The sequence below is a fragment of the Enterovibrio paralichthyis genome, from assembly GCF_019209835.1.
Taxonomy (GTDB): Bacteria; Pseudomonadota; Gammaproteobacteria; order Enterobacterales; family Vibrionaceae; genus Enterovibrio; species Enterovibrio paralichthyis.
Genome location: NZ_JAHUTS010000001.1, coordinates 287100 through 402442, shown reverse-complemented (window position 1 = coordinate 402442; position 115343 = coordinate 287100). Strand labels below are relative to the sequence as shown.

Genomic DNA, 115343 nt, shown 5'->3' with positions numbered 1-115343 from the left:
ACCAGAGACTTGGTGCCAGAAGATTTCAAACGGTTTTTGATAAAGTTGATGCGGCGCTGCACTTCAAACGCAGGATCGATAGTCGGAAGTACTCGCATTTCTTCGCGGATAGCTTGTTCCATTTCAAGACATTCCCATGGTCTGATGACATGTTTTGTTTATTCTGCAATATCCTGACGGCAAAATCATGATCTATCTCTACTTGAGAGAACAACCTGAACAAGAATCCTGCAAAAATAGAAAGTGCCGTCGCCTGAGATTTCTGGAGTGGTGCAATCTTGCCCATTTGATTGTGAAAAGAGACAAAATACATTGATGTACCGGTAACTTATCAGGTATCTATAGAACACTCAATCAATGAAAGTAATGAAATGATGGCTGGAGCCGATCCCGATAAAATTGCTATTTTTGGTAGCGCCTTTAATCCGCCTAGTTTGGGGCATTTAAGTGTCATTAAAAGGCTCAGTCACTTTGATCGCACCTTGCTGGTCCCCAGTTTTGCCCATGCCTGGGGTAAACAAATGGCAGATTTTGATTTGCGATGTGAGTGGGTCAGCGACTTCATTGATGACGCCCGCTGTGAAAACCTTGAGCTTTACCGGGAAGAAGAAACGCTAAGCGACGATAAAGGCGTAACTACCTGGGCATTGTTAAACCATATTCAGAACCAATATCCCAATTCTGAACTCACCTTCGTTATCGGGCCGGATAATTTTTTAAAATTCGGTAAGTTTCACCGCGCAGAAGATATTTTACAGCGTTGGAATGTTCTTGCTTGTCCCGAAACCGTGCCTGTTCGCAGTACTGAAATCCGGGAGCGACTGGCAAAAAGCCAAGATATCTCGGGGCTCACAACCCCAACGTTGGCAAATAAACTAAAAAAGGCTGATTTCAGCTAACTATTTTTATCTGTTAACCGCGGGACGGTTGGCAGGATTTTTTACTTTGGGCATTACCTGACAACTGGATTGCAGTGGGTACCGCTCAGGGCATTTTAGGTATTCGATCTTGGTTGTAAGCAGTTTACGCAACGGGATTGTCTGTCTGTTTGTGACATCGTCACTTTCTTATGCAGCGACCGTACAGCAAGGCGCTTCCAGCGCTAGTTATTTAAAATCAGACAGTTACTCAAGCAGTACCGTAACTCAGGGGAATGATACTCAGTTAAGCTTAAATTGGCACGGGGCCGAGACTAAATTGCCGTCCATTTGGGACACCTGGCAATACGATTGGGATATGCCGCAGATACTTTCCGCGCAAACAGAAAATACTTATTACGGTTTCGGCGTTTGGCAGCCTGATTCACTGGAAGACAAAGAGGGGAAATTTGACGTTGAGGATTGGATCCTCGGTCACGGTGTGAATTTCAGCTTCAGCGCAGAATCGAAATCTACCAATACCCGATACCGGTTTGATATGCGTTGGCATGAAAAAACCGATACCGAGATTTTATTTCAGTTGCAGGTACCGCTTAGATAGTTCCTGCGACTTTCTCTAAAAGATGTGCAACTTCCTCGGCTGGGCGTTGCGCATTTTTCGCGATCTTATCAATCTTCTGGCCAGATTTACGGTTTCTTACCCAAGCGCGGACGCGCAATTGCTCAGCCAGGAAATCAGCATCCATTCCTAAAGCTTTTTCAATCGCCACTTTATTGGCCACGTTCCCGCCTTTTTCCAGGATTTCGAGATCCTTCATCGTATTGATGAGCTCTGCGCTGTATTGATCATCAGGCGAAGAAAACGCGATAAAATCACGCACGCAGCGTAGCAGGCGGCCATAGGCTCCATCCCAGTTCGTTGTGTTTTTATCTGCCAACTGGCGCAATTGCTTGGCAGCGGCTTCAACCAGCGAGGTATCGCGAATAAAACCTGCACGCGCAGGCAAGGAAATGGTTGAACGAATTGAGAGATCAAACGTCGAAATAACAGAACCTTGCAAAACGGTTACTGCATTCAAACAGCCGGAAGGCAGCCAAAATACCTGATTCTGACACACAGGGATCTCGAATTTTCCTAGTCGAACCAAAACGGCACCTGTGTGAACCAGGATAGCAGTGGAATGTGGGTGACTTTTACGAGGACCGACGATAAGGTGTTCGGCAGTCATTGGGTGAAATTCGATGGCTTGCTGCATGTTAAGGCTCTCTAATTACAAGGCGGACATAGTCATTGGTTTTGTGGCCTAAATCAAGCAAATGACACTTCTTTGTCTATTGATTAACCGATGTGTTGCAATATGATGCGAATGCAAAGAGGTTAGACCTCCAACCTCATGGTTAATCGAACCAAAATCATGTTCGAATTGTTTTATCTGCGTAAAATGGCGCTGTTTTCATTGGAGTAAGAAGATTCTCGTGCAACAAAACACCGAACAACAGAATAACGATCCTTTTTTAGATATCCGTCCTTACCATGACGATGAAGTTCCTGCGGCAATCGGTCGACTGATCAACGACGAAGAATTCATCACCGCGATTCTAAAATACAGATTCCCTCATTTCTCAGGGCTTGCAGGCTGGCTGCTAAAGCCAGTACTGAGACAATACCTGCGCTCAAAGTGGAGCAAGGTAAAAACGGTTCGAGATGTGCAGCTTCATGTTGCAAGTTACATGGAGTCAATGATCAAAAATACCTCAGATGGCTTGACCACAAGCGGTCTGGATAAACTGGATCCTAATCAAAGCTACCTGTTTGTCTCAAACCACAGAGACATCGCCATGGATCCTGCGATGGTCAACTGGTGTCTGCACCTGAATGGTTTCGATACCGTGCGCATTGCAATTGGCGACAACCTGCTCAAAAAGCCGTGTGCGACGGAGTTGATGAAGCTGAACAAAAGCTTCATCGTTAAACGCTCCGCAAAAGGCCCGCGCGAAATGATGAAAGCACTGAGTCAACTCTCTGCCTATATCAAAGCATCGCTTGAAGAAAAGCAGTCTATCTGGATTGCGCAAAAAGAAGGGCGCGCGAAAGACGGTAACGATAAAACCGATCCTGCGATCCTGAAAATGTTCTTCATGGAAGGCCGTCACAGAAAAGAAGCGTTTTCTGATTACGTGGCACAACTTCGCATTGTGCCAGTGACCATTTCTTATGAAAACGACCCTTGTGATGCAGCGAAAGCCAATGAGCTTTATCGCAAGCAGCAAGAAGGTGGCTATGAGAAAGGTGAGTTCGAGGATATCGAAAGTATCGTTCAGGGGATTGTTGGACAGAAGCGTCGCATCCATGTTGCTTTTGGTGATGTGATTGGTGAAGGTTTCGAAACGCCAGACCTGCTTGCTCAGGAAATTGACCGTCAGATCTATCAGAATTATCACTTGTTCCCAAGCAACTATATTGCGGCGGACAAAACGCACGAGTCTATTACTGACAACGACCGCGCGCTATTCGACAGAAAACTCTCTGCATTGCCAGAAGGCGTTGCGCAGATTGTAAAAGCAATGTACGCGATGCCAACGGCAAAAAAAGTAGACGCCTAGTTCCTCAATATATTGATAATAAGTAAAAAAGCCTTGTTACGCTGTAACGAGGCTTTTTTTTGTTTCTGCATATTCGCGCCAGAGGCTAAATACTAGATACGAATATTCTCTGCTAGGAAATCGACAAACTGGCGTACTTTTGGTGCCAGATATTCTCGGCGCGGGTAGACGGCATAGACCGGCAGTCGCATAGTCGGTTTCCAATCACGCATCAATACCTTCAGCTTCCCGGATTCAATCTCATCTGAAAGCAGGTAAGTGGCAATGTAAGAAATACCCACACCGGATTTTGTTGCCTCCAACACAGCAGGTGCATTATTGATGCGGTAAGAACCGCGTACAGTGACCGACTGTTCGCTGCCATCGCGCTGAAAAGACCATTGGTCATAAGTGCGCTGAACACTCTGATAGGTGACACAATTGTGCTCCCTAAGATCGGCAGGGTGTTTGGGTTCACCGTGTTCGTTGATGTATTCCGGTGAAGCCACCAGCTTGAACTGACAATCCCCCAACTTTCTTGCCACCATTCCTTCCGGGGGCGATTCGTGAATTGCCAGCCAGCAATCAAAGCCGTCTTCAAGCAGATTAGGGCGATGGTCAAACAAATGTACTTCCAGTTCCAAAGCAGGGAACTTAGCCTGAAATGCAGAAAGTAGTTTGGTGATTTGTGCATTGCCAAAGGATTGGGCGATTCCCACTTTTAGTCTGCCGGACACTTCATTTCTAAATCCCGCCACCATGGCTTCTGCATCCATCATGGTCTGAACGATTTGCCTGCCATATTCGGCATATTGTACGCCCGCATCCGTTAGGGCAACGGAACGGGTATTACGCTGTACAAGCTGCACACCCAAACGCTCTTCGAGATAACGAATCTGTTTGCTGACCTGAGATTTGGAAATACCGAGAAACTCAGCGGCACGGGTGAAATGCTGTTCATGGGCAACGGTGGCAAGCACAACCATTTGCTGAAGGTTATCTAACATGTGGAATTTTCGCCGTTTATAGGGAAGGCGATAGCGTATCACAGTCATTGCATAATCAAAGAGTGACGTTGTCACTAACTATCAAAATATCTTCTCTTTGTGTCTTCGACACGTTTTCAGTCGGGCAGCGACTTTTTTGCCAGATGCTGATTGCCGTTCATAGGGTGTAAATCCGATACGATCCGAGAAACTGCCCCGTTACCAAATATCATCCGATAAATGTTTGATTGGAGAGGGGATAGATCATAAATGTGGTTCACTTTCACCATGTATTGGTTTCGCTATGGATTTCCTTTAAGGGATATAGTCATTTAAATACAATGATATATGTGATTTGTTTTCTTGTGGAAACAATAGATTTGAAAGTTAGTGTGCACTTACATACAAATGTGGTTGAATTACAGATCAAGAGGATCATTTGGACTGCGGCGACTCGGAATATCAGGCGTCACCCTGTAAATCGATAGGATTAATAACAGTGATTAATATGAATTGTTTCTATTGATGGGAGCGATGACCGTAGAATTAGCGAGACCAATGGAGGTGCTAGTTAAATGGTTGAAGTTCTTTTTCGTTTCTTTGTTTTGGGCTGTATGAGCTTCGGTGGGCCGGTTGCCCACATCGGCTATTTCCAGCGAGAGTTTGTCGATAAGCGTAAATGGCTTGATGAAGAGAAATTCTCCTCAGCGTTGAGTTTGTGCCAATTCCTGCCAGGGCCAGCAAGTAGCCAATTAGGCATGTTTATCGGCTATCACCGCGCAGGGTATTTAGGGGCGATTGCAGCATTTGTCGGGTTTACCTTTCCTTCGTTCGCTTTATTGACTGCTGCCGCTATCTACAGTGCCCATTTGGGCGATGCAAATTGGCTGACTTTGCTTATTGCCGCGGCGAAACTGCTGGCAGTGGTAGTGGTTGCTGATGCTATCTATACCATGGCGCGGAAGTTTATCAGTGACGTTGTCACGGCGGCGGTTTGTATTCTCTCCGCGGTTTGGATCCTCTGGCAAACGGGGCTTGTAGCCCAGTTAATGCCGATTCTGGTGGCAGGGCTTTTGGGATGGTTGTTTATCCGCAAGCCAAAATCAGATGCGGTTGTGCAGAAACCAACGAGCCTGACCCAAACGCTGGTGCTGTTTGGGCTATTTGCTGCGCTTTTGGTACTGCCAGCGATGTTTAGTGCGCCGATTGCGAATCTGTTTAACCACTTTTATCAAGCTGGCAGCTTCGTATTCGGTGGCGGCCACGTTGTTCTGCCATTGCTTCAGCCGCTGATTGGCGATGATGTTTCGGGTAACGTGCTGGTAGAAGGCTACGCCGCAGCGCAGCTTGTACCGGGCCCAATGTTTACGATAGCGAGTTTCGTCGGCGCGTCTATGGATGGGGTACATCCGGTAGTAGGGAGTCTGGTAGCGACTATTGCTATCTTCCTGCCTGGTGCTTTGCTTCTGTTTGCTGCGCTGCCAGTTTGGCAGGCGGTAATGAATCACCACAAATTTTCGGGCTCAGTCGTGCTGATCAACGCCGCTGTTGTCGGCTTGTTGGTAGCGGCGTTTTACCAACCGGTTTGGATTTCCGCAGTACACAGCGTGTCAGATATTCTGGCTGTGGTGGTTGGTTTTGCCATCTTGCGTAAATACAACCTTTCCGTATTCTGGTTGTTGGCGGGCATGCTGATGTACGTTATCGGCAAAACCATTGTCTAGGCGTATCACATGTATCAATCTGGCCTGCGATTGCAGGCCATTTTCATTACCTTTGACGCACTATAACTTAAAGTGGTGGGCAGTCTTTATTGATTTGGCACGTGTTGACGGGGCGGGTATGTAGGGCAAGGCAGGGTGCCGTGTTGGGGTTAATAACATCTAAACGAAAAAGCGCACCTGACCCGATGCGCTTTATAGAGAACCTCAATAGAGTTTATGTAGCTAGAAAGCCCAACGTTCTGTTTTCCCAGCGGCAGAGGCATGTTGTGCCAGTTCCAGCGTATAGATACCTTTTACGGCGTCGTAGGCATCAATAGGCGGTGGCGTGCCGTGTTGAATAGCGCTTGCCAACTGAGCAAACAACTCTGCGTACGTGCCATGCTCTAACTCAATTGACTTGTCTGTGACGTTGTCACCGATTTCCAGCTTGCCTTGGTGTGGTTGACGGCCAAATTCTGAATTGGTCACTGTGACACCGTCACGTAATTGTTGTTCTTGAACATCTAGAGCACTGCAAGAGAAGGTCGCTTTGTCACCTTGAACCACAAAACGTGTTCCTGTCCCTGATCGGAACGGGCTGGATGTCAGCAGTACTTCCTTATCGGGGTAGTGAAGTGTCACGTGGAAGTAATCTGTCGCGCTGGATTGCGGGCGCAAAGACGCACATCGCGCTGTGACATGCTCAGGATCGCCAAACAGGGTTAAGGCTTGATCGACCAGATGAGAGCCCAGATCGTACAAAATACCCGTGCCTTCTCCTGGCAGTTCACGCCAGCGATTGCGCACTTCAGGGCGGAAGCGGTCGAAATGGGACTCAAATACCCGCACCTGACCCAGCTCACCGGATTCAATCAGTGATTTCACCGTCAGGAAGTCACCATCCCAACGACGGTTCTGGTAAGGACAGAGAATTTTTCCACGGGACTTGGAAAGTTGCATCAAATCGAGCCCTTGACCGCTGTTCACGACGAAAGGCTTTTCCAGCAACACATGACAATCAGCTTCCAGCGATTGCTTTGCCAAATCGTAATGAGTGTGGTTTGGGGTAGTGATAACGACGAGATCGAGGTCTGCATCGCGCAGCATTTCTTCGATGTTGGAGTAGTAAGATGCGCCGGGCAGTTTTTCTGCCACTAAATCATGGTTGGAGGAAACCACGGCGACAACGTCAAAGTCGGGCAGTATAGAAAGAAAAGGGAGATGAAAGGTCTGCGCCGCAAACCCAAAGCCAACAATGCCAGTACGAATCATTTTCCGATCCTTGTTATGTGTCGTATTCGATAAATCTGTTGGTGATCATAGCATTTTAGCTGTCGGAAGGCTGGGGCGAATTGGCGCAAACTCTGGAAAGGATCTCATGAAAAATGCCCCCGGGAGAGGGCATTTCAATGTGCTAGCCGACGACGACTGGGTGGTTGTGAATAGGATGCGGGATGATTTGCACCGGCCAGCCATAAACCTCGTTAATCGTGGATGCTTTCAGGACGTCTTCAGGCGAGCCCTGCGCCGCTATTTTTCCGTCATTAAGCATAATGATTTTGTCTGCGTATTGAGCAGCAAGATTTAAATCGTGGATCACGGCGATCACCGCAGATCCCTCGGTGGCGAGCTGTTTCGCTAGCGCCAATGTCCTGTGCTGGTGGGCAATATCCAGCGCTGACGTTGGCTCGTCGAGCATCAAGATGGGTGGCACTGCCGATTTCGCCAGTTGGGTTAACACCCTAGCAAGATGTACGCGCTGCTTCTCTCCACCGGAAAGACTCGGATACAAACGCTCAGCCAGATGTAACACATCAGTTTGCGCCATTTTTTCCGACGCAATGGCACTGATCTCCCGCTGTGAGGCTGTCAGCGTCAATCCACCGAGTTCAACCACTTCGCGAACGGTAAAAGCAAATGTCAGGGTGCTGGATTGTGGCAACACCCCCATAGATGCGGCAAGTTCTTGCACTTTCCACTGGTTGGCGGGCTTACCGAAATAGAACAGTTCGGCCTCTGTTGGCCATTCAAGGCTGAGAAGCTTTAACAGACTGCTTTTACCCGTACCGTTGGGGCCAAGGATGATGGTCAGCTCTCCAGATGCGAAACGGGCAGAAAAGTTATCCAACAGCACTTTATTGCCCAGCTTCAGGGAGGCATTGCGAATTTCTAAACTCATTACGCCAGTCGTCCTTTCTGTTTGATCAGCAACACCAGAAAGAAAGGCGCGCCCAACGCGGCTGTGATAATCCCAACCGGAATCTCGAGCGGCGCGACGGCAGTACGCGCAATCATGTCTGACACTAGAAGGATAAGCGCGCCAAGCAACATTGATACAGGCATCAGATTTCGGTGGTCGGGGCCAATCAACATACGTCCGATATGGGGAACAACCAAGCCGATAAAGCCAATCATGCCGGAAAGGGCGACAGTCACGCCGACGCCTGCCGCGGTCAACAGGATCAGAACCCGTTTGAGCTGTTGAACATTAATTCCCATGTGACGCGCTTCGGCTTCACCCAGTAAAAGCGCATTGAGTGGTTTGGCATAACGCTGGAACAGAAAAGCCAACACAGCCAGGGAAACGTAGGCAACAGCAATGGCGTCCCAAGAGGCGCCGGCCAGTGACCCCATGCTCCAGAGTGACAAGTCGCGAAGTGCCTGATCGTCAGCAAAGTAGTTGAGCAAACCCATGCCTGCGCCTGCGATCGCGCCAAGCGCAACACCGGCCAACAGCATGATGGTGACTGAGGTTCCGTTGCTGCTTGTTCCCAGATAATAGATGGCGTATGTCGCCAACGCGCCGCCAATAAAGGCGAATACGGGCACGGTACCAAATACCAGCAATGCCGTGTTTGAGATAACCCCACCAAACAGCACGATTGCAATGGCAGCGCCCAGGGATGCGCCAGCGGAAACGCCAATGATTCCCGGATCGGCAAGGGGGTTTCTGAACAAACCCTGCATCACAGTGCCACACATCGCCAAAATAGCGCCGACAGCTATTGCCAGCAGTGTTCTCGGCAGGCGCACCTGCTGCACGATCACTGCGACGTAGTCAGGCAGATCGCTATGCAGGTTGAACATCGCTTTGATACTGTCAGTAAAGCTGATCTCCATCGCGCCCAGTGACACTGAGCTGACTGCAGCAAGATAGAGTCCGAGTGAAGCAAGCAGAAGCAGAGCCTTAGCCGGAATACGGCGGATCATTACATCGTTCATGTCGCGTCTATCACTCTGTCCCGGTCAGCTTGGCATTGAGTTCGGTAGCAAGGTAGAGGCTTGCCAGCCCAAAGCCGCCCAAAATTGCGTAACCGGAAATCCTGATCACATTGTTGTTTTTAAATGCTGGGGTAGCGGCCAGAAGGGGCTGTTGTTCAAGCATGCCACTCATACCACCTATCTGATCCAGTGTGCGGTTAGAGATCAGAATGTAATCCGGTTGCATCTCAACGATGGCTTCAACAGAAAGAGGCTTGTAGCTGGTGGCATGTTCTGCGGCCGGATTCACCCCACCTGCGAGGGTAATCACCGTGTTGACTGTGGTGTTGTCGCCAGCAACGGTCAAAGGTCTGCCATCAGAAAGCATCATGAACATCACTTTCGGTTTGTCGTTTGGTTGTGCGCTTTGAAGCAATGCAATCTTTTCAGTGACGTCTTTTTTCAGCGCTTCACCTTCGTGCTGTTTCCCTGTGATGGCGGCAACCGCATCCACGCGGGTCTTGAAGTCTTCCAGTGAGTTTCCAGCAGGCAGCGCCGTGACCTCGACGCCAGCGGCTGAGAGAAGCTTCAAGGTAGAATCCGGGCCCATTTCCGGTGAGCCGAGAAGGTGGGTTGGGTTTAAGGCCAGTAAGCCTTCAGCGGCCAGTTGGCGGTGATAACCCAGTACCGGTATATCCAGACCATTCAGATAGTGACGGCTTGTCAGGTCAACCGCCACCAACTGATCTTGCGCATCCATCGCCATCAATAGCTCTGTCACGGTTGAACCAGCACTGATAATGCGTGCGTCTGCTGCTGTAGAGAATGGGCTGAATGCCGAAAGGGAAAGCGCCGCAGCAATAGTTAATAAGCTTCTTGGTTTCATTCTTTTTCCATCACAATGTTGGTGGCAGTGATTTGGTTGTTTTGTAAAAACGCCAGTACCTTGAGCATGTTTTCCACACTGGCTTGTTTGTCTGCTGCAATCACAACAGGCATTTTGGGATTCGCCTCTACCGCGTCGAGAAACTGCTTTGTGAAATCAGACCACTCCTCAATCGTTTCGCCCTGCAATGCCCAATAAGGGGAAGACGTCAGCACATTGATCGCTAACACGTCCCGATCTGGTGTTTCGAGCACCGCTTCGTCCTCAGTTTGTGGAATGGCAACATCCAACGTCTTGATTTGCACGTTTGCGGTTAAGAGCAAAAACACCATCACAATGAAAATGATGTCCAGCAGTGGTGTAAGGTCAGGCGTAAAGCTGTTGGTGTCTGATTCTGGTTGAGAACGGATCATGCGTTGCCTTCCGTCGCGGTGGGGATTTCGCCTGCATTGGCCGCACAGGCCGTTTGGCACGTTTTGGCGCAGCACTCAATACTCTCGTCAAAGGAAACACCTGCCAGGTGCAAGTTAAAGTGATTCAGCACATATTCAATTTTCGCTAGGGTACGGTCAGCCCACAAACTGAACAGCTGTGACGAAGCAATGGCTGGCAAGGCAATCAACAAACCGGCTGCTGTGGTAGACATCGCCAGTCCCAAACCGTCAGCCAGTTCTGATGGCGATATGCCCCCCTGAGTTGCAGACAGTCCCTTAAACATTTCGATCAGGCCAATCACAGTGCCAAGAAGACCAATCAGTGGGCTCAGCACACCAATCACATTCAAAAGCTTCAGCCCAGCCGTAAACTGGCGGCGTTTCTTTTGCAGCCAGATACTGACGGCTTCTTCTCGCAAGGATTTCGTGAAGTGACGGTGATTGATCAGCATGACGATCCCACGGGACAGCGTGCTGGTATCTTTGTTGTGCTTTTCTACATAGTGGGCGAGCTGTGTTTCATCAGAAAGCGACAGTGAATAGATCTCCCGTTGCAGTTGTGCGCTGTGGGTTTTGGTGTTCAGCAAGGCAAACAGGCAGCGCTCCACAATAAGCATCAGCATGAGCGCTGATAACAGCGTAAGCGGCCAGGTCATGATCCCGAGTTGGGCGTGGATTGATGTGAAAAATTGAAGATCAAACATGATTAATCCAGATTAAAACGAACAGGAATTCTTACCCGGTGTGCCAGTGCGACACCGTTGATGGTGTGTTGATTAAATTGCCATTTCCTTACGGCCTTCAGGGCGGCGTCGTCTAACAACTCATGCCCTGAACTTTGGAGAATGTTTTGCTGGGTTTGATTCCCATCTTCATCCAGCCAGACTTCCAGAAGTACCGTGCCTTCCATACCGCGGCGTCTTGCCTTTCTCGGATAATTGGGTGGAGAAGGGCGCACTTTGAATGCAGGTTTATCCACCAAAACCGGTGAAGACGCTGACGTAGAAACCGGTTGGCTGTCTTCAGCAGGTTTGGCATCTTTTTCAGGGCGCTGATTAGGTTTCTTTTCGGTTTCCTTCTCCGGTTCTGGTTTGGCGACCTTCTCCACGACTGGCTTTGGCTTCTCTAGCGGTGGTTTTGCTTTCTCCTGGCGTTTTTTCTTTTCGGGCCGTTTCTTTTCCGGCTTATCGACGCGTGGTTTTGGGGGCACAACGGGCGCCACATCGGCTGTTTCCTTCTTCACCTCAACAGGTGAGGGTTCCGGTGCCAGTGTTTCTTCTGGTTCCACTGACGGCTCAGGGGCTTTCTCCGGCTCGGCAGCCCGCGCAACAAACTGTATGGCTACCGTTTGGCCGCTGTTGGCGTCGTTGATGGCAAATTGTGGTGCTGGTGTCTGGGCGGAAATTGCCAGGCTATGTAGTGCGACAGATACCACGCCACAGGCGATATACCGTTGGGTGTTCACACTTTCTCCTGCTGGGTAAAACTGGGTAACAGGGTGCATTATGCACGAAATACAAATGAGATCAATTATCAGTTGCATTATCGTTTGTTTTGAATATGATTGAAAAATCTCGAAAACAGGGCGTCGTTTGCTCTGTTGTTTTTGATTAGAAGGTCGTTCAGTCGATGAACATTGATTTAGGCAATGCGGATTTGGTGGGAAATTGCTCGCCTGATCCATTGCGCTTTGCTTTTACCCGTAAACGGAGTGCCCATGCTGGTGGGATGATGCAGCCAGTAGCGGCTGAGATGATCCAACCCTCGCTAAAGCAGGCGCACGCCACCTTGCCAGATTTGGTGATGGGGAGCAGTCCAACACGTTGTTTGTATATTCATATCCCGTTTTGCCGGGTGCGCTGCACCTACTGCAACTTCTTCCAATATGCATCCAGCAAAACCCTGATTGAAGGGTATGTCGCAGCGCTCAAACAGGAAATGCGCTGGAAAGCAGCCATGCCGTGGACACAAGCGGCACCATTTCAGGCTGTTTATATCGGCGGTGGTACGCCAACGGATCTGAGCGCGACCCAAATCGGGGAGATCGTTTCAGACATCCGCCGTCTCTTTCCGCTGACACCGGATTGTGAAATCACGCTGGAAGGCAGGGTTAACCGCTTTGGCACGGACAAATTTGAAGCGGCACTGGAGGCTGGTGTTAACCGTTTTTCCTTTGGGGTGCAGAGTTTCAATAGCCTGGTGAGAAAACAGGCCAAGCGTTTTGATGATCGTGAAACGGTATTGGCAAAGATTCAGCAATATGCTGGGTACAACGCCGCGCCGATTGTGATCGATCTGCTTTATGGATTGCCGCACCAGACACTGGATGTATGGCAGCAGGATCTTGCAGATTATCTGGAAAGTGGCGCCCATGGTGTCGACCTTTACCAGCTGATTGAAATGCAGGGTCTGCCAATGGCACGCATGGTTGAGCAGGGCAAATTACCGCACCCGGCAGATACCCAGATGAAGGCCACCATGTTTGAACAGGGTGTCGCGTTTATGGCGAAACATCACCAGAAACGCTTAAGTGTTAATCACTGGGCATCGAACAACCGCGAACGCAGTATTTACAACTCGTTGGCGAAAACGACCGCGGAGATTTTACCGTTGGGAGCCGGTGCTGGTGGCAATGTGATGGGGCGGCAGATGATGCAGACGCGGGATATGGATACCTATATCGATGCGATTAACAATAAGCGTTACCCTGTCACTATGTTGACCATGGCGCCAGCCAACCGCGCAGTCTCAGCGGAAATCAAATCAGCGTTTGATGCAGGCGTGTTGGCTGAATACCGTCTGGATAAGGTAGCTGGACGAGGCACCTTCTCAGCACTAACGCCGCTGTTTGAAGCATGGCAGATAAACGGCTTGGTCTATTTTGAAAAGAGTGGACTGGAAAACAGTCACCAGAACCGTCGCTATCTCACCCTGACACTGGCAGGGCAATTCTGGGCGGTAACGCTGGCACAAAACCTGATTGAAGTTCTGCAAAAACAACCTATTGAAGTACATGCAGCGTAGGAGTAATACAACGATGCAACAAGCGATCACCGTGAGCACAGAAACCCGCCAACGTGTAGCGGCGTATCTTGAACAAGATGTGCATACTCCGGTATCCAACATGACTGAAGCCATGGCGCTGTCAGAAGGCGAAATTACGCTGGCATTGCCGCAGCACATGGTAGCGCGAGCAGAAGGTGCATTGGCACAGCAAATCCTGGAAGCTTTACCTATGTGGGGTAAAGTGACCACCATCGTTCACTCCGGTGGTTCAGTGTTTGAATTCAAAGCCCCATTTCCCAAAGGCAAAGTGGCGCATGGCTATTACAACCTGATGGGGCGTGAAGGTCAGTTACACGGTCACTTACGTTTGGATCTGGTAACGGATATTGCCTTTGTCAGCAAGCCGTTCCGTGGCACTGAAAGCTACTACATTGGCTTTTTTGATGCATCGGGCCATTGTGCGTTTAAAGTTTACCTGGGGCGTGACAAAAAGCGTCAGCTGTTCCCGGAACAAATTGAGCTGTTTAATGCCATGAAGCAGGAGTTGGCAAAATGATCGATAAGGCAGAACGTCTACAAAACCGTCTGGGCCCTGAAATCCAGGAATTTCGTGATTCACGCAAAACACTGCAACTTGGCACGGTAGACAAAGAAGGCAAGCCTCACACCAGCTACGCGCCGTTCGCGTTTTCCGAGCGCGGTTACTACATTCTGGTGTCCGATCTCGCCACCCATGGCCAGAACCTCAAACACCGCAAAGCCGTGTCGATCATGATGATCGAAGACGAAGGTGAAGCGCGTTCGATCTTCGCCCGCCGCCGTCTGTCATTTGATACCAATGCAGAGCCGGTAGAGCGTGATTCTGAGCACTGGAACACCGCGGTTGAAGTGATGCGCGAGCGCCTTGGCGAGATGATCGATAACCTCAGCCAACTGGGCGACTTCAACCTCTATCGCCTGAACCCTGTGATTGGCCGCTATGTAAAAGGCTTCGGTCAGGCGTTTGATGTCTCTGGTGAAGACATGCTGTCAGTAATTCACCTGGATGAAGGCCATGTCAAACAAATGAAAGACAACGTGTAACACGCATATCTTTTGAAAGGTTCCAGCATTCCGCTGGAACCATGCTCCTATACAAACAATAAAAATTATCACGCTGAAGCGGTGAGCGGATTTCTATTGCCTGAAAAAGGCCAAAAGACAGAGAAAACCTTATGACTATCAAGAAAAACAGGCTGGCGCTGCTGGTGGGACTCATCTGCGCCGGAAGTGCATCAGCACAGGATGTGTATACCTTCGACGAAGTGGTAGTTTCCGCTACCCGCAGCGAGCAAAACATCAGCGACGTTGCCGCTTCCGTCGATGTGGTCGGCAGCGAAGATCTGGAACAAAACCTGTCGCAAAACATGAAGCAGGCGGTGGAAGCTGAACCGGGTGTGCAAATGTCCGGTAATGGCCGCTTCGGTCTGAGCGGCTTTAACATCCGCGGGCGCGATGAAAACTATGTCAAAACCATTGTGGATGGCGTGGAACTGCCGGGCACCTACAACCCGGGTGCCGATGTGATGCGCAAATACAACAATACGCTGGAAACCGACACGTTAGAGCGCGTAGAAATCAACAAGGGGCCGATTTCCAGCCTGTATGGCAGTGATGCACTGGCCGGCGCGGTGATAATCCGAACCAAGAACCCTGCGGATTTGCTGAATGAAGACGGTGATGACAGCTACGCCAGCGTAAAAGGTGGCTATTACAGTGCAGATGAAAGCTTCAAAGGGACAGCAACCCTGGCAAACCGCACCGGCGATTTGGAGACCCTGCTGATTTTCACTCACCGCCAGGGGCATGAAACCAAGACCTGGGGTGGGCCGGATATCAATGGGCCAGATCGTGGTGCCGCAGACCCGGTGGATTTCGATTCAGATAACTTTTTGGCTAAAGCCTTTTACCAACTGAATGAAGCGCACCGTGTGGGCGTGTCCGTTGAAGTGTTTAACCGTCAGCAGGACGTTAACCGTCTTTCTGATGAAGGTGATGTGATTGCGTTTGGCCCGTACCGTTATGAGTATTCCAACACCCGTGCTCATGACGATGATTCGCGCCAGCGTTATAGCATTGAACACCAATGGCAGGCAGATAACAGCGCGTTTGATTCACTGGAATGGCGTGCCGCTTACCTGCACTCAGAATCAACCCACGACAACACAGATACCCTGACCAAAACCACGCCAATGGGAACAACGCTTGAAAACCGCAACCGCCAGCGTATGGGTGAAGATGAAGCGTGGCAGGCGGATATCCAGTTTAATAAAGCGATCGAGTTGGAAAACAGCTATCACGAAGTGGTTTACGGCGCGAATTACGTCGGCAACAGCTTTAGCCTCAACTACAGCAATATTAACCGTGACACGGGCGCAGTGACAGATGCGACACCGGAAGTGCCGAATGCGGAATCCCGTAAATGGGGTATCTTCGTGCAAGATCAGATGTTCCTGATGGATGAAGCACTGGTATTGAACGCAGGCCTGCGCTACGACAGCTTCAGCGCAAACCCAAAAGGTGACAGTAACTATGCTGATGCGAAAAACGATGCCTTCACCGGTCGTTTTGGCGCGGTCTATCACTGGACTGAGTCGTTCAGCACGTTTGGTCAGGTAAGCCAGGGCTTTAAAGCCCCAACACTGCAGGATCTTTACTACTTCTACGACACTGGCGCGACGTTTATCCCGAACCAGGATCTGCAAGCGGAAGAAAGCCTTTCCTATGAAACTGGTCTGCGCTTCAAACAACCTTACGGCCGAATTGATGTGTCTGTGTTCTACAACGACTACAAGAACTTCATTGAAGATCGTCTGATTGATGCCAATGGCCCGGATGGCAAAGAAGTGTGGACAACAGAAAACATCGGTCGTGCTGAAATCTACGGTGCGGAATTGAAAACCCAGTTAGCGTTGGATGTATTGGTGGGTGCGCCAAAAGGCATGTATTCCGACATCAGCCTTGCCTATGCCAAAGGCGAAAACAAAGCCAATGGTGAAGCGATTGATACCGTCGCACCGCTCACGGCATACATTGCACTGGGCTATGACGACCCTGAAGGCGTGATGGGCGGAAAGGCTTCCGTGCGTGCGGTGGCGGGTAAGTCCGGCTCAGACTGGAGCAATGCGAATGAGGTGGATAACGTCACCGCGCCAGGTTACACCGTCACAGATATCACCGCTTATTACCGCCCAATGGATGATTTCACCGTGCGTGCCGGTTTGTTTAACCTGTTTGATAAGAAATATTGGGACTACGCCGACCTGGCCGGTTTTGATAAAGATGAAGCAGGCATCAATCGTTTAACCCAACCGGGACGTAATTGGGGTATAGAAGCCGAATACGTGTTTTAAACCCTTCAGCCGTTAAAAAACGGACGAAAAACACCCTGCGGCAAGCGGGGTGTTTTCGGTTATGGCATGCGTTACACTCAATTTAGCGCCCAGCAAACCCTTAAAAAACTTTCGGAGACACAGTGAGTAACGGAGTTTTATCAACGATTTCGACCAAGTGGCTAATCCAACAGGCAAAACAACATAAAAAACGCCTGATTGCCGCGAACCTGATTGCCATTTGCGCCACGCTCATCAGCGTGCCTATTCCGCTGCTAATGCCGTTAATGGTCGATGAAGTCCTGCTAAACAAGCCGGACAAAGGGATCGCCTTTTTCAACCAAATTTTGCCTGAATCCCTGCATCAACCCGCCAGCTATATCGTGATGGTTCTGATAATGGTGATCCTGATGCGCATGATGAGCCAAGCGCTCAACATCTGGCAGAGCCGACAGTTCACGCTGGTGTCAAAATCCATCACCTGCGATATCCGCCAGCAGCTTCTCGACAAGCTTGGCCGTATCAGCATGAAAGAGTACGAAGAGCGTGGCAGTGGCGGTGTAAGCTCCCATCTGGTGACGGATGTTGAAACCATTGATTCTTTTCTGGGGAGCAGTCTGAGCCGCTTTGTGGTTGGCGTGCTAACGGTATTTGGTACGGCCATTATCCTGCTCTGGCTGGATTGGGGGCTGGGGCTGTTTATCTTGCTGGTTAACCCGCTGGTGATTTACCTTTCTCGCAAAATGGGGCAACGGGTTAAACACCTGAAAAAGGCAGAGAACCAATCTTTCGAGCGCTTCCAGCAGCGGTTAGTAGAAACCCTGGATGGCATCTACCAGCTTCGTGCCGCGAACCGAGAGCGCGCGTATCTGGATGTGCTGAAACATGATGCCGAGGCAATCCGCCATGATGCCGACAAATATGCCTGGCAATCTGAAGCTGCGGGGCGCGTCTCTTTCCTGATGTTCCTGATTGGTTTTGAACTGTTCCGCGCAGCAGCAATGCTGATGGTGCTATTCAGTGACCTGACTATCGGTCAGATCTTTGCCGTGTTTGGTTATCTTTGGTTTATGCTCAGCCCGATTCAGGAGTTGCTCGGCATTCAATACGCATGGTTCAGTGCCTCAGCGGCGATGAAACGCCTGAACGGCGTGCTGGCGCTTGAGGAAGAGAAACGCGCTGATAAAGGCGAAGATCCGCTGGAAAACCTGGATACATTCTGTGTGGAGTGTGAAAACCTCGTGTTCAGCTACGACAGCGAGAAAACCGTCCTCAATGGCTTGTCGCTAACCATTCCTGCAGGTAAGCGCGTTGCATTGGTTGGTGCATCCGGTGGTGGTAAATCAACCCTTATCCAGTTGCTTCTTGGTCTGTACCGCAAAACAGAAGGTAGCATTCTGATTAACGGTAAACCGGTCGAAGATATTGGCTATGAAACGCTTCGCCAACATACCGCTGTGGTGTTGCAACAGCCGATGATTTTCAACGACACGTTGCGTGCAAACCTTACTTTAGGTCGCACAGATTTCAGCGACGAGCAGCTTTGGCAATCTCTGGAAATCGCCCAGCTGAGCGATGTGGTTGGTAAATTGGATAACGGTCTGGAATCACAGTTGGGCAGGCAGGGGCTCAAGCTCTCCGGCGGTCAGCGCCAACGTTTGGCGATTGCAAGAATGATCCTGACCAACCCTAAGCTGGTTATTCTGGATGAAGCAACATCGGCACTGGATACGGCCACCGAAGCAGCGCTGCATGTGGCACTCAACAACTTCCTGCAAGACAGAACCACGTTGATTGTTGCGCACCGCCTGTCTGCCGTAAAACAGGCAGATCTCATCTATGTATTAGAAGATGGAAAGGTCGCACAAAGCGGCAGACACAACGAACTGGTGCAAGAAGAGGGCGTTTATCAGACCCTTTACGGCAACCTTCAGGCCGGTTAAGGCACTACCGGGAAACGACAGCCTCGCGAAAGCGGGGCTTTTTTTGTGTTTCAGTTCCGGTTGGGAAATTTCAAAGTGGCAATTCAGAGGGGAGTGTTCCACCCTTAGGGTACTGTTAAATCCTGATACGGAAGCGGAGAATGAAAGTCATTTTGAAGTCTGATATTACCTGTCCTGCCTGCGGGCACTCAAAAACAGAAATGATGCCAATTGATGTACCGCGTAAACACTACACCTGCGAAAAGTGCGGGGAAATGCTGGTGGTGCCAGAAGAAGCCTGCTGCGTCTATTGCACGTACGGTTCGGTGGAATGCCCCCAATCACAGGTTGTTCGTCCTTGCATGGAAAAACGGCACTAAGCGAATTTAGCGATTCCGCCCTCGTTTGTTGACCCCTTGCAGTATGAATATGCAACACCATGATATTCAATGAAAATCCATCACTGTCTGTTCAATTCTCACGCCGTTCCCTGCCTTAATCTCTATACCTTCTGCCGCAATTTTCACCAGAAAAACACTATTTCCACTCTAAAGCGGTCGATATTGCCAATGTCTTAGCTTTGCAACACGAATTCATCGATATATGAAATTACACTCAGCGCGAGGGAGAAAGCGTAGCAAGGAGATAAGAATATGAGCATACACAACTGGTACTGTGAGAATTGTAAGACCGAAACAGGGCATGAAGTCAGGGAACAGGCGCACCATGACCCTGCGTTTCAGCCTTTGACATCGCCACCGTCAGGCGCAAATATCGATGATCTGAATGAGTGTACCTGTACCGTTTGTGGACATGTTGACTGGGTAGACCCAGTAGACATCTTCAAACTCGGTGTTCATGACTTTGGTGATTGATATCCGTGAGTATGGATAACAGGGCAGCTTGAGCTGCTCATTTTATGTCCGTTAATGCACTATAACTTATGGTTTGGCATTCAGATTAGCTGGATTAGGCCGGTTGTATAAACAATTACGGTGACTATCTGCGGAGATAAGATGGTATTACCAACAGAGAAAAGCATGTTTTCACAAGGCAATAGGACAAAGTGAGAATCTCATCCTATATTAGAAAACAGCGTTCAAAATAAACCATAACTTAACCCAACCCTGACAAAGGCCACTGATTAGCTTCGTAGGATTGGAAAATTATGAAATTGCGCATTTGCTCTGGGAGATACAGGGCATTAAGAAGGAGTGAGCTAACTATGCGTAAGTCTATCCCCGTTGTGACTTTGATTGCAGCATCGCTGGTGCTGGGTGGTTGTGCCTCAAACACAGGAACAGGTGCGGCTATTGGTGCGGCTACCGGTGCTGTGCTGGGTAAATCAACCGGTAACCACAAAGACAAGCGGATCTTCATCGGTGCTGCAATTGGCGCGCTGGCTGGCGCAGCTGTGGGTCAGTATATGGATCAGCAAGAAGCCGCATTCCGTGAAGAACTGGCAGGCTCCGGTATTCAGGTAGTTCGTGAAGGTGACAATATCCGTCTGGTAATGCCGTCTAACATCACCTTTGCCACCAACCAAAGCAACATCTCACCAAGCTTTGACAGCACTCTAGATGCTGTCGCGCGCGTGATGAACAAGTACGACAAAACGTTTCTGAGCATTGATGGACATACCGACAGCACAGGCGACGCAGCATACAATATGTCTTTGTCAGAAAAACGTGCTGAAAGTGTGCGTAACTTCCTGCTGCGTCAAGGCGTGAACGGCCAGCGTATGTATGTCACAGGTTTTGGCGAGACTCAACCCATTGCCTCTAACGATTCGTCAGCTGGCCGTGCGGCAAACCGCCGTGTGGAAATCCAGATTGTACCTAACCAGGCATAATCCAAATCTGTAAAGAGAAGGGGCCGCAAGGCTCCTTTTTTGTGGGCAATCCGCAATGCGTTACAGCAGAAGTTGATCATTTCAGAAAAACGGCACAAAGCACTAGTGGGAAGGGCGCCCACGTAATAACATTAGCGGATTATCTATAAAAACAACTTTACGAAGGAAGAGTAAATATGCCTTTAGTTGCTTGTCCGGTCTGCGAAAAACAAGTTTCGAAACGCGCTTTATCATGCCCAGGCTGTGGCGAACCGGATCCTGCACGTTATCACTCACGCAATACCTGGCTGACACGTCTGTTTTGGTTGTTGGTTTGGGTAGGCATTGGTGCTGTGGTTTGGATTAAAGTCGTGCCGATGGTGATGGAACTGTTCAAGCAGTAATTAACATGACAATGTGGTGGTGAAGGCCACCGCCACATTGCAAATCGCGTTTCATTTCTCGATGCTCTCAAGGTATTGATTACTGCACGGTGACCAGTCTGACAAACTGAGATGGGTGAGTAACACTCCCGGCGTGCTTTCTCCCACTGCAATTTTCAGAAAAAGTCCTGCTGTTTCTTCATCCCCACCAAAATTGCGTTGAATCGACGCGATAACACAACCTCTATCCACACCGTCTTCGATTTGCTGTCTGACCCAGTCATATTCAGCCGAACATTCGTTGATGATGAATTTGCGTCCTAGGGTAAACGTAGCCATGATGCCTCCGGACATATCCGCTAAACATTTGTGACAGATACGTTTCAAACTCTATTAAGCGACAATCACCCTGTTGATAATTGGAGTTAAGTCTCATATATAGCCAGTAGGGCGAGTACCAGTTCGCGTAAAAAATCATCTATCATGCGTGGAGTCACACTAAATCGTTTTGCAATGCGAGCATTAACACCGATAATTTGCTCAATCACTACAGCCTAGGCTGTGTATATTCACATCGACATAGTGGCGTACAATCAAATGATTACGTGCTTTTGTCGAAATGGCATGTAAAAAACGCTTATGAATTGGATACTCTCGAACTGGCTTCGTAAAAAGAAGTTTGAAAAATTCTTCAACCGTGTTGAAGAGGACTTCTTCGAAAATGATAAGTATCGAGCTTATCTGGAGCCAAAAATCCTTGAGTCACTCAAGGAAACCGGCGAGGTTAAGCCAAAGCGCGCGTCGCGCATCGTTTTGGCTTGTATTCGTCAGTCTATGATGGATAAGTACCTGACAGAAAACCGCTATATCCGTTTTCTCGAAGACAACTCAAAAGAGTTCTTCATGGAACCGGTTGTTGTTGGCAGTGATGTGGTGACAGGGTACGAGGAATTGATCTCCAACTTCATCCACAACAAACAGAACGAGTGCTCGGACTACATTCTTTCCCATATTCCCAAGTACTACCGTAAGTTTGCTAAAGAGCTGGAAGTGGACATGGTCTACCCAAACAGCAAACGTGGTGAGAAAGAGATGCTTGATGACATCATCATGATTCTCAACCACAAATAAAACAGAAACGGGGCTGATTATTCAGCCCCGTTTTTATCCTGCCCGGCAGTCAATTCCCATTGTAGCTAATCCTGGTTAATGTCAGGATTAAACCATCTCCATTTCCATCTCCATTTCGGTGTTTTTCTGCTGACTACTTGTGAAAATCCCATGCTCAGTGAGAGTGGCTTTGATTTCATCAACTTTGTAATACTTTGCGGCACGGATACGTATTAATGGAAGACCTGCAGATTCAGCTGCATGGTTTTTAACTTTATCAGATTTCATTGCAGCCGTTTGTTGGTGTGAAGCATCATCAAGTTCTATAGCACCGATGATCTCCAACGTTCCAGCGGCACAAATGACATAGTCGAAATGTTTCATTGCGATTTGATTGAACGCAATTCGCCAAGCTTTGCGGGTTTGTTTGGATTCGGGTTTAACAACGTCGGCAACACGAACTTTAGGGCATACAATAAATTCATCACCTAAGGCCTGAGAAAGTACTTTATAAAACGAAAGTTCGGCTTTGGTGCAGAGATAACGGGTCTTTTTGTACCGAAGTTCTCGTTGAGCTTTTTCCTGGATGGAAAGCTTCATGAACTTAATGACAAAGACAAACACGACGCCGATAAAGAGAAAGATTTGATAGGTTTCCATTGGAAAGGCCTTAAAAGAATGAGTATCTGATATTTGTGTACAAAGCGGCGTTCGCAGGCAAAGCCATTCGACAGGAAATTCGATACAGTTCATGGCTAAAGTCTGAAAAGGCGTCTGACTCGGATACTATCTTAGTAATGTTACTCAGTGCGCATTATCTATAGGTTATGGTAAATGCGAGGGAGTTAGAAACGCCATTTTTCTAGATACGTTACATTGTAACGCATAAGTTGATATTAAGTAGTTTGAGACTTATGGACAGGAAAACGAGCCAAAATTACATTTTCAGACGTTTTGAATGCGGTTTATCACTGGATGAAGCCGCGAAACTTTGTTTTAAATCTGTGAGTGATATCGAAAAGTGGGACGAGGGCGAACCCATACCGCCAGAGTGCCGACGACTCATGCGCATGTATTCAGGTCGGGAGATATGCGGAATCAATGACGAGTGGGATGGTTGGCGGATATCTCGGGGCGGCATAATCACACCCGCTAACGAATTCTTAGACCCCGACAGGATCATTACAGGCAACTATCTACTGCAACTAGGCACAAGAGAGGACAGGGCAGCAGCCCACAGGGTTTTGAAATATTCCAGACTCATCAGACGAAACAAAGACCGCCTTTAGGCGGTTTTTTAATGCCTTCACTTAAATAACCAGGGGAAACCCAATTTGTCTATTCACCCGGCATTTAACATTTTCCAGAGCGGTTTGGGCGCAGGGTGCATAGTTGGGCTGATTTGACCCCCGTAATACAGATACGGGGGTTTTGAAAGCAAAAAGCCTTATGCGCCACCACTCGCGCTCAGTCTCGCGCTCTTGGATGTCGCAGAAGGCTTTAAAAGCAGTCTAGCAGGAAGGGGGGAGGTGGGAATATTCAAGGGAGCAGGAGACTACGCGCCGGATAAACAATAGAGGATTACAAAAAAAATTGAGCGCGGCCTTATGCCACGCTCTCGCTTCGCAATCGCTTATCGCTAGAACACTGTCTTAGATTATCCGAGGAGTGGCGTTATGCGCTGCTGTCTGAATTAGCAAAGTATTGTTCTTCCTGATAAGGGTCTGGCGGAGGACAGCCGACCAATAGCTTTTGGTCGTCGTGGATTAGTGCCGCCAGACAGTTTTCAATCACGAGCTGCTTAACGCCGAGTATGGAAAGCCCCCTGTCTGATACGTAAACATCTCTATCTTCCAATCGGACAAGGTATGTGCTGTTTGATGTGACCTTTCCGTTATCGACTTTATGGTGTGTCGCGGTGAGATAAACGGCTTCGGCATCTGGGAACGGGAACCAGTCAGGCCATTTTAGGTTAGTGAGACCAGACCCAACATTACCAGTCGAACGAGGTATATCATGGCGAGCCACACCACTACCCTGATTGCCAGTTTTCGAATCAGGTTTAGCAAAAGTTTGGTTGGTCGGGACAGAAACGTTATCGCTGGTTTTATCCTTTGCTCCAGAGGCCGAAGTACCAGTGACAGTTTGTAGTAGAACGCTATTATCTTTAGCATCGATAAACCCTGAAATGAGAAAGTAACCGGACAGGCCAAGCGCGGCTAAAAACAGGTATGTTTTCGGCATGGCCATCAGTGAGGTGCCAGATTTAATGGAAGATGTCGCCCCCGTCGCCGTGGAGGAATAAAGCAAGTGGACAGCGACAGGCACTTTGATTATATCGGTAATGTCATTACTGGTTGGCTTGACCGTAGTTGAGCGCGGGTCGTGCTCAAATATGCGGGTACGACGCTTACCCCAGAAACCGATTTTCTCTTTGGACTTATGCGCAAAGGCCACCTCGGAAACGGATTTGATTTCGCTACCGAGCTTGCTGATATTCGGCGTGAGAAGAACGATATCCCAGTTGTATTTACGATGACGCTGGAAAGCTTCTTCAAAGCAGTTGGGCATGATGATTGAACCGTCATCGGCCACGATTTTCTCTCCGATGTCGTCAATGTAGTCATCGGAAGGTTTGAAGTTTTGGCGAGCACGCTGGTAAGTATCCGTGAAGGAATCCGGCAAGATATCTTTAAAAGGATCTAACCCCTGCCAGACGTTTTTCTCCATGTTAAAGCCAACGGTTTTATTGAAGATATCCTGAACTTCATCAATCAGTATCATCGAACCCAACGGGATCCAGTTGTACCAGTTTTGCCAAAGCTTGCGGCCGTTGGAGGTCTGCGAAGATATGCGGATTAACTTGGCAGAATCAGGAAAACGCTCGCCCAGATGACGCTCAATTTCGCCAATGGTTCGCATGCCCTCGATATTGGTGACAACAATGCGACCCTCACGCAATGCGGGAAGCAGTTCAAACCAAACAGCGTATGACGTTTTGAATGAGCCGGCGGGGCCATGTCGGATTACTGTAGTCATTTACCACCCCAAGACTTTAAGAACGAAGCGAGTCACGGCCGCTTCGATGATGATGTTGATTGCCTTGAATAATCCGACTGCCCCAAACAAACCCTGATACTCAGACGGCAGCGAGGAAATAGCGCGGCGAAGCAGTGAATCAATGGAAAGGTCGACCAAGATATGTTGTGCCACACCATAGGCAAAATCGACGGTGTGTATCATCATCTTCACTTTGATTAGGACGGACGCTTCTATCATGTAGGCGACCGAACGCTCTATAAAATCAGGGATTCCAGTAATGAATGCGCTGATTTCCTCGAGAACGTTAACTATCCAGTCGTAGGCATCAGTAAAGTAAGTGACGACGCTCTGGTCATCTGCGAAGGAATAAGGCGCGACAGCAAACAGCGCAAGGAACAAGACAGGCGAATAGTATTTCATTATGGACGCGCCCCCAGAACGATATATACAGCAAGGATATAGGCACCAAACACAACAAAGTCGCGTATCAACTCGACGAATTTGGTCAGTGCGGTTGATTCAACATGCACGGCCGGAACGCGGTAATGGTTGAGCGTGAATTCAACAGTTGGCGTATTGCCGGACTCAGACAACGGCGAGTAGGAAAGAATGGACTTGAAGCGCTCATAAGAGGCGGTCAGTTCAATTTCGGCCGTTGTGATGGCGGTTTTCAGGTTGTCGAGGCTGTCGGTATTGAATAAGCCTTCCAACGGGTCGACACCTTCTTCGGGCGCACCGAACGCGCCAGCTTTGACGGGCAAACAGTCACGGCTGTCAGGGTCACGGTCACATTCAGACTTGGAAGTTTCAGACTTTAAGTCTTCAATGGCCGCAATGATACCGCCAGTATCAATATCCCCAATTGAGTTATCGATGGTGGTCAGGGTCTGATTAATGACATGGGTATTGTCTGCAATGATGTCGGTGTTGTCGGCCGTGGTGGCTGTGTTCTGGACAACATAATCGGTTTGCTCACTGATAACGTGAGTGTTATCGGCAACGATATCGGTATTCACTTTGTTTTCAGCAGCGATTTGATTACCAAAATCGGTATTCGCCAGAAGTTGCTCTAAACGGGCTGAAAGTGGGTCAGCCACATCGCAACCAGGCGGAGGCAATGACGCGCACCAATCATCGTCAGGGTCAGGCTTTGGACAAAGTTCAGGGTGTGTTTCGCATGTCGGGTCTGGGGTTGGTGTGGGAATATCGGTACCACCGCCATCACCACCAGAGCCACCGTCACCGCCGGAACCATCGCCGGGTGTTGTGCCACCGCCAGAACCGCCAGAAGTACCACCATCAGTACCGCCACCGCCGCCCCCTGTTTCGTTAGGGACAAAATTTACCTGAACGAGATAATCGGTTGAGGAATTACAAAAAGACCCTTCGTCAGAACAGGTTCCATCTAAATTATTATCGAGCGCATTACTGACACAAAAATCCATTTCCTGTTTAAGCAAATCCGGATAAGTATCAGAGCAAAATGTTTCAGGGTCTGGCTCAGGAGGTTCGGTAGGCTGACAAACGTCTGGGTATTGCAAGTCGGGACAGTCAGGATTCGGGGCGGTGCTATATATGTTATACCGAACTGTACATGTGGAAATAGTAGTTACCTCCTGAACGAGCTCATATGAAGCATGTATGCCAGGAAACATTTCTTTTATTTGTCTAATGCGCTCCTTAACGGTGGATTCTTTGTCAGGAACCCGAGAGCATTTCATATTGTAAACATTACGATGCGTTTCTATATATTCCCACTCGGTGGCGGCGACATTAAAAGAAAATAAAGAAAGTGCCAGCAATGAAATCGGAAACAAAGGATTAAACATATTCAATCACCGCGTCATAAATGAAAAAGGCGGCATTTTAGCCACCCGTTATTAACACCAAAGCGGCGCAAACTACGCTGAATTGATACCACTTGTGAACCCGCCTACCACACAGTAGGCGAGCGCACAGGCAAACAATAAAGCTGCCAGCATGGTAATTAACGGCTCATCAGTGAGCGGATGAAGCTCAGGCCGAAGGTGATAGCCAGAATACCGATGATACCGCCAACAACCAGTGTCACGTTGGATTGACCAGCTGTAATCGCCGCTTCAATTTCTTCGTTCGCAAATGCAGAGGTTGAAGCCAGACCAGCGACCAGTGAAGCAGGAGCGGCAAATTTCTTAAGGTTCATGTGTTTCATAGTTATTTCCTCTTGAGTTTTAAGTTCTACCCATCATCTTGGCGACGCGGCCTAAAGCATGAAAGGTAAAGAATGTCACCATTAAGGCGGTGAATACCATGTCGAACACTTCCACATCAAAACTGTTGGCGTAAATAACATCATGCGGCTCGAGAAAAACGACCCCTTTACATTGGTCAGGTGGCGTGTCTGTTATTACACCGTCAGTTATGCATTTCATTTTTCTTTACTCCTAGTAGAAATAAAGAAGAATGATTACAGAGACCCCACCAAGGAATAACCATTGAGCGATTTGGGCGACAGCGGAAATATTGGTGAGGTCGAGAGTCATTATTTGTTTTCCGTCATAGCCAGCGAACGAATCAGTTTAATATCTGCCACAATGTTACGCAGCGGGTCATCAGGGTGGGGCTCAGTGATAATTTCCAGCAAGGCCGGATATTCAATCGCCGCCAGTTTTTCCACCAGTTCAGGGGTTTTCTTGAGCGGCAAACGCTCACGGTCACCGGACTCATAACCCACGCCAACGCCTTTACCACGTTCGTTATCCCAACCACGGATAGGAGCGAGGTGATGCAGGTTCGCCATGTCGTAAGGCTTGCCCGTTTTACCAATACCTTGCGAGTGTGAGAAACCCGCGACTAGAATTCGTGCCATTGTTATTCTCCGTTAAGATTTAACAGGTGAGTGTAAGTTGCAGGAATGGCCAAGCGGCTCGGCATTTCCTGATTAAGCAGTTCGACGTATTCGTCGGACATCAGCAGACCAAACACAGAATCGGTATCGAAATTGTGTTTCTGAATCAGTTCATAGATGATTTTTCCGCACTGGCGACGCGCCCAACGGGTACGGCCAGCCAAGGACAATCCGGTATCTTTGGTGATACGCTTGATGGACATGCCTTCTGTCGGTTCGATAGAAGCCGCGAACGCGCAAATCCCTGAAAAGTGAGCCGCCGGATTTTTCAAAACATCGATGGTCACTTTTTTAAGTTCGACTTCATTGCGAAACCAAACAACGTCTTTTAGGCCTTGCTCCAGCGCCTTGTTATAAACGCGCCAATAAACATTGGACTTGCGAGAGCCGACAATCACACCCTCATTGACTACCTGAAGCCCATTCGCTGTATCTTGCTGAACAACCTTATGCTCGAATATCGGATTCAAACCACGATTGGAGCGACGGAAAGCGCCTTCCATGTAACAGGTTTTGGCGTACTTACAGCCAAAGTTGCCGTCGTAATCGTCCACCGCCAAATCACAGCGGGACAGGGTAGTGACACCCAGTACATCATGCAGCCAGAAATAAAGGCGCCGAGGGGTTAACGTGCGTTGATTAGCACGATGACGCGCCACAATATCAAACAGGTAGCGGCAACCGTCACCGGAGAACTGGCAATAAAAAGTATCCTGGTTACCACCAATGGCGAACAGGCCAAGGTTAATCCCGCAGGGCGAGAACATTTCCGCCGAATCCAAGTAACCGTGAAGGCCGCGACCACGCATCGGGCGAAGCTGGACACCCAAGACTTTCTGAAGAAACTGGGTTAAACGGGTCTCCAGTACTGCGCGGGCTTTAGATTGGTAAGCATCAATACGCTTTTGTCGGGCAGCGTCAGATTTGCACAGGTGCCAGTCACGCTTAGGCATTCTTGCCCAAGAGAAATTATCTTCTACGCGAAAACCTTCACCTTTAACCCCGACACGGGTTGCCATATCCAGATAGTTCAAGGCACCAATCGGACAGGAAAAAGCCAAGTGGTCGATGATGACCGGACGCTCACAGGATGCCATTGAACACCCCCATAGCGACCAGTTCAGGGTAGTTTTCATTGGTGATTTCAACGACTTCAAAGCCTTGAAATTCCAAGTCACAGTACACAGAAAACTGATAGTTAGATGAAAAGTATTCTGTCCAATAGCCGCCTTGCTCCAAATCCGGAAAATACGCATTGATGCCGTGGGACGGCTCAAAGTCGTAGTAGATGGGCAGCGAGGTTAGTTGCATTGGATGTTTTCCGTGCTGTTTACGTATTATCGTAAAGGCTATTATCGAATTATCGTAAATACAAGATACGAATTTCCGGTAATCAGGGGCTACAATGTCAACAAAGGGAGAATATTTATGTTTATAAATGAGCTATTTGATGCGTACAAAACCGCGAAAAACTACGTACAAGACAAGCAAATTGCGCATGATTTAGGTCTGTCGTCTGCAAGAATCAGCGAAATGCGCAAAGGAAAGCGCTATGTGTCTGATTCTGAAGCGGTTATTTTGGCTGAGGTCGCAGGATATGACATCAAAGAAGTGTTAATCCGCATTGCCGCCGACCAAGCCAAAGATGCTAAGGCGCAAAACGCTTGGGGTGAACTATTGGAAAAGCTGAAAGGCCAGCAAATTCATAATGTTAGCTTAAGCATTCTGGGTCTGTTGGCCTTAGATACCCCCACGATTCAGTGCGTATTATCTATCTTATGTTAAATATGATATGCAGCTACGCGAAATGTGGTTCCCTGATGCCTGCAATGACCCTCTTTCTTCAACAATTTCAGTCTATTAAACGTAATTATCTATTTACCATAAAATAGATAATTACCAATTCTCTAAGAACCCTGCATTGGATCATTCTGTTCCAATTGGGTTCTTCAACCTTTGGTGAATTATCGGTTTGTGTTGTTTCTCTTGGCGTGCTGGCGATGTCCGCTATTCAAGCATTGCAATTGATCAATCACTGCCACTGCTTGAGGGCAACTTTGGCTATGTGTATGGCGTGAAGTGGCGAAATGAGCCGATGATAAAGTGGTTGGAAAAAACCATTGATGAACTCATGCAGTCGTTGGGTATTCACCGGGATTAAGCGGTAACCCGATTTTTCAGTGCGTACTATCGCATCATGCGTTTCAGGCGGCTGTCGTAGTAAAAGTCCCGTTGGTCTATCACTTTGACCGATTGGCTTTCAGGATGAACGGGATTAATCAGGAAGTTGTATTCGCTGGCAATAATGGCAGATGGTAATTGCAGGACGGGCGTCTTGGCTTCTTGTAACCAGCGGGTGCCGAAATTGCGGGAAACATCAGCATCCGGCACAGCATCCCAGCCTTCTGGGAGTTCACTTTCACTGACACGCAAAATGGCGATGTCATCTGGAACATAGATGGTCATCATCACCAAAGGTGGCATTTGAACCGGGCTTTCATGGACAAACCTCTCCAGCGCAGCCAATGAACGGGAGCCAGCTGTGTATATGACAGGTTGTCCTTTCTGGTGCCAGCGGCCAGAGCCAAACATGCCTCCCATACCGCTCAAATCTGCAAACTTCTTTACGGAAAGTCTGAAAAGCTCCATCAGGCCGTCATACCATGCATTAATCTATTAAGTACGTTTTCAACATACTGGATGCCGGTATTGGTATCCAGATAGTCGATGGCCGCTTTTCCACCAAAAGCTACCTGTGGGGTTTTAAGCCAATCCAGTGCTGTCGTGCGGCTGCCGTAGTAGTCGATAGCCAGGTCTACGACCCGTTGGATTGCCAAGGTTTTTTCAGATTGGGAAGGCGTGAGTAAGTCGGAATCGCTTTTGCGTTGCAAGCTGCGTGGGCTCAGGCCAATTAATGCCACCCATTCGCCACTGCTCATGGCCATTTCTTTCATTACTTTGCGGGCATGTTTTACCTTGAGACCACCACGGATAATTTCCAGTTCGGTATCCTGGTTTATCACTTGGCCTTTTTTGACGATGCCCAAAGACATCAACTGTTCAGCATACATACTCACCTCCGGACTTGTGGTTAAAGTATGTGCGCCAATTGTCGCATTGTAAAGCGTCACTTGGCGTATAGCTTGCGGAAAAGGATAAAAAAAAGCGGTTCACAATGAGTAAACCGCGAAGTTGGCAAGAAATAATGTTTCAGTGATCGATATATCTTGAGCAAGTGGAGTTGCTCGATATGAGTTGCGTTTAATCACACCTACCATACTGGAGAGTCGGTGTCGGGAGACAAAGGGTGATCATAAACGCAAAGACAGTTTGCGCACTCCCATTCATTACGTAAATAGTTATATTTGTATTATTCATTACGGAATATGTAATTAGAGGTGCGTGATGACTTCGTTCCGAAAATCCCTGTCAATGGTGAAACCTATTTCTCATTTTTTGGCGGTTGTTGCACATCATTCAGTGACCCGCGCGGCAGAAGAGTTAGATATCGCGCCAGCCAGGATCAGCGAGTCTCTCAAGCACTTAGAAGAAATCTGGAATGTCCGTTTGTTTCGCCGTGAAGGACGTCAAATGAAACTGACCAATGCGGGACAACGCGCCTTTGAACGCTACCATCATCTGATTGACAACCTGTTTGATGCCGTCAATGAAGATATCGATCCACATAGGGTTGCGTCTGTGTTGTCAGTCACCTGCCCTATAGATATCGGCTCTGACATGATGCCTGCCGTTATCAGGAAGTTTCATCACGTTTATCCGGATGTGGAAGTGAAACTGTTCGCCTCTGACCAAATGATCGATATGGCAGACAGCAACATCGACCTGGCCATTCGTGTTGGCCGGTTGCAGCGTTCGCACGCCCACAATGAAGAAGAGATTGTAAAGATAACGCCTTTCCTGGCGGCGACGCCAGAAATCAAACGCGGAATCGAAGAAGAGATCTTTCCTGATGGGGTGCCGTTTATTCGTCTGTCACGGTTACCGGAAATGAAAGTGCTGACATTGCCGGGATTGGCAAAAACCATAAAGCTGAAGACGATTGCATCCTCGGATAACGCCGTAGCCGCTCAGCAGATGACCTATGATGGGCTTGGAGCGGGTTTATTTAGCGGCCTGCCGACAAGACCTTTCCTGGAACCGGGCAAACTGGAGAAAGTCGACGAACTGGGATTTGAAGATTTTTATGCCTATGCAAGTTGGCCGGGGCGCCGCTTGAGCATTACCGGCCGTAAATTTCTGGATCTGTTCAAATTACACTTAATTCGCCTACTTTCAGAGAGGTAAGCGGGTTTGCCGTTTCACCTGTCCAAACGCAAAGCTGGATTCAATGGCGGCGATATTTGGCAGCCGTGTCAGCTCACGCCGGATAAAACGCTCGTAGGATTTCAGTGACTCGCTGACCACACGCAACAAATAGTCGTGCGAGCCCGTCATCAAGAAGCATTCGAGCACTTCATCCATCTGGTCGATCAGTGCCTCAAACTTCACCATGTTTTCTTCGGTGGGCCTTTCCAGCTTCACCAGTACAAACACATTGATAGGCAGGCCACACTTTTCCTGGTCGACATGGGCGTGATAGCCAGTAATGATCCCCTGCTTTTCGAGCGCCCTGACCCGCCGCAAACAAGGTGATGGCGACAAGGCGATGCGATCCGAAAGCTCTTGGTTGGTTAACCGGCCAGTGCGCTGCAACTCATCCAGTATTTTCTTATCAATGTTATCGAGATTGTGGGCCATCCTTTCCTCTTTAACTCCGGCTGTTGGGTTTTCCGTTCACATCTGGCGTGTACTTCAATGAAATTAGCAGAAGCTGCCAATTTTTAACAAATGAAAGGCAGAATTAGCAATCGGCCATCACCTTCATTTTGCTAGTTTGAAGATAAACCTGAACGTGAACATGGAGAGCACGATGAACAAGGCCGTCCAATTAAGCCCGCTGCGTAACACAACAAACCATGAAGATGCCACGTCACTTGCTGTTGAACAGGCACAGCATTTCGGTATCGATGTCCATTCGGAATACGGTGAAGCGCTGGTTTCACTGGCAACGACTCTGTATCAGGCCAACCATCACACCCATGATCTGTGGGCGATAACCATGGAGGGGCTGTCATCGCTGGATAAAAATGACCGTATTGCCTGGTTCAATGCCAAACGCTTTCTCTCGTTCCAACTGGCAAAAATTCTCGATAACCTGCAAAACCCAATGCGTGCGACGTATCAGTCGATTGCAACAAGAAATGGGCATTTTGCTTCAAAGGGTGCCTACCCGATTTTCGACAATGTCGCCGCCCTCTTTTCTGCAAGCCCTGTTATCACCCGCACGGCGACCTACCTCTTTGCCTGTACAGAATGGGTTGAGGATGCCTTTAATGGGCGGGAGCCCCTTCACGAGATCTACTCGCGCCTGTTGAACCCCACCTCTATTGCTTTGGCGAATCACATTGTTGATATAGAGGCGGGTGAATACGCAGACCAATACCTGGCGTGGAACTTTAACTCCGGCATGGCAGCCATTGATGGCCTGCTAAGTCATCTGCTTGGACGGGATGACATTGTGTTGGCATCGCGCAATATCTACGGTGGCTCATACCAACTGCTGCAGGACTGGTACCGTAAATCTTCCAACCTGAATGTGGCTGTCGAATGGGTTGATGGTTACGATGCTGGGACTTTTGCATCTGCGATGGATGACATCGCTGTTAAGCATGCTGATCGCATTACTGATGGCAGGAAGATCTATGTGTATATGGAAAGTCCATGTAACCCACATGGCTATGTCCTCGATGTGGCCGAAATCAGTCGCGCCGCTCACGAGCGGAGATGGCAGGTTGTGGTGGATACCACAGTCGGCACCCCGTTTCTGCATCCGGTGCTGAAAGTCAAAGATGAGTCGGCAAGACCGGATTTCGTCATCCACTCCTACACGAAAGAGTTAGCAGGCAGCGGCAGCACCACAGCAGGCGTTGTGATTGGCAAGAACGAGGATATGTTTATCCCAAAAGGTGACAGCGTCACTACTAATTCGCCAAACGGTAAACCGCGCACCGTCAATTGGGATGAAACCCTGTTCTGGAATGTTTACTACATAAAAGGTGCATTCCTTGATGCTGACAAAGCCTTCGAAGTGCTGAACGGCATGAAAACATTCGAACTGCGGGTGTTACAGAAAGCGGCGAATACTCTCACACTGGCGACGATATTTAACTTGCATCCGGACATCAACGTATCTTGTCCGGCGCTGCCATCCAGCCCGAACTATGAACTGATGCAAAAAAGAATGCACCTTGGACTTCCTGCTTCGTTGTTTACGATTGATATGGAAGGCACTCAGGATAGGCCACCGATTTCCCCTGCCCTGTTCAAACAGTTTTTCGATATGTTGGAGCCTGCTATTGGTATGCAGGTAAGCCTTGGTCAAACCAATACCGTGGCACTCTGCCCAGCAATGACAACCCATTCTGAACTCTCACCGGATGCACAGGCACAGGCTGGCATTAAGCCCACAACTTTGCGGATTGCTGTTGGACTGGAAGACCCCCGTGCGTTCATTGCCCATATCCAACGCGCGGCGGAAATGACGATTGATGCAGGCCATCCTGGATTTTCCAGTTCGTTCCCTGCGCCGGAGGAGATAGATCACATCTATCGCAAGGTATATATGGATGTGCATCAACGCTTTGTTGACGATTTACCCGCTTACGCTGATCAGTTGAAGTAATTATTGGCCCAGTGCGTCGTCTGGTGATTCATCCAACGACGACGCACTGGCTGTCAGCAGAGAACCATCTTTTTGCTGATAACAGAGAGTAACTTGATAGTGGGGAAATGCGCTTCCCTGCAACGCACCGACAGGCTTTACAAGCCGGATTTGATTTTCCAACTGTATATTGGGTTCACAGCTCTCAAAACCAAATCTATGTAGTTCACGTTCGATAAACTGGCTGGGCAAATTGTTCCTGCGCCAAATCTCTATTTTCATCGCAAAGTTACGCTTATCGAAGCTGGAAGACTGGCTGGCAAGCAGTTTGGCAAGGGATTCTTCGAGCATGTCTATCTGCTTTGGCGCTAACACCTGTCCGTCTGAAGCAGCCAATGCGCTCTGAGCTTTCACCATTTCAAGGGAGATGTTTGGCAGCACTTGCAGATACCGTTGCAGCACAAGCCGGTTTGCGTTTGAATTTTCATTCAATAAAGCGATACAGGCAATCCCTATCAGGGATACCCCTAACATCAACCAAACTGGGCGCGAACTGTAGCTTTTCGAATTGGACATGAGAATTACAATGTCTGAATTAACCAATTGTGCTGTATAAATACGCAATTCAGGATGATTATGCTTTAAGCACAAATCACCTTTACAGTCATTTCTCGCATGAATACATCCCTGCTCTACTAAGAATTAGTTTACTCCTGCCTAATAAAGTCACCGGTAATTAACTGCCCCATATATGAGAATGCATGTCTTATTTTGCGGCTAATACTTTTCTGGTTTAAGTACTAATTAATCGCTAAATTCACCTCGTCTAATAATTGATACATTTGAATCCAGGAAATTGTATTGGAATTTATCTTTTAATTTCATTGATTAACAGTGGATTACTGTCAGCCTGTCTAGCAGCGCATCAAAAGAAGCCGGAAGCCTTACACGACAAGGGGTGCGCACTTTTCTTTCATTTCGTCATAAATAGTATGAATTAATTTCCATTCAACGCTTGCATATATATTTGGGCATCTAAAAAATTCGCGTTATTAATTATGTGTGCATATCAAATCGAGAAAAGTGTGAGCACCTTATCTCCTTAAAAAAAAGCCAAAATCAGCATGTCGAAAAATATTGCAAATATGTTTATACGTGAAATAATCCGCACCTCAAACCTGTTAACAGGTTTGTAACACAATAATTAGCGGTAAGTATGAAAGCGAAGTAAAAAACGAAAAGGACTCGGTAATGAAACGTATAATGACGACTGCTGGACTTTCGTTGTTTGCAGGCTCGGCCTCTGCGTCAGGGGTAGACGATGCAATCAACGAGTTTGTCGCACCCATCGTAAACCCTTTTGTGGGAATGATATTTTCCCCCCTCCCTTTTATCGATGTAAACGTGCCATGGATAGTGGTGTGGCTCGTGGTAGCGGCGATAGTCTTTACACTCTATCTAGGTTTTATCAACTTCCGTGGTTTTGCCCATGCCATTCGTTTGGTAAAAGGCGACTACACAGATCCAAACGAGCCGGGTGAGGTTTCCCACTTCCAGGCGCTGGCAACGGCACTTTCCGGTACGGTAGGTCTTGGTAACATTGCGGGCGTAGCCGTTGCGGTTTCCATTGGTGGCCCTGGCGCAACCTTCTGGATGATCCTGGCAGGCCTGTTGGGTATGTCGACCAAGTTTGTCGAATGTGCCTTGGGTGTTAAGTACCGTAATACTAACCCAGATGGGTCGGTTTCAGGTGGCCCGATGTACTACCTGAGCAAAGGTTTGGCAAACCGCGGTAACCCTGCGTTTGGCCGTACTTTGGCGGTACTGTTTTCTGTGTGTGCTGTAGGCGGCGCACTGGGTGGCGGTAACATGTTCCAGGCGAATCAGGCATTCAAACAAGTTGTCGGCGTTACCGGTGGTGACCTGTCATTCTTTGCTGATAAAGGCTGGCTGTTCGGTCTGATCATGGCTGTTATCGTGGGTGTGGTTATCATCGGCGGTATCAAATCTATCGCAAAAGTGACCGAGAAAGTGGTGCCATTCATGGCAATCATTTATGTCGGCGCTGCGCTTGTCATCATCCTGGTTAACTACACGCACATCGGCCCAGCATTTGCTGCCATTATTGATGGCGCGTTTACCGGTTCCGGTGTTGCAGGTGGTGTGGTTGGTGCGATGATCCAAGGTTTCAAACGTGCAGCGTTTTCGAACGAAGCTGGTGTTGGTTCGGCGGCGATTGCCCACTCAGCGGTAAAAACCAAAGAGCACATGTCTGAAGGTTTCGTATCCCTGCTGGAACCATTCATTGATACCGTTGTGATTTGTACCATGACAGCGCTGGTAATTATCATTACCGGTCAATTGCATGAAGGACAGGAACTGACGGGCGTAGCTCTCACCTCCGCAGCGTTTGAAAGCGCAATTTCCTGGTTCCCATACATCCTTGCGATTGCAGTTGTACTGTTTGCTTTCTCAACCATGATTTCTTGGTCTTACTACGGCCTGAAAGCCTGGACTTACCTGTTCGGTGAAAGCGTCCGTGCAGAAATGACATTCAAAATCATGTTCCTGATCTTCGTTGTCATCGGTGCTTCGATGAACCTGGGTCCTGTTATCGACTTCTCGGATGCAATGATCTTCGCCATGGCGCTGGTGAACATTATCGGTCTGTACCGTCTGGTACCAGAGATCAAAGCGGATATGAACGATTACTGGTCACGTCTGCAAAGCGGTGCGATTGTTCGCCACAAAGCTTAAACAACAAAACTGACGCAATAAAAAAGAGATGCCGCTTGGGCATCTCTTTTTCTTTGTCAGTCTGCAATTTATACGCTTTAAGTGGCGTTGCGATGGTGTTTAACCACCGGCCAGTTTTACAGTGTGGCCTTTCTTTTCCAGGTGCGCTTTAATCTTGTCACGCATATCTCCCTGAATTTCAATGACGCCGTCTTTCACTGCACCGCCGCAACCGCAGACTTTTTTCAGCTCTGCCGCAACCAGCTTCAGTTGTGCATCATCCAGATCCAAGCCAGTAACAAGACAAACACCTTTGCCTTTGCGGCCTTTAGTCTGGCGCTGAATGCGTACGATACCGTCGCCCTTCTCGCGCTGTGGTGCTGCTTTTTCTTCCTTGATTCGCCCTGTTTCGGTGGAATACACCAAACGCGTGTTGTCGTCTTTCATATCTATCTCTTTGACACAGCTAAGTCCGCTAATCCTACCAGAACTTTTCCGGGTAGAACACGAACGCTCTAGAGCTTTAACGACCGATTGAATGATGGTCGATGTATTGCTTGATGCGAGGTAAAGAACCTTTCAGCAGTTGTCCGCGAACCAGGATGTACCAAAGGCCTGGCTGCTTTTCATCACTCATGATTTGATAGCCTTTGTAGACTTCAGAGGTGCGGCTTTGCGGGGTTCTGAATGTTTGACGTTCGAACTCGGAGGGATGTCTGAAAATATTTGTATCGCACCACCAGTCAATACACTGCTTCACCGCCAGCATAGTGCCAGATACAGTTTTGCCGCTGACAGTGGCTGTATAAACATCGTTTTTAGCCTCTATGGAATGGCCGCGATGTGAATACCTTTTTCTCATTGATTACCCGTTTCTTGTTCTCATTGTTATTCTGGATAATTTTAATGAAAGATGAAGGCAATTTCGAACAAAACAGTGAAGCTGACCGAAAAAATATTATGGTTAATCAATGAGTAATTTATTAGTAACGCAAGGCCTACTATTTGGTAACGACTTTCTTATCAACGAACTTTTTCAGTGCAGGCAGTGACCCCTTAAGCAGATTGCCTTTGACTATCATGTACCAGGCCTTATCGTCGTCTTCTGAGTCGTTCATGATTTGGATGCCTTTGTACTCTTCTATCTTCTTCTGCTTGGCATCTTCGAACGCCTGCTTTTCGAACTCATCAGGCATACGCAGTATGTTGGTGTCACACCACCAATCTATGGATTGTTTTACTCCCAATAGCGAACCGATGACACGCTTGCCGCCTAATCTTGCGCTGTATTCTTCCGTTTGCTCATCGCACAGCTCGACGTTGTAGCCGCGATGATAAAGTCGTTTTCTCACCGATGTTTGCCTCAATTTGTAATGTTTATTATGAAACAGATGTAACAACAATCGCTTTCACTATGTAAATTAGACCAAATTCACAGGCCTTGCCAAATTCTCCCAATCTAGTGACCAGAAAAATCAACATAGCAATGTGGTTATTTGTGATCTTCGGTCTTTATTATTTCTCAGTATGTGACAATAATAGGACTACGAATAAATAAGTTATAGTGCATTAAATGAAGAAACTTCAGCCCTTGATGGAACCAGACATCATTAAAGCCAGCTTAGCCCTGTTCAAAAACGGCGATGTTGATATTGAACATTGGGGAACATCGACGGATAACCAGTATTCCCGTAACTCTCTGCTGAGTTTTCGAAATGACTGGCTGATATTTGTCAGCTACTGCAATGAAGTCAACGTCTCTCCCCTCCCTGCTGCCGTAACTGCTGTACGGCGTTTTATTGAAAAACAGTCAGAGTCACGAAAAGCTGCCAGCATAAAACGTTACATTGTCACTATCTCTCTTGTTCATCGCTTGCACAGTCTGCCTGACCCTACCCGCCACCGTGAAGTACGTTATACGCTCAACCGTCTGTATCAGGAAAAAGCTGACGATGCCGGACAAGCCACAGCCTTTCACCTTACTCACCTGCAGACTTTGCATGGCATGTTCTCGCATAGTGATAAGTTGAAAGATATCCGCGACTTGCTGATCTGGACACTCAGCTTTGAAGGCATGCTGAAGCGTAGTGAGCTTGCTGCAATCGACTTCAGTGATGTAACGCGAACCGATGAGGGTTATCAGGTTTGGGTTGCTGAACACGCAATCGCACTCAGCCCAGAGGCTGGCGCGCTGTTGGAAAACTGGTTTCAAATGACCGGAATAACAGACGGCCCCCTGCTTCGCCGAATCAACAAACACCATCAACTTGGCGACGCACCCATGGATCACTCTTCTATTTACCGTGTGTTTCGACGGGCGGCTACTGAGTTGGGTCAAGAAGGTACGCTGACATTTTCCGGCCAATCACCCCGGGTGGGCGCGAGCCAGGATTTATCAGAAAACGGAAAGAGTATTAAGGAAATACAGCAACAGGGAAGATGGAAAAGCCCCGCAATGCCGGCTCAGTACGTGGGTAACAAGCAGGCGAGAAACGAGGCGATGGACAAATTTAAGCGAAAACTCGATAAAGAATAACAGGTACTTGTCTGTGAATTAGCGACGAAGTCCGCGCTCAATACACCCTGCCAGATATGCCGAGAATTCGTGGCCATTATGTTCAACCAATTTTGGGAACATAGAAATAGGCGTCATTCCTGGGAACGTGTTGATTTCGTTTAGCAAGACCTCGCCTTCTGGTGTCAGGAAGAAATCAATACGCGACAAGTCTTTGAGCTTCAAATGCACAAATGCACGCTCGGCATAATCACGCATCTGGGCAATCTGCTCATCCGTCAGGTTTGTTGGCTCAACAGTAGTGTTGCTGTGACTGCCGGCGCTGTATTTCTCGTCGTATGTGTAGAACGTATCTTCAGGGCAGGAAATCTCACCCGGATTGGTCACGACAACTTCGTCGTTATATTGGTATGCGGCAATTTCCAGTTCGCGTGGGCGAACAGCTTTTTCGACCAACACCTGGTTGGAATAGCCAAATGCATTTTCAACCGCTTCTTTTACTGCATCTTTGTTAGTCACTTTGTAGCAGCCAACGGATGAGCCCTGGCAAGCCGCTTTGATGAACACTGCGCCCCAACGTTCAAAGGCATCTTCTGCTTTGGCGACGCTTTCGGCATTGTTGTCTGTCAGGAATACATACGGCGTGTTGGGAATACCAATCGCATCAAACCAAAGCTTTGATGTGATTTTGTTGAAACAAACCACGCTGGATGATGAATCGCAGCCCATATAAGGTAAGCCGGCCAGCTCAAGTAGCGACTGAATGTCACCGGTTTCTCCCGGGAAGCCGTGAATACAAGGCACAACAAAGTCGATATCGACTACATCGTTACCCACCTTCAGTGTTTTATCCAGATTGAGTCTGCAATCCTGTCCCTGACTGTCCTTCCAGCCTTCAGAGCGGGTGATTTCAACGCGGATGAGAGAAACAGAAGGGATCTTCTTCAGCTCCGATTCCAGATAGTTCGCGGAGACAAGAGACACTTCGTGTTCGGCACTGCCGCCGCCACACAGTAACAATACTTGAGTTGGTTTCATGACCATTCCTACTTCGCCCTGAACAATGCATCAGGGATAACAAAATCTAATCGCACAATCCGGTGCATAACGGGAAGGTGAGTCGCCTATAGTAGACAATCACTTTGCCCCTTTCACCCGCTCAAACGCAAATATCCAGTAAATTTTGTGTGATTGCGCAAATTCCGAGCGTCTCTGCCGTTTTAACCGTCACTCTCTGGCGGATAAGCAAAGAAAAAGAGAGCCTTAGCTCTCTTCTCGTGTATTCAGCCTACTTAGTTCAGCCGCGTCATTTCTGGTGTAGAAGATGCCTTGATAGAGGCAAATGAGCGGATAAACGGACCGTACTGTTTGATGTTTTTAGGCAAAGCTTTCAATGCATTCTCTGCGTCAGCCTTTGAATTGAACTCACCGTATAACAAGGTAAACCACGGCAGTCCGTCCACCATTTTCTTGTTTGACCAAACTGGCTTGTCGGAAGGCAGTTTGTTCATGTACTCAGCAAAACCTTTGTTGTGGCTGAGTGCGATAACTTGAATGGTATATTTACGGTTTTCGTGTTGAGGTTTGCTCGTCGCAACGGCTGGATTCTTGGCCGGTTTATTTGCGGCTGTTGCCACCGGTTTTTCCATTGCTGGTCTTTCAGCCATCACTGGCTTAGGCGCGGGCTTTGCCATCGCCGGTTTCGGTTTGTTCATGTCCGGCGCTGGGGTGGCTGGCATCGTTTGCGTAACTGGCATCACCTCCTCTTCCACAGACTGGGTCAAAATCTGGGTGGTGGTAGCACCTCCAGTACAACCGGCGAGCACAAGCGTAAATGCAACAGAAAGGATTTTCTTCATGAATATTCTACTTTTAGGAGCGATTTCCTTTATTCTGAACTGAGCCATGCATTCATTCAACTCAAACAGCGACCGCTCTGGTGAGTATCTGCCACACGTCACACACATTTCCTTACAAACACCCCGCTCTCAACATGATATTTGGCTCCGGGCAAACTTAATCACAGCAGGATTTCGCTACGGATCACAGCCGCGTCAAACGGTTGGAACACAGGGAAGGCAAAAGCATTACTATGTAGGCAGCCAAAAGTTCTCACCCGCGGAGATGGAAATGACCAGCCTGGATATGCTGTTTAAACCCAAATCAATCGCCGTTATCGGTGCTTCAGATACTGCCGGGCGTTCCGGCAATGTCATTATTCGCAACCTTCAGGCCAGTGGTTTTCACGGCCCAATAATGCCGGTAACGCCCAAGTATCAGGCCGTCGCTGGCATACTGGCATATCCCACCATTGAAGCCTTGCCGTTGGTGCCTGATTTAGCGGTTCTTTGCACCCATGCCAGCCGCAACAGTGAACTTATCCGCCAGCTTGGTGAGAAAGGCGTGAAACTTGCCATCATCCTTTCTGCGGGGATGAAAAAGATTGATGCGCCGGATGGACGTTCAGAATTCGAAGTCATGCGGGAAATCGCCTCCCGGTATGAAATGCGGGTAATCGGCCCTAACAGTCTAGGGCTTATTCTGCCCTGGCTGAACCTGAACGCTTCGTTTTCGCCTATCGCCGCCAACCGGGGAAATATTGCATTTGTTTCCCAGTCTGCTGCAGTATGCACCACGATTCTGGACTGGGCACAAAACCGCCGAATTGGCTTTTCTACTTTTATTTCTCTGGGTGAAGCCAGCGACATCGATTTCCCAGAACTGCTCGACTATCTCGCCCGCGAAAGCAAAACCGACGCCATTCTTCTCTACATTGACAATATTCAGGATGCCCGCGCTTTTATTTCTGCAGCTCGTGCCGCTTCGCGAAACCGCCGAGTCTTGGTGCTAAAAAGTGGCAGGACACCAGAGGGAGCATCGGTACTTCCCCACCTGAATGAAGAAGTACAAGGGCTCGACAGCGCTTACGACGCAGCAATCCGACGCTCTGGTATGCTTCGGGTACGAACAACCCACGAGTTATTCGCGGCCGTAGAAACCCTTTCCCACTCAGTACCGCTTCGGGGTGAACGTCTGGCTATCATTTCAAACGGTGGCGGCCCAGCAGTAATGGCCGTAGATATGCTGTTGGAAATGGGCGGCAAGCTTGCGGTACTGAGCGAAGAAACCATTGAGAAACTGAACAGAGTATTACCGGTCAGTTGGTCACATGGCAACCCTGTCGATATTGTGGGTGACGCTGACATTGATCGTTACAAAAAGGCGACAGAGATTTTGCTTGAAAGCGATGAGGCAGATGCCCTGCTTATCCTCCATTCTCCTTCTGTGACTGCGCCGGGATTGAAAACCGCGAAAGCGATGACGGATATGTTGAAAAACAATCCCCGCGCAAAACGCTTTAATATCCTGACGAACTGGCAAGGCGAAAGTGATGACGCCACAGTCGCGCGTCTGGCCTTTGCCCATGCTGGTTTTCCGGCCTACCGCACGCCGGAAAGTGCCGTCACCGCCTACATGCACCTTGTAGAGTACAGACGAAACCAGAAACAACTGATGGAAACGCCAACCTCGATTGGCCAGATTGATTACGACGTAGAAGGCGGCAAAGCGCTTATCCAGCAAGCGCTTGACCAGGATATTCTGGCACTGACGACCCATGAAGCCCGCCCGTTTCTATCAAAATACGGCATCAATGTGATGGCCACCTGGCTGGCAGCTGACGCGGCAGAAGCCGCGCAGATCACAGAGCAGGTGGGCTACCCCGTAGCGGTAAAGTTGCGTTCGCCGGATATTGCCCATAAATCGGATGTTAACGGCGTTATGCTTGATTTAAACAACGCGGTGGAAGTGGCCAATGCAGCGCAATTGATGCTGAACCGGGTGTCGGTGACTTACCCAACAGCCAGGATTGAAGGATTACAGATCCAGGCCATGGCAAACCGTGCTGGTTCGCAGGAACTGCGGGTATGTGTAAGGCACGATCCGGTCTTTGGTCCAGTAATCCTGATTGGTGAAGGCGGATCAGAATGGGATGTTAACCGCGATGCAGCTGTTGCCATTCCTCCCCTGAACATGGCGCTGGCGCGCTACATGGTGATTAGCGCCATTAAATCCGGCAAATTGCGCCAGCGAGGCCACCCATACAACTTCGATATTAACGCGCTTTGCCATTTCTTGGTGACACTGTCACAGATTGTTATTGATTTTCCTGAAATCACTGACTTGGATATCCATCCACTGCTGGTCAGCGGCGACAGCTTTACTGTGCTCGATGCGTCAATCAAGCTGTCACCCTTCGAAGGTGATGCCAATACTCGACTGGCAATCCGCCCTTATCCAAAAGAGTTGGAAGAAAAAGCAACGCTTAAAGACGGGCGTTCAGTCTTGCTGCGCCCTATCCTTCCTGAAGATGAACCCACACATAAATCCTTTATTGAACACGTGTCCGATGAAGATTTGTACAAGCGCTTTTTCTCTGACGTCGGTGAGATGAACCACGAAGCACTGGCGAACCTGACCCAGATTGATTACGACCGCGAAATGGCATTTGTCGCTGTTTGCCTAAATGAGCAAGGTGAACAAGAGATCCTTGGCGTGGTGCGCGCATTGGCAAACCCAGAGCATACCGATGCAGAGTTTGCCGTATTAGTGCGCTCTGATCTAAAAGGTATGGGCCTTGGCCGGATACTCATGGATAAAGTGATTAACTATGGCAAGCTGAGCGGCTTGAAACGCATCAACGGTATGACGATGCCATCCAATACCGGGATGATTGGGCTAGCACGCAAAGTCGGTTTTAGTATTGATGTTCAGTTGCAGGACGGCATTGTCGAAATGGATCTTTTTTTGTAAAAGATTGAATTGGCGAACACAAAGAAAGCAGCGTCGGCTGCTTTCTTTTTACCTTTTCAGGTAGGTTTTACGTTTTCAGCTAAAAGTGTAATCCACCACAATGATGTCTTCGATGTGAGGAACAAACACTTCCTTCAATGCATCATGTTCTGGGTGAAAAAGGTAGCATTGACGCGCATCCTCGTCGCTGAAAGTCATCACAACCACATGGGTAAATCCCTGATTCTTGCCTTCAGGGCTGTCATTTTCGCCCCATTCAACCGCCTGAACACCGTCAACACGCTCAGTCATGGATTCAAATTCTTCGCGGATCTCTTCCAAATCGGCTTCATTGCACGACGGTTTAAATTTTACCAACAATACATGTCTGATCATCACGCTACTCCTTTATCCACCAGCATTATCCCACCTTGGGGGTTGGTTCCGGCTGAATCACTTTCAGTACTTTAGGAATTTCACGGATCAGCCAGCTTTTGGCATTTCCCATCCGGTTACGTTTCCAGGCAATTACCCACAGCAACTTGTAGGTATCGCTGCCTTCTATCACTTTCAGGCGACCTTCTTCAATGTCCTTTTCAACCCACCAAACCGGCATAGTGCCAATACCGTAGCCATCCAAAATGGCGTGGTATTTCTCAGCCATTGAACTGACCGTTAACCGTGGCTGCTCATCAAGGATATTGAATGTACAGGTTTTGGCATTTCTAGCTGTATCGGCGACAGAAACACTGCGGTACAAACGACGGACATCTTGATCAAAAGGGTTCTTGTGCTTATGGATTGGATGGTCGACCGCCGCTACCCAATAGCCGTCGGTATAGCCCAGCTCTTGAATTTTTACGCCCTGCGGCGCCGATGGTGGCTCCGGGCTAATAAGAATATCGGCGCGATCTTCTAGCAGCGCTTCCCATGCGCCTGCCAGGATCTCTTCTTGCAGACGAAAACGGGTGCTGGATTTCTCTGCAAGTCTGTCCACCAGCGGGAAAAAATATCTCGCTGGAAGCAACCCGTCGTAAGCGAGCGTAATATCCAGCTCCCAGCCGTGTGCCAAAGATTTGGCATCGGCGATCAGCTCGTCGGCGGCATTGATAAGGGCGCGCCCGCGCTCAAGCAAGAGTTTCCCTGCGTCTGTAAATACAGCTTTGTGGCCTGAGCGGTCAAAAATAACCAGATCAAGCTCCTGCTCCAGCTTCTGCACCTGATAGCTCAATGAAGAAGGTGCACGGTTAAGTGCGTCAGCTGCGGCGGCAAAACTGCCTTTTCGGTCAATGGCATCCAGTACCTGAAGCGCCTCAAAAGATAGCATTGCGCGTTCTTTCCTTGTTCGGTGTGTGACGATCCAATGTGTCACAATCATATGAAAGTTAACAGGATATTTTTGTCAGTTGGCTGTGCTATTCCATGGACAATTGGCAAAGCTCACCCCAACGCCCTGAAAATACTTTCTTTTTTTAGAAAACGTGACAAATACACCGCAATCCTTTCGCTATCTGACTTACGCTTAACATTGAGGTGGCTATGAAGTTAGAACGCATTGAAATATCAGGATTCAGGGGCATTCGGCGCCTCTCTCTCACCTTCGACGAGTTGACCGTACTCATCGGTGAAAATGCATGGGGTAAAAGCTCTTTGCTGGATGTGCTGGCGCTTTGCCTGCCATCTTCAGGCGAGAGTTATGAATTCGAGCGCAGTGATTTTCACATCAATTACACCCTCGGTAATGCCCAAACGAACCAGATCCAAATTATCCTTCGCTGGGTGGAAAGCTATTACGGCGAGCACAGGGCAAGACGATACCGGCAGTTTAACCAGGCGTGGAACAACACTGATGAACTGGGGTTGAGACGGCTGGATTTCCATATCAACTCCCTGTTCGTTGATAACAAGGTAACGACCACGCGCGGATTTTTGGATGAAACCGGGGAGATTGCCCAGATTGAAAACAGTGAAGAACTCGCCACTGCACTAGCGAGACTTCACCCGATTGTCCGTATGCAGGATGCAAGGCGTCTGCGAGATACGGAACTGGTGATGAACGGCAATGCCACACGTTTGGAAAAGCGACTCGAAAATACAGTACGCCGCCTGCAACAAAAGCCAGGACACGTGAACAAAGGTGAACTCAAAAGTGGGCTTCGTGCTATGCGCACCCTGCTCGATCACTACTTTGCCTTTAACAAGCACAACCGGTCGCCGGCAGAAATTGAGCCATCCCGGCACCTGAATATGCGCGCTAGCTATGTGCACCCGCTAGAGCTTGTTGCCAATAACACATCAAATCACAGTCGCCTTCTACTGATGGGGCTCTTGAGTACGTTTGTGCGTGCCCGTGGCCCCAAACAACTGAAAGCCAATGCGCGCCCTATCGTGATATTTGAAGACCCGGAAAGCCGCCTGCATCCGACCTTACTCAACCAAGCGTGGCGGCTGATCAATCTAATGCCAATGCAGAAGATCCTCACCACCAACAGCGGCGATCTGCTCTCTGCCGTGCCGCTGACCAGCATACGTCGTCTGGAGCGTCATGCTTCCCAGACTGAAGCGCATCAAATTCCGCATAACCGGCTAAGCAAAGATGAAGAGCGCAGGGTTTCTTTCCATGTCCGCTTCCATCGTCCCAGCGCGCTGTTTGCCCGTTGCTGGCTATTGGTTGAAGGGGAAACGGAGGTTTGGCTGTTCAACGAACTGGCGCGTATCCAGGGGTACGATCTCGCAGCGGAAGGTGTCCACCTGATTGAGTTTGCACAAAGTGGTCTAAAGCCTTTGATCAAGCTTGCACAGGCGCTGGGCATTGATTGGCATGTCATTACCGACGGTGACATGGCTGGGCAGAAATACGCCCAAACCGCCCGGGCAAGGCTAAATGGGGAAAAAGAGAGTCACCGTCTGACAGTGCTGCCTGACAAGGATATCGAGCATTTTCTTTTTAGCCATGGCTATGAACCCCTTTTCCGGCAAATGGCGCACATTGAACAGACTACGCACATTGCCCCGAAAAAAATTATTGCCAAAGCATTGAAGAAATTTGCCAAGCCGGATGCTGCACTGGCGATAATCGAATATACGGAACAGCATCTCGACAGAGACATCCCGTTGCTGTTGCGGTGGGTATTACAAAGGGTGATCAGCATGGCGCGAGGTGCAGATTAATTTTTTCAAATCATACATTTAATGGCGTTTTTCGAAGAAAATCGAAATACGACCTACTTCAACACCAAACTTGCTCATCGACGTCAGGTTAAAAGCGCGGCGTTCATCCTGCCGGAACAACCAGTCATCCAATTTCAGATCGTAATTGTCATCACCAACGGCGACGTTGAGGGTATAAATCCAATTCAGCGCATTTCCTTCTTCTCTTCCTTTCGCAATGCCCACAACATCCCCGGCAGTACCTTGATAAGTCCCGTCTGGTAAACGCTCTATCGTCCAGATACGGGTCTGGTTTTCCCCGTCGGCAAACAGAAACTGCTCATCCAGCACCAACGTATTTCCTTCCACTGTTCCCACAATGTCGACCTCAAAACGCCGGGTTTGCTTGCCGGTATAATCCTGCACCATGCCCCATGCCTTGATATTCCCGGCGAAGTACTCGAACAAATTAAATTTGGGTTCTGCTTGGCGGTAGTCCTCCAAAGATGCAGAGCAAGAAGACAAAAACAATACACTTAATAGAACCAAAACACGTTTAATCACTCAGGTTTCCTCCCGATGAGTGCCAGACGAAGTGAAGGATATGACGTGGATGGTGAAAGCCAAATCGCAGAAAAGGCCTTCGCCAAAGCTGGGGTACTTAAAGTGCCGGATAAAGATGGCGCGCCTAATCTTGGCTGGTAATAGAACTGGCCTGCGTTGCTCTGTAAAACATAAATCAGACGATCCCCTTTGCTGACGTTGGGCCAGACACCGGTCATTTCGGGTAGCCAGTCCGCAATTTGCTGTTTTGAGTACCCAAGGTGCTCCCATTGATCGACAGTCGCATCAAGCAGATCCTCGGCATCGATATTCCGCCGATAAGTGATCACGAGTGCCAAAGGCGCGTTGAATTTATCGTTGTATTGCCCGCTTGGGGTGCGTAATTCGCTGTCATAGATAGTCCAGAAGCCCCAAGTCAGAGTGGCGCTGCCTACCTTTTTCCAATCCGTCCAGTTTGAGGCGTCGGTATTGGGCTCTGCACTGCCTGTTTGATGCCAGCTAAGCGCGAGCAACAAAATCAGGTTAATCAGTGCTCTCGCTGTTCTGACGCTGTATCGCGTTGCCGGGAAGACCATACGCTCTCCTTTTTCGCAAAGCGGTGTAGCACAAACAATATAAACGCGCTGTAACTGAACCACGCCAGGAACAGCACTGTGAGGATCGCGGGCAAAGAATAATTAAATGTCACTGCACCAAGCCGTTCGCCTGCAAGGTAGCTGGCAGCCCCACCCACAGCGCCAACAAGTGCGACGACAGTCACTGGTTTACTTATCAGCAGGCTTCTGAGTGACACAACGTAGGCAGAGAACCCAACCCACAGAAGACAAAACCACAATGGCAGATGGTGGGCACCAAACTCCAGAAAACCCAACAACGAAAGGAGTGAATCCCCAGCAATACCGACAAGCGCTATCAACAACACCACTGCAATGCCTTTGCGTTCGACGATAAAGGCAACCAAAAGCGCGAGTACCAGATATGGCAAAGCGGCGTGCTGCCCCAACACGGCTAACAACCAAAAGAGGTTGAATGCGACGGATATCAGAACAACACGCATTTCCTGCCCCTAGCCCGTTTACTTTCGCCAGTCAGGTCGGCTCAGTACCAATTGCACCGTGCTGATGGTGCGCTCAAGAAAACCGCCTTCGCAGTAACAGAAGTAATAACGCCACAAACGGGCAAACCGATCATCGTAACCGAGTGCAGCCAGCTCAGTGAGGTTGTCGGCAAAGCGCTGGTGCCAGTCATTCAGGGTTTTCGCATAATCCAAGCCAATGTCTTTGAGATCTCGCACAACGAGATCACTGTCAAGAGTGAAGCGATCAAGGAGTACGCTGACAGAAGGCAGGAAACCGCCCGGGAAAATGTGCTTTTGGATAAAATCGACGTTGTTGCTGTAATGATGGTAACGCTGGTCAGCAATAGTGATGGCCTGAATGGCCATTAAGCCGTCTGGCTTAAGCAGTGACTGGCATTTTTTGATGTAGGTGGAAAGAAACTCTTTGCCGACCGCCTCGATCATCTCGATAGAAACGAGCTTGTCATATTCCCCCTCCAAATCCCGGTAATCCTTCTTAAGCAGCGTGATACGATCACCCAAGCCTTCCTGCTCTACCCGTGACTTGGCCCATTCAAACTGCTCGTTGGATATGGTTGTTGTTGTCACCCGGCATCCATAGTGTTTAGCTGCATGGATTGCCATGCCACCCCAGCCTGTTCCAATTTCCAGTAAATGGTCATCGGGTGAGAGCCGTAACTCTTGGCAAAGTCTGTCCATTTTCTGGAATTGTGCTTTTTCCAGTGAATCTGACGAGTTTTCATAAATGCCGGCAGAATAGAGCATTTCTTCATCGAGAAAACGTTCGTACAGGGCGTTGCCCAAATCATAATGCGCTGAAATATTGTCACGCGCCTTTTGCGGAGTATTGCGGTTCTTCCAATGTGCAATTTTGTTGCCAAGCGATGCCAGCCAGCCCACTTTGCTTTCAAGCCTGTCGAGTGCATTGAGGTTACGGCATACAGCACGGATCACCGCCGTCAGGTCAGGCGAATCCCACCAGCCATCGACGTAGGCTTCTGCTGCGGCAATACTGCCACCACCCAGCACCCGCTGATAAAACCCCGGGTGTCGAACGATAATTTCCGCATGTAAGTCAGACGAGGCATCACCCAATTGAAAGGTTTCACCGTCAAAATCGACCAGGGTCAGTGCTGCCCGCTCGATATGCCCGAAGGTTTTTAACAACAAACTTCTGGCAAACGTATCACGTCGGGTTACGTTCCAAGGCGTTGATTGAATATCACCAGAATACATAGTCACTCCTTTGCCTGTGCAGGATGGCCGTAGAATGGGGCGCCTTTTAGCCAAAGCTTCAGCGCTTGCCAGTAAATCGACGCCACCACCTTGATGGTCATCACGGGCGTTTTTGCGATTAATTTAGTCAGTTCTTTTGAGGTAAACGGCCTTCTGGTCATTGCCAGCGTGGCATCAAATTCCCGCGTTTCCCGGTGCGTTTCCAAATGGACAAACGCGGTTTTATCTAAAGGACGAAGCTTCCAGACATATCGCTGGTCAATGGGGTTGAACGGCGAAACGTGGAATGCTTTCTGGTTTTCCCAACGCCGACCGGCGGGTACTGCGTAATAATGGCGCTCATTCCATGGCGTATTGCTTACTTCCGCGAGGATATAGCGCCAATGCCCGTCGCTATCGTACACGTAGTAGAAATTTACGGGGCTGAAGTAAATGCCCAAATACCGCAGGTGGCACAGGGCCAATACTTTGCCTTCCAATCGTTCACCGGTCAGGGTGAACACTTTGTCGAGCACGGCTTGGCGGGTATCCTCACGCCCTTCCATGTAGTCTTTACGGTAGAACGATGCCAGAGACCATTTGCGGGTCGAAAAACGTTTCACTGTTTTAGCCAGATGATCCACTTCATCCAAATCGATCAGCGGCATAAACATGGGATAGGAAAAGGCATGCTCTACCGGGGAGTGCCTGCGGTGACGGACAGTGCCAACAAACAGGCCACTCTTCGATTGCCGGGGAATATCGCCGTTCACGATGCACTCCGTAGCGGCAACGGTGCCGCTTCGATACCCGCTACGACATCCAGCGCACTGCGCACACCGTCTTCGTGGAAACCGTTGTACCAGTAAGCCCCACAGAACCAGGTGTTGTTGTCACCGTTGATTTCATCACGGTGTTTCTGGGCTTCAATGCACTTCTGGTCAAACACCGGGTGAGCATATACAAATTTGCGCAGGATCTTTGTCGGATCAATATCGTCGGTCTGGTTAAGGGTGACGCAGAAAGTCTCCGGTGAATCAATGCCTTGCAGGATATTCATGTTGTACGTCAGTGCAGCAGGACGGGATTCGCGACCAAGTGGTCTGCCGAGGTGGTAGTTCCAGCTCGCCCACGCCGCTTTTCGCTTCGGCAGCATGCTGCTGTCAGTGTGCAGCACGACGTCGTTTTCCTGGTAGCCAATGTCACCCAGTATCGTTTTCTCTAATTTTGTAGCGTCTGCAAGCAGCGCCAGCGCTTGATCGCTGTGACAGGCAAACACAACCTGATCAAAACGCTCTTCACCTTTCTCGGTATGAACTACAACATGGTCTTTGAAGCGGGCAACATACTGGATTCTGGCATTGAGTCGGACGGCGTCTTCAAATGCCGGTACCATCTTTCTGACGTACTCACGTGAACCGCCCGGTATTACATACCATTGCGGACGGTTCGCGACTTCTAGCAAGCCATGGTTAGCGAAAAATCGCAGGAAAAACTTCAGTGGAAACGCGCGCATGTCTGACAGGGTTGAAGACCAAATCGCCGCGCCCATTGGCAAAATGTAGTTCTGACAAAAATATTCACTGAATTTGCGGCGCGATAAAAAGTCACCTAGCGTCTGCTCGATTAACGGATCGCCGTGAGTGGCAATCGTGTATGCCTCCCTCGCCTCACGGTTAAAACGGAGGATCTCTCCGATAAATTTGTAGAATGCCGGGTTAAGGACGTTTCGCTTTTGCGCAAACAGTGACAGCAGGTTGTGGCCGTTGTATTCGAGCCCGTTTTCATCATTGCGGACACTGAAGCTCATTTGTGTCTCTTGCGCACCAACACCTATATCTGCCATCAAGCGCTGGAAGTTGGGATAGGTTCTGTCGTTGAACACAATAAAGCCTGTATCGATGGCGTACTTGCCGCTCGCAACTTCTACGTCCACTGTTGCCGTGTGTCCGCCCACATAATCGTTGGCCTCGAACAAAGTGATGTCGTGGTCTTTATGCAAATAGTGGGCGCATGTCAGGCCCGAAATGCCTGAACCAATAATCGCGATTTTCATCATGCTTTCCTTGTTAGTTTTTTAACCAGCGCGAGTTGCAACGCTATTGGCATAGACGAGATAAATTTGAGGAAGTAACTGAACTTCTTTGGAAAATGCACTTCCGCCTTTTTCTTTTCCAGCCCTTGTCTTATCGCCAGAGACGCTTCATCAGGCGAGATCAGCATGGGCATTTCAAAATCGTTTTTATCGGTAAGCGGCGTTTTGACAAAACCAGGAGAAACAAGCGATACCGTGACACCGCGATGTGCAAGGTCAACGGAAAGCGAGCGGGCAAGGTAAGCCACAGCCGCTTTCGATGCGCCATATGCCTCAGCCCGAGGCAAACCCAGATAGGCTGCTGTTGACCCCATTAGCGCAAGGTGCGTGCCTTCAGAAAAATTGTCCTGCAACGCCTGGATGCAATTCAGCATGCCGAAGAGATTGATGTCGAATACACGGCGAAACAGGGAAACATCTATCTTGCCGTGGTCAATATATTCGCAAGAGCCAGCGTTTAAGATGATCAGATCCAGATGGTCACCTACCTGTGCCAAAGCAGCGCGGGTGGCATTTTCATCGGTAGCATCAAAGGACAAAACTGTGACGTTGTCACGCCCTTCTCTCAACGCTTCAAGCACTGTGGCATTCCTGCCACAGGCAATAACGTGCCACCCGCCAGCCGCATAGTCGTTGGCTAACTGCAACCCAATACCTGAGGTCGCCCCTGTGATCAGAACCCGTTTCATTTACCCAGCCTCTTTTTGATCATTCGCACGGCAGGCCCGACTACGGGTAGCGCTTCGTAAAGCATTTCACCTAGGTCAAAATAATCCCGGTGTTTAACAACACGCCCTTCTTTGAGTTCGAGCCTTGTACAGCCCTCGACAGCACGTTCACTACCTCCCGCTAGCTTGGGATGTGACAATCGCATCGTCCAACTAATAAAAGCCACGTCGCCATTGATGACGTGATCATGGATATCAAAGCGGCAGTCGGTGACGTTGGTGTACATCGTCTCGAAATAACGGGCAAGGTTGTCATACCCTTCAATGCGGTGAGCAGGATCTTCAAACACCACGTTTTTGGCGTAAATTGTGTCTAATGAATGCAGATTGTCTTTGCGCAAAGAACGGTAGACGTCGAGAAACTTTTCTAAAGTTTCGCTCTCTGGCATCGCGGCAGTTTGCATCATGGTTCAACCCTTTGTGTGCTTTGATAACGCTTCGCTGTTTCGAACATGGCAATGGCTTTTTCCCGCGCCAGTTTGTGGTCAACAATCGGTCGGGGATAAGCAAGGTCAACGCCGTTTTTGTCTGCCCATTCATGAGGGGCATGAAGTGCTTTTTCTGGCACTGACTCCAGCTCTTTCAACCATCTACGGATAAAGCGGGTGTTCGGATCAAACTTTTTGCTCTGGGCAGTCGGGTTGAAAACGCGAAAATAAGGTTGGGCATCGGTGCCTACAGAAGCAGACCACTGCCAGCCACCGTTATTCGCTGCAAAATCGCCGTCGATAAGTTTGCTCATAAAGTAGTACTCACCCCAGCGCCAATCGATGTGCAGGTCTTTTACCAAAAAACTCGCCACGATCATTCTCAGACGGTTGTGCATCCAGCCTGTTTCATTCAACTGACGCATCGCGGCATCCACAATTGGAAAGCCGGTTTTACCCTGCTTCCAACGCTGGAATTGCAGCTCATCGCGGTTCCATTCAATCGTGTCTGTCCACTCCTGGAAGCTGTTGCCCTTACTGATTGCCGGGTAGGCGGCAACGATATGCTGGTAGAACTCGCGCCAAACCAGTTCTGACAGCCAGATATGGCCGCCGCCACTGTCTTTGTCCAGACATTGCGGCGATTCAACCATCAGTCTCGCCATACATTGACGGGGCGAAATTGCGCCAATAGCCAGATAAGGGGAAAGCTGACTGGTTGCAGGAATCGCAGGAAAGTCCCTTGAAGCGTCATATTGCTCAACCCGGTAGCGGCAAAAATCCCGCAGCCTCTGGATAATGGCACTGTCATCTACCGGCCAACTGACAGAGTCACGGAGTGGATAGCGAAATTCAATGGGGGCTCTGTTGCGGAGCAATGCCTGCGTGGTGCTGTCAGTCTGAACGGGTTCTGGTGCACCAATTGGTGAAACGTTGATGGCACGAGCTTCCTGCAACCATGCTTTCTTGAATGGTGTGAACACGCGGTATGTGTTTCCGGCGCCGTTGGTGATTGAACCAGGTGCGAAAATACATTTGTAGTCAAAACTGTGAAGCACGGTACTGGTCAGGCTCAAGAGACCCGCTATCGAATTATCTCGGTCAATCTCGTCAATTTCGTAGTCTCGGGTGCAGTAGATATCTGATATCTGGTACTGCTGGCAAAGCTGTACCAAAGACGGGTTAATATCCCTGAATGCATCCACAGAGCGGAACAGCAAAGGGATATTCAACTTCTCCAACTCTTGCTGGAGTATCAATAAGCGACGCTGAATGAGATCAGCCTGCATAGGTGCAAGACCGTGCGCTTTCCATTGCTGCGGTGTTTCGTAGTACACCGCCATCACAGGTTCACCGCTTAGGCACGCTTCATATAGTGCGATATTGTCTTTTATCCGCAGGTCTCTCCGGAACCAAACCAGTTTCATGTCATGACTCCTTGTTCATTATGGTGGCCGTGTTCAGGTCGGGGTGAATGGCCAGGCAGGCACCTTCCACTCGAACATCCAAACCGGACTCATAAACCACAGCAACAACATCACGTTTAAGCGCTGCAGACAGCGCCTGATCCGAGTACAGCACCAGCTTCTCCACCTGGCTGTCGCTCAGACTTCTGGCGAGTAACGGCAGTGCCGTATCAATGCGCTCATAAGTTGTGACGTTGTAACCATCAGCTTGAAACATCAGGGCTTGTAAGTAGAAGCGGTAGTCCAGATCACCGTGCAATCCAACCAACCAACACTGCTTTTTACCCTTCGCTTTGGAGCCAAGATGCAAACAGCGAACCAGAACGTTTTTCACTGTGGCCAACCAAAGCTGTCTGCACAGGTTCGTCACTTCACTGTTTTGCTCGGAAAACCAATCAGATAATGTCGAAAAAAGGGTGTTTTCCAACACGGAGATTGGATAGTTTTTGGTCAATTCCAACAGGGTTGACTCCGCCCCTGCGGCATCGAATGTCAGCATCATCCCTTTTAGGGAATCCCATTCCGGCAATTTTTCGACGCGGGGTGGAAAGACCGCAGTATTGTCTAATAACTCTTTCACTTTGCTGACCGGTACCCCCTTGTCCAGCCAGGAAAGTATCGCTTCAATCCGTTTAACATCGTCCTCGCCATAGAGGCGGTGCCCTTTGTCAGTTCTCATGGGTTTAAGCAACCCGTAGCGACGTTGCCATGCCCTCAGCGTAACGGTGTTCACACCGGTAATCTCTGAAACTTCGCCGATGCTGAGGCGCTTTTCATTAGAGTCCATAACGCAATCTCAGGCTCTCCGGATACGGATTCAGATAACTTTGTTGTTGAAGGTACGGATCCGGGTTTTGGTTCAGGTGATGATTAATCAGAGTCAGGGGCGCAAGCAGTGGCATGTTCCCTTTGCGATAGGCATGAATAAGGTCGGACAGCTCTGCTTTTTGTTTTTTATCCAGCGCACGCTTGAAATAACCCTGAAGGTGCATCAGTACATTGGTGTTATTTTTCCGGGTCGCGTGGTTCGAGATTGCCCGCATAAAGCGCGTCCGGTATTCGAGATAAAACTCGTTGATTTCATGTCCGGCAATGTTGGCAACGAAATTCCCCAGCGATTTATAATCAGCTGGGCTGTGTGCCATCAGCACCAGTTTGTAGCGGGAGTGGAACTCCACAATGGCGCGTCGTGAAATACCTTCAGCCATGGAGTCGTAGAAGTCTTTCAGTGCGAACATACGAAACACAAAGTTTTCACGCAGCACAGGGTCATGCAAGCGGCCATCTTCTTCAATGGGCAACCAAGGCATGCGCTCCATTAACTCTTTGGTGTAGAGCCCTACGCCGATTTTCTCAGAGGCTACATAGCCGTTTTCTCGGTAAAGTTTGACGCGCTCCATGCCACAGGTGGGCGACTTGGCGCAAACGACATATCCGCACAAATCCATGTCGGCCAATTGGTTGGCTTTTTTCTGACTGAATGCCACCATTTTTTCGGTGTAGTCAGCAGTACTGTCTTTGGTTTCTACCAGACGCACACCGATGGTTTCGCCCCTGTCCAGGAGACGGATAGTGGGACGGGGAACAGACAAACCAATGCCCACCTCCGGGCATACGGGTACCAAATCGATAAATGGCGCCAAATCTTCCATCAGGAAGGCACTGCGTTTATGCCCGCCATCAAACCGTACTTTGTCGCCAATCACACAAGCGCTTACACCCACTTTAATGCTCATCCCAATCCTCCTTGTTGTACAAGTTTTATATTTTGTACAACTTAACAATACAAAAGGATCACAGTTGTACAAATATTTTTTGCTGTACAACTGACGGAGCGCACAAAAAAACGCCTCCCAACATTAGGGTCTGTTGACCTTTGATGATGATTTTTGCAGCAGTTTGTGGGGATTTTATGCAAGGCAGAGGCTTCGATGTGTAGCTAGCCTACATGAGAAGCCGATAACACAGCAGAAATTCCCCACAAACGCTGCCCGAAGGGTTCTGCCCTAAGCGTTTTATGCTTTGTTGAGGTGTATTTGCTTAGAATAACTAGGCGGCACACACCTCGCCGCGCCTAAAACGCTTATGGCTAGAACAAAATTTAACCACCAAAGGTCAACAGACCCTAGGAGGCGTTTATTCAGGTTCGACAATAGGTTAGTTGCTGGCGGTGTGTTGTTCGGCTTCTACCGCGATATCAATTTGGTCCTCAAAGCCTTTGAGACGTTTATAGATAGACATCAGTTCGACAATGGTGGACCAGGAATTCACCAAGAACTGGAAAGACTCTTCCACTTTGCCAAATGCGCGGATGATCTGCTGGAGAACACCCAGTGTGACTGCGCCGGAAATGATGGTCGGCCCTAGTGCGATATAAGGCACGATAACGGTTCCCTGCAAATAGGACCATTTCGCTATATCGAAATAGAGGTAATGGCGATACAGGTTGAAATAGTTACGCCGCACATTCAAAAACAGCTCTTTCAGGGTTTCAGGCTCTGCACGATCTTCATAATCCTCGCCGTACACCAGCTCTTTGCGGTAGGCCGCCTCAACTTTCTGGTTTTTAAACTCCAGTCCCGGCAATTTTATACCGACTATAGCCAGTAGAACCGTACCAAACAGCGCGGAAAGTACCGCCAGATAAACCAGTGCCCTGTCTACTTCGCCAATCCAGGGAAGTTCGGTAACGTGCTCACTCAACCCCCACAATATCGGCAGGAAGGCAAACAGCGTCATGACAGAACGCATAAACGAAACGCCAAGGGCTTCCACAATCCGCGCAAAACGCATTGTGTCTTCTTGAATACGCTGGGATGCCCCTTCGACATGCCGGATATGGTGCCAGTGGGAAACGTAATAATCGTTCATCGCTGTCCGCCAACGGAACACGTAGTGGCGGATAAAGAACTCCAGGATAACCGCAACAACGATGTATATCGTGGCGATTTTCAGGAAGGTGAAACATGACGCGAGAAATTCGTCTCGTGCGACCGAGTTTGGCTCAGACAGTGCAGTTTGGATTAGGTTGTAGAAAGAACCGAACCACTCGTTGATTTGAACATCCAGTTCAACCTTGTACCAAGTAACATACAGGATCAGCGCAGAACCTAAGATTGACCAATGGAACCATCGTTTATCGAGAAAAAACGATTTAAACATAAAAACACATCCTTAAACCTCTGTGTCACTCTTTGAGTCGTAAAGAAGCAAAGAGTTTCTCCCCATCAATCACAAACATGGCGATTGATTAATTTGCATACAAACTGCGAAATCAAACAGAATCCATCATCAGGTAGAGATGTGAGGAAAAATGATGTCCTGACAATGCCTCCGCGTGTATCCGCTGCTTGGGCATAGTTAGAGTCTAGTCACAATCGGAGGAATAACGAAGATATAACAATATGAAATTATTGATATTTATCTCAGGCCGGACAATTTATTAGAACTCCATTACATTGTTCAAGCGTAACCAGCGCCTGATTCCACCAAACTGGTTACTGAACAATCACTTTCGGAATTTCCTGTATTTCGTTGGTTTCCAATTGCTGGCGAAAGCGTTTAAAGGGGACTGGATCGCCAAAGTAGGTTCCCTGAAGCATTTCTACCCCGGCGTTTATCAAGTAGTCCGCTTGCACTTTGGTTTCTATACCCTCGGCAACGACGTGCAATTTAGACTCACGCGCAAAGGCCAGAATGGAATCCAGAATCGTGTTTTTAAAGTCTTCCATACCAATTCCATCCACAAACATCCGGTCAATCTTGATAGTGTCGATATTCAGCACATGAAGATAAGAAAATGCCCCATAGCCAGTCCCACAGTCATCCAACTTAATCGAAATGCCATGCTCGGTGAGGATTTCGATGCACTCCGCAGCTTTGTTCAGGTCACCGAACTTGGTTCTTTCGGTGATCTCCAAGGCAAGAAGCCGCGGATCCAGCCGGTAGTCCGTGATCAGGTTGAGTATTTTGTCAGCGGTGTCCGGCTTTTCCAGATAGCTCGGTGAGACATTCACACTGACGAAAAAATTGGGTGGCAGCGAAAGCTGTTGAATATGATTTAGAACATTTTCGATAAGCTGGTCAGTGATTTTATCGATCGAGCCATTCTGTTCCGCTAACGGAATAAAAGTATCAGGCGGTATGTATTCGCCATGACTGGCACGCCAACGCACCAGCACTTCAGCGCCGACAATCCGGTATCCGTTGCCTTCCGGTTTCACAATCGGCTGGTAAAACGGCTTCAGGGCATTGGATTCAATGGCTTCGTTCAAAAGCCCGGTCAATCCTTTCCTTTCTGTATCATTCAGCTCCACCCCCACTGCAATCAAAATCCCACACAGCAGAATCACCCCGGAAAAAAGCAGCACCAGATCGCCGACCAGATACTCAACACCATCTTCGTTGATGTAAAGGTCAACGCCAAGGCTGTCACCGAGATCGCCGCTAAATATACGCCTATATGGCTCATCGTTATGCTGGTAGAGGGCAATTTCTCGCCCGTTGAGTTCGACCACCATGTAGAGGCATTTATCACAGTTGGAGAGAAAGTTGCTCGGTTGCTGGAAGATAAACCGTAACACGCCTGCTTCTGTCTTCAGGCGCATTTCCTCGAACTGGTTGTCGGTTAGGATTAACGAAACAGCGTTGAACTGCAGCTCATTTTCAGGGGCGAAGTCCAATAGTCCGCGTCCCGCTTGCTCCTGATTGTAGATGGAACAGGAACGGCCATCGTTCAGATACAAATCAACGTAATCGATGAACAGGTTTTCCGATTTTGCCTGACTCATCAATTCAACGTCGCTGTTATCGCATTGGTACGACATCACCTTGGAAAGCGCGCTCAACTGTTCGAAGCTTTGTCGGTAAAGCTCTGAATACAGGTTGGAGAGTATCGCTACGTCATCTCTGATCTTCTGTTTCACCAACCAATTGGAAACGGCAAATTGCGAGAAATAGGCCAATACGACGGAAAAGAGAACAATTATTAGCGCTTTAAAGTGTTTTTTGAGCCAATCCACTGCGGCTCCTGTTAAATCCCCGAACATTGCATTTAAGGATAGGACACTTAACCCAATGAAACGTGTAAAAAATCGAGACGAAAAGGATATTTGGCTTTCTACAAAGTCCCAGTACTTACATTGATGTCACGGCCATGAGCGGCCATAGCAGGGGTTTAGTGCAAATACATGCTTATCCGCCCACGCGATTTTCTCTCTTTTCCATACGGCATACCTTGATGTGTTAGAGTGTCACCACTCCAAACCCAAAAACCACATAAGATGTCCACGCAAACTGATACACCAAAAGTTATTCTCACCATTGCCGGTTCAGACAGCTCTGCCGGTGCCGGCATCCAGGCGGATCTGAAAACCATTGCGGCTAACGGCGGTTATGCTTGCAGTGTGATCACAGCGGTGACTGCGCAAAACACCCGGGGTGTGATTGAATCCTATCCCTTGCCTCCAGATTTGGTTAAGGCACAAATTGAGGCCATTTTTTCCGACTTCAACGTGGCTGCAGTAAAAATCGGCATGCTTGGCACCGCAGCCATTGTAAAGGCAGTGATTGCCGCCCTAAAAAAACACCATGCACGTAATATCGTCTGCGACCCTGTCATGTTATCGACAAGCGGCAAAACCCTTTTAGAACAGGAGGGAGTCGCACTCTGTCGTAAAGAATTATTCCCAATATGTACCCTAATCACCCCTAACCTGCCGGAATTTGCTGCTTTAACGGGGCTTGAAATGCCGTTGACCGATTCTATGCTGACCGCATCACGCGAAACTCTGGGAAGCCGATGGTTGCTGGTTAAGGGCGGGCATACAGAAACCGCTGACTATGTATCTGACTGGCTGGTAGGGGAAAGTAACGAGATTTCCCAGTTCAACGCGCAACGCATTGAAACCCGAAACTCTCACGGCACTGGCTGCACCCTCTCTTCAGCTATCGCAACAAATCTCGCGAAAGGGATTCCAATGCCGGAAGCTGTTAGACTTGCCAAAACCTACCTCACCACGTGTCTGGCGGCAGGCGCACATTGGCAGTTGGGAGACGGTCATGGCCCGATGAATCATTTCCCAGTTTCTGTATACGATTTATAGGCTTTTCATTTTTATTAAAATTCTGCCGCTCTACGTTGCGATCTGGGGGTTATGACATAGACTTTTTAGAGACATGTGACTCAATTTTAAGGTTTACCGTTGTCGTTATTGCCTCCGCAAAATCAACAGAATGCCAATACCCAGACCAACGCGCCCCGATTTGCCTCCCTGGTGGCGATTACCCTGGTGTGTGCTGTCATTCTGATTTCAACCTTCACCCTATACCGGAGCGCCCTATCCCGACAGGTTGAGTTGCAAGAACAAATGCTGCACGTGGAGATAAACCGCGTCCAAAGGGCTATTGAAGTCAACTTGCAAAAAGAAGCCTATTTTATCGTTTGGCTTGCTAACAATATCCAGAGCAAAGGCGAAATTAATGAGCGTATCTGGCGCGAGGCGACATCCGGGCTCGACCGCACCTTTCCTTTCTTCAACGGTGTCTACTGGCACGATCTGGATCACAACATAGCCTGGCGCTCTCCTGCCACTTTCGCACCGGAAATCAGCTCAGTGAACTGGCAAATAGCCCCTGCAGTCAGTTTTTCCAATATGCCGGTTCTGTCCAAACTCTCCACCTCAGAAATTTACGCCACCATTAACAATGCCTTGGCAATTGAAATGCTTCACCCAGTGCAGTTTCAGGACAAGGTCGCAGGGTATCTGGGAGCGAGTTACAACATCCAACAAATGCTAGAGGCAATCGCCACTGAATTTCTAGGTAAAGACCAGAATTTGGTATTGAGCGATGGCACCAACACCTTTTTCGGCACCCTGCCCAGTATGCATGGCGCACTGGTCAACACAGTGGATGTCGTTGCCTTGAATGGGCAGTGGCAGCTCACTATCTGGCAAAAGCCCGATTTTGAACAAAATTATTTCTCCCTACCGATGCTGATTTTTCTAGCAGGGATTGTGGTAACAACCTTGGTGGCCATTTCACTTTATCTGCTGGAAGTGAACATCACAGGTCGCCACGCGGAATCAAGCACGGTTTCCAAACTCAAAAAGGAAATCATCCAGCGCCGGGAAGCGGAATCCCAGCTTCAGTTCACGGCAAACCATGACCCGCAGACGCACCTGCCAAATCGCTTTGCACTGGAAATCTACGTAGACCGCATCCTTCACACCGATCAGGATATTGTAGTGATGTGCGTGTCTCTGGATAAGCTTCAGGAAATCAATGATATGTACGGTCACCTGGTGGCGGACGAGTTGATTATGGAGTCCGCCAAGCGATTCAAAACCGTCTTGCCGCCCCACGCCATTCTGGCTCGCACCAGCCATGACCAGTTTATGGTTGCCTGCGCCGGCACTTCGCAGTTGGAAGCTGAAATGCAAGCCAACCAACTGCGCATGTGCTTGGAAGAAGAGTTTTATATCGAAGACAACGATATCCTTACCTCCTGCGCCATCGGTATAGCCTACCGCTACAGCAAAGAGCTTCAGGCCGAAGTAATGCTGCGCCATGCCGATACCGCGGCCAATAAGGCAAAGGCATTGGGTAACCGCAAAGTGGTGGCATACAACCAAACCATGCAAGACCAGCTCAACCACAAGAAAGAACTTGAACGGGCAATCCGTAAAGCAATCAACAATGATGAACTGTCGCTCTATTACCAACCACAGGTTGATTTGCGCACCGGCCAAATTGTCGGTGTGGAAGCTTTGGTTCGCTGGGAATCAAAAAATGGCGCGGCTATCAGCACTGACATCATCATTAAAACGGCCGAAGAAACCGGTTTGATGCAGCGTCTCGGACATTGGGTAGTTGATACGGCACTCAAGCACTTTTCACATATGCTGGATGAACGTTGCGCGCCGAAATGCATCGCAATCAATGTCTCCGGTCACGAGTTTCAGGATGGCTACCTCGCAGACTATGTTATCCGCTCAGTAACGCGTTATGACATTCCCCCTTCCCGTGTGCAGATTGAACTGACCGAACAGGTGTTTATTGAGAACCTCGAGCGGAATCAACACATACTGAATCGGTTGACTACATCCGGCATCAGCCTTGCTATCGACGATTTTGGAACCGGTTATTCTTCGCTGGCTTACCTGAAGCACTTCCCGGTCAACACAGTGAAAATCGACCGTGGATTTATTAAAGACTTGCCGCAATCAAAAGATGATTTGGTGATTTGTCAGGCGGTGGTCAGCATGGCTAACCTGCTTCAGTTAAAGGTGGTGGCAGAAGGTGTGGAAACCATAGATCAACAGGAACTACTTAGAAACATCGGCTGTAACTTCGCCCAAGGGCACTACTACTATGCGCCCATGACCGCAGAACAACTGATGCTTGAGCTTAAAAAACAAAGAGCCGGGCGTCTCTACCCGGCATCTTAAACGTTTTGCTGATTGCGATAGACCAGAAAGCCAGACGCAAAATGCAAAGCATTCTGGTTACACTGTGGCAGTCTTCCAGGTTTCCGGAAGCACAGAGATCACTTTCTCACCCACCGAGAACCAGATCTGTCCATCTTCAATGGTTGCCTGAATGTTCATCGTGCGGCTTAGTGCAGACGCTGCTGCGTCTAAAATCTCATCCTGGATATTAATCACAGTCAGGTTTTTAAACGGGTGCAGCTTGTTCAACAGCTGTGACTTCCATACGGCCGCAGCATGATCGTCATACGTAAACAGCACAACTTCTTTTGCCTGAGTACACGCTTTTTTGAGGCGTTTTTCATCCGGCAGGCCAAGCTCCACCCAAAGTTCGATTTCATCGCTGTAGTTTTTAATCCACAGCTCTGGCTCTGAGTCTACACATAGGCCTTTTGTGAATTGCAAACGCTCATCTGCATACATGGTCCATGCTAACAGGCGCAGCATCAGACGCTTCTCAGTTTCAGATGGGTGCTGTGCCAGCGTTACTGAATGGTCGAGGTAAACACCTCTCGACATATCGGCAACGTTAATGGTGGCTTTATACACCGTAGCTTTAAGTGCCATGGTAGTTCCTAATATTCTAATTATCGTTTAACAAGACCGTGATACGGTCACTGTCATTGCAAAGACGCTCTTTGTCCCGCTTTGTCAGCCGCTTGATTTTCCACTCCAACGACATCGCTTGTTGCTTCGATGCCGCCTGAAAACTCCAAGCAAGCGTCAGTGGCTGTTTTCCCCTCAAGTACTTAGCAGTTTTTGTGCCATTGTCTTGATGTTCCGAAAAACGGCGAGCCACATCCGTGGTGACACCACAGTAAAGGGCGTCATCACGGGTGCGGATTAAATACACATACCAAGGCTGGATCGTATCTGGCACATCACCGGATGGATGGGATGTCATGGGGTGTTGTTCAACCCTGTTGTTCGATCAGGGCGTTTACCAATTCTTTAAGGTCAGCGACTTCTTTTTCTAGTTCTTCAACACGGGCAGCCAGTGAGGAATCCGCCACGTCGTAAGATTCGGCAGATGGCGCTGTCATTTCAGGCTGCTCTGTACCAAACAGATGCGCATAACGGCTTTCACGCTTACCTGGCTCTCGAGGCAATTGAACAACGTGACCTTTTTCTACCAATGCCGCCAATACAGATTCAACCTGCTTCATGTCAGCAAACTCACACAGTCGGTTTGTACGTGTACGTAACTCACCCGGCGTTTGAGGGCCACGAAGTAACATCACACAAATCACGCCCTTTTCCTGCTCAGAAAACTGCAGGGAACCAAATTCAGTGTTACAGAAACGGTGCTGGTATTTGGTTACACGGCTACCAAAACCTTCCAGCGCGCTGACCAGACGTTTCGATTTTAATGATTCGATCGCGTCGAGCACTTCAGCTTCAGTCAGAGAATAGACAGGCTCACGATTACTCTTTTGGTTAGCCGCTGTCGTCAGACTGTTCAGAGTGAGCGGATAAAGATCGGGTGTCGTTACTTCTTTTTCGAGTAGACAGCCAATCACACGTGCTTCATAAGGGGTTAGTTCAATCGCCATGATATTACCTCAGAAAGATCCCGTAGCGCGGGTTATAACAACCAACGTCAGTAACGGCAACCACTCAAACGCTTTATTGCAGGAATGATAGCGGTAACTGTCCGATTTTTCGCCGTTTTATCGAACACACCACCGCAAAGCTGTCGCAGCGATGTGATTTTAGCTCAATCGGGAACATTTTCTGTCACGCCCTAACGACAAATTCAGCTAAGATCCGTCGCAAAGAAAAAATGTAGTCGTAATAAGTTGCTGCATCCCTCTAGAAGTTTTAGTAAGGAGTTAAACATGGGCCTGTTTGGTAAACGTCAAGCAACCAACACTTCACTTTCACTGGTTGCTAAACAGTGCCGCGTTGTCGGTGAGTTTGATTTAGAAGGCGATATCCAGTTCGATGGCCAAGGCGAAGGCTCCATTCTAAATGCACGTAATGTTGTTATCTCTTCAACAGGTCATTTCAAAGGCGACATTCATGCAGAGCATGTCACCATCAATGGTTTGGTTGAAGGCACCTGCATTGCTAAAGAAGTCAATATCCTTAGCAACGGCAAGATGAAAGGCATGGTCCAGAGTGAACAGCTGACCATTGAGAAAGGCGGTTGCCTGATGGGTGAAAACAAGCTCAAAGAAGAACCCGCGCTCAAAGTTATCAATGAAGAAAAAGCACAAACCGCTAAACCTGCGCAGGACTCAAAGAAAGCCCACGCCACTGCATAAGCAAATTGTTGATGTAATCATCAGCAATCGCGCATCAGGATCGCTTTCAATGGTTGACTTCGCGGCATAGCCAGATACGATGCGGATTTTGAGCCAAGCCTTACGCCTTATGGCGAATATCAACGCTTGGTGTGACCTATCAGGAATAAGAAGATGTCTGAACAAGCAACTCAAGCACCAGAAGCTGTAAATCTGGAAGACCTTTCCGCAGAGCTTCAACAAGTAATCAAATACGAGCAGGTTCCTGTTGAACTGTACGCAATGCTGGCATCTGTTCATGAGGCATCAGAAAGCACTGTTCGCGAATTTTGGGACACCATGCCTAAGAGCGCGCAAAACATTCTTGATAACTTTGAGCAGTTCCACGCGCTGGTTAGCCTGAGCCAAAGCTACGCAGGTCTGGATTTCATGCAAGAAACCCAAGACATGAAATTCGAAGACATGGACGAAGAGCAAACCCAAGAGTACAAAGCCGTACTGCTGGACAAACTGCTGCACAACTGTGTAAAAGACCTGGCTAAGCAAATGAAGCAAGCGCGTCTGAAGCCAGCGATGAAGCGTGAATTCCGCGATATCTTCGCAAAGTAATCAGCTAGATTACTTTGAACAAAAAAAAGAGGTGACGTTGTCACCTCTTTTTTTATATCTAATTTCAAACTGTTAGCTAGGTGCGATAGAGCACTTTAACCACATGCCAACCGAACTTGGTTTTTACCAAGTGCGGGGTCAGAATCTCGCCAGTAAAGCAGATTTTGTCGAACTGAGGCACCATCTGGCCACGTCGAAACTCGCCCAGATCCCCACCGCGTTTACCTGAAGGACAGGTTGAGTATTTCTTTGCGAGGGTCTGGAACTTCGCGCCTTTCTTTAATTGAGCGATGATGTCATCAGCTTGCTCTTTATGCTTCACCAGAATGTGAAGAGCATGTGCTGTGTTCGCCATGGTGCCACCTTGTAATCTGCGTATTTCAAAAGAGGCGGGATTATAGCCACGCTATTTAGATTGTGGAAGCTCAGAAAGCGGTAACCAGTTTACTTCCACCCCTGCCTGCTTAAACATGTCTGCGCTTACTTTGATTTTCTCCCCCCAGCGGGAAAGGAAATCTTCACTCTGCTCTGGGCAATGTACATGGCTGATGCCAGTTTGAATGATTTTTGCCGCACAATTCGGACAAGGGAAATGAGTGACCCAGATTTCACAGTCTGCCAAATCACGCTTTGCGAACAAAATAGCATTCTCTTCCGCATGCAGGGTTTTCAGCAGCTTCATTTCACGATCATCGGTATCAGCACTGTCTGAAATACCGTGCGGGTAACCGTTGAAGCCGACAGAAACAATGCGATTGCCTTTGGTGATCACCGCGCCAACTTGCGTTGAAGGGTCTTTACTCCACGAACCAACCAGTTCGGCCATTTGATAAAAACGTACTGCCCACTTAGAGATCATCGCTATTCCATTCAGTTCTGTTTCAAGTTGGCTTATTTTGCAGAACTACCGGAATTTGCTCAACAAAAAAGCGGCGCTAAAGCCGCTTTTGATATGTGGTATTGCCTAAATATCGCGTTTTAAGAGAAAGAGCCGCTATTCCAGGTCAAATGCACCACAATAGACGCCACATAACCTAGCATAATCACCGGCGTCCATTTAAGGTGACCGAAGAAAGTATATTGTCCCCTCGCCTGTCCCATCAACGCCACACCGGCCGCCGAACCCAATGACAACAAACTGCCGCCGACACCGGCTGTCAAGGTCACCAGCAGCCAGTTACCCAGCGACATGTCAGGTTGCATGGTCAGCACTGCAAACATCACGGGGATGTTATCGACCACCGCAGAAAGCACACCTACGACAATGTTTGCCCAGATAGGATCCCACTGGATATACATGACGTTTGAAATCAGTGACAGATATCCAATTAAGCTCAATCCGCCCACGCACATAACTACGCCGTAGAAGAAAAGCAGGGTGTCCCACTCGGCGTGGGATACGCGGCGAAATACATCAAATGGCACCACAGAACCCAATCGCTTCAGGGCTGCTTCATCGTGCTTGGCAAGCGCCATTGCACGTTTCTTTTCCAGTGATCTTGGCAAGGTTTTCCGCAGGAAAAACCCGAAAAACTGAAGGTACGCTAGGCCCATCATCATGCCAATAACCGGTGGGAAATGAACGAATCCGTGGAACCCTACAGCGGTGAGTATGGTCAGCAGGAAAAGTACGACGATACGTTTTGCACCACGCTTTATCTCTACAAATTCTTGCACGACTTCCGGTTTGTCTTTCGGAATGAACAAGGACATGATGAAAGCAGGCACAACAAAGTTGACGACAGAAGGTATAAACAGCTCACCAAACTGTCCGAAAGAGACCAAGCCAGCCTGCCAGACCATTAAGGTAGTGATATCACCAAATGGACTGAACGCCCCACCCGCATTGGCAGCAACAACGATATTGACGCAGGCAAGGTTGATAAACTTGGTATTATCACCACCAATTTTGAGCACGACTGTGCACATCAGCAGTGCGGTGGTTAGGTTGTCGGCCACAGGGGAAATAAAGAAGGAGAGAAGGCCGGTGATCCAAAACAGTTGCCGGAGATCATAACCCTTCCCGACGATCCACGCTTTCAGGCCATCGAACAATCTTCGTTCTTCCATCGCAGAGATATATGTCATTGCCACCAGCAGGAAAAGCATTAACTCTGCGTATTCCAGTAAGTTATGCTCTATCGCGGTTTTGGCGACTTCAACTTCACCTGCATTGGTGTAGACAAACCCAAGCATCAGCCAGATAAGGCCTGCAGCTAAAAGTACAGGTTTGGATTTTCTCAGGTGGAGTTGCTCTTCGAGCATGACCAGCGTATACGCTGCTGCAAAAATAATCAGGGAGATATAACCCACGGCAGAATGGGTGAGATCCAGCCGTCCCCCATCTGTAACGGTGGCGAAAGCGCTGCCCGAAAAGAGCATTGCGAACGCTATTAAACACTTCATCCTTGTGCCTCCAAGCGATATAAACAAAATTTTCGCGAGGCGCAGTCACAGGGAGCAAGCTCGTATCCCACCACTCAACTCAACCATGTTCAGCCCCTCAAACAGCCTTTCTCTGTACACATAAGCATTATTGGTATCAGTGATGTGTTAAATACAGAGGATGCCATGCGCAATAATAGATGCTGACTAAGACGATTGCAGAGTCATTTATTGGCTTTTCTGGGATGTTCCACAAACCTGATTTTAAAGTCAGATCTTTGTGTTTCATCATTGGTAATTGGGAGGTGGGTCTTTCATTTTGATGGCAAAAAATGCTATTGCAGCTCAAAAAGCCATCAAACCAAGAAGGTGTTTTACACTGTAAAAACGCGAATCCTGACATTCAGTTCAAACTTTCTTACAAAAAGCATATCAAATAAGTGTAAATGGATTGTGACGCATCATTCACTGCTTTATAACTTCTATTAAGCACTACCATCCAATAATGGGAAGATAATTAGAATTCATCGTTCGTAGGTTAAATTTTACCCACACTGTCCACCTCAGTTAAAAGTTTAATTTATTCATACGTTTAACATGATTGTCAGCATATAAACCGAATCGCAGGCTTACGACATGCTCTTAATTCACAACATTAGTGACTGATTTTGCGCTGATTTTTGGATATAACAATGGATTAACACTAGGCGAAACATTCAGATATAACGTCTGATAGCCTCACATCAGGGAGAATGATATGAAAGTGTCCAAACTAATTCTTTCGGCTTGCTGTGCCGCAACGCTCTTCAGCACCCCTTTTACAGCTTCTGCCGAAACCGCGACCGTTGCGGTATCCCAGATCGTTGAGCATCCAGCTCTGGATGCTACCCGCCAAGGCCTGCTCGATGGTCTGAAAGAAAAAGGTTATGAAGAAGGTAAAAACCTCAACTTTACCTATCAAACCGCACAGGGTAATCCTGCAATTGCCGTCCAAATCGCCCGTCAGTTTGTCGGCGAAAAACCCGATGTACTGGTTGGTATCGCAACCCCTTCTGCGCAGGCATTGGTAGCAGCAACGAAATCAATCCCAGTGGTCTTTACCGCGGTGACTGACCCTGTTGGCGCGAAACTTATCAAAGATATGGATAAGCCAAACGCAAATGTCACTGGTCTGTCTGACCTCTCCCCGGTTGCACAGCATGTTGCGCTGGCAAAAGAACTGTTGCCAGAAATGACTGCGATCGGCGTTGTTTACAACCCAGGTGAAGCCAATGCAGTCGCGCTGGTTGAGTTGCTGCGCGAAGCAGCGAAAAACCAAGGCCTCAAAGTTGTAGAAGGTACTGCGCTGAAAAGTGCCGATGTACAGTCAGCAGCCCAAATCGTCGCTTCTCAAGCTGATGCTATCTATGCGCCAACCGATAACACTGTCGCAAGTGCTATCGATGCGCTGGTAGGCGCTGCGAATCAGGCGAAAAAACCGGTGATTGGCGGTGCAACTTCTTATATTCCAAACGGTGCGGTCGCTGCGCTGGGCTTTGATTACTACCAAATCGGTGTACAAACTGCTGATTACGTTGCAGCACTGCTGGAAGGTAAAGAAGTAGCTTCTCTACCTGCAAAAGTGGCTGTGGGCTCTGATCTTGCGATTAACCTTAAAGCCGCACAAAAACTCGGTATTGAAGTACCTCAGTCACTTCTTGACCGTGCAACAACCATAGAAAAATAAAACTGTCAGGAGCAGTACATGACCTCAATTGCCTTTTTTGGCACTCTGGAAGTAGGTCTGGTTTATGGCCTGGTTGCACTGGGCGTATATCTGACTTTCCGGGTTCTTGATTTTCCGGATTTGACCGTAGACGGCAGCTTCCCAATGGGCGCTGCCGTCGCCGCGACACTGATTGTTGCGGGTGTTGATCCCTGGATTTCAACTTTTGCCGCTATTTTTGCTGGCGCAGCAACAGGTTTGATCACCGCATTCCTTACCGTGAAATGTGGCATCCTGAATCTGCTTGCCAGTATTCTTACCATGATCGCGGCGTTTTCTATCAACATCCGTATTATGGGACGCCCAAACATCGCACTGCTGGGTGTAGACACCATATTGACGCCATTTGAGAACATGGGTATCGACCCTGTCTATGCGCGTCCTTTGGTCGTTTTCATTCTGGTTGTGTTAAGTGCATTTTTCGTCATTCGCCTTCTTGCCAGTGACTTTGGCCTTGGCCTTCGCGCTACCGGCGTGAATGCCCGCATGGTTAAAGCACAAGGGGCAAGCACAGCGTTTTATACCTATTTTGGCCTTGCGCTATCCAATGGCTTTGTCGGATTTTCCGGCGCCTTGTTTGCACAAACCAACAGCTTTGCGGACGTCACCTCTGGTGTCGGTACCATCGTTGTCGGTCTGGCTGCGGTTATCTTGGGCCAGACACTACTACCGGGCAGAAAGGTCTGGGTTGCAGTGGTGGCCGTTATCCTTGGCTCCGTGCTTTATCGCCTTGCGGTGGCTTTTGCCCTTAGCTCCGGCATGTTTGGCCTTGAAGCATCGGATTTGAACCTTGTAACCGCCCTTCTTGTTGCGCTGGCATTGATCGCGCCGAAAGCGCGTCAGCAATACCAGAAGAAAAAGCGAATTAAACAGGCGGAGGTGACCAAATGATTGAACTGAAAGATATTCAGGTCACCTTTAACCCTGGCACCGTGCTGGAAAACCGTGCTATCCGCGGCATTTCACTTGAAGTACCCGAGCACCAATTCCTGACCATCATCGGCTCAAACGGGGCGGGTAAATCTACACTGTTGGGCGCGATCAGCGGTGAGACGCCAATGATTGGTGGCAAAGTGGTGATAGATGGTATTGACGTTACCCGCCAGCAGGTCCACCAACGCGCCAGTCTCGCTGCACGTGTGTTCCAGGATCCACTTGCCGGTACCTGTGCTTCGTTAACCATCGAAGAAAACCTCGCATTGGCGTTTAAACGCGGCTCAATGCGCGGTTGGAGTCTGGCGCTTTCCAGCAAACGCCGTGAAATTTTTAAAGAGCGTATTTCCATTCTCGGGTTGGGATTGGAAGACCGTCTCAGCGACAGCATAGGCTTGCTTTCAGGTGGCCAAAGACAGGCGGTCAGCCTGGTGATGGCAACGCTGTCAGACAGTAAGCTGCTTTTGCTGGACGAACACACAGCGGCACTCGACCCTCGCATGGCCGCGTTTGTGATCGATTTGACCAAGCGCGTTATCACCGAATTTGGCCTAACCGCATTGATGGTCACTCACTCGATGAAAGATGCCCTCGCCTGCGGTGACCGCACTGTAATGCTTCACCAAGGCGAAATCGTTCTGGATGTTGCGGGTGAACAACGTGCCAATATGGGCGTTCCACAACTGCTGGAAATGTTCAGCAAGGTTCGAGGTGAAGAACTGGCTGACGACAGCTTACTCTTAAGCTAACCAACCAAGGTTAAAACAGGCGGCAGACATTGCCGCCTTTCTTTTTTCCGCAATATCACTCTTTCTACAAGCGCCCACAGCTTGAACACGTTATGGTGAAAAGGTTTGAGGATTAAACAAAAGGAAGGATGCCGTTATGGTTAGCGTCGAGTTTTTGATCACTTCACTGGTCGTGGTGCTGATACCGGGAACCGGTGTACTTTATACCGTGTCGACTGGGCTGTTTCTCGGCTCACGCGCCACAGTATGGGCGTCATTAGGCTGTACTTTCGGCATAGTCCCTTCCATGCTTGCCAGTATCACAGGCCTTGCCATTATCCTTCATACCAGTGCGATTGCCTTTCAGGTTGTTAAATACGCAGGTGTGGCATATTTGCTCTATCTTGCGTGGTCGATGTGGCGCTCAAGCAGCGCACTGTCTCTGAGCGAAGAAAAAGAACCCATGAGCATGGTCAGCGTTGCGGTTAAAGGCTGTTTGATGAACGTGCTGAACCCTAAATTGACTATCTTTTTTATGGCATTTCTTCCGCAGTTTGTGCCAGCCCAAGCCACTTCCCCAACCTCCAACATGCTGTTGCTGGGCAGCATTTTTATGGCAATGACGTTTGTCGTGTTTCTTATCTATGGTGCCCTGGCCGCATTAGTGCGTGACCATGTTATTAATTCCGAACGATTGACCGTGGGATTACAAAAGCTCTTCGCTGGAAGTTTTGCAGCATTGGGTTTGAAGCTGGCACTATCTGATCGCAGCAACTGATCTAAACAAAAAAGCCCCGTAGATTCCGGGGCTTAGACTTTTCTTGCTATCAGTTAAAACCTTTTCAACAACCGCCCCATCAGTGAGGGGTGATAATCCCAGACATGGTCAAACATGCTCATCAGTTTTGGGTTGCCGTATTTTGACAAGTTAACAGCATGAAAGCGGTTGTGCTGTGCTTTCAATGTTTCCACTTTATCCTGCACATCTTTGGGTTGTTCAGGCGCGATAAAGTCGGAAATCACGACCAAATCTGCATTGCGGTATTTGTCGGTACCCATAAGGTCGATAGAGTGCTGTAGCACTGGCGCTAAATCTGTACCCCCGTGGAAAGAATAGGATAAGAAATTCAGCGCTTCTTTCAGACCATCTTCACCTGTCAATTCATAGGTGATGTGATCCGTCGAAAAGATCATCACAGAACAATCACGATCTTCTTTGATGGCGATTTGCATCAGGGCGTACGCCATGGCTTTAGCACACTGCTCTGGAAAGCCGTTCATGGATCCAGATGCATCAACACAGATCAGAAATGGCCCTTTTTCTACATCTACCTGTTTGCAGGCAGGTTTAAACGCCTTCACCTTTCTGAGGGAGCGTTGCATGCCCTGCATGCGGTAGGTCAACAGGCGTTTATCTGCGAAATGCTTGTAGAAAAGGATCTCAAGTGCCGGTTCAGCGAGATAAATGGTCTCGTTAGGGACGATGCGTTCCAGGTTATCGCTTTGGTGCACACCAACAATGTCGTCTGCCACATTATCCGCCGGCTCTTCCACCAGCTTCAGTTCTTCAGCTGGCGAGCGGTGCAGTGAAGGATCGTCCACTTCATTCGCCATGCGTCCCAGTTGCTGAGCAATATCCTGCAGATCGCTGTTATCCTGCAAGAACGCCACAAATTTTTTCAACAGTTCTATGTCTGTCTGGGTGACTTTTGAAGCCGCCAAATCCCAAAGGCGCCCCACTTTTTCTATCGTGCCGCTCTCTTGCACATTTTCCAGCGTCTTATAAGTTTCGATGCGCTGGTAGAGTTCAGAGAGCAGTTTCTCTTTGTGGGTCTCAAGTTCTTTTTCCTGAACATCTTTGATCGTTGCCGCCAGATGCTCATACCATTTGTTGCAAAAATACGCCTGAAACATGGGCGTTTCTTTGGCGACATTCTTTTCCAGCATCCGGCGGGCTTCAAGGTAGAACGAGGAACGTCCTTCCAGTTGCTTGATGATACTTTTCGCTTGCTGGTAGAAGTCATGCTGCGAGAGACTCACTGCATCCTGATAAAGCTGAATTTCCTGTTTCAGTTCTTCAGTAATGCAATCATTGCTCAAACGACGTTTTACTGAATGACGCCATTTCCTGATGTGTCGGCGCACAGCACTTTTCGCTGTCGGGCTGGCTTCGGTCATCATCAGCAATTGCGGCTTCGCCATCACTTCGGTGACGGCGTGCTCCAGCATGCCAGTCTCTGCCAGCATCATCCCAAGTTGAAGGCTTTCAGGGCTCAGCATCTGCCCTCCTTACGCAAAATATTCCGCCAGCATCCGCACGCGGAATGCACTTTTTTCAAATTTCACCGCCTGTCGCTGCAGCGCTTCCTCTGTATCGGTAATGCTGGTGGCGAGCAACTCCAACAGTTCTGAGTTAGCAAAGTGGTGAGGCAAAGCCGCACTGAGCTGTGCATGGCCGAGCCGGATCAAATGCTTCGCTTCATCAATCTTAGCAATAGCCGACTCGTTACGCGCCTGCCACTGCTCAAATGCCGCCGCATCATTGTCATCTACCCCTGCGATTGCTACCGCGACCGGCCGGTTTGCAATGTCTTTGATCATCAGGCGACGTTCGCTGTCGATATCAAAGCGCAGCATGCAGAGGTTGGGGTTTTTGTTTACGTAGCCGTAGACTTCACATGCACCGTTTTTAATTTTCTTTTCAAACTCACCGGCTTCAACGTAAACCCAACGGCTGTCGCCTTTTTCCTTTTCGGAAACGGAAGGATTCGCATCAAGCATGACAAATTTGATCAGGTTCTTCGCCATATTGACGGAGTAGCGTCTCGCTCGGCTCAAATCCACAAAATACTTTTCTTTGCGCATCGACACTTCGGTTTCCACCTTGTGTCCAAGCTCTGACTGGATCTCCTGTACCAGTTCCCGGCTATCTTCATTGGCTTCGTTAGCCAGTAAAAGCGCCTCATCCTGATTGAAACAGACGCTTTGGGCAAAGTTGCGCATTACGTCTGTCACGACATTGCGCGATTCTGGGCTGTGCCACAAACACTCTTGCAGCAACAGAAGATCAACCGGGTTCACTTCATTGCGGCCATTGAAAAATGCACTGGCTTTGAGAAGGCGAACAGCTTTTTTCCAGCGACGGTCAGAGATGTAAAGCTCATCCGCCGGGAAGTTGTTGCCATCTTTCTCTGCTTCGCGCTCAAGCATCATTTTCAGCGCGTAGATTTTCTCGAAGACAGTGTCAGGTAAGGCAACATGCTCGATTTGCTGCTGCCACTGGCTGTATTCGTGGGCTTTAATGGCAATATCACTGCCGATGGTGATTTCACCCTCTTTACCTTCGCCCATTAACAAGCGGCGGAAGTTACCTTTTTCCTGAATACGGTTGACGAAGATGCGAACCAGCATGCGGTCATACAGCGCATCCAGCCCACTGTCGGGTTCAGGGAGTTCATTGGACGCGGTGACCAATAGACGCATGGGAACAGGCAGGACTTCGCTACCATTTCGGAACACGCGCTCATTCACTACGGTCAACAAGGTATTGAGAATCGCAGGGCCTGCTTTCCAGATTTCATCCAGAAACACCACATCAGCGGTAGGCAAGTAACCTTCGGTAAGGCGCACATATTTACCGTTGTCTTTGAGTTCCTGAATGGAAAGCGGCCCAAATACCTCTTCAGGTGTGGAAAAGCGGGTCATCAGATATTCAAAGAATTGGCTGTCATCAAACGCCTTGATCAGACGTTTGGCGATATAACTTTTGGCTATCCCCGGTGGCCCCAGCAGGAACACGCTTTCTCCACTTAATGCAGCAAGCAGGCAAAGACGAATAGCATTCTCTCTTTCATAGACACCATGAGAGAGCGCTTTTACCAATTTTTGAATTCGCTCGGGCAAGAGAACATTGTTTGTGGTCATAGCAATTTGATTCGTCACGTTGCTGCTCCATCCTGATCAATCAACAACATGAAACCAGTCATAACACATTGTTAATATTTTGTAACCGTTAATATTTACTTACACCCTGTATACCACTCTATCTTTGATCTCATCCACCCTTAAATCTTAGTTTGCGAAAATGCTGAGCAACAAATAACCCGTTTCACTTTCACGAATTCCAGTCATTCCTGTGTAAAAAACAGATGTAAAAAAGCCCCTTTCGGGGCTAGCGGGGCAAGGTAGATCGTTTAGCTTTTGACTATCGGCAGGGCTTCGTCACTGCCCCATTCACTCCAGGAACCGTCATAAACCGTCACCACACGGTTAAGCGCATGCTCTGCCGCGAGCGCCAACATGCAAGCTGTCACACCGGATCCACATGAAGCGACATTGTGTTTTTCCGCGGACAGTGTTGGCGAAACCAGCGCCTTCAGCTCATCCGTTGATTTAAATTTCCCACCAGACAACAAAGTAGGAAACGGCAGGTTTTGTGCGCCGGGCATGTGTCCACTTCGAACACCTGGGCGAGGCTCAGCAACAGCACCGGCGAAACGGTCTGCCGGTCTGACATCAACCACGTTGACACTGCCTTCGTTGATTCCGACAAGCAAAGCGTTTCTGTCGATGATTCTCTCTGCCATCAGCGAAGCCTTGTAGTCGCTTTTCTCGGGAGTGACTGGCTGATGCGTTTTAATTGCAAATCCAGCAGCTTCCCAAGCTGGCAGACCGCCGTCCAAGAGCGCGACTTGTTTGTGTCCCATCGCTTTGAACATCCACCAAACGCGGGGCGCTGAAAAAATGCCGGCACTGTCGTAGACGACAACAGTGTCTTCGTTGCCGATACCCAGAAGGCTTACTGCCTGCTCAAACTGGGTTACTGAAGGCATCATATGTGGTAATGGTGAAGAGCGGTCGCAGATTTCCCCGTCGAAATCGAAGAACACCGCTCCGGGAATACGTTTCCTGAACCATTCGTCCTTTCCATTCCGGCCACTGCCTGGCATGAACCAACTGGCATCAATCACCTTCAGTTTTTCGTCACCGAGGTTATTGTTTAACCACTCAGCGCTAACTAACACCTCATTTATCTGTTTCAAGTCACTCTCCATTGATTGAGACATCGTTTTAGTACCGGGATTACGGTAGCATTGCCGCGTATTAAAACTGCCAATTAGAATAACAAGGTATCTATGCTATTTCGCAGAATTTTCGGTATCGCCCTGGCTTCGATACCGCTCTTCAGTGGCGCCGCTCATGCGGCTTCCCTCTCTTTGTCTGTCGATAACGACGGCGTTCTGGGAACAGACCGCGAATACACTAGCGGTTTGTTTGCAAGATGGTCATCTGATCCATCAACCATCGGCTACAGCGTCGAAATTGGCTCGCAGATGTGGACACCATCTGACATTGAGTGGACGACGCCTCACCCAAATGAACGTGCCTACGCGGGTCTGCTTTATCTTCAGGGACGTGTTTACCACCAAAATGACACCAATGCCTATAAGGGCAGTTTAATGGTAGGCACAGTCGGCCCGGATTCCTATGCGGAAGATGCCCAGTCTATTGTTCATGCTGTGGTAGGTTCGCCAGACCCTATGGGATGGGATTACCAAATCAACAACCAATTTGTATATCAAGCAGGCTTTGAAGCGCACCAGCTACTTTCACGTGGCGCATTGGGTGAATTCAGTGTTTTCGGCCGCGGCCAGGGAGGAAACTTCCAGAGTGAGGTTGCCGCAGGCGGTACCTACCGAATCGGTCTTGATCTTGCCAACAGCTTTGGTTCAACCTCTGTATTGCCGGGCAATCACGTTGATGTGGGCATGCTGAGCCACAGTAAAAACGGCCTCTTTTTCTTTACGACTGTTGAAGCTCGTTACCGCTTTGACGATATCACCATTGAAGGTGATAAGCCGGTTGAGAATGATGTCCTGACCATCGAGAACACACAATTTGCAATTTCTTCTGGCATCAGTTGGTATCAGGAGCGCTGGGGTGTCATTGCTTCAATTGCGGCACATTCCAAGCAATTCGAAACTGCACCGAAGAACCACCATGCCTACGGGAATCTAACCCTGTTTTACCGCTACTAATATTGCAACGCTTCTTGTAACAAAGGCCGGGATGACCGGCCTTTGTTTTAGGTTAAGCAACCTGCTCGCTTTCCACCGATAACACGGCGGCGATTCGTTCAAGAAGAAAGATCTCCCGCTCCAATGACAATCCCTGCTTGTCACTGTTAGCCAGTGCTTCTTTGTTGTGTTGGATTGCATCGTCAATGTTGATCCAAACCGGGCGCATACCATTTTTGACTTCATAGTCTTCCAATGCCAGCTCACCGAGTTCTTCATCGATGTCGCACCAGTAGCAGTAAGACATCATATGTACAGCGTCAAAATCATCTTTGTACCAGGGACGAAATTCTTCATACGCGCCAAATGGGCGAATATTGCGAATGTTCTGGGCACCGGTTTCTTCGCTCAACTCACGGATCAGGCCTGCCATCTCATCTTCGCCTTCATCAATGCCACCACCCGGCAGTGAATAGTCGTGGTAACGCTCGGTATAGAGCAGCAAAATATCACGCTCCCGCACGATAATGCCCCTTGCAGCACGGCGGAAAAAAGTGCGTTTGTCTTCGAGCGGCAACACCGATGCATGGGTGCTGGTATGGAGTACTTGCATGAATTGGCCTTTCTGTGCAGTGACGTTGCACCCAAAATGAGTGCTAAAAGCTGGGAGGTGCAATTTATCCGGAAGTATTTGGCCATGCAAACCTAAAAATCGCCAAATGTCTCCCAATGCCTGCTGATGTGCTTGTTTTCATGGGCCTGTATAAAATAGAATACACCGCACTTTATACCGGCGGTACTGTTCAACTTGTTATTAAAACGCTTCGAAATCAGTTAATTGTCGCCCTGGCAATCACCTGATGTCGACCAAATAACAGAACGATATATGGCAAACTGTCAATAAATCAGACAGCAACGTCTCATATTCGAACCAAAATCTCGTAATTTGTATATATTTAAAAAGGATCGGTAGCGTCGTACGCCGTTGCTGTCTTTTACCTTTGAACGCCGGTTTACGTTAAACAACTCACAACGACGCTGTAAACGGAGCAATCTTCTGTGCTGCAAAAAATCGCCATCGATAAAGTAGAGGTAGGGATGTACGTCGAGCAGATCGAATCCCTGCGCGCTCGCACGAAGATGAAGAAACCCGGTTTTATTCGCCGCAAGGAAACCATTGATAACCTGCGCGAAAAAGGCGTGATCTATGTTTACATCGACGCCGACCAAATCACTTCTGACGAAGATATCCAATACCGCGAAACCAAAGTCGGCAAGCACTCTTCCATCAGCGGAAACGATGAATTCAGCGCCGCCAAAGAACTCGTCGATAAATCCAAAAAGCAGCTCAGTAAGTTGCTCAACGACATCTATGAAAACAAGCCGGTAGACATTGAACCGGTAAAGGAAGTCAGCGCTGACATCGTGGACAACATTTTTGAGCGCCGGGACGCCGTGCTTTGGATCAGCGGTATTCGCGAGAAAAGTGCCTATCTCCTGGAACACTCAATGAATGTCGCTTTCCACCTGGTGAATTTCGGCCGATTTTTGGACTTAGACAGGGTCACGCTGGAAGAGTTGGCGATTGGCGGGTTGGTGCATGACATCGGAAAAATTCTGGTTCGGGATGAAGTCCTGAACAAACCAGGCAAGCTGACGGACGATGAATTCATTCATATGAAGGAGCACCAGACCCTGTCAGTGCCCGTTCTAGACAGCATTGTTGACCTGCCAAAAATCAGCCGCGATGTCAGTGTGATGCATCATGAAAAGCTCGACGGAAATGGTTATCCGAACGGCCTAAAGGGTGATGAACTGACCTTGATCGGCCGGATGTCCTGTATCGTCGATATATACGATGCCCTGACGGCTGAACGGGTGTACAAACCCGCGCTGTCACCTTCAGAAGCATTCAAGATCATGATTGGCTTAACGCCCTTCCACCTCGATGCCGATCTGCTGAAGAAGTTTATCCGTTGTATTGGCTTCTACCCAATCGGGTCAGTAGTCGAACTCAGCAATGGCCGCGTTGGTCTGGTGTGTCAGGAAAACCCTGATGATCTCATGACACCGACGGTGAAGCTCTTCTACTCTTCACGTACTACGTCGTTCCGTGATGTCGAATACATCGATCTTAAAAAGCGTCCAGACCTTAAAATCGTCCGGGGTATCACTGAAGCGAAGCTGAAAACGTCTTTTGCAGAGTTTCGTTAACCTTTCAGGCGCTTCCGTTATTGCTTTATATCTCGTCAATCACACCGCATTCGCTTCAATAATCACGCCACGCCCCGTATACTAAGCGGCTTATTTACACGTGGAACTAAAACAATGCGTATTTGTGCTGTCGACTTAAAAAGCAATGAAGCAAACATCTGCCTGCTGGAACTGACGCAAGGCCTGTTTGACGTACCGGACTGCCGCGCACGCAAATTCACCATCACAGATGGCGCGAGCGGCGAACAAATCCGTCACTTCCAAAAGCAATTTGCCAAGCTGATGGAAGACTATAAAATCGACAAAATCGTTATCCGCGAACGCCCAATGAAAGGTAAATTCGCTGGCAGCGCGATTGGCTTCAAAATGGAAGCAGCGCTGCAACTGATTGACGGCGTTGATTGCGAAATCATGACCGCATCAGAAATGAAAGAGTCACTGAAGCGTAACCCTGTAATGGTATCGCTGAAAGAAGTGGGTCTGAAACAATTCCAGGAACAAGCATTCCAAACCGCTTGTGCCTACCTGAACAAGTAATCTCCAAGGGCTGCAACCGCAGCCCTTTTTTATTTCCTCTTGAAAACACCCATTCAGTTCCGTTTCTGGCTAGTGTTCATTGCCCGCAGTGTTATGGTTATAACGACGACGTAAACGGGACACACTAGGGGCTGCTGACCTTTGGTGATGATTTTTGCAGCAGTTTGTGGGGATTTTATGCAAGGCAGAAGCTTCGATGTGTAGCTAGCCTACATAAGACGCTGATAACGCAGCAGAAATTCCCCACAAACGCTGCCCGAAGGGTTCTGCCCTAAGCGTTTTATGCTTTGTTGAGGTGTATTTGCTTAGAATAACTAGGCGGCACACACCTCGCCGCGCCTAAAACGCTTATGGCTAGAACAAAATTTAACCACCAAAGGTCAACAGCCCCTAGCTATGGACACCACACTCTATCAAAAAGCTCGGTTGTCACGGGATGCACGGTTTGACGGTTTGTTTTTTACTGCCGTTGTCTCCACGGGTATTTATTGCAGACCCATTTGCCCGGCACCCTCGCCCAAGGAAGAAAATGTCCGTTATTACGCTTCGGCCATTGAAGCGTCAGCACAGGGTTTCCGGCCTTGTCTTCGCTGCCGTCCGGACAGCGCACCCGGTTCACCCGCCTGGCTCGGAAAAGAAACCACCTTCCGCCGTGCTTTGTCACTGATTCAGGAAGGATCGCTCCAGGAAACCAGTGTGCCTGCATTGGCAGAAAGACTTGGCGTGAGCGACCGGTATCTGCGCAAGCTTTTTACTGAGTCGCTGGGTTGCTCGCCCAAACAATATGCCCTTTACCAGCAAATCCTGTTTGCCAAGAAGCTGCTGCATGAAACCCGTTTGCCGATTTCGGATGTCGCCTTTGCCGCTGGCTTTAACAGTATCCGGCGTTTCAATGACTGCTTCCAGCAACAGCTGTCTTTGTCCCCGACACAGGTTCGTCGCAAGCCGGCCGAAAGTCATGAAGCCATCACACTGACATTAAGTTACCGTCCGCCTTACGTCTGGCAGGCGTTCCATGCTTTCCTCTCTTCAAGGCTAATCGAAGGGATAGAATGGCTGACTGAAACCAGTTATGGCAGAACCTTTTCCCATCTAGGTCAACAAGGGCGCTTCACGGCAACGCATCACCCTGAAAGCAATGCGTTCCGTGTAGAGATTGAGGTTGAAAACCCCGCCAATCTGTATGCCGTGGTAAGCCGAATCCGCCATTTGCTCGATCTCGACACCAATCCGGAAGTGATCGGACAGGCAATGCCGGAAAACACGCCTCAAGGATTACGCATACCGGGATGCTGGGACATGTACGAGGCAGGTCTTCGCGCAGCATCCGGTGAATCACTTTCCCAGCCATTACAAAGACTGGTCGTGGGAAACAAGGGAAACAAGGGAAACATCACTGCAAATGCTTCAGATAACAATGAATTTTCCCAAAAATGGAAAGCCGTTTGCGAGAGATTTGAACAACAACAATGGCCAGTCGTGACACCGTCACATATTCTGAACGATAAACAATACAGCTATGCCCTGTTACGGGGTTTGGGTCGAACAGATCTGGCTATGCTGCTCCCACAGGATAATTGCTACGGTGACGCAGCCAAACCGTGGAGAAGCTATCTCGCAATAGCGCTCAGCGCCGACATGAATAAGGAATCAGCATGAAACAATACCGTTATCTCTACACGTCTCCATTGGGTACCATCACGCTGACAGCATCAGACAAAGGGCTCACGTCACTCTCCCTACCCGATTACAAATACGACATTCCTGTATCGGACGAGGAGATCGAATCAAGAGAGCCATTCGAACCCGTGATTGCTCAGCTGGATCGCTACTTTGCCGGTGAAGCGATAGCATTTGATGTTCCCCTCGATATGCTCGGCACTGACTTCCAGTGTGAAGTTTGGCAAGCGCTCCAGGCCATTCCCCCTGGTGAAACTCGTTGTTATGGGGAGCTTGCCGCGGCTCTAGGCAGGCCAAAAGCATCCCGCGCTGTCGGCGCAGCGAATGGACAAAACCCCATCGCAATCATCGTGCCTTGTCACAGAGTGATTGGGAAAAACGGAAAGCTGACAGGTTACGCAGGCGGGTTGAATGCCAAGGCCTGGTTGCTGAAGCATGAGCAGGCCATGGCGTCGGAAGGTTTCAGCTTGCAGCCACCAACACCCGTTGAGCCAGCAATTTGATGAAACGTAGGGGTGTAATTTTGTAGCCCAGGTGAAGGTAAAAGCCATGAGCCTCTTCGCGGGTAATATGGCTTGTGACCTCAATACGCAGACAGCCCCGCTGTTTTAGAAAACGTTCAGCCTCATCCAGCAACTGTCGGCCAATTTGCATGTCGCGGAAGTTCTCATCAATCACCAGCGCAGATATCCGCCCCCAAGGCATATCATCGTGCACAACATTTACGGTATGTATTACAACAAAGCCAACCACTAAGTCGCAAAGCTCTGCGACTAAAATTGCATCTTGCGGCTGGGTCATTACCCGCTCTATCCGCGCTTCAGTCTGGGTCAGGGTTGAGGGATAGCCAAGTGTGTGGCAGAGCGCATTAATGCGCTCTGCATCTTCCAGGGTAGCCAGACGGATTTCCATAGTCTGCTCTCCTGCTATTAATTGTTTGCCGTCGCTTGTGAAGCCATTGATCGCAGGCTCACACGGCGGTCAAAGAAATAGCCTTCACGGTTACCTTGCTGCTCCGTGGCCAATTGGTCGCCGTACGCGGTTTGCGTGAGTTGCATCGGATCAACGCCCTGGTTCACGAGGTAGTCAAACACCGCCTGAACACGTTGCTGCGATAACGCCAGGTTGTAATCATCATTACCACGGATATCTGCATGCCCTTCCAAATCCCAGCTGATTTGTGGCTGCTGGCGCATCAAGGCGGCGATTTCGTCCAGTTGCAGTTTGAAGCGCGGTTCAATTTCTGATGAGTTGGTTCGGAATTGAATATCCATGGCCAAATCCAAGTCCACAGAGCGCTCATTCAATTCCGCTTTCAGCGTTGCCAACTCCACTTCATTTTCTGCGTAGCGGGTACGGAAGGTTTCAAGTTGGTTATTTTGCTCGCGCATTTCGGCAATGATGAGTTCCTGCTCGTTGCTTTGTTTGTCCACACTGACAACCTGTCCCACCAGTCCACCGACAATTGCGCCAGCAACAGCACCTACCGGGCCACCAATCAGCGCTCCTACCGCTGCGCCGCCACCAAAGCCAATCAGTTCTACCGACTGATCACGCTCTGCAAATGTTTCCTGTTCGTTTGCATGGGCAGTGTTAAATACCATTGGCATTGCCAGGGAAAGTGCAATCAAGGTTTTGTTCATCGTTTTCATTGTCATTTCCTTATCCGTTCGGTTGCGGTTCGTTGTTTCGATGGGTTCATTAAAACAAGCCAAAATGGCGCTGGATGGGAACGAAAAAGGCAATGTGATGGGCAAATGTGGCAAAAAAATGGCTTTTCATCCGGATCGGGCTTTCACCCTTTTACCCTTGTTTTTTTCCGGTATAGTCAAACCATCTTCTGTTTGATTAATTGAATAAAAATGAAACGAATCGCGATTGTTGAAGATGAACCTGCCATCCGTGAAAACTATGCAGATGTATTAAGAAAACAGGGCTATGCCGTCTCTACTTACGCCAACCGTCCTGACGCGGAAGATGGCTTCAAACAGCGCCTGCCGGACTTGGCGATCATAGATATTGGCCTTGCCCATGAGATTGATGGTGGCTTTCAGCTTTGCCAGACCCTGCGTGCGATGTCTGCCACCGTACCCATTATTTTCCTCACTGCTCGTGACAGCGACATTGATACCGTTGTCGGCCTGCGTATGGGCGCAGATGACTACCTGACCAAAGATATCAGTCTGCCTCATCTTATGGCGCGTATTGCCGCCCTGTTCCGCCGCAGCGAGTTACTGAGCCTGGCCTCTGCGCCCGCCGAATCTTTGCTTGAACGGGGACTGCTGACGCTGGATTTAAACCGTATGCAGGTTAAGTGGAACGAACAAACTGTTGATCTAACCGTCACCGAATTCTGGCTGGTTCATGCACTGGCAAAACGCCCGGGGCATGTACGAAGCCGACAGGATCTTATGCAGGAAGCCCACATTGTGGTGGATGACAGCACCATCACCTCCCACGTAAAACGTATCCGTAAGAAATTTATCGCGCTGGATACGAACTTTGACCATATCGATACCGTTTATGGCATGGGGTATCGCTGGGACAGCAACAAATGACCGCCATTCTTGGCCGGGTTCGCCGATGGCTTTCAGGGATCAGAGCGAAAATCGTTCTGCTCTCTGCCCTGTTGCTCGCTTTGCCCTTCATTGGCTACAACTATGTCTGGGAATTGGAGAATGTGCTCCGCCAAGGCCAGGAGCAAACGCTGATGGGTTCTGCCCGCGCGTTTTCCATGACACTCAACCAACAACCAGCGCTTTTTGAACGCCAACGTTACACCAAACCAAGAATTGAAGAAGGACGAGATCTTTACGCCATCGCCTTACAGTCACCGATTGATCTTGATGGCTCAGTGTTAGACTGGCAACGATATCAAGTACATGCCGTACATTACGGTGAAGAGCACGTTATCTTCAGCCGCACGCCCTATAAAAGCGATGAACTCAGCTTCAACGTGAACCTTGCCAGTGACAGCGATGATATTTACGCGTTAGTTGATGTGGTTGACAGCACCCCAGTACTAAAACGCCCCAAGACTGCCCGCATCGACCGCAACGACCACCTCATCATCTCTTTGACCACACCTGAAGGCGAACTAAAACGTTACGCCGTCACTTCAACCACGAGTGGACGCGCCGATGTTGATCTTATTGAGACGACGATTGATGACCCTGCGACCATTTTCCCCTCAGAGGCGATTACAGCCTGGTGGCAGGAAACCGCTAGCGGCTATGTAATAGAGTTGGCAATCCCAGACTGGCTGGTGGGAGAAAAACTCGCATTTACCTATTACGACGTGAAGAACACGTACAGCCGCGATGTCGATACCATCCTTGCTACGTCCAATCCACGCAACGCCGAAACGCTGGGTACCCTTCTCACTCCTTCACCTGCCATTGAAAAAGTGCTTAACCGTATGAATGACGGGAGTTCCCGCGTCTGGGTTGTCGACCAGCATGGCCGGGTATTGGCAAAGTCGGGAGATTTGGGTAGCGCCAATGGCGTTTGGGAGAACACAATCAAATATCAAGAGCCGCCCAGTGGCGTGATGGGCTGGCTGCAAACCCATATCCTTAATCCTCTGTACTACCAGTTGCTGGAAAAGCCACCGGAGACAATCATCGATGCTATGCACGATGCTTCGATCGTGCGCGGTGTGGATGTCCAACAGGCCCTGCTGGGCCGCCCTTACGCAAATTGGCGCCTGACGGACGACGATTCAGCCATGATCCTCTCTGCCGCCTACCCGATAAGAGTGGATGGTAAAGTTATAGGCGCAGTCGTGGTTGAGGAAACCACCGTCGGGATCCGGACTCTGCGCAACAAAGCGCTGGAGCAATTGTTTAATGTCTTGTTGGTAGTCATCTGTACCGGTGTGATTGTGCTCTTGCTGTTTGGCTCCCATATCTCGCGCAGAGTAAGACAATTGCGCGATGATGCGGAAAGCGCAGTCGACCCACAAGGACGGGTTCGTCACCAATTGGAACCCACGGCCAGCAAAGATGAAATTGGTGATCTTTCCCGAACCCTGTCAACGATGGTGACCAGGTTGTCTGAATACAACAGCTATCTGGAAAAGATGTCATCCAGCCTGTCCCATGAACTGAGAACGCCGGTAGCCGTGGTACGTTCATCGTTGGAAAACCTGGCATTTGTGACAGAAGATGATGACCAAAAACGCTACATCGCACGCGCCCAAGAAGGGGTTGTACGCCTTGCGACTATACTAACCAGCATGACTGAAGCGACTCGCCTTGAGCAAAGCTTTGAGCACGCAGAGCGCACCCTGTTTCCGTTGGACAAAGTCGTCGAAGGCTGCGTACAGGGATATGAATATGCCTATCCTGAACAGACATTCGAAATGCGCATTGCCACTGCGAATTATCAGATGGAAGGTGTACCGGAATACGTGGCACAGTTGCTCGACAAGCTGGTGGCAAATGCCGTTGAGTTTCACCAACAGGGAACCGCCGTGGGTATCCATTTGGTTGCACAGCGCGGACGGGCGTTACTCACCGTGTCGAATATCGGCCCACTTTTACCTGAAAATATGGGAAATCAATTGCTCGGTTCCATGGTCTCTGTAAGAGATGAAAAACATAAATCAGACAAAGCGCACCTCGGGCTTGGGCTCTATGTCGCCCGTCTGGTGGCTGAATTTCATCAAGGAGCCCTATCCATTAACAACCGGGTCACCGGCGATGGGGTTATTGTTACGGTTGAGCTACCACTAAAGTAAAGGGAGTTTGAACCGGGATATTCATTCCGTTTGGCCGCACAAGGAGACCAAATGAAATTATACGAATCCGCCCCTGCACCAAGTGCGCGCAGGGTTTCGTTATTTCTTGCAGAAAAAGGTATCGAGATTCCCAGAGTACAGGTCGATACACGGGGTGGCGAAAACGTCACTGCCGAATTCAAAGCCATGAGCATTAACGGCAAGATCCCCGTATTGGAACTTGCCGATGGCACCGCAATCAGTGAAACCATCGCTATCTGTCGTTACCTGGATGCCGCTTTCCCAAGCGACCATCATTTGTTTGGGGATACGCCGCTGGCTATCGGGAAAGTGGAAATGTGGAACCGCATTGCAGAACTCCAAGGGTTGTTTCCCGCATTCCAGGCCTTTCGCAACATCACAGGCGTATTCAGTGATCGTGAACGCTGCGTGGAAGCGTGGGGGGAAGAGTCAAAACAACGGGTTGAGGAATTTCTCCCCGTATTGGAATCGCGTCTTTCAGTTTCTACGTATCTTGCTGGTGAGCATTTCTCAGTGGCCGACATCACGGCATACATAATGTGTAGTTTTATCACCAAGATTGATATTCATATTGATGAAACCTATCCCGCCATTCAGGCATGGCAGGCATCACTGGATCAACGTGAAGCCTTCATGGCAGTCAACGCCAGTTAAGGTTTTGGAGAAAGGATTTAACAGATGATTGAACTCTACACCGCAGGAACGCCTAACGGACACAAGATATCCATTGCACTCGAAGAAATGGGGCTGCCCTACAATGTGCACGCACTGGATCTCTCCGCCTTAGAGCAAAAAGAGCCAGAATACTTAGCTATTAATCCCAATGGCCGTATTCCGGCAATTATTGATAAAGACAATGACGATTTTGTCGTGTTTGAATCAGGAGCGATTTTGCTGTACCTGGCTGAGAAAACAGGAAAGTTTCTTCCTGCTGACCCAAAAGCGCGCAGCAAAGTTATTCAGTGGCTGATGTTCCAGATGGGCGGCGTTGGGCCAATGATGGGGCAAGCCAATGTGTTTTACCGCTATTTCCCGGAGAAAATCCCGGCAGCCATTGAGCGCTACCAAAACGAAGGCCGACGCCTGTTTGAAGTAATGGATGGTCAACTCGCGAAACACGCATACCTCGCTGGAGAAGACTACACCATTGCAGACATGGCTACCTGGCCTTGGGTGCGCATTCATGAATGGAGTGGTGTCGACATCACAGGCTTAAATAACCTGCAACGCTGGATAGATGAACTGGCCGCGCGACCTGCCTGCATTCGTGGATTGGAGGTGCCGGCTAAAACAGAAACCTCGGACGAAGAAAAGGCCAAGCAAACGTCCAAGATGGTGACTCGCTAACTCCCGCATAGCAAAAAGCCGCCTGATTATGGCGGCTTTTCTTATACTTCTTTTTCGTACTCGATAAACACCTGGTTACCGGAATACTCGACTTTAGCGATGTTACCATCAACCGTGATCGCAGTGCGCACAGTTATTGTTCCTTGCAAACCCATACCACGTTCGCTTTTCAGGCTTGGCAGAATCTGATCGGGCTCAAGACCAATTTCCCGGCAGAAACGGAACACAAAACCTTTCTCCAATGGCACATCGCCACGCAATGCGCGTGAAAAATCCAATTGGCTAATCCCCAGCCGTTTTGCCATTTCTATTTGGGTAATTCTGAGTTTGGCTTTGTAGGACATCCATGCCTGATAGAGTGATTGCCGATCCTGATAGGTAAATTCCATGATGCCTCGCTTGCATTTCTTAATACCCCGAGGATAAATGCAACATGGCGCATTGATGTCAGCTAGGCGTAAACAACAGGTAAGCACTTGTCGAAACTGCGACACTCCGCTATTTTATCGCTGTCGAAAATACAAGAGATTCACCATGAGCCACAACCTAGCTTTACTTCCACCGGATGAGAAACAAAAGATCGAACTGGACAAACAAGCGTCCTATGCTGTTTGGCAAGTGAAAAACGCGCTGGCGGACAAAAGCATTTTGGCAGAACAGACACGCGCGATACATGATGAGAATGAACGCAGCCACTTCGTTGACTGCATCGACAAATATTCAAAAATGATGGGGCTATAAGCCCCATCGTTCTACTTCTCTCCCGCATTCCCAAACGGCTGTTTACAAAGGCCATGACAAAAAACAATCAATAAACCCTGTCATCACACCGCTTGGAGAAATCTTACCGCTTGGTCAACAAAGCAACGTATTTGTTGCTGTCATCGCAATACACGACCCTGCAATTAAAATTCTTGCTGTCAGCCACGCAGCGCAGTGTCGACATGCCAATATCAAACCAAGGCACCTCTTCACTCACGCTGCCATCAAATTCGAACGTCAGGTGACGTGTCCGGTAACCTTCGTAACGCAGATTTTCAGAGCTTAAAATCAAGCGCCCACCCGGGTATAAGTTGCGGTGCGCAAGATTTAGAAAATGGAAAAAATTGCGTATGTTGCCGAGTTGACCAATCACACCACGTAACGCCAGCCAGGTGAAAGTGCGGTCAAACATTGGGTGTTGATCAAAAAGGTGACCGCAAATAACAGATGGCACGCCACGCTGGTGCATGATGGCACATGCAATCGGCGAGTTATCAATGGATGTGACTTTCATTCCCTTTGCCAACAGGTAAAGGGAGTGCTCCCCACTGCTGGCACCGATATTCAGTACGCTGCGCCGACAATACGAAAGCGCGATCCTATCTGTAGCAACATCTTCCGGGCGACGGAAAAAATCGGACGTCGGTATCACCGACGTACCGTTATTCTCCCTGACAATCAATTTCCCTGATTTGTTGCCGTTGTAATAGCTTGCAAGCGCAGTACCAAACACTTCAACAACACTTTGCATGGCCTTTCCCTCTGTTATTCAACTAAGAGAATACTGCTTGGCGTTACAGAAGAGTGTCTCAATTACAAAACATACAAACGGTATACGAAGAAAGTGTGAAGGATTATTAGACTAGCCAGAAACAGCATGATTTGAGTGTGACATTTTCCGCTCGCGCTTGTTGAGATACATGGTTTTGTCAGCATCGCTAAGCCATTGTTCACTCGACAAAACATCCGGCGTCAATTCTTTTGCTCCCAAACTGATGGCAACACGCATGTTTGGCGGCAGGTATTCACATTCAATATCACGCCCTAAACGTTCCAGAATCTGAGGAATTTCTGATTGGGCAGTATGACGCAGTAACACAACAAACTCATCACCCCCAATTCTGCCAGCTACATCAGATTCGCGGATATTGCGGGTAAGGTGCTCAGCGATACAGACCAGAACCTTGTCACCAATCTCATGACCATAAGTGTCATTGATCGCTTTAAATCCATCAGCATCGATATAAACCAGTACAGAAGGGTCGCCGGTAACCGTAAATTCCTGATAGGTGTCGCGTACGTCACTGATGATAGCGTGACGGGACTTAATGCCGGTGAGCGTGTCGTATTCCACCAGTTCACGCAGCTTTTTGGCCATCACAACCACACTGTCGCGCTGATCAACTTCTGCTGTGATATCAGTTTGCGTTCCTACTCGGTATATAAGGTCACCATTGCCATCAAACACACTGTTGCCGCTGTCACGAATGTGTTTGATCCGGCCATCCGGGAACAAGAGGCGGTAATTGATCCGCCAGGAGTCGTGGGAGTCGCAAAATCTTGTTCTTGCCACCAAATCACGATCAGCAGGATGCACACGATCCAAAAATGCCTTGGCATCGCCGTATAGTGCTTCTACCCGTTCTTCCCAGACTGTATTGAAACAGCGGTTGACGTAATAAAGGCGCATGGGGTCAGGACCAGAGATCCAAACAACTGAACTGACGTTTTCCGCGATCGCCCTGAACCTGCGCTCAGAGGTCGCAATCACCTCATGCAATTGTTTTTCTTCATGAATATCGAAAACCGCAATCAAAAACTGTGTCTGTTGCGTGATTTGGCAGGTCACACAGGAAACAAACGTCCTGGCCCAAATATGGTGCCCCTTTTTATGCACGTAGCGTTTGTCCAAACGATACTGGGCACTACAACCGAGTTCGAGCCCAGCCCGCAGTGGTTTCTCTCGGTTGGCATCAGCTTCAAAAGTGACATCAAACTCTGTCTGCTTTAAAAGCGCTTCCTCTTCCTCATAACCGAGGAGCCGCAAAAATGCCTGGTTGGCATTGATAAACTGTCCACTGGCGTCAATTCGCACCATGCCCATAGGCAGGCGGTTTAATAAGGCTTCATTGACACTGTCATCGTTTTGATAAGGGGTTAGTGCTGCAATATAGGTATACGATGGTTTCGTGTCGGCAATAGACATCTTAAGCACATAGAGCTTTCGGTTGTCTGCAAACCTCACCAAACGTGTATATGGGGATAATTTTTCTCTGGGCTCTTGGGAGGCATTAAAATACGTTGACGATTCTTGCCAAACAGGCGTGCTCATAATATCGTCGAGCGCCCATTCCCTGCTGCTGTAGCGAAAAAGCCCCTCGCAGGCCCGGTTAGTGTGAATAACATCGCCTGACGCATTAAGAAGAAACATAGGCACAGGCGCATTATCAAAGAAATGCAACTGTGATTGGCTCTGCATCTGAAACATCCGGGTCTTCTACTTCCTTAAATAGTATGCCGTGCGGCACAAATAAGAACGAATTCAAAATATCGAGCGCCGAACTCACGCAACATACTAGCGATGACTCACATAGACATATGTCTCACATTTAGGGATCTCGCGTGGTTTTAGCTTTTTAGCTCCTTCAAACAGTGCCCGGGTATGGCAAGTGTCCAACTTTCACCCAAAGTAACGTGTCTTCTTCTGCGTAGGGGTCATGTTCAAACATATGGGGATGCCGGAGCCAGGTACCCGCTTTGTATCGCCCAAACTCATCCCGGTACTCACCGCTGAGCACGAACACTTCTTCACCGCAAAAATGAGAAATAGTAAAAAAGTGGCTGCCCGCTGGCCATTTGATCAGGGCTACCTGTTCACCGTTGAACTCGTGGAGCGGAAAAATGCGCAGTTTTCCCTGGCCATCAATCCAACCGTCTTCCTTATTGGTGTCAATAACGACCTGGTGATGGTCATGTGCCGAAAACTGGTGCAGTTTGACCAGCAAAGTACACCCTTCCTTACTGAAAGGTGTATGGCTGCTTCCCGGCGGGTTTCGAAGATATGTTCCCGCGGGGTATTCACCGTGTTCATCAGCAAATACGCCATCGAGAACCAAAATTTCTTCTCCGAGGGGATGTTCATGCGGTGTGAACTGGGTATTCGGGCCATATTTCACAATGCTGGTTGCATGCCCGCGCTCCGCTTCCTCTCGGGCAAGCGGCTTTCTGAAGACGCCTTTCACAGGCGAAGGCTGCCAGTCAATGTTATTGGTGTCGACCACCACCCTTTCATCAAATTGCATATTCAGCATAAGACAGCCCTCAAACTGGGAATAACGGGAAATCTGGGGAGCGTTGTTGCCCGGTTTCGACTTGCTGTATCAACAATGTAGTAATTTCTGGTATGCCGCTTCGTCGCATTCATTGGAACTAAGGCATTTAGTTTAGGGTATGAAGATATTCTCATATATGCCTGAATAAACAGGACTTGCTTAAACGACCGGCTGAATAAACACCAGACGCAAAAAAGCCAGCTTTCGCTGGCTTTTCATTTATTTTACTTTTAAGCGTTACTATTACGCTTCGGTGTGACGACGCTCACCACGGAATGAACGACGGTCACCACCACGGTCGCGGTCAAAACGACGCTCGCCACGTTCACCGTTACGGTCACCACGAGGAGCGCGGTTGCCTTCGCGGTCACCACGTGGGCCACGAGGACCACGGTCATCAAAGCGACGTGGACCACGCTCACCACCGTTACGGTCACCGCCATTGCGACGACGTGGTGGAGACATGTCTACGTGACCTTCAACCAGTTGCGCGTCGGTCGCTTTCTGACGGATACGCAGTTGTTTCAGTTGACCCAGGATCTCTTTAGGCATTTTCTTCGGCAGCTGAACGTAGGTGTGACCTGTTGCCAGCTTGATTGAACCGATGAATTGCTTCTCCAGACCCAGTTCGTTTGCAATTGCGCCAACGATGTCTTTAACCTGAACGCCTTGGTCACGGCCAACTTGCAGTTGGTAAGTGTCCCAGTCTGCTGCATTGTAGCTGCGACGTTCGCCACGCTCACCGCGCTCTGAACGGTCACGTGGACCACGATCGTCACGACGGGTTTCACGACGCTTGCTGTCACGTTCCATTGCCGCGATCATTGGATCTGGACCGGTGTAGAACAGTGGGCGTTTGCCTTGCTGACGCTGAAGCAGCATAGCTGCCAGAGTCGCGGTGTCAACTTCGATCTGCTCTTGCAGTTTCTCGATCAGACCAACGAACGCTTCCAGGCTGTCAGACTCTTTCTGCTCTGCCAGATCAGTCGCCAGACGTGCCAGACGCGCTTCCGCTACTTTGTCACGCATTGGAAGTTGGATTTCTTCCATACGGGTAGAAGTAACACGCTCGATGGTGCGCAGCATACGGATTTGGTTAGTGCGAACCAGCAGGATTGCTTTACCTGCACGTCCCGCACGACCGGTACGACCGATACGGTGGATGTATGACTCAACATCGAATGGGATGTCGTAGTTGAATACGTGAGTGATACGTGGAACGTCCAGACCACGCGCAACAACGTCAGTCGCAACCAGAATATCGATTACGCCACGTTTGATGTGGTCTACTGTGCGCTCACGCAGTGACTGTGGAATGTCACCGTGCAGTGCTGCAGCTTTAAAGCCACGTGCACACAGCCAATCAGCCAGACGCTCGGTATCCTGACGGGTACGTACGAATACGATTGATGCGTCAGTTTCTTCAGTTTCCAGAAGACGAGCCATAGCTTCGTCTTTCTCAACGCCCTTCACTACCCAAAACTGCTGCTCTACTTTCTCAACAGTACGGTTGCTGCCTGCAACGTCAATGCGTGCAGGTTCGCGCAGGAAGCGGTCAACGATTTCTTTAACCATTGGAGGCATGGTTGCAGAGAACAGCACGCGTTGTGCAGTTTCTGGTGCTTGTTCCATGATCCAGGTAACGTCGTCAACGAAGCCCATTTTCAGCATTTCATCGGCTTCATCCAGAACGAAAGTATGTACTTCGTCCAGTTGCAGACGTTCACGGTTAATCAGGTCTTTCACACGACCCGGAGTACCAACAACAATGTGAGCACCGCTGCGCAGAGCACGCATTTGATCAACGATAGATGCACCACCGTAGATCTCCAGCACTTTCAGACCATTGATGTTTTGGCCCAGCAGTTTAACTTCAGCAGCTACCTGAATAGCCAGCTCACGGGTTGGAGCCATTACGATTGCCTGAGGCTTATGTTGGTTCAGATCCAGCTTGTTCAGCAGTGGAAGAGAGAAAGCCGCAGTTTTACCGGTACCGGTTTGTGCCTTACCCAGTGCATCTACACCGGTAAGAAGAAGAGGAATCGAAGCCGCCTGAATAGGAGTCGGCGATACGAAGCCGATTGCGTCAAGAGCGGAAAGGATGTTTTCAGCCAGTTCTAGCTGACGAAATTCTGTAACAGTATCTTGCATTGGGATCCCAATATATAGACAAAAAAAACGGGGCCCCTGCTAGCGGTTTCGCACTGTTATTTTTCACTGATACAGGGTCACTACTGAAAATATGGTGACATCCTACTCGCTGTAACAGTATCTAACGCTACGGGCCTCGACAAATAAGGCGTGCATTCTGCGCCACTAGACCAAAAAAAGCCAGAAAAAATTGAACAACTTCACAATTCTTTCTACGACTGATGGCTTTTTGACTGCAAAAGATTATTTAGGTAGCAATTTGCTGATAATACAAGCAGCAAACAAGGATGGGATTCAAAGCGTTAATCGATACAGACGCGGTTTTGCCCCAGCTCAACAGCCGTCGTTTTCAACTTTTCTGCTTTTTTCATTAAGTTTCGTTTACGTGTAAATAGCGAAGCAGTGTTCAGTGTGACTCCGATACTGATCGTGACACGGTCATAATACTTTGATGTGTCGTGCAGGATATTCAGTTTGTGGACAGCTTGCACCATACCTTCCGCCAATTCCCGGATGTAAATATCATCATCATGACCAACCAATAGCGAATATTGTCCGTGTTGGTTGTAGACCAACATGCTCAATGGCTCCTTTTCGAGCAGATCATCGAACTGCCTCGCCAGCTTCTTCACCAATGTACAGGTTGCCATTTCACCATAGGTTTTCCTGTAAGCACGGAAACTGTCGATATTCACCGCAAAGGCAGCCACTTTTTTCTTTTCCTTTTTGGCCTGGTTGAGAAACCCGTCCAGGCAGGAAGTGAAGTAGGCTGTGTTAGGCAGGCCAGTTTTGTTATCAACAGTGCCCATCCAACGTTCCTGACGCTGGGTAATTGCCGATTGGCGGCTAAGTTTATTTAGCTTATCCTCCAGTTCACCGCAGCGTGCCTGCAGCCTCTCACTGCGCGCCAAAGCCGCTTCGGTTTCCCTGAGCTTTACGATTTTTTGGCACACCGACGCCGCAAGCAGTTTAATCGCTTCCTTTTTTGGTTGATCTAACTGGGTTCGGTATAAAAGGTTGTCCGCCGCTATCCAGCCAATGCATTCATCACCGTCCCACATCGCCATCATAATATTCCAGCCAATGCCTACCTGTTTCTTACCAAAGTAGAGCGGAACATTTTCTTTGACGATCAGTTCATTTTGCTTGGTAAACGCTTCTTCCATAAAAAGGGTGTTTGGCATCTCCTGCTGGAAGTCAGAGCGGTCTACCACATTGCCATGGGGATCGGTGCCCCACGTGCCCCACATGGTTGCGGTATCCATATCACACAGGAAGATCCCCATTCGGTCGATCTGTAACTTCTCCCTACCCAACTCAATGGCGATACGACACAGCGAATGAATCGACGTCGCTTTGGTAAAGCGCAGTGAAATCTCGTGCAGCGACTTCATATAACTAAGTTGCGACGCCAGAGTACGGTTATTCAACGCCAGATCCAGTTCACTTTGGCGGTTAGATGCTTTTTGCTGGCTCAGTCGGTGTGACAGGATTTTACAACGGAGGTAATTGTCTGCGTCTTTCAGCAGCCAGTTAAACTGATCGGGGCGAAACTGTGGGCATTCGACGTAACGTTCTGCTTCAAGGAGCAGGTATCCCAATTTGTCTTCTTTTTTATAGAGCGGAATGATGGTGTGTTCCCAGGTAATGTTGTCCTCGGACCAACCTGCATTAAAAGACGCATTGGTGATAAAAGAGAAATGGTGTTGGTGGTCTTCGACCAGTCGAGGCAGATCCAGCGCATATCCGCTATATTCTTCCACCGGTTTAAAGCCCGCATAGAAATGGAAAACGTTTTGGGTGCGGCTGGCAGCCAACTTCAACTCCTCATCGACATAGATAAACAGCGCACTGTTTACCACCTCATGCTTACGGGCAAGTCGTTCAAAAACTGCTTCACACCATTCTTGCAGTGAGCTGTTTACACGAATTGATTCCTTTTCACGCTCTACCTGCACACTTTCCATAGCAACACACTTTTTCCCACCGTTATTCCGATGACCATATTGTCATCTAAAACGAATTTCGCATCCGTGTTACATGAACTTTGAGAGTAAAGACTAATTTTTTGGGCATGACTGATAACCAATGTGAATCCGATCAACTGCACCCCGCCCCATTTGTGTCATCGAGTATTAATAAGGGATAACTTGGTTTTGCCTTCCCGAATCCGTATAGTGTGGCCGTTCACAATCTGAGACCATACGAATGTTCCAAGACAATCCCTTACTTGCACAGCTAAAACAGCAAATCAAAGAAAGCATTCCTAAGAAAGAAGGCTCCGTAAAAGCGACCGAAAAAGGTTTCGGCTTTCTGGAAGTTGACAGTAAGACTAGCTATTTCATTCCACCGTCATACATGAAGAAAGTCATGCATGGCGATAAAGTCGTCGCGCTTATCCGTACCGAAAAAGAAAAAGAAGTGGCTGAGCCTGACGAACTGATTGAGCAGTCGGTCGACCGCTTCATCGGTCGCGTAAAAATGTTCCGCGATAAACTGAACGTAGTACCGGACAGCCCACAACTTAAAGACGCTATCCGTGCAAAAACCCGCAAAGGCCTGAGCCAGAATGCACTGGCAGAGGGAGACTGGGTTGTGGCGAAACTGATCCGCCACCCGCTGAAAGGCGACAACGGCTTTTTCTGTGAAATCAGTGAAAAAATCACCGATGCAAACGACAAGATTGCGCCATGGTGGGTAACGCTGGCAAAACACGACCTGCCTAACCAAGAACCTGCACCTCAGTCAAGCTGGGAGATGCTGGACGAATCTTTAGTACGTGAAGATCTCACTGACCTGCCGTTCATTACCATCGACAGCGAATCAACCAAAGATATGGATGATGCGTTGCACACCGTTGCAAATGAAGATGGCATCTTTACTCTGACCATCGCGATTGCTGACCCAACGTCATACGTTGCGCAGGGTACAGATCTGGACAAAGAAGCACGTGAGCGTGGTTTCACCATTTACCTGCCAGGTCGCAACATTCCGATGCTGCCACGTGAACTGAGTGATGACCTCTGCTCACTGCGTGAAGAAGAAGTTCGCCCAGCGCTTTGCTGTCGTGTCACTGTACTGGCTGACGGCACCATCGCCGAAGACGCGAAATTCTTTGCAGCAACAATTAAATCTCAGGGTCGTCTGGCTTATGACAACGTGTCAGATTGGCTGGAAACAGGAAGCTGTGAGAAATGGCAACCGACTGATGTTATCGCTGAACAGGTAAATGCCCTACACGGCATGGCTAAAGCCCGTATGGCATGGCGTGAAGCCAACGCAGTGACATTCCCTGACCGCCCTGACTACCGCTTTGAATTGAGCGAAGATAACGATGTTGTTGCGATCCACGTCGATGCACGCCGTATTGCCAACCGTATGGTTGAAGAATCAATGATTACGGCAAACATCTGTGCAGGTCGCGCACTACGTGAAAACTTTGGCTTTGGCGTGTTCAACACCCATGCAGGTTTCGCTCCTGAAAAAATGGCAGACGCGGTTGAACTCATCAATAGCAACGGCGGTGAAACGTCAGCAGAAACGCTTGAAACTCTGCAAGGTTTCAGCGCACTGCGCCGTTGGCTCAATGAACAGGAAACTACTTACCTCGATAACCGTATCCGCAAGTACCAGGCTTACAGTGAAATCAGTAACACTCCTGCCCCGCACTTTGCGATGGGCCTTGATGTTTACGCCACCTGGACTTCCCCAATCCGTAAATACGGTGACATGGTTAACCACCGCTTGTTGAAAGCTATCATTCGTGGTGAAACCGCTGCTGAACAACCTGATGAGCAAGTTGGCGAAGAGCTGGCGCTGCACCGTCGTCATCACCGTATGGCTGAGCGTGACGTCGCTGACTGGTTGTACGTTCGTCTGCTGAAAGACTGTGTTGAGAAGAAAACTGTCTTTACGGCAGAGATCTTCGACATCAACCGTGCTGGCATGCGTACCCGCCTGCTGGAAAACGGTGCGATGGCCTTCATCCCGGGTGCATTGATTGTCGATAACAAGGCGCGCATTGAATGCAATGGCGAACAAGGCATCATTTCCGTAGATGGAAACAAAGAGTTCCAACTGGGTGATGTGATTGAAGTCGTTCTTACTGACATCAAAGAGCCAACCCGCTCGATTGTTGGTAAACCAACCCGCGAGTTTGCCGTTGTTGCTGAAAAAGCAGAAGAGAAGGCAGAACAGCAAACAGAAGCGACTGCGAAAAGCGAATAACCGCTTTATTAAATAGACAAAAAAGCCAGACAAACGTCTGGCTTTTTTTTGGTCTCGCTTCACAGTAGCGAAGCCGGAGCAACAAATTTCAGGCAATAAAAAACCCGGTCCATGGATGCCGGGCTAGGTTACTTTAACTTTTCCATGCAGCAAGCAAAGGTAAAGTTCAGCTATGCAGTAACGCCAATAAAATTGGACCAATTAAAAGGTTGTCGGCGGCCAAACCAATGCCTTTCAACTGTTTTGTGTCCAAGGGTTCACTAAAAAGCAAACCTTGTTGTTATAAATATGTTCATAAAATGCTCAGGCCTTTAACAGTACCAAAGCACATCAAATCAAGCAAAATATATTTGTAGCTCACCGCATCTATTTGCAATTAAAGACATTAATTGCCCTGCAGTTGCGATGATAGTCACACAAAACGAAACCTAATGCAAAGGACTTTTCATCTCTCAAATGAGTTCGATTTCAGGATTCCCCTGCAATCTCATCCAGTTATGTAAAGTGTAGTCAGGAAAATTAACACCTGCCAAGAAATTCATACATTATTTTTGCGGCCATTACCCTAAACGTTAAAAGGAATACAACACCATCAGAACACAACTGCTTTGCAAAAATGTGACTACAAACCCTGCCTGGCTTTGTCGCAGATTCTGGATATAAGAAAGCGAATAAAAAAACCGCCAGTACTCACTGACGGCCGGTTTAAAGCGAAACCAAGGACTCGTTCTTTTACTTGCTGAACTGTATCAGCCAAAACGTCAGAAGAATTTTTGACGCCTCAGTTCAGCCAGTTGATTCTCTACCTCTTGCTTGGTGATCCCTACATCATTCAAAAAACGCTCGTCATCAATACGACGTTCCAGATCCCGAATAAGTTGGCGCTGGCGAAACCCCACCCAAACCCCATGCACCATTGTTGCCAAAGCATTGTCGGTAAGAAATTGAGTTTTAAGAAATTGCTCCGACCTGGGCTGTGCTTCAACGTCTTTTGTTTTGATCCTCATGACATTCACTCCTGCATCCTCACTTGACAGTTCAATAATTGAGCAATTTAATCATTAAGAAAAGCCAATAGTTCTTGGCTAAAAGTTCAAAGGAATTGAAGTAATGACAAACTTTGATATTGACCAACTTCGCACCCTTGTCGCTATCGCCGATTGCGGCAATTTTGCAGCCGCAGCAGATAGCGTTCACCGAACCCAGTCTGCGGTCAGTATGCAGATGAAAAAATTGGAAGAGCTGGCCGGGATTGCGTTATTCCAGAAGCAAGGTCGCCGCCATGTGCTTACATCCCATGGCCTGACTCTGGTTAGCTATGCACGGCAAATGCTGCATTTGAATGATGAAGCTGTGGCGTTTTTCCACAGCCCGGAAATGAAAGGGACAATTAAGCTCGGCGTCTGTGATGATTATGTAAACCTGGTTTTCCGCCGTGTTCTGTCAGGGTATAGCGAACGTTACCCGAATATTCAACTGTCGGTGCAAAGCAGTGGCAGTCAGGATCTCGTCAGTAAGGTCATAGACGGCAGCCTTGATATTGCGTTGGTCAATATCCATGACGGCGCCTACCCCATCACCCGGATTTCGCAGGAGCGTTTGGTTTGGGTAAAAGCCAAACACGCGCATTTTTGCAAAGACAAACCGTTACCGATTGCCATTGAAAGTGATTGCCGCTGGGGAAAATTAGCTCTGGATCTGCTTAACCGTGCGAATATCTCGCACCAGGTTGTTTTGTCTGCTGCAGATTTTCATGGCCTGAATGCTGCGGTGGAATCCGGTATGTCTATATCACTCATTGCTGCTTGCTCAGTGACTGACAAAATGGATTTGCTCGACTGGTTGAACAATGTCTCGCGGGACACCAATGTCTCGCTGGGCATTTGCATGAGACCGGGAGCCGGTGAGTCATCTATACAGGCGCTTGCCGAGTACATAACCCAGTGGTATCAGCGTCGAGATCAGAATGTGGCCTGAACTAAAGCACCATAAATGAGAATTCATGTCTCTGTGGGTTGATTTTTGGTTGAAGCCAAGAAAATGCGGTTTTAGACTCGAAGCCATTGTAAGGAAATGTGAACTACTCTGACAATGCCAACAAAATCTACTTTCACTGCCGCCGCGCTATCAGCATTGCTATTGGGCGGTTGTTCCAGCTCCGAAGATGTGGCGTCCAACAACAGTTCATCACCCTACTATGATGGTGACCGTCCAACGACGCTGGCACCTCATGGCATTGATCAAATCAACTCTTCACGTTTTGAAGCACTCACTCAATATTTCGAAGAATGGAAAGGTACGCCTTATCGCTGGGGTGGCGCATCTAAAAAAGGCATTGATTGCTCTGCGTTTACCCAACAAGCCTATGCTGCAGTATTTGCACATACACTGCCCCGCACAACGTCCCAACAACTGACACAAGGCAATAAAATCCCGCTCAACACCGCAGACCAAGGAGATCTTATCTTCTTCAAAACCGGATCCCGCCGTTATCACGTTGGGATTTACCTTGGCGAGAAGCAATTTATGCATGCCTCCTCATCTAAAGGCGTCATTATCTCCCGTGTCGATAACCCCTATTGGTCAGCCAGACTTCTTCAGGTGAGACGCTATCCGGTAAATTGACGACGAAACTGGCGCTCGCTGTGTGAGCTAACCACCACTCTGCTTTATCGGACACTTTCTGCCCACTCCATTTTGCTAGTATTACCTCGTTAACCCTAACCTTCTGAAATTAAGCAATTCATCACTGCAGCCAAGCAGTCAGATATTGAGCCCAGTTTGGCAAATACATTGATCGATACAGAGATTGAACCGTATTGGGTACGGCAAGGATACCGGAACTAAACTATATGACTGTAAACACCATTGTAATTACCGGTGCAGGCCAACGGATAGGCTTAGCGACAGCCAAGCACTTCCACCAGCTGGGATGGCGCGTTATTGCATCGTATCGAACAGAGCGGGACGGTGTCGCAGCACTCCGCGCCATGGGGATTGACTGTGTACAAGCGGATTTTTCAAGCGATGAACAGATCCATCAATTTGCCCGCCATATCGCGGAATTGGGCGTATCAATCCGCGCATTAATCCACAATGCATCAGACTGGAATGCAGAAAGTAAGACTGACGATTATGCCGCCTTGATGGATCAAATGATGCAAGTACATGTCAAAGCGCCGTATTTACTGAACCTTGCCCTGTCACCGTTTATGACATCCACCGAGCCAGCGGGTGCGGATATAATCCACATGACTGACTATGTAGTACGCAAAGGCAGTGAAAAACACATTGCTTATGCGTCTAGCAAGGCAGCGCTTGATAACCTGACCCTGTCTTTTGCCCAGAAGTTGTCACCAGGCATCAAAGTTAACAGCATAGCGCCGGCACTGATCATGTTTAACGAGCATGACAGTGACGAATACAAAAAGAAGGCGCTCGCCAAATCGCTAATGGGATTGGCACCTGGTGAAGACGAAGTGATTAATGCGATTGAATTTATACTGAACAGCAAGTACATGACCGGCCAAAGTATCAATGTGGATGGCGGTCGGGCGCTCAAATAATCGGGAGAAACAAGATGCAAAACGCCATTATTAAAATCACCAATCTGCGTCTTCGCACTTATATCGGATTCAACCCCGAAGAGCAGCAAAAGAAGCAAGATGTCGTCTTGAATATTGAAATCCACTACCCTGGCGAGAAAGCTTGCCTGAATGACAATGTCGACGATGCGCTCAATTACAAAGTCATCACTAAGTCGATAATCGACCACGTTGAAAATGGTCGTTTCCTGTTGTTGGAAAAACTGGTTTCCAGTGTGCTGGAAATTGCCAAGTCGCACCATTGGGTGACATTTGCCAATGTCACTATAGATAAACCTCACGCTCTGAGGTTCGCAGATTCCGTCTCTTTGAGCCTGAGTTGGCAGCAGGAAGAATAGTCACAACGATTGCGCAAAGATTCCATCTATTTTTTCGAACAACTTGTTCAAACCCGGCCACTTAACGACAACCGTTTAATGAATATAATTCTCATTATTAAATGGAAATTGAAGTGGCCCCTACATGGAATCACCGAAACAATACGACATCATCTCCCGCAGTATTCATTGGGTAACGGCACTTGCCGTTATTGCTATGTTTGCCGTGGGGTTATGGATGGTCGACCTCACTTACTACAGCACTTGGTATAAAACAGCGCCTCATTGGCACAAGTCTGCAGGCATTTTGATTGCCGCTCTCACGGTGTTTCGTTTGATATGGCGAATAGTGAAGCCAGCTCCAGCAATCGAGGGATCGGCGTTTGAGCGAAAAGCAGCGCATGCTGCCCACCACCTTATCTACACACTGCTGTTTGTTATCTTTATTTCGGGCTATTTGATTTCAACGTCGGATAACCGCCCGATAGAAGTCTTTAACTGGTTTGCTGTACCTGCGTTGGGTGAGCTCTTTCCTAACCAGTCTGACATTGCCGGAAACATCCACTATTACTCAGCGATTGCACTTATTGCGCTGGCTGCGCTTCACGCGCTGGCTGCGTTGAAACACCACTTTATCAATAAAGACAATACCCTACGGAAAATGATTGGAGATAAATCGTTATGAAAAAGACACTGATGACTCTTGGGCTGGGCGTAGCGATGACGCTGCCAACACTTTCTTTTGCTGACAACTATGTGATCGACACAAATGGCGCGCACGCATCGGTTAACTTCAAAGTGCCTCACCTCGGTTACAGCTTTATCAAAGGACGTTTCAATGATTTCAGCGGCCAGTTTTCCTACGACCCAGAAAACGTGACTGAATCTACGGTTGAAGTCGTTGTAGATACCACCAGCCTGGATTCAAACCACGCAGAGCGTGACAAGCACCTGCGCAGTGGTGATTTTATCAATGCATCCAAGTTTTCGACCGCAACGTTTAAAAGCACCTCTGTCGAGCAAAATGCGGATGGTAGCTTGACCGTAAACGGTGATCTGACCCTTCATGGCAAAACCAACCCCATCGCTATTAATGCAAACTTTGTTGGTGCCGGTAATGATCCTTGGGGTGGCTACCGTGCAGGATTTGAAGGCACCACCCGTCTAGAGCTGGCTGACTATGATATCGCCGTAATGGGTCCTTCTAGCTATGTTGATTTGGAGCTGCACGTCGAAGGCGTCAAGCAATAATCAAAAGCATATTTAATTTACAAACGGCAGCTTTGTTCTGCCGTTTTTGTTTTTTCAGAGCCTAATTTTTGCTGCTGACAACTCTGATCAGTGCACCTCAATAGAGTCGATCCAGATCACATAAATGTGCCATTTCTGCACGTACAGTGTTGGGCTCGTTAACCGTTGTATGGTGAAGCCATGTTCAATCCTATTTTGTTCCGACATCAGTTACACCGTTTGCCCGAACTTTCCGGCGAGGAAGAGCAAACGCAGAAGCTGATAGCGAACACCCTGAAAAGCTTCGGTTTTGAACCGTTGCAGGGCATAGGAGGACACGGCGTTATTGTGAAAGTAGACAGTGAAGTGCCCGGCCCTAACCTGCTATTTCGTGCCGACACTGACGCCCTGCCTATCAACGAAGCAGCCAAACACAATCACACGTCTGAAGTGAACGGCGTAATGCATGCCTGCGGCCATGATGGACACAGCGCGAGCTTGATGGCGTTCGCCCATAAGCTGGCACATTGCGAGTTGCAACGCGGCAGCGTGACGTTACTGTTTCAGCCCTCCGAAGAAAATGGGCAAGGTGCGGCAGCGATGCTGGCAGATAGCAATTGGCATAAAGGTGACATTGATTATGCCTTTGGCTATCACAATATTCCCGGTCATCCGCTCGGGCAGATTGTCTGTCGGGACAACACCTTTTCCTGCGCCTCAACCGGCATTGCAATAGAGCTTACAGGCACCACAGCACATGCCGCCTACCCCGAAACAGCCAAGAACCCTACCCCAGCGTTAAGTGATTTGATTAGAGATATCGAACAACTGCCAAAGCGCTTTCCCAACAGCTTTGTGTTGGCCACCATCGTTCATGTAAACCTTGGAAGCCCAAACTTCGGCACCACACCGGAAAAAGCGGAGTTGATGGTCACGCTTCGCAGTGACAGCAACAAGTGTTTCGACGCACTTTGTCAGGAGGTCGAACATCTTGCCGCCAGGCGGGCAGATGAGAATGAATTGTCATTTTCCATCCGATGGGTGGACAGGTTTAAAGCGACGATTAACCACAGTGAAGCTAACCTGCTGCTCAGACAATCCTGCAAAGAACTGGGATTTGATTTCGCTGTGCTGGAAAAGCCGATGCGTTGGTCGGAAGACTTTTCTGAATACGCGCGCCTGTGGCCATCTGCGTTTTTTGGTATCGGGAGCGGTTTGGAGCATCCCCCCTTGCACGACAAGCACTATGACTTTCCAGACACTCTGATTGATATCTCCAGCAAGATTTTCGAACAAATCGTGCGTGATATGAACGGCCTTCGCGAACTTAACCCGGTTGAGAGTTTCTTCAACACCGTCTCTTAGTCAAGCAAACAAAAAGCCCGGAAAACCAAGTTTTACGGGCTTTTTAACAAGCTATTATGCGCTGATATTTACTACGATTAGTATTAAAGTTCGCCGCGAAGTTCAATCAGCTTATCTTTAATCTCCAGCGCTTTTTGCTCCGTGAGGTCATACTTCCACATCACGAGGATTGCCAGGAATGCTGTCGATGCTGGAATGATAATATCAGCCAAACGCAAATTAGTGATGGTTTCAACCGATTGCTCGGCCACACCCGGGTCAAAACCAACGATCTTAAGCACCAGACCACCAAGAATCAACGCCAGTGCCTGACCAATCTTGACCATCAGCCAGTAAATTGCACCAAACGTCCCTTCTTTACGTGGCATGCCGTTGTTAAGTTCATCCAAATCACACACGTCAGCTGTCATACTCATCATCAGGGTGAACAATCCACCAATACCGAATGACATCAAAGGAATCGGCATGAATATCATCCAAGGGTTATCCGGGCTGAAGCCCCACCATTTCAAACCGTAACCCACGATGGAAATAGCGGTTGAAATGATGAACGCTTTTCGCTTACCCCATTTCTTCGCCATCAGGGTAATAACCGGAATCACCAACACAGCAGTTACGATTGCGCTGACGGTTGAAAACCACGCTGGCCAGGTACCAGTAGCGCCGTAATCACCACCAAACATGTGGAATACGATAATAAAGTAGCTGAATGACGCAACAAGCTGAAAACCGTTGAACACAAGGAATGTCGCTGCACATAGGCGAACAAACGGCGCATTTCTGAATACCTGCTTAATACCTTTAAATACCTGGAGAAGGTTCGACCAAATGGTCGAAAAAGAAATTTCCGCGCGGTTCTCCATGTTTGTCGCATCAATACCTCGACAAAACAGACCAGGTAAAATCCCCAAGGTGATACAGGCACCGGCAACGAATATTGAGAGTTGCTGTACGCCTTCTGCCTGGCTGCTAAAAAGATCAGGGTCTGCAATCAATACCCAGAACCAAGGCACAATCATCCACGCGATTTGTCCCATGGTTTGCGCAAATCCCATAAGGCGTGTTCTTTCGTTGTAATCCGATGTCATCTCGTACCCCAAGCCAACGAAAGGTGTCGCAAACATGGTGTTACCAATCGTGAATATCAGGGAAAAAATGAGGAAGTACCAAAAGTTATATTCTTGAGACGCATCAGGGTCGAGTTGCCAGAGCATGGCGAAGAAAACACCACACAGAATGGCTCCAACGACAATATAGGGTCTGCGTCTTCCCCAACGCGATTTAGTGTTATCCGTGATAAATCCCATGATGGGATCGGTAAGCGCGTCAAATAAACGAGGTAAACCGCCCAACAGGCCCGCGAGGAATGGATCAATACCAAAAGCGGTTATCAAGAAGAATGAAAAGACACCCAAGGCTCCCGGCAACAGGTTTAACGTGAGTGTCCCTGCGCCGTAAGCCCCTTTTTGTAATAAAGGCACGCTTTCCCGCGCATCATGGTGTTGTGGTTTTGCTGATTCAATGTTTGACATTGGTTTGTCCTTAACCCCAATAGTTCTGCCGTTATTGCATCCTAGCGACCAAACACAAAACCCGGCAAATCACCTCTTGACGATATATATCTCTATATTCGAGAAAAGAAAGCGCTTTCTTTGTTGCGATATCCAACGTTCAAACTTTGGTTTTGCAAATGAGGGGATTTACAGTTGGATCGCGCGATTATGTACTTTATATGTCCCCACTGGCCTCAATTTCTCGTTCAGTGAAATTGCGCACTTCTTAACTGAATATAGATGAAAGAAGTCTCAATCATGGGTCGAATGTTATTTATAATGACAGATGCGGCGGCACATATTCCAAACAACCTGAAGATGCGGGATTCAGCGGGATTGACTGCCATAGTGATCGCGACGATCTTAAGTAGGTATAGTTTCCTCCATCCAAAAGAAACAAAAAAACCGGGGCAACATGCCCCGGCTTTGAATATTCAGATTAGATAAAAGCTTACTTTCCTGCGCGGCGCTCTTTGACAGCATCAGCCAGTTGGTTCAACAGCTTTTCGGTGTCGTCCCAACCAATACAGGCATCTGTAATGCTTTGACCGTAAACCGGTGCTTTACCATCAACCAGATCCTGACGGCCCTCCACCAGATGGCTTTCAATCATCACACCGAAAATAGCGTCATTACCGCTGGCTACCTGATTCGCAACGTCTTCACCAACCACCATTTGACGCTGATACTGCTTGCTGCTGTTCGCGTGGCTGAAATCGATCATCAGCTTGTTACGAAGCTTGGCACCATCCAGCTGTGACGTCACCGCAGCAACATCTTCCGCAGAGTAATTTGGTGCTTTACCACCACGCAAAATAATGTGGCAGTCTTCGTTCCCTGCAGTCTCCACGATCGCCGAGTGACCGAATTTCGTCACTGAAAGGAAATGGTGTGGCGACTCTGCAGAGCGGATTGCATCGGTTGCAATCTTGATGTTGCCATCTGTTCCGTTTTTGAAGCCAACAGGGCAAGACAAACCAGACGCCAGTTCACGGTGAACCTGGGATTCAGTGGTACGCGCACCAATAGCACCCCAGCTGATAAGGTCACCCATGTATTGCGGGGTGATCATATCCAGAAACTCACCTGCAGCAGGCAGCCCCATGTCCGTGATATCAAGCAGCAGCTTGCGGCCAATACGCAGGCCATCATTCAGCTTGAAGCTGTCATCAAGGTATGGGTCGTTTATCAGTCCTTTCCAGCCAACAGTCGTGCGTGGTTTTTCAAAATACACACGCATCACGATTTCAAGGCGATCACTGAGTTTGTCACGAAGGACTTTCAGTTTCTTACCATATTCCACCGCCGCAACTGGGTCGTGAATAGAGCAAGGACCAATGATCACCAGCAGACGGTCGTCGTTACCGTTAAGCATGTTATGAATAGCCTGACGAGCATTAAATACTGTTTCAGACGCTTTTTCGGTTGCCGGATACTTCTCCAATACCGCGACTGGCGGAAGTAACTCTTTGATATTACTGATTCTAACGTCGTCTGTTTGATAAAAGCTCATTCAATCACCTTGCTATAAATTGTGCTCAACTTGGATACAGCTGAGCAGCTTTCCCTACTATTACCGATAACTTATCGGCTTTGCCTGATGTGTGCAAACATATTTTTACGACATTACAAAAAAATATCTAACAGGCTTTTCTTGACATAACGAGAAGCTGTGCTCTACCTAGCTTAATTCCCATTCTGGCCACAATTTTTTCAAATCTAAAGACGCAGCAAGCGCATCCGCCAAAGCATCCAGGCTTCGTTCGCGCTCAGCATCCAAATCTACACCTTCAACACCAGAGAATCCTGCCCAACTTAGTAATAACAGCAAGGCCTCGGGACAATCAAAAACACCATGCCAGTATGTACCCAACACCTGATTATCTTCGCTGATCAACCCTTCAAATTCGCCTTCGGACTCAATTAACGGTATGCCAACTGATTCAGTCACACCCATATGGATTTCGTAGCCAGTGACTGATGCCTTTTCACCGGCAATCGTCAACGTACCGGTTTTCCTTGTCAGTACCTTTTCCTTTTCGATGGTTGTGCGGGCACGAAGGTAACCCAAGCCTTCTGCATGTGGCAGTTCACCTTCCAACCCATAGGGATCTGCGATTGATTCACCTAGCATCTGGAATCCGCCACAAATCCCCATTACTTTGCCACCATACCGCAGATGTCTTGCAATTTGCTTATCCCATCCAAAGCTTCGCAAACTGTTCATGTCAGCGATGACACTTTTACTGCCAGGCAGGACAATCAAATCACAAGGCGGGATATCCGCCCCCGGCGCAACATATTGAAGATTCACCTGTGGATGGACTCTTAGTACATCAAAGTCTGTGTGATTACTGATACGGGGCAGTACCGGCACAGCGATATTAATCACCGCTTTTGAGTGGTCGAGGGTTTGGGCGACGTCTACCGCATCTTCAGCATCCAGCATTAAACCATGAAGATAAGGCACAACGCCCAATACTGGCTTACCTGTTTTCTCTTCCAACCATTGCAGGCCAGGTTCAAGCAGAGTGATATCCCCACGGAAACGGTTAATCACAAAGCCAATAACCCTTTCCTGCTCTGTTTTTGAAAGGCAGTCCAATGTACCGGTCAAGTGGGCGAAAACACCGCCTTTATCGATATCTGCGACGATAATGACTGGAACATCCGCCTCTTCCGCAAACCCCATATTGGCGATGTCATTCTCGCGCAGGTTCACCTCAGCCGGACTTCCAGCCCCTTCAATCAAAACACACGCATAATCAGACTGGAGCTTGGTGAAAGACTCCAACACCTTTGGCATCGCAAACGCTTTGTATGAGCGGTTCCCAATACCATTGGTTTCATCCACGGCTTTACCCTGTACGATGATTTGCGCCTGGCAGTCCGAGTTCGGCTTAAGCAAAATCGGATTCATGTGAACGCTTGGCGAGACTTTACAGGCAATAGCCTGAAACGCCTGAGCCCGGCCAATTTCGCCACCTTCTTCAGTTACGGCGCTGTTTAACGCCATATTCTGGGATTTAAAAGGCGCAACAGAAATACCGTTGCGCGCCAACAACCGTCCCAAACCGGCAACGAGTACACTTTTGCCGGCATCAGAAGTCGTACCCTGTACCATCAGGGCCTTTGAGGTGGATAACATAGAAAGCAGTCCGAAACGTCGATTTAAAAAGCAACGACGAGAAGATAAAAAAGTGAATTAACATGCAAAGTTAGCTCAGAAATTGCAAAAATATGAGAGCCAAATCAGTTGCTAGAAAAATGTTTGCAAACGCGGTCAAAGTTATCTGATTTGTAAGTAAATTTTACAGCTCACAAAACATACACTTCAGCACATCTACTGCATTAACAAACCGCAAGGATTGCTGTGAAAAATAACACAAATAAATGCGCTATTCACACTACCGTTGCAGCATTATGCTTGATGTCGGCAGCCGCTTCGGCAACGAACTTTAACTACTCCAATCTTGAAATTGGCTTTACCGCTAATCCCTCTGGGCTTGCAGCTACCGGACGTTACGCCTTTATGGATGGCGCACATTTTGTGGTGAATGCCGGTAGTCAATTTGAAGGTGACTGGATTGTCTCCGGTGGCGCTGGATTTCAGGCACCGATAAACGGCTTCGTCGATATCTACGGTGATGCACGGCTCTACTCCGTTCGATTTCCGGACGATGACAAACATGACTGGGGTGAACTGGCTTATGGCGTCAACGTAGGAGCCAGGGCATGGATACTGCCGCAGATCGAGGCCAACCTGTTAGTCGGGCAAGTCGCTTTTGATTCTGACGACACACGCTCTATCGTTGAACTCGGAGGGCGATTCCATTCTACTGACGCTCTGTCTGTCGGCGTTACCTATCGTGCTAACGGCTTATACAAAGAGCAGTTTTACCTCAATGTCCGCTTCGAAATGTAACGCGGCAGAGTCAGTTAAACAGAGGGCGGGCAATCAACCCGCCTTTTTCATTCCATTGAAGCCGTCAGGTTTTTAGCTTCAGACGGAGTGAAGCCGAAGAAACGTTTGAATTCGCGGCTGAACTGCGAAGGGCTGCTATACCCTACCCCGTAACACACTTCCGCAATTTTAAATCCGGATGACAGCATGGACCTTGCCTTGTGCAGCCGCAGGGATTTCACATACTGCATTGGGGATACCGTCGTAACTTGCTTAAAATGCTCATGAAGCGTCGATGCACTCATTCCCGCCACACCCGCAATAGATTGAATGTCCAGATCCTGCTCGAAATGCTGCTCGATATAGTGCACAACAGGGGCTATCCGGTTCGCACCCGCATGGTTAATCACAGAATTTCTTAGTAAGCCGCCACAGGGGCCTTTGAGCACTTCATAGTAAAGTTCACGACAGATTGACGCAGAGAGAATCTGCTGATCCATGGCGTTGTTAAGGGTGCTTAGAAGCCGATAAAGAATATGGGTAATGCTCTCGGTTAATGGCGTCGATTGGGTTAGAACATCCTGTTGCGGGTGGGGCTTATCCTTCTGCCATTGTGTCATCTCCATCATCAACTGACCCACCGTCTGCTGATCCACGGTCAGACTCAGCCCCAAGTACGGATGAGATTCGCTCACATCAAACACTGATGCTTCCACCGGCCGTGTGACAGAGTTAATCAGATAGCTTCCAGAGTTATAAACGTAGCTTTGCTGACCGCTAGTGATCCGCTTTTGCCCTTGAAGCACAAAACAGATAGTCGGCTGTAGCACTATTGGCATAGTCGGAACATCCGTTTCGCTGGCATAGAGTTTCAGGCCTTCTATGGTTGTCGGATAAACACCGTTTACCCCCAATCTTTCAAACACTTGACTTGCCAACTTCCGCGTTATGTCCATAACCGTCTCCTGATCCCATCCGTAGAATTATGACACTAAACACCTAAATTTCTTTTCCTAACAGTTAAATTCCGGAGTTTTAGGCATGCCTTTAGGAACATCTGGATAACATCAACACCGGATTCACGCCATAGTTACCAAACAGTTTTGGGCACTTAACGTGCGCAAACCCAGAAAGGAGACAAGCATGAGCGTATCCGTCACGATCAACGGAAAAGATTACAAGCTGGATGTTCCACCAGAGACTCCCTTGCTTTGGGTATTAAGGGACACCCTGAAAATGACTGGCACCAAGTTTGGTTGTGGGCAAGCACTATGCGGCGCCTGTACCGTTCAGATGCATGGCCAGCCAATCCGCGCATGTGTGACACCGGTATCCGCCGTCGCGGGGCAAAAGATAACAACCATTGAAGGCATCACAACGAAAGAAGCAAAAGCGGTTCAGACAGCCTGGGAAAAACTGCAGGTTCCTCAGTGTGGCTACTGCCAATCGGGGCAGATCATGGCTGCAAGCGCGCTTCTGGCAAATAACACTTCACCTTCTGATGCTGATATCGATGCTGCCATGGGCGGCAACATTTGCCGTTGTGCAACCTATGTGAAAATCCGCAATGCGATTAAAGAAGCGGCAGATGACCTCAAAGGAGAAAGCCATGCGTGATTTTCTCAAAGATTTCGACCCCAAGTCCCTAAACGTTTCACAACCAGAATCCGGCACTTCAAGACGTGGTTTCATCAAACTGATGACGGGCGCAGGTGCAGGATTAACATTGGGCATCCACTTGCCAACAATGGCAGCAGGTGAAAAGGAAACGTCCGGCGTGCCCTTCGAGCCCAATGCGTTTATCCGAGTCAACGCGGATAACACGGTCACCATCATGATTAAACATCTGGACATGGGACAAGGTGTCACAACGGGTCTAGCGACCATTGCGGCAGACGAGCTGGATGCTGAATGGAGCCTGGTGACTACCCAAGCCGCACCTGCGAACGCCAATCTTTACAATAACCTTTTGTTTGGCACAGTTCAGGGTACAGGCGGAAGCACCACCATCGCCAATTCATTCATGCAAATGCGAATTGCCGGTGCGAAAGCGAAGGCCATGTTGGTTGGGGCCGCGGCCAAGATCTGGCAGGTTCCTGTTGACGAGATTGTTGCAAGTAACAGCACACTGAGCCATCAATCCGGCAAAAGCGCCAACTATGGTGAAGTGGCCGAAATTGCCGCGTTGCAGCCCGTCCCTTCTGACGAACAGGTGGTTTTAAAAACGCCTGAGCAATTCACTCTGATCGGCAAGACCGGAACCACAAGAAAAGACAAAGGCAAAAGCAATGGGACAGCGACGTTTACTATCGACGTGCAACTGGAAGGCATGTTAACTGCGTTGGTCGCCCATCCTCCTGCCTTTGGTGCCAAAGTAAAATCGTTCGATGCCACTGCCGCCAAACAATCGCCCGGCGTGGTGAACGTCGTTCAACTCCCGACCGGTGTTGCAGTCATCGCCAAAGACTTCTGGAGCGCAAAAACAGCGCGGGACAAATTGGAGATCGAATGGGATCGTTCCGCATTCAACAAAAGCACCGAAACGCTCAAACAGGAATACACAGCACTGACCGAAAAACCTGGGCTACCCGCAAGAAATGATGGCGATGCACCTGCCGTTTTGGAAAACGCTGAGGGTGTCATCGAGGCCACATACTATTTCCCTTATCTTGCCCATGCCCCTTTGGAGCCGATGAACTGCGTCATTCTGGCCGAGGGAGACCGCGCGGAGCTTTGGTACGGCTCTCAACTGCAGACCATCGACCAAATGTCAGTCGCCGCTGTACTGGGGATCCCACCGGAAAATGTGGCTATCAATACCCTGTTTGCAGGTGGCAGTTTTGGCCGTCGCGCCAATTCACATTCTGATTATGTTGTCGAGGCAGCCACTATCGCAAAAGCAATGCCCGGCGTGCCAATCAAAATGCTTTGGACCCGCGAAGATGACATGCGCGCAGGGTACTACCGCCCTATGTATGTCCATAAAATACGCGGCTCATTGGACAAAGAGGGCAACATTGAAGCCTGGGAGCAACGGATTGTGGGTCAGTCAATTGCTGCAGGTACCGCTTTCGAACCCTTTATGGTCAAAGACGGTGTTGACTCTACGTCGGTTGAGGGCGCAGCAACCCTTCCCTACGCGATTCCAAACCTGTCTGTGCAACTTCATACGGTTACCTTGCCGGTTCCCGTTTTATGGTGGCGCTCTGTCGGCCATACCCACACTGCTTTCTCAACAGAAACTTTCTTCGACGAACTGGCGCATCAAGCAGGGAAAGATCCGGTAGAACTTCGTCGTAATTTACTGAAAAACCACCCCCGCCATCTGGGTGTGCTTAACCTTGCGGCAGAAAAAGCCGGTTGGGGCTCTCCACTGCCTGAAGGGAAAGGCCGGGGCGTTGCCGTCCATGAGTCTTTCCGAAGCTATGTGGCGCAAGTGGTGGAAGTGTCCGTTGAGAATGGCCAAATCTCTGTC

General features: G+C 48.8%; 120 protein-coding genes (2 of these 120 cut by a window edge). 52 read left to right on the top strand and 68 right to left on the bottom strand.

All coding sequences use genetic code 11. The features are described from left to right. Nucleotides 1-122, bottom strand: partial view of an ammonia-dependent NAD(+) synthetase gene (nadE, locus tag KU854_RS01905; protein WP_218356790.1) — the beginning only. Its footprint begins 715 nt before the window's first position; 122 of the gene's 837 nt are visible here — the first part of the coding sequence; the start codon lies at nt 120-122; its stop codon lies off the left edge, out of view. 249 nt (nt 123-371) lie between these two features. Here nadE and KU854_RS01900 point away from each other — a divergent pair, with 249 nt between their 5' ends. Beyond that, nucleotides 372-899 carry a nicotinate-nicotinamide nucleotide adenylyltransferase gene (locus tag KU854_RS01900; protein WP_218356789.1) on the top strand — a complete coding sequence of 176 codons (528 nt, stop codon included), beginning with the start codon at nt 372-374 and terminating at the stop codon, nt 897-899. Between the two features lie 109 nt (nt 900-1008). Then, a complete protein-coding gene (locus KU854_RS01895; RefSeq protein WP_218356788.1) occupies nt 1009-1479 on the top strand; it encodes a hypothetical protein in 471 nt (156 codons plus the stop codon). Here the strand turns inward: KU854_RS01895 and KU854_RS01890 are convergent. Continuing rightward, nucleotides 1472-2134 (bottom strand): hypothetical protein, encoded by a 663-nt coding sequence (locus tag KU854_RS01890; RefSeq protein WP_218356787.1) that lies wholly within the window; start codon nt 2132-2134, stop codon nt 1472-1474. The two genes, KU854_RS01895 and KU854_RS01890, sit on opposite strands and share 8 nt — an antisense overlap. Before the next feature lie 220 nt (nt 2135-2354). On the opposite strand from KU854_RS01890, the gene KU854_RS01885 reads away from it, so the two are divergent. Next, a complete protein-coding gene (locus KU854_RS01885; RefSeq protein ID WP_054778709.1) occupies nt 2355-3482 on the top strand; it encodes a 1-acyl-sn-glycerol-3-phosphate acyltransferase in 1128 nt (375 codons plus the stop codon). A gap of 92 nt (nt 3483-3574) precedes the next feature. Here the strand turns inward: KU854_RS01885 and KU854_RS01880 are convergent, their stop codons facing one another. Continuing rightward, on the bottom strand, nt 3575-4468 hold the full coding sequence (locus tag KU854_RS01880) for a LysR family transcriptional regulator (RefSeq protein WP_218356786.1): 894 nt from the start codon (nt 4466-4468) through the stop codon (nt 3575-3577). Between the two features lie 554 nt (nt 4469-5022). Between KU854_RS01880 and chrA the strand changes: the two genes are divergently transcribed. Beyond that, nucleotides 5023-6171, top strand: a complete 1149-nt coding sequence (gene chrA, locus KU854_RS01875; RefSeq protein ID WP_218356785.1) for a chromate efflux transporter — start codon at nt 5023-5025, stop codon at nt 6169-6171. Nucleotides 6172-6393: 222 nt separating this feature from the next. Here chrA and KU854_RS01870 read toward each other — a convergent pair whose 3' ends face one another. The 7 genes from KU854_RS01870 to KU854_RS01840 form a co-directional block, all read right to left on the bottom strand. Beyond that, nucleotides 6394-7422, bottom strand: coding sequence for a Gfo/Idh/MocA family oxidoreductase (locus tag KU854_RS01870; RefSeq protein ID WP_218356784.1), 1029 nt, complete (start codon nt 7420-7422; stop codon nt 6394-6396). 142 nt (nt 7423-7564) lie between these two features. After that, nucleotides 7565-8329 carry a heme ABC transporter ATP-binding protein gene (locus KU854_RS01865; protein ID WP_218356783.1) on the bottom strand — a complete coding sequence of 255 codons (765 nt, stop codon included), beginning with the start codon at nt 8327-8329 and terminating at the stop codon, nt 7565-7567. Then, nucleotides 8329-9372, bottom strand: coding sequence for a FecCD family ABC transporter permease (locus tag KU854_RS01860; protein WP_218356782.1), 1044 nt, complete (start codon nt 9370-9372; stop codon nt 8329-8331). The genes KU854_RS01865 and KU854_RS01860 overlap by 1 nt, the downstream gene beginning before the upstream one ends. 10 nt (nt 9373-9382) lie before the next feature. After that, nucleotides 9383-10237 (bottom strand): heme/hemin ABC transporter substrate-binding protein, encoded by an 855-nt coding sequence (locus KU854_RS01855; RefSeq protein WP_218356781.1) that lies wholly within the window; start codon nt 10235-10237, stop codon nt 9383-9385. Further along, nucleotides 10234-10650, bottom strand: a complete 417-nt coding sequence (locus tag KU854_RS01850) for an ExbD/TolR family protein (RefSeq protein ID WP_218356780.1) — start codon at nt 10648-10650, stop codon at nt 10234-10236. The genes KU854_RS01855 and KU854_RS01850 overlap by 4 nt, the downstream gene beginning before the upstream one ends. After that, nucleotides 10647-11375: a MotA/TolQ/ExbB proton channel family protein gene (locus KU854_RS01845; protein ID WP_218356779.1), complete on the bottom strand. Its 729-nt coding sequence runs from the start codon at nt 11373-11375 to the stop codon at nt 10647-10649. Before KU854_RS01845 ends, KU854_RS01850 begins: the two co-directional genes overlap by 4 nt. Nucleotides 11376-11377: 2 nt before the next feature. After that, nucleotides 11378-12136 (bottom strand): energy transducer TonB, encoded by a 759-nt coding sequence (locus KU854_RS01840; RefSeq protein WP_218356778.1) that lies wholly within the window; start codon nt 12134-12136, stop codon nt 11378-11380. Between the two features lie 164 nt (nt 12137-12300). On the opposite strand from KU854_RS01840, the gene hutW reads away from it, so the two are divergent. The 9 genes from hutW to KU854_RS01795 all read left to right on the top strand — a co-directional run bounded on the left by hutW (nt 12301) and on the right by KU854_RS01795 (nt 21205). Further along, nucleotides 12301-13695, top strand: a complete 1395-nt coding sequence (gene hutW / locus KU854_RS01835; protein WP_218356777.1) for a heme anaerobic degradation radical SAM methyltransferase ChuW/HutW — start codon at nt 12301-12303, stop codon at nt 13693-13695. Between the two features lie 13 nt (nt 13696-13708). Beyond that, nucleotides 13709-14233: a heme utilization cystosolic carrier protein HutX gene (gene hutX / locus KU854_RS01830; RefSeq protein ID WP_218356776.1), complete on the top strand. Its 525-nt coding sequence runs from the start codon at nt 13709-13711 to the stop codon at nt 14231-14233. After that, on the top strand, nt 14230-14760 hold the full coding sequence (gene hutZ, locus KU854_RS01825; RefSeq protein ID WP_218356775.1) for a heme utilization protein HutZ: 531 nt from the start codon (nt 14230-14232) through the stop codon (nt 14758-14760). The genes hutX and hutZ overlap by 4 nt, the downstream gene beginning before the upstream one ends. A gap of 131 nt (nt 14761-14891) precedes the next feature. Next, the gene (locus KU854_RS01820; RefSeq protein ID WP_218356774.1) at nt 14892-17069 is read left to right on the top strand and encodes a TonB-dependent hemoglobin/transferrin/lactoferrin family receptor; all 2178 of its coding nucleotides are present in this window, start codon (nt 14892-14894) and stop codon (nt 17067-17069) included. A gap of 122 nt (nt 17070-17191) precedes the next feature. Beyond that, a complete protein-coding gene (locus KU854_RS01815) occupies nt 17192-18991 on the top strand; it encodes an ABC transporter ATP-binding protein (protein ID WP_218356773.1) in 1800 nt (599 codons plus the stop codon). Nucleotides 18992-19131: 140 nt separating this feature from the next. Then, complete coding sequence (locus KU854_RS01810) at nt 19132-19350, top strand: GDCCVxC domain-containing (seleno)protein (protein WP_218356772.1); 219 nt, start codon at nt 19132-19134, stop codon at nt 19348-19350. Between the two features lie 273 nt (nt 19351-19623). After that, a complete protein-coding gene (locus tag KU854_RS01805; protein WP_218356771.1) occupies nt 19624-19845 on the top strand; it encodes a hypothetical protein in 222 nt (73 codons plus the stop codon). Nucleotides 19846-20195: 350 nt separating this feature from the next. Then, on the top strand, nt 20196-20822 hold the full coding sequence (locus KU854_RS01800) for a YiaD family glycine zipper/OmpA-like lipoprotein (protein ID WP_054778720.1): 627 nt from the start codon (nt 20196-20198) through the stop codon (nt 20820-20822). 176 nt (nt 20823-20998) lie between these two features. After that, complete coding sequence (locus KU854_RS01795) at nt 20999-21205, top strand: hypothetical protein (protein ID WP_054778721.1); 207 nt, start codon at nt 20999-21001, stop codon at nt 21203-21205. Between the two features lie 51 nt (nt 21206-21256). On the opposite strand, the gene KU854_RS01790 is transcribed toward KU854_RS01795, so the two are convergent. Next, nucleotides 21257-21523: a hypothetical protein gene (locus KU854_RS01790; protein WP_218356770.1), complete on the bottom strand. Its 267-nt coding sequence runs from the start codon at nt 21521-21523 to the stop codon at nt 21257-21259. Between the two features lie 300 nt (nt 21524-21823). Here KU854_RS01790 and KU854_RS01785 point away from each other — a divergent pair, with 300 nt between their 5' ends. After that, on the top strand, nt 21824-22315 hold the full coding sequence (locus KU854_RS01785) for a hypothetical protein (protein WP_218356769.1): 492 nt from the start codon (nt 21824-21826) through the stop codon (nt 22313-22315). An 87-nt stretch (nt 22316-22402) separates the two neighbouring features. Here KU854_RS01785 and KU854_RS01780 read toward each other — a convergent pair whose 3' ends face one another. Continuing rightward, nucleotides 22403-22954: a DUF2726 domain-containing protein gene (locus KU854_RS01780; RefSeq protein ID WP_218356768.1), complete on the bottom strand. Its 552-nt coding sequence runs from the start codon at nt 22952-22954 to the stop codon at nt 22403-22405. Between the two features lie 254 nt (nt 22955-23208). Here KU854_RS01780 and KU854_RS25115 point away from each other — a divergent pair, with 254 nt between their 5' ends. Then, nucleotides 23209-23583 (top strand): DUF3653 domain-containing protein, encoded by a 375-nt coding sequence (locus KU854_RS25115; protein WP_218356767.1) that lies wholly within the window; start codon nt 23209-23211, stop codon nt 23581-23583. A 385-nt stretch (nt 23584-23968) separates the two neighbouring features. Here the strand turns inward: KU854_RS25115 and KU854_RS01770 are convergent, their stop codons facing one another. From KU854_RS01770 to KU854_RS01730, 9 genes are all read right to left on the bottom strand, one after another. Beyond that, complete coding sequence (locus KU854_RS01770; protein ID WP_218356766.1) at nt 23969-25333, bottom strand: zonular occludens toxin domain-containing protein; 1365 nt, start codon at nt 25331-25333, stop codon at nt 23969-23971. Next, on the bottom strand, nt 25334-25756 hold the full coding sequence (locus KU854_RS01765) for a DUF2523 family protein (RefSeq protein WP_218356765.1): 423 nt from the start codon (nt 25754-25756) through the stop codon (nt 25334-25336). After that, nucleotides 25756-26433, bottom strand: coding sequence for a hypothetical protein (locus KU854_RS01760; RefSeq protein ID WP_218356764.1), 678 nt, complete (start codon nt 26431-26433; stop codon nt 25756-25758). The genes KU854_RS01765 and KU854_RS01760 overlap by 1 nt, the downstream gene beginning before the upstream one ends. Further along, nucleotides 26406-26675, bottom strand: coding sequence for a hypothetical protein (locus tag KU854_RS01755; protein ID WP_218356763.1), 270 nt, complete (start codon nt 26673-26675; stop codon nt 26406-26408). The genes KU854_RS01760 and KU854_RS01755 overlap by 28 nt, the downstream gene beginning before the upstream one ends. Before the next feature lie 648 nt (nt 26676-27323). Continuing rightward, nucleotides 27324-27527, bottom strand: coding sequence for a hypothetical protein (locus KU854_RS01750; RefSeq protein WP_218356762.1), 204 nt, complete (start codon nt 27525-27527; stop codon nt 27324-27326). 19 nt (nt 27528-27546) lie between these two features. Continuing rightward, complete coding sequence (locus KU854_RS01745; RefSeq protein ID WP_218356761.1) at nt 27547-27747, bottom strand: hypothetical protein; 201 nt, start codon at nt 27745-27747, stop codon at nt 27547-27549. Between the two features lie 110 nt (nt 27748-27857). Next, nucleotides 27858-28184 carry a hypothetical protein gene (locus KU854_RS01740; protein ID WP_218356760.1) on the bottom strand — a complete coding sequence of 109 codons (327 nt, stop codon included), beginning with the start codon at nt 28182-28184 and terminating at the stop codon, nt 27858-27860. Between the two features lie 2 nt (nt 28185-28186). Then, complete coding sequence (locus tag KU854_RS01735) at nt 28187-29320, bottom strand: replication initiation factor domain-containing protein (RefSeq protein WP_218356759.1); 1134 nt, start codon at nt 29318-29320, stop codon at nt 28187-28189. Further along, nucleotides 29307-29534: a hypothetical protein gene (locus tag KU854_RS01730; protein WP_218356758.1), complete on the bottom strand. Its 228-nt coding sequence runs from the start codon at nt 29532-29534 to the stop codon at nt 29307-29309. The genes KU854_RS01735 and KU854_RS01730 overlap by 14 nt, the downstream gene beginning before the upstream one ends. Before the next feature lie 117 nt (nt 29535-29651). On the opposite strand from KU854_RS01730, the gene KU854_RS01725 reads away from it, so the two are divergent. Together KU854_RS01725 and KU854_RS01720 are read left to right on the top strand one after the other, a co-directional pair. After that, nucleotides 29652-30008 carry a DUF3693 domain-containing protein gene (locus KU854_RS01725; protein ID WP_218356757.1) on the top strand — a complete coding sequence of 119 codons (357 nt, stop codon included), beginning with the start codon at nt 29652-29654 and terminating at the stop codon, nt 30006-30008. Between the two features lie 187 nt (nt 30009-30195). Next, nucleotides 30196-30384, top strand: coding sequence for a hypothetical protein (locus tag KU854_RS01720; protein ID WP_218356756.1), 189 nt, complete (start codon nt 30196-30198; stop codon nt 30382-30384). A gap of 26 nt (nt 30385-30410) precedes the next feature. Here the strand turns inward: KU854_RS01720 and KU854_RS01715 are convergent, their stop codons facing one another. Together KU854_RS01715 and parS are read right to left on the bottom strand one after the other, a co-directional pair. Continuing rightward, the gene (locus KU854_RS01715; RefSeq protein WP_218356755.1) at nt 30411-30872 is read right to left on the bottom strand and encodes an RES family NAD+ phosphorylase; all 462 of its coding nucleotides are present in this window, start codon (nt 30870-30872) and stop codon (nt 30411-30413) included. Next, the gene (gene parS / locus KU854_RS01710) at nt 30872-31294 is read right to left on the bottom strand and encodes a type II RES/Xre toxin-antitoxin system antitoxin (protein WP_218356754.1); all 423 of its coding nucleotides are present in this window, start codon (nt 31292-31294) and stop codon (nt 30872-30874) included. The genes KU854_RS01715 and parS overlap by 1 nt, the downstream gene beginning before the upstream one ends. 334 nt (nt 31295-31628) lie before the next feature. Here parS and KU854_RS01705 point away from each other — a divergent pair, with 334 nt between their 5' ends. Beyond that, nucleotides 31629-32528, top strand: coding sequence for a LysR family transcriptional regulator (locus tag KU854_RS01705; RefSeq protein ID WP_218356753.1), 900 nt, complete (start codon nt 31629-31631; stop codon nt 32526-32528). On the opposite strand, the gene KU854_RS01700 is transcribed toward KU854_RS01705, so the two are convergent. Beyond that, nucleotides 32517-32981: an Lrp/AsnC family transcriptional regulator gene (locus KU854_RS01700; protein ID WP_218356752.1), complete on the bottom strand. Its 465-nt coding sequence runs from the start codon at nt 32979-32981 to the stop codon at nt 32517-32519. The genes KU854_RS01705 and KU854_RS01700 overlap by 12 nt on opposite strands. Before the next feature lie 172 nt (nt 32982-33153). On the opposite strand from KU854_RS01700, the gene KU854_RS01695 reads away from it, so the two are divergent. Continuing rightward, nucleotides 33154-34965, top strand: a complete 1812-nt coding sequence (locus KU854_RS01695; protein WP_218356751.1) for a trans-sulfuration enzyme family protein — start codon at nt 33154-33156, stop codon at nt 34963-34965. On the opposite strand, the gene KU854_RS01690 is transcribed toward KU854_RS01695, so the two are convergent. Further along, on the bottom strand, nt 34966-35520 hold the full coding sequence (locus tag KU854_RS01690; RefSeq protein ID WP_218356750.1) for a tight adherence pilus pseudopilin TadF: 555 nt from the start codon (nt 35518-35520) through the stop codon (nt 34966-34968). A gap of 675 nt (nt 35521-36195) precedes the next feature. Between KU854_RS01690 and KU854_RS01685 the strand changes: the two genes are divergently transcribed. Next, a complete protein-coding gene (locus KU854_RS01685) occupies nt 36196-37701 on the top strand; it encodes an alanine/glycine:cation symporter family protein (protein ID WP_218356749.1) in 1506 nt (501 codons plus the stop codon). Nucleotides 37702-37800: 99 nt separating this feature from the next. Here the strand turns inward: KU854_RS01685 and yciH are convergent, their stop codons facing one another. From yciH to KU854_RS01670, 3 genes are all read right to left on the bottom strand, one after another. Continuing rightward, nucleotides 37801-38127, bottom strand: a complete 327-nt coding sequence (yciH, locus tag KU854_RS01680; RefSeq protein ID WP_218356748.1) for a stress response translation initiation inhibitor YciH — start codon at nt 38125-38127, stop codon at nt 37801-37803. 76 nt (nt 38128-38203) lie between these two features. After that, nucleotides 38204-38542: a DUF3319 domain-containing protein gene (locus KU854_RS01675; RefSeq protein ID WP_218356747.1), complete on the bottom strand. Its 339-nt coding sequence runs from the start codon at nt 38540-38542 to the stop codon at nt 38204-38206. Nucleotides 38543-38681: 139 nt separating this feature from the next. Further along, a complete protein-coding gene (locus KU854_RS01670) occupies nt 38682-39032 on the bottom strand; it encodes a DUF3319 domain-containing protein (RefSeq protein WP_218356746.1) in 351 nt (116 codons plus the stop codon). A gap of 221 nt (nt 39033-39253) precedes the next feature. Here KU854_RS01670 and KU854_RS01665 point away from each other — a divergent pair, with 221 nt between their 5' ends. Further along, nucleotides 39254-40216 (top strand): tyrosine-type recombinase/integrase, encoded by a 963-nt coding sequence (locus tag KU854_RS01665; RefSeq protein WP_218356745.1) that lies wholly within the window; start codon nt 39254-39256, stop codon nt 40214-40216. Nucleotides 40217-40234: 18 nt separating this feature from the next. Here the strand turns inward: KU854_RS01665 and KU854_RS01660 are convergent, their stop codons facing one another. Then, the gene (locus KU854_RS01660; protein ID WP_218356744.1) at nt 40235-41233 is read right to left on the bottom strand and encodes a D-alanine--D-alanine ligase; all 999 of its coding nucleotides are present in this window, start codon (nt 41231-41233) and stop codon (nt 40235-40237) included. Nucleotides 41234-41487: 254 nt separating this feature from the next. Beyond that, nucleotides 41488-42102 (bottom strand): SPOR domain-containing protein, encoded by a 615-nt coding sequence (locus KU854_RS01655; RefSeq protein ID WP_255555327.1) that lies wholly within the window; start codon nt 42100-42102, stop codon nt 41488-41490. 223 nt (nt 42103-42325) lie between these two features. On the opposite strand from KU854_RS01655, the gene KU854_RS01650 reads away from it, so the two are divergent. Next, nucleotides 42326-45007 (top strand): bifunctional acetate--CoA ligase family protein/GNAT family N-acetyltransferase, encoded by a 2682-nt coding sequence (locus KU854_RS01650; protein WP_218356743.1) that lies wholly within the window; start codon nt 42326-42328, stop codon nt 45005-45007. Nucleotides 45008-45082: 75 nt separating this feature from the next. Here the strand turns inward: KU854_RS01650 and KU854_RS01645 are convergent, their stop codons facing one another. Further along, complete coding sequence (locus KU854_RS01645; protein WP_218356742.1) at nt 45083-45382, bottom strand: Dabb family protein; 300 nt, start codon at nt 45380-45382, stop codon at nt 45083-45085. Between the two features lie 25 nt (nt 45383-45407). Then, nucleotides 45408-46313, bottom strand: coding sequence for a LysR family transcriptional regulator (locus KU854_RS01640; RefSeq protein WP_218356741.1), 906 nt, complete (start codon nt 46311-46313; stop codon nt 45408-45410). Nucleotides 46314-46525: 212 nt separating this feature from the next. On the opposite strand from KU854_RS01640, the gene KU854_RS01635 reads away from it, so the two are divergent. Continuing rightward, nucleotides 46526-48157, top strand: coding sequence for a DUF2813 domain-containing protein (locus KU854_RS01635; protein WP_218356740.1), 1632 nt, complete (start codon nt 46526-46528; stop codon nt 48155-48157). An 18-nt stretch (nt 48158-48175) separates the two neighbouring features. Here KU854_RS01635 and KU854_RS01630 read toward each other — a convergent pair whose 3' ends face one another. The 13 genes from KU854_RS01630 to KU854_RS01570 form a co-directional block, all read right to left on the bottom strand. After that, nucleotides 48176-48700, bottom strand: a complete 525-nt coding sequence (locus KU854_RS01630; protein WP_336245217.1) for a DUF3833 domain-containing protein — start codon at nt 48698-48700, stop codon at nt 48176-48178. Then, a complete protein-coding gene (locus tag KU854_RS01625; protein WP_255555326.1) occupies nt 48697-49275 on the bottom strand; it encodes a hypothetical protein in 579 nt (192 codons plus the stop codon). The genes KU854_RS01630 and KU854_RS01625 overlap by 4 nt, the downstream gene beginning before the upstream one ends. Continuing rightward, the gene (locus KU854_RS01620; protein WP_218356739.1) at nt 49227-49757 is read right to left on the bottom strand and encodes a DUF2878 domain-containing protein; all 531 of its coding nucleotides are present in this window, start codon (nt 49755-49757) and stop codon (nt 49227-49229) included. The genes KU854_RS01625 and KU854_RS01620 overlap by 49 nt, the downstream gene beginning before the upstream one ends. An 18-nt stretch (nt 49758-49775) precedes the next feature. Continuing rightward, nucleotides 49776-51014 (bottom strand): SAM-dependent methyltransferase, encoded by a 1239-nt coding sequence (locus tag KU854_RS01615; protein ID WP_218356738.1) that lies wholly within the window; start codon nt 51012-51014, stop codon nt 49776-49778. Nucleotides 51015-51016: 2 nt separating this feature from the next. Beyond that, complete coding sequence (locus tag KU854_RS01610; protein WP_218356873.1) at nt 51017-51754, bottom strand: DUF1365 domain-containing protein; 738 nt, start codon at nt 51752-51754, stop codon at nt 51017-51019. Between the two features lie 8 nt (nt 51755-51762). Next, nucleotides 51763-53049, bottom strand: coding sequence for an NAD(P)/FAD-dependent oxidoreductase (locus KU854_RS01605; protein ID WP_218356737.1), 1287 nt, complete (start codon nt 53047-53049; stop codon nt 51763-51765). Continuing rightward, a complete protein-coding gene (locus KU854_RS01600) occupies nt 53049-53777 on the bottom strand; it encodes an SDR family NAD(P)-dependent oxidoreductase (RefSeq protein ID WP_218356736.1) in 729 nt (242 codons plus the stop codon). The genes KU854_RS01605 and KU854_RS01600 overlap by 1 nt, the downstream gene beginning before the upstream one ends. Then, entirely contained in the window at nt 53774-54223 is a 450-nt protein-coding gene (locus tag KU854_RS01595) for a nuclear transport factor 2 family protein (RefSeq protein ID WP_218356735.1), read from the bottom strand. The genes KU854_RS01600 and KU854_RS01595 overlap by 4 nt, the downstream gene beginning before the upstream one ends. Then, nucleotides 54220-55671, bottom strand: a complete 1452-nt coding sequence (gene phrB / locus KU854_RS01590) for a deoxyribodipyrimidine photo-lyase (protein WP_218356734.1) — start codon at nt 55669-55671, stop codon at nt 54220-54222. The genes KU854_RS01595 and phrB overlap by 4 nt, the downstream gene beginning before the upstream one ends. Before the next feature lies 1 nt (nt 55672). Beyond that, nucleotides 55673-56497, bottom strand: a complete 825-nt coding sequence (locus KU854_RS24980; protein WP_218356733.1) for a MerR family transcriptional regulator — start codon at nt 56495-56497, stop codon at nt 55673-55675. After that, complete coding sequence (locus KU854_RS01580) at nt 56487-57446, bottom strand: YbgA family protein (protein WP_218356732.1); 960 nt, start codon at nt 57444-57446, stop codon at nt 56487-56489. Before KU854_RS01580 ends, KU854_RS24980 begins: the two co-directional genes overlap by 11 nt. A 421-nt stretch (nt 57447-57867) precedes the next feature. Beyond that, on the bottom strand, nt 57868-58872 hold the full coding sequence (sbmA, locus tag KU854_RS01575; RefSeq protein WP_218356731.1) for a peptide antibiotic transporter SbmA: 1005 nt from the start codon (nt 58870-58872) through the stop codon (nt 57868-57870). Between the two features lie 335 nt (nt 58873-59207). Further along, the gene (locus KU854_RS01570; RefSeq protein ID WP_218356730.1) at nt 59208-60731 is read right to left on the bottom strand and encodes an EAL domain-containing protein; all 1524 of its coding nucleotides are present in this window, start codon (nt 60729-60731) and stop codon (nt 59208-59210) included. 261 nt (nt 60732-60992) lie between these two features. On the opposite strand from KU854_RS01570, the gene thiD reads away from it, so the two are divergent. Both thiD and KU854_RS01560 read left to right on the top strand, forming a co-directional pair. Then, on the top strand, nt 60993-61814 hold the full coding sequence (gene thiD, locus KU854_RS01565) for a bifunctional hydroxymethylpyrimidine kinase/phosphomethylpyrimidine kinase (RefSeq protein ID WP_218356729.1): 822 nt from the start codon (nt 60993-60995) through the stop codon (nt 61812-61814). A gap of 168 nt (nt 61815-61982) precedes the next feature. Continuing rightward, entirely contained in the window at nt 61983-64160 is a 2178-nt protein-coding gene (locus KU854_RS01560; RefSeq protein ID WP_218356872.1) for a putative bifunctional diguanylate cyclase/phosphodiesterase, read from the top strand. 57 nt (nt 64161-64217) lie between these two features. Here the strand turns inward: KU854_RS01560 and KU854_RS01555 are convergent, their stop codons facing one another. Genes KU854_RS01555 through KU854_RS01545 form a run of 3 tightly spaced genes read right to left on the bottom strand, consistent with a single transcriptional unit; the run spans nt 64218 to nt 65752 of the window. Then, the gene (locus KU854_RS01555) at nt 64218-64766 is read right to left on the bottom strand and encodes a YaeQ family protein (protein ID WP_218356728.1); all 549 of its coding nucleotides are present in this window, start codon (nt 64764-64766) and stop codon (nt 64218-64220) included. 16 nt (nt 64767-64782) lie between these two features. Then, nucleotides 64783-65103: a GIY-YIG nuclease family protein gene (locus tag KU854_RS01550; protein ID WP_218356727.1), complete on the bottom strand. Its 321-nt coding sequence runs from the start codon at nt 65101-65103 to the stop codon at nt 64783-64785. Between the two features lie 10 nt (nt 65104-65113). Next, nucleotides 65114-65752 (bottom strand): YceH family protein, encoded by a 639-nt coding sequence (locus KU854_RS01545; protein ID WP_218356726.1) that lies wholly within the window; start codon nt 65750-65752, stop codon nt 65114-65116. A gap of 285 nt (nt 65753-66037) precedes the next feature. Here KU854_RS01545 and KU854_RS01540 point away from each other — a divergent pair, with 285 nt between their 5' ends. Further along, nucleotides 66038-66466: a bactofilin family protein gene (locus KU854_RS01540; protein WP_218356725.1), complete on the top strand. Its 429-nt coding sequence runs from the start codon at nt 66038-66040 to the stop codon at nt 66464-66466. Between the two features lie 153 nt (nt 66467-66619). Beyond that, entirely contained in the window at nt 66620-67054 is a 435-nt protein-coding gene (locus KU854_RS01535; RefSeq protein WP_054780690.1) for a DUF3069 domain-containing protein, read from the top strand. 76 nt (nt 67055-67130) lie between these two features. On the opposite strand, the gene KU854_RS01530 is transcribed toward KU854_RS01535, so the two are convergent. From KU854_RS01530 to nhaD, 3 genes are all read right to left on the bottom strand, one after another. Next, on the bottom strand, nt 67131-67409 hold the full coding sequence (locus tag KU854_RS01530) for a peptidylprolyl isomerase (protein ID WP_218356724.1): 279 nt from the start codon (nt 67407-67409) through the stop codon (nt 67131-67133). Nucleotides 67410-67460: 51 nt separating this feature from the next. Then, a complete protein-coding gene (locus tag KU854_RS01525) occupies nt 67461-67913 on the bottom strand; it encodes a dCMP deaminase family protein (protein ID WP_054779774.1) in 453 nt (150 codons plus the stop codon). Nucleotides 67914-68032: 119 nt separating this feature from the next. After that, nucleotides 68033-69460: a sodium:proton antiporter NhaD gene (gene nhaD / locus KU854_RS01520; RefSeq protein WP_218356723.1), complete on the bottom strand. Its 1428-nt coding sequence runs from the start codon at nt 69458-69460 to the stop codon at nt 68033-68035. 736 nt (nt 69461-70196) lie between these two features. Between nhaD and KU854_RS01515 the strand changes: the two genes are divergently transcribed. The 4 genes from KU854_RS01515 to KU854_RS01500 all read left to right on the top strand — a co-directional run bounded on the left by KU854_RS01515 (nt 70197) and on the right by KU854_RS01500 (nt 73643). Beyond that, nucleotides 70197-71165, top strand: a complete 969-nt coding sequence (locus KU854_RS01515) for an ABC transporter substrate binding protein (RefSeq protein WP_218356722.1) — start codon at nt 70197-70199, stop codon at nt 71163-71165. 18 nt (nt 71166-71183) lie between these two features. Next, nucleotides 71184-72095, top strand: a complete 912-nt coding sequence (locus KU854_RS01510; RefSeq protein ID WP_218356721.1) for an ABC transporter permease — start codon at nt 71184-71186, stop codon at nt 72093-72095. Continuing rightward, entirely contained in the window at nt 72092-72886 is a 795-nt protein-coding gene (locus KU854_RS01505; RefSeq protein WP_218356720.1) for an ABC transporter ATP-binding protein, read from the top strand. The genes KU854_RS01510 and KU854_RS01505 overlap by 4 nt, the downstream gene beginning before the upstream one ends. 136 nt (nt 72887-73022) lie before the next feature. Beyond that, entirely contained in the window at nt 73023-73643 is a 621-nt protein-coding gene (locus KU854_RS01500; protein ID WP_218356719.1) for a LysE family translocator, read from the top strand. 53 nt (nt 73644-73696) lie between these two features. Here KU854_RS01500 and viaA read toward each other — a convergent pair whose 3' ends face one another. The 3 genes from viaA to sseA form a co-directional block, all read right to left on the bottom strand. Continuing rightward, nucleotides 73697-75145 (bottom strand): ATPase RavA stimulator ViaA, encoded by a 1449-nt coding sequence (viaA, locus tag KU854_RS01495; RefSeq protein ID WP_218356718.1) that lies wholly within the window; start codon nt 75143-75145, stop codon nt 73697-73699. Nucleotides 75146-75154: 9 nt separating this feature from the next. Beyond that, nucleotides 75155-76789: an AAA family ATPase gene (locus tag KU854_RS01490; protein ID WP_218356871.1), complete on the bottom strand. Its 1635-nt coding sequence runs from the start codon at nt 76787-76789 to the stop codon at nt 75155-75157. 269 nt (nt 76790-77058) lie between these two features. Beyond that, complete coding sequence (gene sseA, locus KU854_RS01485) at nt 77059-77907, bottom strand: 3-mercaptopyruvate sulfurtransferase (protein WP_255555324.1); 849 nt, start codon at nt 77905-77907, stop codon at nt 77059-77061. 93 nt (nt 77908-78000) lie between these two features. Here sseA and KU854_RS01480 point away from each other — a divergent pair, with 93 nt between their 5' ends. Then, on the top strand, nt 78001-78903 hold the full coding sequence (locus KU854_RS01480; RefSeq protein WP_218356716.1) for a lipid A deacylase LpxR family protein: 903 nt from the start codon (nt 78001-78003) through the stop codon (nt 78901-78903). A gap of 52 nt (nt 78904-78955) precedes the next feature. Here KU854_RS01480 and KU854_RS01475 read toward each other — a convergent pair whose 3' ends face one another. Continuing rightward, nucleotides 78956-79495, bottom strand: coding sequence for an NUDIX domain-containing protein (locus tag KU854_RS01475; RefSeq protein ID WP_218356715.1), 540 nt, complete (start codon nt 79493-79495; stop codon nt 78956-78958). 446 nt (nt 79496-79941) lie between these two features. Here KU854_RS01475 and KU854_RS01470 point away from each other — a divergent pair, with 446 nt between their 5' ends. From KU854_RS01470 to KU854_RS01455, 4 genes are all read left to right on the top strand, one after another. Further along, on the top strand, nt 79942-81096 hold the full coding sequence (locus tag KU854_RS01470; RefSeq protein WP_218356714.1) for an HD domain-containing phosphohydrolase: 1155 nt from the start codon (nt 79942-79944) through the stop codon (nt 81094-81096). Nucleotides 81097-81210: 114 nt separating this feature from the next. Continuing rightward, nucleotides 81211-81633, top strand: coding sequence for a DUF3010 family protein (locus KU854_RS01465; protein ID WP_054779714.1), 423 nt, complete (start codon nt 81211-81213; stop codon nt 81631-81633). 396 nt (nt 81634-82029) lie between these two features. Beyond that, a complete protein-coding gene (locus tag KU854_RS01460; RefSeq protein WP_218356713.1) occupies nt 82030-83292 on the top strand; it encodes an AlkA N-terminal domain-containing protein in 1263 nt (420 codons plus the stop codon). Continuing rightward, entirely contained in the window at nt 83289-83816 is a 528-nt protein-coding gene (locus KU854_RS01455) for a methylated-DNA--[protein]-cysteine S-methyltransferase (RefSeq protein WP_218356712.1), read from the top strand. Before KU854_RS01460 ends, KU854_RS01455 begins: the two co-directional genes overlap by 4 nt. Here the strand turns inward: KU854_RS01455 and KU854_RS01450 are convergent. Further along, nucleotides 83776-84225 (bottom strand): GNAT family N-acetyltransferase, encoded by a 450-nt coding sequence (locus tag KU854_RS01450; protein ID WP_218356711.1) that lies wholly within the window; start codon nt 84223-84225, stop codon nt 83776-83778. The genes KU854_RS01455 and KU854_RS01450 overlap by 41 nt on opposite strands. Nucleotides 84226-84242: 17 nt before the next feature. After that, on the bottom strand, nt 84243-84965 hold the full coding sequence (pdsO, locus tag KU854_RS01445) for a sortase-associated OmpA-like protein PdsO (protein ID WP_218356710.1): 723 nt from the start codon (nt 84963-84965) through the stop codon (nt 84243-84245). Nucleotides 84966-85175: 210 nt separating this feature from the next. On the opposite strand from pdsO, the gene pdsR reads away from it, so the two are divergent. Genes pdsR through KU854_RS01425 form a run of 4 tightly spaced genes read left to right on the top strand, consistent with a single transcriptional unit; the run spans nt 85176 to nt 89422 of the window. Further along, a complete protein-coding gene (pdsR, locus tag KU854_RS01440; RefSeq protein ID WP_218356709.1) occupies nt 85176-85871 on the top strand; it encodes a proteobacterial dedicated sortase system response regulator in 696 nt (231 codons plus the stop codon). Next, a complete protein-coding gene (gene pdsS, locus KU854_RS01435; RefSeq protein WP_218356708.1) occupies nt 85868-88054 on the top strand; it encodes a proteobacterial dedicated sortase system histidine kinase in 2187 nt (728 codons plus the stop codon). Before pdsR ends, pdsS begins: the two co-directional genes overlap by 4 nt. Nucleotides 88055-88105: 51 nt before the next feature. Next, the gene (locus KU854_RS01430) at nt 88106-88729 is read left to right on the top strand and encodes a glutathione S-transferase family protein (protein ID WP_218356707.1); all 624 of its coding nucleotides are present in this window, start codon (nt 88106-88108) and stop codon (nt 88727-88729) included. Between the two features lie 24 nt (nt 88730-88753). Continuing rightward, a complete protein-coding gene (locus tag KU854_RS01425) occupies nt 88754-89422 on the top strand; it encodes a glutathione S-transferase family protein (RefSeq protein WP_218356706.1) in 669 nt (222 codons plus the stop codon). Between the two features lie 41 nt (nt 89423-89463). On the opposite strand, the gene KU854_RS01420 is transcribed toward KU854_RS01425, so the two are convergent. Further along, a complete protein-coding gene (locus KU854_RS01420) occupies nt 89464-89811 on the bottom strand; it encodes a helix-turn-helix domain-containing protein (RefSeq protein ID WP_054779717.1) in 348 nt (115 codons plus the stop codon). A gap of 145 nt (nt 89812-89956) precedes the next feature. Between KU854_RS01420 and KU854_RS01415 the strand changes: the two genes are divergently transcribed. Beyond that, nucleotides 89957-90163 carry a DUF3283 family protein gene (locus tag KU854_RS01415; RefSeq protein ID WP_054779718.1) on the top strand — a complete coding sequence of 69 codons (207 nt, stop codon included), beginning with the start codon at nt 89957-89959 and terminating at the stop codon, nt 90161-90163. 103 nt (nt 90164-90266) lie between these two features. On the opposite strand, the gene KU854_RS01410 is transcribed toward KU854_RS01415, so the two are convergent. The 5 genes from KU854_RS01410 to KU854_RS01390 all read right to left on the bottom strand — a co-directional run bounded on the left by KU854_RS01410 (nt 90267) and on the right by KU854_RS01390 (nt 97634). Next, nucleotides 90267-90935, bottom strand: a complete 669-nt coding sequence (locus KU854_RS01410; protein ID WP_218356705.1) for a methyltransferase domain-containing protein — start codon at nt 90933-90935, stop codon at nt 90267-90269. A gap of 111 nt (nt 90936-91046) precedes the next feature. After that, nucleotides 91047-92663: a diguanylate cyclase gene (locus tag KU854_RS01405; protein ID WP_255555323.1), complete on the bottom strand. Its 1617-nt coding sequence runs from the start codon at nt 92661-92663 to the stop codon at nt 91047-91049. Nucleotides 92664-92829: 166 nt separating this feature from the next. Next, complete coding sequence (locus tag KU854_RS01400) at nt 92830-93495, bottom strand: cupin domain-containing protein (RefSeq protein WP_218356703.1); 666 nt, start codon at nt 93493-93495, stop codon at nt 92830-92832. A 264-nt stretch (nt 93496-93759) separates the two neighbouring features. Further along, complete coding sequence (locus KU854_RS01395) at nt 93760-95667, bottom strand: DEAD/DEAH box helicase (protein ID WP_218356702.1); 1908 nt, start codon at nt 95665-95667, stop codon at nt 93760-93762. A 302-nt stretch (nt 95668-95969) separates the two neighbouring features. Beyond that, the gene (locus KU854_RS01390) at nt 95970-97634 is read right to left on the bottom strand and encodes a diguanylate cyclase domain-containing protein (protein ID WP_218356701.1); all 1665 of its coding nucleotides are present in this window, start codon (nt 97632-97634) and stop codon (nt 95970-95972) included. A gap of 241 nt (nt 97635-97875) precedes the next feature. Here KU854_RS01390 and KU854_RS01385 point away from each other — a divergent pair, with 241 nt between their 5' ends. After that, nucleotides 97876-99894, top strand: coding sequence for an exoribonuclease II (locus KU854_RS01385; RefSeq protein WP_218356700.1), 2019 nt, complete (start codon nt 97876-97878; stop codon nt 99892-99894). 761 nt (nt 99895-100655) lie between these two features. Here KU854_RS01385 and KU854_RS01380 read toward each other — a convergent pair. Further along, on the bottom strand, nt 100656-100901 hold the full coding sequence (locus KU854_RS01380) for a hypothetical protein (protein WP_054779722.1): 246 nt from the start codon (nt 100899-100901) through the stop codon (nt 100656-100658). A gap of 103 nt (nt 100902-101004) precedes the next feature. On the opposite strand from KU854_RS01380, the gene KU854_RS01375 reads away from it, so the two are divergent. The 7 genes from KU854_RS01375 to KU854_RS01345 all read left to right on the top strand — a co-directional run bounded on the left by KU854_RS01375 (nt 101005) and on the right by KU854_RS01345 (nt 106411). Then, the gene (locus KU854_RS01375) at nt 101005-101871 is read left to right on the top strand and encodes a LysR family transcriptional regulator (RefSeq protein WP_218356699.1); all 867 of its coding nucleotides are present in this window, start codon (nt 101005-101007) and stop codon (nt 101869-101871) included. A gap of 114 nt (nt 101872-101985) precedes the next feature. Further along, nucleotides 101986-102519, top strand: coding sequence for a C40 family peptidase (locus tag KU854_RS01370; RefSeq protein ID WP_054779723.1), 534 nt, complete (start codon nt 101986-101988; stop codon nt 102517-102519). A 227-nt stretch (nt 102520-102746) separates the two neighbouring features. Further along, nucleotides 102747-103460, top strand: coding sequence for a dihydromonapterin reductase (gene folM / locus KU854_RS01365; RefSeq protein WP_218356698.1), 714 nt, complete (start codon nt 102747-102749; stop codon nt 103458-103460). A 14-nt stretch (nt 103461-103474) separates the two neighbouring features. After that, the gene (gene folX / locus KU854_RS01360) at nt 103475-103837 is read left to right on the top strand and encodes a dihydroneopterin triphosphate 2'-epimerase (RefSeq protein WP_054779724.1); all 363 of its coding nucleotides are present in this window, start codon (nt 103475-103477) and stop codon (nt 103835-103837) included. 124 nt (nt 103838-103961) lie between these two features. Beyond that, nucleotides 103962-104501: a cytochrome b gene (locus KU854_RS01355; protein ID WP_218356697.1), complete on the top strand. Its 540-nt coding sequence runs from the start codon at nt 103962-103964 to the stop codon at nt 104499-104501. Beyond that, complete coding sequence (locus tag KU854_RS01350; RefSeq protein WP_218356696.1) at nt 104498-105067, top strand: YceI family protein; 570 nt, start codon at nt 104498-104500, stop codon at nt 105065-105067. The genes KU854_RS01355 and KU854_RS01350 overlap by 4 nt, the downstream gene beginning before the upstream one ends. 180 nt (nt 105068-105247) lie before the next feature. Beyond that, nucleotides 105248-106411 carry an amidohydrolase gene (locus KU854_RS01345; protein ID WP_218356695.1) on the top strand — a complete coding sequence of 388 codons (1164 nt, stop codon included), beginning with the start codon at nt 105248-105250 and terminating at the stop codon, nt 106409-106411. Between the two features lie 83 nt (nt 106412-106494). Here KU854_RS01345 and KU854_RS01340 read toward each other — a convergent pair whose 3' ends face one another. The 3 genes from KU854_RS01340 to KU854_RS01330 form a co-directional block, all read right to left on the bottom strand. Then, complete coding sequence (locus KU854_RS01340) at nt 106495-107943, bottom strand: MFS transporter (RefSeq protein ID WP_218356694.1); 1449 nt, start codon at nt 107941-107943, stop codon at nt 106495-106497. A 472-nt stretch (nt 107944-108415) separates the two neighbouring features. Further along, on the bottom strand, nt 108416-109477 hold the full coding sequence (gene aroG / locus KU854_RS01335; RefSeq protein WP_218356693.1) for a 3-deoxy-7-phosphoheptulonate synthase AroG: 1062 nt from the start codon (nt 109475-109477) through the stop codon (nt 108416-108418). Between the two features lie 168 nt (nt 109478-109645). Beyond that, entirely contained in the window at nt 109646-111112 is a 1467-nt protein-coding gene (locus KU854_RS01330; RefSeq protein ID WP_218356692.1) for a cobyric acid synthase, read from the bottom strand. Nucleotides 111113-111337: 225 nt separating this feature from the next. Between KU854_RS01330 and KU854_RS01325 the strand changes: the two genes are divergently transcribed. Continuing rightward, the gene (locus KU854_RS01325) at nt 111338-111889 is read left to right on the top strand and encodes a YfaZ family protein (RefSeq protein WP_336245216.1); all 552 of its coding nucleotides are present in this window, start codon (nt 111338-111340) and stop codon (nt 111887-111889) included. A 47-nt stretch (nt 111890-111936) separates the two neighbouring features. On the opposite strand, the gene KU854_RS01320 is transcribed toward KU854_RS01325, so the two are convergent. Then, nucleotides 111937-112824, bottom strand: a complete 888-nt coding sequence (locus KU854_RS01320; protein ID WP_218356691.1) for an AraC family transcriptional regulator — start codon at nt 112822-112824, stop codon at nt 111937-111939. A gap of 187 nt (nt 112825-113011) precedes the next feature. Here KU854_RS01320 and KU854_RS01315 point away from each other — a divergent pair, with 187 nt between their 5' ends. After that, the gene (locus KU854_RS01315; protein ID WP_218356690.1) at nt 113012-113485 is read left to right on the top strand and encodes a (2Fe-2S)-binding protein; all 474 of its coding nucleotides are present in this window, start codon (nt 113012-113014) and stop codon (nt 113483-113485) included. Continuing rightward, a protein-coding gene (locus KU854_RS01310) for a xanthine dehydrogenase family protein molybdopterin-binding subunit (protein WP_218356689.1) crosses the window boundary here: on the top strand, nt 113478-115343 show its 5' portion. The gene runs 333 nt beyond the window's last position; only the first 1866 of its 2199 coding nucleotides appear in the window; it begins with the start codon at nt 113478-113480; its stop codon lies off the right edge, out of view. Before KU854_RS01315 ends, KU854_RS01310 begins: the two co-directional genes overlap by 8 nt.

Coding starts and splice junctions, on each gene's coding strand:
- KU854_RS01385 (WP_218356700.1), top strand. CDS start 97,876: ATGTTCCAAGACAATCCCTTACTTGCACAGCTAAAACAGCAAATCAAA.
- KU854_RS01595 (WP_218356735.1), bottom strand. CDS start 54,223: ATGATGCAAACTGCCGCGATGCCAGAGAGCGAAACTTTAGAAAAGTTT.
- KU854_RS01685 (WP_218356749.1), top strand. CDS start 36,196: ATGAAACGTATAATGACGACTGCTGGACTTTCGTTGTTTGCAGGCTCG.
- KU854_RS01890 (WP_218356787.1), bottom strand. CDS start 2,134: ATGCAGCAAGCCATCGAATTTCACCCAATGACTGCCGAACACCTTATC.
- KU854_RS01675 (WP_218356747.1), bottom strand. CDS start 38,542: ATGAGAAAAAGGTATTCACATCGCGGCCATTCCATAGAGGCTAAAAAC.
- KU854_RS01725 (WP_218356757.1), top strand. CDS start 29,652: ATGTTTATAAATGAGCTATTTGATGCGTACAAAACCGCGAAAAACTAC.
- phrB (WP_218356734.1), bottom strand. CDS start 55,671: ATGAAACTGGTTTGGTTCCGGAGAGACCTGCGGATAAAAGACAATATC.
- KU854_RS01650 (WP_218356743.1), top strand. CDS start 42,326: ATGACCAGCCTGGATATGCTGTTTAAACCCAAATCAATCGCCGTTATC.
- KU854_RS01800 (WP_054778720.1), top strand. CDS start 20,196: ATGCGTAAGTCTATCCCCGTTGTGACTTTGATTGCAGCATCGCTGGTG.
- KU854_RS01745 (WP_218356761.1), bottom strand. CDS start 27,747: ATGAAATGCATAACTGACGGTGTAATAACAGACACGCCACCTGACCAA.
- KU854_RS01665 (WP_218356745.1), top strand. CDS start 39,254: ATGAAGAAACTTCAGCCCTTGATGGAACCAGACATCATTAAAGCCAGC.
- KU854_RS01460 (WP_218356713.1), top strand. CDS start 82,030: ATGGACACCACACTCTATCAAAAAGCTCGGTTGTCACGGGATGCACGG.
- KU854_RS01330 (WP_218356692.1), bottom strand. CDS start 111,112: ATGTTATCCACCTCAAAGGCCCTGATGGTACAGGGTACGACTTCTGAT.
- KU854_RS01765 (WP_218356765.1), bottom strand. CDS start 25,756: ATGAAATACTATTCGCCTGTCTTGTTCCTTGCGCTGTTTGCTGTCGCG.
- KU854_RS01390 (WP_218356701.1), bottom strand. CDS start 97,634: ATGGAAAGTGTGCAGGTAGAGCGTGAAAAGGAATCAATTCGTGTAAAC.
- KU854_RS01635 (WP_218356740.1), top strand. CDS start 46,526: ATGAAGTTAGAACGCATTGAAATATCAGGATTCAGGGGCATTCGGCGC.
- aroG (WP_218356693.1), bottom strand. CDS start 109,477: ATGAGCTTTTATCAAACAGACGACGTTAGAATCAGTAATATCAAAGAG.
- KU854_RS01425 (WP_218356706.1), top strand. CDS start 88,754: ATGATTGAACTCTACACCGCAGGAACGCCTAACGGACACAAGATATCC.
- KU854_RS01475 (WP_218356715.1), bottom strand. CDS start 79,495: ATGCAAGTACTCCATACCAGCACCCATGCATCGGTGTTGCCGCTCGAA.
- KU854_RS01640 (WP_218356741.1), bottom strand. CDS start 46,313: ATGCTATCTTTTGAGGCGCTTCAGGTACTGGATGCCATTGACCGAAAA.
- KU854_RS01605 (WP_218356737.1), bottom strand. CDS start 53,049: ATGAAAATCGCGATTATTGGTTCAGGCATTTCGGGCCTGACATGCGCC.
- KU854_RS01785 (WP_218356769.1), top strand. CDS start 21,824: ATGAATTGGATACTCTCGAACTGGCTTCGTAAAAAGAAGTTTGAAAAA.
- KU854_RS01625 (WP_255555326.1), bottom strand. CDS start 49,275: ATGGTCTTCCCGGCAACGCGATACAGCGTCAGAACAGCGAGAGCACTG.
- KU854_RS01780 (WP_218356768.1), bottom strand. CDS start 22,954: ATGGAAACCTATCAAATCTTTCTCTTTATCGGCGTCGTGTTTGTCTTT.
- parS (WP_218356754.1), bottom strand. CDS start 31,294: ATGTATGCTGAACAGTTGATGTCTTTGGGCATCGTCAAAAAAGGCCAA.
- KU854_RS01810 (WP_218356772.1), top strand. CDS start 19,132: ATGAAAGTCATTTTGAAGTCTGATATTACCTGTCCTGCCTGCGGGCAC.
- KU854_RS25115 (WP_218356767.1), top strand. CDS start 23,209: ATGGACAGGAAAACGAGCCAAAATTACATTTTCAGACGTTTTGAATGC.
- KU854_RS01405 (WP_255555323.1), bottom strand. CDS start 92,663: ATGCAGAGCCAATCACAGTTGCATTTCTTTGATAATGCGCCTGTGCCT.
- pdsO (WP_218356710.1), bottom strand. CDS start 84,965: ATGAAAACGATGAACAAAACCTTGATTGCACTTTCCCTGGCAATGCCA.
- KU854_RS01555 (WP_218356728.1), bottom strand. CDS start 64,766: ATGGCACTTAAAGCTACGGTGTATAAAGCCACCATTAACGTTGCCGAT.
- KU854_RS01645 (WP_218356742.1), bottom strand. CDS start 45,382: ATGATCAGACATGTATTGTTGGTAAAATTTAAACCGTCGTGCAATGAA.
- KU854_RS01855 (WP_218356781.1), bottom strand. CDS start 10,237: ATGAAACCAAGAAGCTTATTAACTATTGCTGCGGCGCTTTCCCTTTCG.
- KU854_RS01535 (WP_054780690.1), top strand. CDS start 66,620: ATGTCTGAACAAGCAACTCAAGCACCAGAAGCTGTAAATCTGGAAGAC.
- KU854_RS01510 (WP_218356721.1), top strand. CDS start 71,184: ATGACCTCAATTGCCTTTTTTGGCACTCTGGAAGTAGGTCTGGTTTAT.
- KU854_RS01900 (WP_218356789.1), top strand. CDS start 372: ATGATGGCTGGAGCCGATCCCGATAAAATTGCTATTTTTGGTAGCGCC.
- KU854_RS01870 (WP_218356784.1), bottom strand. CDS start 7,422: ATGATTCGTACTGGCATTGTTGGCTTTGGGTTTGCGGCGCAGACCTTT.
- KU854_RS01580 (WP_218356732.1), bottom strand. CDS start 57,446: ATGAGCATTAAAGTGGGTGTAAGCGCTTGTGTGATTGGCGACAAAGTA.
- KU854_RS01730 (WP_218356758.1), bottom strand. CDS start 29,534: ATGCAACTAACCTCGCTGCCCATCTACTACGACTTTGAGCCGTCCCAC.
- KU854_RS01770 (WP_218356766.1), bottom strand. CDS start 25,333: ATGACTACAGTAATCCGACATGGCCCCGCCGGCTCATTCAAAACGTCA.
- KU854_RS01530 (WP_218356724.1), bottom strand. CDS start 67,409: ATGGCGAACACAGCACATGCTCTTCACATTCTGGTGAAGCATAAAGAG.
- KU854_RS01515 (WP_218356722.1), top strand. CDS start 70,197: ATGAAAGTGTCCAAACTAATTCTTTCGGCTTGCTGTGCCGCAACGCTC.
- KU854_RS01615 (WP_218356738.1), bottom strand. CDS start 51,014: ATGTATTCTGGTGATATTCAATCAACGCCTTGGAACGTAACCCGACGT.
- KU854_RS01865 (WP_218356783.1), bottom strand. CDS start 8,329: ATGAGTTTAGAAATTCGCAATGCCTCCCTGAAGCTGGGCAATAAAGTG.
- KU854_RS01505 (WP_218356720.1), top strand. CDS start 72,092: ATGATTGAACTGAAAGATATTCAGGTCACCTTTAACCCTGGCACCGTG.
- KU854_RS01420 (WP_054779717.1), bottom strand. CDS start 89,811: ATGGAATTTACCTATCAGGATCGGCAATCACTCTATCAGGCATGGATG.
- KU854_RS01660 (WP_218356744.1), bottom strand. CDS start 41,233: ATGAAACCAACTCAAGTATTGTTACTGTGTGGCGGCGGCAGTGCCGAA.
- folX (WP_054779724.1), top strand. CDS start 103,475: ATGCAAAACGCCATTATTAAAATCACCAATCTGCGTCTTCGCACTTAT.
- KU854_RS01655 (WP_255555327.1), bottom strand. CDS start 42,102: ATGGCTCAGTTCAGAATAAAGGAAATCGCTCCTAAAAGTAGAATATTC.
- KU854_RS01715 (WP_218356755.1), bottom strand. CDS start 30,872: ATGGAGCTTTTCAGACTTTCCGTAAAGAAGTTTGCAGATTTGAGCGGT.
- KU854_RS01545 (WP_218356726.1), bottom strand. CDS start 65,752: ATGGCGATTGAACTAACCCCTTATGAAGCACGTGTGATTGGCTGTCTA.
- KU854_RS01315 (WP_218356690.1), top strand. CDS start 113,012: ATGAGCGTATCCGTCACGATCAACGGAAAAGATTACAAGCTGGATGTT.
- KU854_RS01805 (WP_218356771.1), top strand. CDS start 19,624: ATGAGCATACACAACTGGTACTGTGAGAATTGTAAGACCGAAACAGGG.
- KU854_RS01845 (WP_218356779.1), bottom strand. CDS start 11,375: ATGTTTGATCTTCAATTTTTCACATCAATCCACGCCCAACTCGGGATC.
- KU854_RS01350 (WP_218356696.1), top strand. CDS start 104,498: ATGAAAAAGACACTGATGACTCTTGGGCTGGGCGTAGCGATGACGCTG.
- thiD (WP_218356729.1), top strand. CDS start 60,993: ATGTCCACGCAAACTGATACACCAAAAGTTATTCTCACCATTGCCGGT.
- KU854_RS01700 (WP_218356752.1), bottom strand. CDS start 32,981: ATGGCCCACAATCTCGATAACATTGATAAGAAAATACTGGATGAGTTG.
- KU854_RS01860 (WP_218356782.1), bottom strand. CDS start 9,372: ATGAACGATGTAATGATCCGCCGTATTCCGGCTAAGGCTCTGCTTCTG.
- hutX (WP_218356776.1), top strand. CDS start 13,709: ATGCAACAAGCGATCACCGTGAGCACAGAAACCCGCCAACGTGTAGCG.
- KU854_RS01690 (WP_218356750.1), bottom strand. CDS start 35,520: ATGTCCAATTCGAAAAGCTACAGTTCGCGCCCAGTTTGGTTGATGTTA.
- KU854_RS01525 (WP_054779774.1), bottom strand. CDS start 67,913: ATGATCTCTAAGTGGGCAGTACGTTTTTATCAAATGGCCGAACTGGTT.
- KU854_RS01400 (WP_218356703.1), bottom strand. CDS start 93,495: ATGCTGAATATGCAATTTGATGAAAGGGTGGTGGTCGACACCAATAAC.
- folM (WP_218356698.1), top strand. CDS start 102,747: ATGACTGTAAACACCATTGTAATTACCGGTGCAGGCCAACGGATAGGC.
- KU854_RS01340 (WP_218356694.1), bottom strand. CDS start 107,943: ATGTCAAACATTGAATCAGCAAAACCACAACACCATGATGCGCGGGAA.
- KU854_RS01380 (WP_054779722.1), bottom strand. CDS start 100,901: ATGAGGATCAAAACAAAAGACGTTGAAGCACAGCCCAGGTCGGAGCAA.
- KU854_RS01480 (WP_218356716.1), top strand. CDS start 78,001: ATGCTATTTCGCAGAATTTTCGGTATCGCCCTGGCTTCGATACCGCTC.
- pdsS (WP_218356708.1), top strand. CDS start 85,868: ATGACCGCCATTCTTGGCCGGGTTCGCCGATGGCTTTCAGGGATCAGA.
- nhaD (WP_218356723.1), bottom strand. CDS start 69,460: ATGAAGTGTTTAATAGCGTTCGCAATGCTCTTTTCGGGCAGCGCTTTC.
- KU854_RS01500 (WP_218356719.1), top strand. CDS start 73,023: ATGGTTAGCGTCGAGTTTTTGATCACTTCACTGGTCGTGGTGCTGATA.
- KU854_RS01410 (WP_218356705.1), bottom strand. CDS start 90,935: ATGCAAAGTGTTGTTGAAGTGTTTGGTACTGCGCTTGCAAGCTATTAC.
- KU854_RS01820 (WP_218356774.1), top strand. CDS start 14,892: ATGACTATCAAGAAAAACAGGCTGGCGCTGCTGGTGGGACTCATCTGC.
- KU854_RS01490 (WP_218356871.1), bottom strand. CDS start 76,789: ATGACCACAAACAATGTTCTCTTGCCCGAGCGAATTCAAAAATTGGTA.
- KU854_RS01370 (WP_054779723.1), top strand. CDS start 101,986: ATGCCAACAAAATCTACTTTCACTGCCGCCGCGCTATCAGCATTGCTA.
- KU854_RS01395 (WP_218356702.1), bottom strand. CDS start 95,667: ATGCAAGATACTGTTACAGAATTTCGTCAGCTAGAACTGGCTGAAAAC.
- pdsR (WP_218356709.1), top strand. CDS start 85,176: ATGAAACGAATCGCGATTGTTGAAGATGAACCTGCCATCCGTGAAAAC.
- yciH (WP_218356748.1), bottom strand. CDS start 38,127: ATGAAAGACGACAACACGCGTTTGGTGTATTCCACCGAAACAGGGCGA.
- KU854_RS01345 (WP_218356695.1), top strand. CDS start 105,248: ATGTTCAATCCTATTTTGTTCCGACATCAGTTACACCGTTTGCCCGAA.
- KU854_RS01540 (WP_218356725.1), top strand. CDS start 66,038: ATGGGCCTGTTTGGTAAACGTCAAGCAACCAACACTTCACTTTCACTG.
- KU854_RS01550 (WP_218356727.1), bottom strand. CDS start 65,103: ATGACATCCCATCCATCCGGTGATGTGCCAGATACGATCCAGCCTTGG.
- KU854_RS01740 (WP_218356760.1), bottom strand. CDS start 28,184: ATGGCACGAATTCTAGTCGCGGGTTTCTCACACTCGCAAGGTATTGGT.
- sbmA (WP_218356731.1), bottom strand. CDS start 58,872: ATGTTTAAATCGTTTTTTCTCGATAAACGATGGTTCCATTGGTCAATC.
- KU854_RS01880 (WP_218356786.1), bottom strand. CDS start 4,468: ATGTTAGATAACCTTCAGCAAATGGTTGTGCTTGCCACCGTTGCCCAT.
- KU854_RS01415 (WP_054779718.1), top strand. CDS start 89,957: ATGAGCCACAACCTAGCTTTACTTCCACCGGATGAGAAACAAAAGATC.
- KU854_RS01705 (WP_218356753.1), top strand. CDS start 31,629: ATGACTTCGTTCCGAAAATCCCTGTCAATGGTGAAACCTATTTCTCAT.
- hutW (WP_218356777.1), top strand. CDS start 12,301: ATGAACATTGATTTAGGCAATGCGGATTTGGTGGGAAATTGCTCGCCT.
- KU854_RS01430 (WP_218356707.1), top strand. CDS start 88,106: ATGAAATTATACGAATCCGCCCCTGCACCAAGTGCGCGCAGGGTTTCG.
- KU854_RS01790 (WP_218356770.1), bottom strand. CDS start 21,523: ATGGCTACGTTTACCCTAGGACGCAAATTCATCATCAACGAATGTTCG.
- KU854_RS01735 (WP_218356759.1), bottom strand. CDS start 29,320: ATGGCATCCTGTGAGCGTCCGGTCATCATCGACCACTTGGCTTTTTCC.
- KU854_RS01450 (WP_218356711.1), bottom strand. CDS start 84,225: ATGGAAATCCGTCTGGCTACCCTGGAAGATGCAGAGCGCATTAATGCG.
- KU854_RS24980 (WP_218356733.1), bottom strand. CDS start 56,497: ATGGACTCTAATGAAAAGCGCCTCAGCATCGGCGAAGTTTCAGAGATT.
- chrA (WP_218356785.1), top strand. CDS start 5,023: ATGGTTGAAGTTCTTTTTCGTTTCTTTGTTTTGGGCTGTATGAGCTTC.
- KU854_RS01795 (WP_054778721.1), top strand. CDS start 20,999: ATGCCTTTAGTTGCTTGTCCGGTCTGCGAAAAACAAGTTTCGAAACGC.
- KU854_RS01620 (WP_218356739.1), bottom strand. CDS start 49,757: ATGCGTGTTGTTCTGATATCCGTCGCATTCAACCTCTTTTGGTTGTTA.
- KU854_RS01320 (WP_218356691.1), bottom strand. CDS start 112,824: ATGGACATAACGCGGAAGTTGGCAAGTCAAGTGTTTGAAAGATTGGGG.
- KU854_RS01695 (WP_218356751.1), top strand. CDS start 33,154: ATGAACAAGGCCGTCCAATTAAGCCCGCTGCGTAACACAACAAACCAT.
- KU854_RS01455 (WP_218356712.1), top strand. CDS start 83,289: ATGAAACAATACCGTTATCTCTACACGTCTCCATTGGGTACCATCACG.
- hutZ (WP_218356775.1), top strand. CDS start 14,230: ATGATCGATAAGGCAGAACGTCTACAAAACCGTCTGGGCCCTGAAATC.
- KU854_RS01465 (WP_054779714.1), top strand. CDS start 81,211: ATGCGTATTTGTGCTGTCGACTTAAAAAGCAATGAAGCAAACATCTGC.
- KU854_RS01375 (WP_218356699.1), top strand. CDS start 101,005: ATGACAAACTTTGATATTGACCAACTTCGCACCCTTGTCGCTATCGCC.
- viaA (WP_218356718.1), bottom strand. CDS start 75,145: ATGCTGAGCCCTGAAAGCCTTCAACTTGGGATGATGCTGGCAGAGACT.
- KU854_RS01850 (WP_218356780.1), bottom strand. CDS start 10,650: ATGATCCGTTCTCAACCAGAATCAGACACCAACAGCTTTACGCCTGAC.
- KU854_RS01355 (WP_218356697.1), top strand. CDS start 103,962: ATGGAATCACCGAAACAATACGACATCATCTCCCGCAGTATTCATTGG.
- KU854_RS01750 (WP_218356762.1), bottom strand. CDS start 27,527: ATGAAACACATGAACCTTAAGAAATTTGCCGCTCCTGCTTCACTGGTC.
- KU854_RS01600 (WP_218356736.1), bottom strand. CDS start 53,777: ATGAAACGGGTTCTGATCACAGGGGCGACCTCAGGTATTGGGTTGCAG.